Source organism: Microbacterium sp. ABR10 (assembly GCF_057812175.1).
The window spans coordinates 169914-285256 of record NZ_CM173821.1; the positions used below are offsets into that span (position 1 = coordinate 169914).

Here is a 115343-nt window from a genome sequence, read left to right on the forward strand (position 1 = left end):
TGCTGCGCGCCGACGTCACCGACGTCAAGTTCTGGGACGCGGCGCTCACCTCCGAGCAGGTCGGGTCGAGCATGCCGACGGCGTCGCAGAAGTCGTCGACCACCTCCGCGCTCCTGCGTGGTGACGTCGCAGCGACCATGCTGCGCTCCAACACCTCGCTCGACAGCGTCTCGAGCAACCTCAACCTCGCCTCGTCCGTGAACGGCGTCGCGCTGACCTGGGCGTCGTCCAACCCGGCCGTCGTGTCGACCACCGGTGTCGTCTCGCGCTCGATCTCGACGAACACCCCCGTCACCCTCACGGCGACGAGCTCGCTGGGCGTCCTGACCTTCGACGTCACAGTCATCGCTCCCAGCGTCTCCACCGACCTGGATGCCATCTCCCTGGCATCCCGCACGACCGAGAACCTGCCGCTGGCCACGAAGGGCGCCGTCAACGGCGCCGCGATCAGCTGGACCTCGTCGAACCCCGCCCTGGTCTCCTCGACCTCGGCCGCGTACGTCGCGCCGGCCGTCGGTGCCGCCGACCCCTACCGCGGCGGCGGTCTCGTCGCACGTCCCGCCTACGGCGCGGGAGACGCGAAGGTCACGCTGACGGCGACGGCCACCCTCAACGGGCAGTCCGCGCAGAAGACGTTCGAGGTCACGGTCGCCGAGAAGGGACGCTGGGCTCCGGATGCCGGATACGCCGCGGCGTACTTCAAGTCCGACGGCGACGAGAAGATCTACCAGGCGGCGACGTCGGGCAACGACTTCTTCTCGTTCTCGCCCGTGAACGGCGGTCAGCCCGTCATCACGTCGACGACCGACACGAAGGGTCTGCGCGACCCGTACATCCTGCGGTCGAAGGACGGCGACAAGTACTACATGGTCGCCACCGACCTGTGCATCAGCTGCGGCACGGGCTGGGGCCCGGCGCAGTCGAACGGCTCGCTCAAGATCGAGGTCTGGGAATCGACCGACCTCGTGCAGTGGACCCGCACGAACGGCGTCAACGAGGGCATCACGGTCAACCAGCCCGAGGCCGGCATGACCTGGGCCCCCGAGGCCTACTGGGACGACGCGCTGCAGTCGTACGTCGTGCACTTCTCGTCGCGTCTGTACAAGGACGCGTCGCACACCAACACCGACAACCTGCAGGCGCGGGTGTTCTACGTGCTCACGCGCGACTTCAAGACGTTCACCTACCCGCCCACCGAGTGGCAGAACACCGGCTTCGCCCGCATCGACTCGACCGTGCAGAAGATCGGCGACTACTACTACCGCTTCTCCAAGAACGAAGAGGGCGGCGCAGCCGACGGCCTCGAGGCGGGCAAGGACATCTTCCTCGAGCGGTCGAAGGTGCTGACCGCGCCGACGACCCGCTCGGACTGGAATGCCGATCCCGAGAAGACGTGGCAGCTCACCGACACCTACATGACCCGTCTCGAGACGAACGAGGTCGGCGAGGGTCCGCAGATCGTCAAGCTCAACGAGGGTGACCCGAACAATGCCGGGGGCGACGGATACGCCTTCCTCGTCGACAACTTCGGTGCGGGCGGATACCGCGCCTTCGTCACCACGGGCGGTGCCATCGCGAGCAGCTCGCAGAGCGACCGCCTGTCGCGTCGCGCCGATTGGAACGTCCGCCCGGTCGGCGGCCTGCCCGCCAGCCCGCGCCACGGTTCGTTCGTGAGCGTGAACCAGTCGGTCCTCACCGCCATGCGCGATTGGACGTCGGTCAAGGCGGTCGCTTCGACCACCGCCCTCACGCGTGAGGGGCGCACGGCCACCGCCGTCGTCGCCGCCGCCGACCGGGGTGACGTCGCGGGCACCGTGACCTTCACGGGCGAAGGCTGGACGCAGACGGTGAAGCTCAGCCAGCGCTCCGCCTCCGTCGAGGTGCCGGCCACGGTGCGCTCGGTGACCGCACGATACGACGGGTACGCCGACGGCCGAGTCACCACGTCGTCGTCCGAGGCGCTCTCGCTGGGTCTCGACCTGTCCGCCGCCGTGGCGAACCGCTGCATCGCTGGGAAGGTGACGCAGGTCGTGACGGTGACCAACGCCGACTCCGTCGCCGCCGACGTCACGGTCGCCGGTGCCTTCGGCAGCAAGAAGATGACCGTCGCCGCGGGCAAGTCCGCCTCGACGACGTTCTCGACGCGCGCGGCATCGGTCGACGCCGGCACGCTGTCGATCGACGCGGTGACCAGCGGTACGAAGAACGACGCGACGTCGTTCACGGTGCCGACTCCCCGGGGCAGCTGCGGCTGATCCTGCGCGGCCGGTGGGTGGCCCGATTTGATCGGGTCATTCGCCGGCGCGCGAGTCGGGGGACCGCCGCTTCTGCGAGCGGTGGTGCCCCGGTTCGACGGTATGCGCCCTCTCGGCGTGACCCTCGATCCTGATTCCTCCTCCACCATCCGGAATACTTGTCTTCGGAAGGTGTTCTCGCTAACATTCATCATGTCGCGGGGCGGGGGATGACCCGGATCCTTCCCGTAACGACCGGAGTGTCCGGTGAGCTTGCTAGTCGTTCGACGTCGGTGTCGGACGAAGAAACGGAGTACACAATGAAGTTTTCCAAAGGTGCCGCGGCTCGTATCGCCGTAGCTGCTGCCGGTGGTCTGGTGCTCGTGGGCACTGCTGGTGCCGCGTTCGCCGCCGAGGTCGGAGACTCCGACGTCGATGTCAACGTGCAGATCGCGCCTGTCGTGGGCCCGGGCAGCCTGAGCCTGACCGTGGCCGGTACGTCGGCCACGCTGACGGAGTCGGCATCCGGCGACGCCGACGTGCGCCAGTTCGACGGCGCCCTGCCCACCGTCACCGTCACCGACACCCGCGACGTCGCCGACATCCCGGCGGACCGCTTCTGGTACGTGGTCGGTCAGGCCTCGGCCTTCACCGGCCCGGGCGGCGCCACCATCTCCCCCGACCACCTCGGCTGGACCCCGCGCCTCGTCGACGCAGGCGAGAGCGGCCTTGTGGCTGAGGGCGAGCCCGTCGCCACGTCCGAGGACACCGGCGACGACGCGGTCGGCCTCGTCGACCAGGAGCTGCTGTACACCGCGCTCGATTCGGCCGCCGTCAAGGAGGGCGGAGAGTCGTCGTGGACCGCCGACGCCGCCCTGGTGTTGAAGACCGAGGCCGGTGTCACGCCGGGCGCGTACTCCTCGACGCTGACGCTGTCGCTGTTCGAGGACGCGTACACCCCGTAAGCTCGAAGCACGAGCGGGCCGAGTCCTGAACAGGACTCGGCCCGCCGTTTCGTATCAGGGACGATGTCGACGGGATCGACGGAGATCTGGGATGGTGACGCAGCGGTATGTCCAAGACACGCCCCTTTCTCGTTCGGATGACGATCGCCCTTGCGGCCGTCGTCGCTCCGCTCCTCCTCGGCGTACCCGCGGCATCCGCGGCATCCGCCGACGACATCACCTGGTCCGTCACCCCCGCCGATGCATCGGGCGCCGACGACCGCGGCGTCATCCAGCAGGAACTCGATCCCGGGGCGTCGCGCGCCGACTTCCTGGCCGTGCGCAACCTCAGCCGCACGGAGGTGACGTTCGCCCTCTCCGCGGCGGACGGGTACTACACCGACACCGGCCGGTTCAACATGCTGCCCTCCGATCAGGAGTCGGTCGATGCGGGTCTGTGGATCGACCTGCCCGACTCGGTGACCGTCGGCCCGAACGGCACCGTCGTCGTGCCCTTCACCACGACGGTGCCGGAGGGCGCCATCCCGGGTGACCACGCGGCGGGCATTGCCGCATCCGTCTCCTCCACCGGTACCGACGCCAGCGGCTCCGAGGTCGGGGTCGAGAGCCGCGTCGGCTTCCGCGTGATGACGCGCGTCACCGGCGACATCGTTCCCTCGTACTCCGTTTCGGGGGTCGAGTCGGGATACGACATGTCGTGGAACCCGTTCCGTCCGGGCTCCGCGAGCACGTCGTTCACGGTCGAGAACACCGGCAACGCCAGCCTGCTCGTCACCGGGGCGACGATCATCGGCACCGGATCCGCGGTCTTCCCCGCCGACGGCGCACCGCGCCAGGAGCTTCTGCCGGGGGAGTCCCGCTCGTTCACCGTTGCGGTCGCCGACGTCTGGCCCACCTTCTTTGTGCCGGGGTCCATCGACCTGGCGCCGACGGCGACCGATCTGGGCGGCGGTGCCGTCGAGGTCGCACCCCAGTCGACGGATGCGTCGCTGTGGGCGCTCCCCGTGCCGCAACTCCTCGTCCTGCTCGGCGTCCTCCTGATCGTCGCGGCCCTCTTCTGGCGCCGCCGCCGCTTCACGGCCGCCCTCGACCGTGCGCGCGAAGAAGGGCGTCTCGCGGCGAACGGCTCTACCGCCGCCTCCGCCGGCCTCGTCTCGCCCCCGGCGACGGGAGCGGCCCCCGGCCGCGCTGAAGCCGCGGACTCCGCGCCCACGGAGGGGCGCCGATGACCCTCTCGGCGACGGCGCTGCAGCGAGACGACGTCGTCTCCGTCGACGTCGACATCACCCCCCTTCCGACGGTCCTTCCCTCCGCCCCCGCGGGCGTCGCGACGTCGCCGTCGGGTGTGCCCGAACACGGATGGCTCGCGGCCACCGGGTTGGAGCCGGCCTGGCTGATGGCCGCCGGGGCCATCGTCGTCGTGGCCGTCGGCGCTGCTCTGCTGCATCGTCACCGCCGCCGCGCGTGAGAGCGCGGCCCCCGTCGCCGCGTGTGTCATCCGGCGGCGAGGGCATGGGGCGCGGGCCTCACGTCCGGCCGTGACGCGTGCGGGGTCGGCGGAAAATATGGAATGTTGTGATCAGGCCTTTTCGGTGTGGTCCGTGGCCTACCGTGTGCATCGGGATCGTCCGGTGCGCACCTCGCCCATGATGTTCGGATCGGAAGACCTCAATGCCCCAGTCCTCGAGTCGCGGGTGGCAGCGGCCCAGCATCTACGACGTCGCGCGTCGCGCCGGCGTATCGCACATGACGGTGTCGCGGGTCTTGAACGGTCACCCGAACATCCGCGAGACGACGCGCGCGCGCGTCTTGCAGGCGATCGAGGAGATGAACTACACGCCGAGTTCGATCGCCCGGGCCCTCGCCACCCGGCGAGCCCGCAGAATCGGCGTGCTCATCGACGGCCCCGTGCAGAACGGTCCGAACAGCACCCTCCGCGCCCTCGAGAAGGCAGCGCGCGAGGTCGGGTACGCCGTGAGCGCGTTCTCGATCGGCGATGACGACGCGTCGCAGATGGATTCCGGGGTGATGGAGCTCGTCACCCAGGGGGTCGACGCGCTGTGCGTCATCGCCCCGCGCGAGTCATCGCTCGATCTTCTGCGGCAGCAGACCACCGGCCTTCCCACGATCGTCATCAAGGCCGAGGCGGATGCCGCGTGGCACACGGTCGGCGTGGATCAGCGCGAGGGCGCGCGACTGGCCGTGCGGCACCTCATCGGGCTCGGTCATCGTCGCATCGCCCACCTCGCCGGTCCCATGGACTGGTTCGACGCCCGTGAGCGCATGGAGGGCTGGCGCGAATGCCTCGCCGAGGCGGGTCTGCCGGAGGGACCGATCATTATCGGCGACTGGACGTCGGACTTCGGCTTCGAGTTCGGAAAATCTTTCGACCTGGGCGACACCACCGCCGTGTTCGCGGCGAACGACCAGATCGCGTTGGGCGTCATCCACGGGTTGCACGGTCGCGGCATCCGCGTTCCCGAAGACGTGAACGTCGTGGGGTTCGACGATCTGTCCGACGCGCGACACTTCCTTCCGCCGCTGACCACGGTCCGCCAGAATTTCGCCGAACTCGGCGAGCTCGCGCTGCAGCAGCTCATCGCCGCGATCGAGGGCGACACCGATCCCAGTCACGACACGATCCGGCCGAAGCTGATCGTTCGCGAGTCGACGACGGCCGTCGTACCCGGCTGATCTGCCACCGGATCGTCGCGGTCGGGCGCTCCGATCGGGCCGTGATCGAGTTGTGATCTGAAACCGGGAAATTCTCGTGAAAAAGTCTTGCGCTCTTGAATGTTAGCGCGCACACTAAGGAAGACCAGGAGTGCCGCTCACAGCTGCACAGCATCCCCTCTCCAACCCGAACGCTGGAGAGATCTCAAGGAGGAGAACAAATGTCGATTTCGAAGCGCATGCGCGGCGTCGTCGGATTCATCGGTGTGGGCGTCGTCGCCCTTGGCCTCGCCGGCTGTGCCGGTGGCGCCGATGCAGGTAGCGGTGAGGGCGACGCCGCAGGCGATATCACCACGGTCGGCTTCGTTGCCGTCGGTCCCGAGGGTGGATGGCGTAACGCCAACGAGCAGGCGATCAAGGACGCATTCACCGCGGATGCCGGCTTCGACCTCAAGTACGCCCCCGCGGCCAGCCCCAGCGACCAGAAGTCGCAGCTCGACGCCTTTGCGACCTTCGTCAACGACGAGGTCGACGTCATCCTGCTCACGGCCACCGAGGCTTCGGGCTGGGAGTCCTCGCTCGAGCTCGCCAAGGAGGCAGAGATCCCGGTCGTGCTCCTCGACCGCGGCGTCGACGCGTCCGACGACCTCTACGTCACGCGCATCGCTCCCGACAACAAGCAGGTCGCGGAGTCGGTCGGCTCGTGGGCCGTCTCGACCTTCCCGTCGGGCGCGAAGTACTTCGTGCTCGAGGGCGTCCCCGGCCTGTCGGTCGTGAACGAGCGCAACGAGGGCTTCGACGCCGAGGTCAGCAGCGCATCGGGCTTCACCAAGGTCGGCGCGCAGACCGCCAACTGGAAGACCGACGAGGGCAAGTCCGTCGTCGAGACCGTCCTGAAGGCCAACAACAACGACATCCAGTTCATCTTCGCCCAGAACGACGAGATGGGCATCGGCGCCGCTCAGGCCGTCTCCGCCGCGGGCCTGACCCCCGGCACCGACGTCAAGATCGCCACCATCGACGGCACCAAGGGTGCGCTCGAGGCACTGGCCGCCGGTCAGCTCAGCTTCGTCGCTCAGTACAACCCCTTCTTCGGCGACACCGCCGTTGACGCCGTGAAGTCGGCCATCGCCGGCGACACCGTTGAGAAGACGATCATCGTCGACAGCGCGACCTTCGACTCGCCCGAAGCAGCCGAGACGGCGCTGTCCGAGGGCCTGGGCTTCTAAGCCCCGTCCCACCTGCTCGACAGTTCCACTTCAGGAGTGGGGGCGGCCCGCCCGGGCTGCCCCCGCTCCGCATTCCCCACCCGCTCCGTACCAGCGAGGAAGTTCGTCAGCGATGACAGAATCCCTACCGATCGTCGAAGTCCGCGGCGCATCGATCACATTCCCCGGCGTCAAAGCCCTCGACGAAGTGAACTTCCGACTCCTGCCGGGAGAAGTCCATACCCTCATGGGCGAGAACGGCGCGGGCAAGTCCACGCTCATCAAGGCGCTGACCGGCGTCTACCAGATCGACTCCGGATCGATCCTCATCTTCGGCGAGGAGCGGCGCCTGACCGGCACCGCCTCGGCGCAGGCGGCCGGCATCTCGACCGTCTACCAAGAGGTCAACCTCTGCACCAACCTCACCATCGGTGAGAACGTCATGCTGGGCCACGAGATCCGCGGGCCGTTCGGCATCAACTGGCGCGCCACGCACGCTCGCGCCAAGGAGGCGCTGACCGGCATGGGTCTCGGCCACCTCGACCCCCGTGCTCCGCTGTCATCGATCTCGATCGCCCTGCAGCAGCTCGTCGCCATCAGCCGCGCGATGGTCACCAACTCGAAGGTGCTCATCCTCGACGAGCCGACCTCGAGCCTCGACTCCGCCGAGGTCGAGGTGCTCTTCACCGTCATGCGTCGCCTGCGCGACCAGGGTGTGGCCATCCTTTTCGTCTCGCACTTCCTCGATCAGGTCTACGCGATCAGCGACCGCATCACGGTGCTGCGCAACGGCGGTTTCGTGGGCGAGTACCTGACCCGCGACCTCGACCGCACGCAGCTCATCTCGAAGATGATCGGCAAAGACATCGAGGCGCTGCGCGCCCTCGGCTCCAATCGCCAGGTCGACGCCCGCGATCGCAACGAGACCCCCGTCTACGCCGCCGAGGGCATCGCTCGCGCGGGAGCCCTCGCCCCCACCGACATCGAGATCCACAAGGGGGAGGTGGTCGGCTTCGCCGGCCTGCTCGGCTCCGGTCGCACCGAACTCGCTCGCCTCATCGCCGGCGCCGATCGCCCTGACGCGGGCACCGTGCGCCTCAAGGGCAAGAAGGTCAACGTCAACTCCCCGGTCTCGGGTCTGGGCAACCACATCGCCTACTCGACCGAGAACCGTCGCGACGACGGCATCATCGGAGACCTCAGCATCCGCGAGAACATCATGCTCGCGCTGCAGGCCAAGCGCGGGTGGCTGCGCCGCATTCCCGCCAAAGAGGTCGACCAGCTCGTCTCGACCTACATGGAGCGTTTCAGCGTCCGACCGAACGACCCCGAGCGCCCGATCCGCCTGCTCTCGGGCGGCAATCAGCAGAAGGTCCTGCTGGGCCGGTGGCTGGCGACCGACCCCGAACTGCTGTTGCTCGACGAGCCGACCCGCGGCATCGATGTCGGCGCCAAGGCCGACATCCAGGAAACCGTCGCCGAGCTCGCCGAGGCGGGGATGAGCGTCGTGTTCATCTCGTCCGAGCTCGAAGAGGTCGTTCGCCTGTCCGAGCGCATCGTGATCATGAAGGACCACGAGAAGGTCGGCGAGATCGTCAACGGCCCCGACGTCACCGCCGAGCGCGTCGTGTCGATCATCGCGGCCGAGACCGAAGAAGAGGCAGAAGCCCAGACCGAGGCCCTCGCCGAAGGAGAGACCCGCTGATGACCGTCTTCAAGTCGCTTCTGCGCACCCCCTGGTTCTGGGGCATCATCGGCATCGTCCTGCTGCTGTCGCTGAACGTCATCAAAGACCCGACCTACCTCTCGGTCGGTATCAACCCGACGACCGGACAGCTCTCGGGCAACCTGCTCGACATCCTGCGGGTATCGGCGCCGATCATCATGATCGCCCTCGGCATGACCTTCGTCATCGCCACGAAGGGCATCGACCTCTCGGTCGGCTCGATCATGGCCGTCGGTGGTGCCGCCGCCATGGAGCTCCTGCGCTCGATCAACGAGGCGAGCTCGTTCGGCGCCATGTTCATGGCGATCGGCCTCGCGCTGCTGCTCGGCGCGGTCCTCGGTCTCGTCAACGGCCTGCTCGTCTCGGTCGTGGGGCTCCAGCCGTTCATCAGCACGCTGGTGATGATGCTCGCCGCCCGCGGTATCGCCCGCGTCATCACGGGCGGGCAGAACACCAACTCGCAGAACCAGCCGTTCCAGCAGATCTCCAACGGCCAGGTGCTCGGACTGCCGATCAGCTTCGTCACGGCGATCGTCATCGTCGTGATCGTCACCGTGATCATGCGCCGCACCGCACTGGGTCTCATGATCGAGTCGATCGGTGTGAACCCCGACGCGAGCCGCCTCGCCGGCATCCGTCCTCGTCCAATCCTCATCACCGTCTACGTGCTCTCGGGCATCCTCGCCGCCGGCGGTGGTCTGTTCACGGTGTCGGAGGTCATGACGGTCGACGTCTCGGGCACCGGCTACCAGATGGAGCTCGACGCGATCCTCGCCGTCGTCATCGGCGGCACCTCCCTCGCCGGAGGCAAGTTCTCCATCCTCGGGTCGACCATCGGGGCTCTGCTGATCGCAACCCTGAACAAGACCGTGCTCTTCCTCGGGGTCTCCGCCGCGGCGACCCCGGCCTTCAAAGCCATCGTCATCGTGCTGCTCGTCCTGCTGCAGTCCGAGCGGGTGAGGACCTTCGTCCTCCAGGCCGGACGCCGCCGTACCCGTAAGGAGGTCGTCGCATGAGCACGACCGTCTCACCCCCGTCGCCCTCGCACGGCACCGAGGTCCCGGTGCGGGGCCTGGCGATCTCCCGCATGTGGGGTCGCAGCCAGTCCGCCGTCCCGACGCTGGCCGCCGTCGTGCTCCTCGTCGCGATGCTCGTGTACGCCGAGCTCGCATACGGCCGCGTGTTCCACGCCGGCACCATGTCGAGCCTGCTCGTCAGCTTCGCGCCCACGATCATCCTCGCCGTCGGCATGACCATCGTCATCCTGTCGGGAGGCATCGACCTCTCGGTCGGCGCCGTCGTCGCCTTCACCTCGGTGTCGGGCGTCATGCTGATGAACAACGGCGTCAACGGCTGGGTCGCCGTCATCCTGATGATCGTGTTCGGCGCTCTGTTCGGTCTCGTCTCGGGCGTCCTGATCCAGTACTTCAACGTGCAGCCGTTCATCGCCACGCTGGCCATGATGTTCCTCGCCCGAGGTCTGGCATCCATCCTCTCGACCGTGCCGGTGCAGGCACCGGACAACTCCCCGATCCTGGTGCTCGCCACCGACTGGAAGCTGTACGACGGTCCCAAGACGAACGACCTCGTGCTCACGCCCGGCTTCTTCATCGCCGTGCTCGTGGTCGCAGCCGCCTTCATGCTCCTGCACCGCACCCGCACCGGCCGCACGGTGTACGGCATCGGCGGGGCCGAGAACTCGGCGCAGCTGATGGGACTCCCCGTCGCCCGCACCCGCGTGCTCATCTACGTGCTGAGCGGTGCCCTCGCCGGCCTCGCGGCCGTCGTCTACACAGCCGAGGTGGGCGGGAAGGCGCAGAACGTCACCGGCATCGGATGGGAACTGGATGCCATCGCCGCCGTCGTCATCGGCGGAACGCTCCTGACCGGCGGCGCCGGCTACGTCCTCGGTTCGGTCGTCGGTTCGCTGGTGCTCGCCGCCCTGGCCATGATCATCACCAAAGACGGTGGCATCCGCCCCGAATACCTGACCATCATCACCGGCGGTATCCTGCTCGCGTTCGTCCTGCTGCAGCGCGTGCTGACCGCGCGACGCCGAAAATGAGCACCGTCGTCGACCCGCACACCCGCAAGGAGAACACCGTGGCAGCGTCCCCTGCTGACATCGCCCCCGGCGTCCAGGAATCCATCGACCGTGTCCGTGAGGACGTCGCCCGGCTGCATGCCGAACTGGTGCGCTACAACCTGATCGTGTGGACCGGCGGAAACGTCTCGGGTCGCGTGCCCGGCGCCGATCTGTTCGTCATCAAGCCCTCGGGCGTCTCGTACGACGACCTGGCGCCCGAGAACATGATCCTGTGCGACCTCGACGGCAACGCGATCCCCGGAACGCCGGGCAGTGAGCGCAGCCCCTCGAGCGACACGGCAGCCCACGCCTACGTGTACCGCCACATGCCCGAGGTCGGCGGGGTCGTGCACACGCACTCCACCTACGGCGTCGCGTGGGCGGCCCGCGGAGAAGAGATCCCCTGCGTCATCACGGCGATGGCCGACGAGTTCGGCGGACCCATCCCGGTCGGCCCGTTCGCGATCATCGGCGACGACTCCATCGGCCGGGGCATCGTCGAGACCCTGCGCGGTCACCGTTCGCGCGGCGTCATCATGCAGAACCACGGTCCGTTCACGATCGGCTCCAACGCGAAGGATGCGGTGAAGGCGGCCGTCATGCTCGAGGACGTCGCGCGCACCGTGCACATCGCCCGCGAGGCGGGACCGCTCATCCCCATCCCGCAGGAACACATCGACGCGCTCTACAACCGCTACCAGAACGTGTACGGCCAGAACACGGACGCGCGCCGGTGAGCGCCGTGACCACCTCGCCCGCCGAGGTCATCGCCTCCGGCCGCGCCGTGCTCGGCATCGAACTCGGTTCGACGCGTATCAAGGCCTGCCTCGTGGATGCCGACGAGCCCACCCGCGTCCTGGCCACCGGCTCGCACGCCTGGGAGAACCGCTACCGCGACGGCAACTGGACGTACTCGTTGAACGACGTCTGGACGGGTGTGCAGACCGCCTACGCTGCGCTGGCTGCCGACGTGCAGCGTCTCCACGGCGTCGCGATCGAGACGCTCGCCGCGGCGGGCGTCTCGGCGATGATGCACGGCTACCTCGCATTCGACGCCGAGGGGGAGCTGCTCGTGCCCTTCCGCACCTGGCGGAACACCTCCACCGAGCGGGCCGCCGGCGTGCTGTCGGAGCTGCTGGGCACGAACATCCCGCTGCGCTGGTCGATCGCGCATCTCTACCAGGCGGTGCTCGACGAAGAAGACCACATCCCCGACGTGGCATCCTTCACCACTCTCGCCGGGTACGTCCACGAGAAGCTGACCGGCCGTCGGGTGCTCGGCATCGGGGACGCCTCCGGCATGTTCCCCATCGACGTCGCCACACGCGACTACGACGCCGTCATGGCGGCCAAGTTCGACCGCCTCGTGGCGGAGCGTGCCCCGGGCCTCCGCCTCCGCTCGCTGCTGCCCGACGTGCTCGTCGCCGGCGAAGCCGCGGGGGAACTGACCACCGAGGGTGCGGCGCTCCTGGATCCGACCGGCGCACTGCGTCCGGGTGTGCTGTTCTGCCCGCCCGAGGGCGACGCCGGCACCGGTATGGTCGCGACGAACTCCGTCGCCCCCCGCACCGGCAACGTCAGCGCGGGTACGAGCATCTTCGCCATGGTGGTGCTCGAAGGGCCGCTTCGCCGCACGCACGACGAGCTGGATCTCGTCACCACCCCCGCCGGCGACCTCGTCGCAATGGTGCACTGCAACAACGGCGCGAGCGAGCTCGCCGCCTGGGTGGGGCTGTTCGAGCGGTTCGCGGCCATCGCCGGCGGCACCCTCGACCCCGACGAGGTGTTCGAGGCGCTGTTCATGGAGTCGCTGGACGGCGCGCCCGACGCCGGCGGCCTGCTCGCCTACAACCACCTGGCGGGAGAACCCATCGCGGGTCTGCCGGAGGGGCGGCCGCTCTTCGTCCGCACGCCCGACAGCCGCCTCACGCTGGCGAACTTCATGCGCGCGCAGCTGTACGGCGTGTTCGGCACCCTCGCCCTGGGCATGCGCGTGCTCGCCGCCGAGGGTGTGGAGCTCGACCGCATGTACGCGCACGGCGGTGTGTTCCGCACGGCCGGGATCGCGCAGCGCTTCCTCGCCGGTGCGCTGGACGCGCCGGTCGCGGTCGCGGCAACCGCGTCCGAGGGTGGGGCGTGGGGGATCGCGGTCCTCGCAGCATTCGCCGCAGACACCGCGGGCGACCCGATCGACGCCTACCTCACCGACCGCGTCTTCGCGCAGGCGGGGTTCGTCTCGATCGACCCCGACCCCGAGGACGTCCCCGGGTTCGCCGCTTACCTCACCCGATACCGCGCGGGGCTCGCCATCGAGCACGCCGCGATCGCGGCGACGTCCTGACCTCGGCCGTCGCCACTCCCACCACAAAAAGGAATTCCCGCATGACCCGCACCACTCTCCGGAACGATCTCGACGGCTACGAGGTCTGGTTCGTCACCGGCAGTCAGAACCTCTACGGAGAAGAGACCCTCAAGCAGGTCGCCGAGCAGTCGCAGGCCGTCGTCGAGGGACTCGCCGGCCTGCCCGTCAAGGTCGTCTGGAAGCCCGTGCTCAAGGACTCCGACAGTATCCGCCGCATGGCGCTCGAGATCAACGGCCGCGACGACGTCATCGGCGTGATCGCGTGGATGCACACGTTCAGCCCCGCCAAGATGTGGATCTCGGGGCTCGACGCCCTGCAGAAGCCGCTGCTCCACCTGCACACGCAGGCGAACGTCGAGCTGCCGTGGAACGACATCGACTTCGACTTCATGAACCTGAACCAGGCCGCCCACGGCGACCGCGAGTTCGGCTACATCCAGACGCGTCTCGGCATCTCGCGCAAGACCGTCGTCGGCCACGTGTCGAACCCGGCCGTCCGCCAGCAGATCGAGGACTGGGAGCGCGCCGCCGCCGGCTGGACCGCCGCCCGCACCCTCAAGCTCGCCCGCTTCGGCGACAACATGCGCTTCGTCGCCGTCACTGAGGGCGACAAGACCGAGGCCGAGCTGCGGTTCGGCGTGCAGGTCAACACGTGGGGCGTGAACGAGCTCGTCGAGGCCGTCGAGGCGGCATCGGATGCCGACATCGACGCGCTCGTGCAGGAATACGTCGACAGCTACGACGTGGCATCCGAGCTTCTTCCGGGCGGCGCCCGCCACCAGTCGCTGCGCGATGGCGCGGCGATCGAGCTGGGTCTGCGCTCGTTCCTCGAGGAGGGCGGCTTCGGCGCCTTCACCACCTCGTTCGAAGACCTCGGTGCGCTCAAGCAGCTCCCCGGTCTCGCCGTGCAGCGCCTCATGGCCGAGGGCTACGGCTTCGGCGCCGAGGGCGACTGGAAGACCGCGATCCTCGTGCGCGTCGCCAACGTGATGGGCGCGGGCCTGCCCGGCGGCGCCTCGCTCATGGAGGACTACACGTACGACCTCGTGCCCGGTGCCGAGCGCATCCTCGGCGCGCACATGCTCGAGGTCTCGCCCTCGCTGAGCTCGCAGAAGCCGCGCCTGGAGATCCACGCGCTGGGTATCGGCGGCAAGGACGACCCGGTGCGCCTGGTCTTCACCGCCGACCCCGGCCCCGCGCTGGTCGTCGCGATGAGCGACATGCGCGACCGTTTCCGCCTCACCGCGAACGTCGTCGAGAACGTCGAGGCGCCCGACCTGCCGAAGCTGCCCGTGGGCCGCGCCGTGTGGAAGCCCGCCCCCGACTTCGCGACCTCGGCCGCCTGCTGGCTCGCCGCCGGAGCCGCTCACCACACCGTCATGACGACGGCCGTGGGCATCGAGGTGTTCCGCGACTTCGCCGAGATCGCCAAGACCGAGCTCGTCATCATCGACGACGACACCACGGTCCGCGGTTTCCAGAGCGAGCTGCGCTGGAATCAGGCGTACTACCGCCTGGCCCAGGGCCTGTAAGACCCGTCGTCCCGGGCGCCGCACGCCCCGGGACGACGCGGCACTCGCGCGTTCCGGTCACTCGGGGCGTGTGCCGCGCGCCGGTTCACGGCGCACGGAAAGTGCCCCGGACTCGAGGTGGCGGTGGGCCGCCGGAGAGTCCGGGGCACCTCTGCGTTCCGGCGCGGGCGGGTCTCACCGCACCGTCGGCCGGGCCGGTCGCGGCAGGCGTGCGCCCTCCGCGCTCGTCGAACGCGCACGCCCCCGACGCGGACGTGCGTGACCGCTTCTCGTCGACGTGTCGGTCTCGGAGGCGGCTGGAGTCCGGGGTTCGGGGCGGGATTCGCGCTTCGGGGCGGACATTGCTCGCCCCGAAGCGCAGAACGTGCCCCGGACGCGGGAGGGCTGTCTCTGCCTCGGCCACGGCGCGGAGGAGCGGGAGACTTCAAGCCCGTCTGACAACGACAGAGGCCCCGGTGGAGGGGGATTCCACCGGGGCCTTCACCGTCACCTGAGAGGGACGGTGCGGGGGGTCAGCCGCAGGACTTCGCCGCGTAGGGAGCCGTGAGGGTCCCCGTCGCGGAGCCCTGGGTCACGGTCACCTTCGCCTCGCCGGCCGGGATCGACGCCGAACGTGCGGCGAAGAGGGCCGAGGTGGTCGCGCCCGCGGCGACCGTCGCGTTCTTCGAGCCGTAGGTCGACGACATGGCCAGCGTGGCCGCCGTGTCACCGTTGTTGACGGCCTTGAGAACGAGCTGCACCTTGCCGGCGACGCAGCGCGCCTCGGCCGAGAACTGCACCTTCACGAGGGAGCGGACGGTGACGGTGGCCTCGACCGGCATGCGCGAGTCGTCCTGAGCGACGCCCGACACCGTGAAGGTGCCCGCGGTGGCGTACTTCGCGGCATCCACTGCGTCCCACTTCACGTCGACGGTCTGAACCGAACCGTCGGCCTTGGTCAGACGGGCCTGGGGCAGCACGGGCGCGGTACCGGCGTCGGTCGCGACGTCGATGGCATCCACGGTCTTGACCGCGATGTTCGGCGAGTACGCCTCGAGCACCTTCTGATACTCGGCGCGGGTGACCGGAATGACCGTGCCGTGACGCGGCTTGCCGCCGTCGGCGTTCTGCGGCAGGCCCTGGCGGAGCTTGCTGCCGAGCGCCTGCCAGCTGCCGGCCTGGTCGAGGTTGTTCGTCCCGAACGGCACGTAGTGGTTGGGGCCGCCGTGGTAGTTCGGCTGGTCGATGAAGAGGAACCAGTCGAGGTTGTTCACGTCGCCCTCGTTGGCCGCGAAGATGTTCGGGCCCTCACCGCTGGTGTAGGTGCCGCCCGGCTCGCCGTTGGGCAGGCCGCTGGCGACGCGCTCCTCGACGAGGGTCCACTGGTTCGCCGCGCCCGTCGTGCCCGGGAGCGTCCCCGAGATGGTCGCGAGCAGGTCGGTCGACTTCTCGTGGCGGATGGTCATGCTCGCCTCGTCCTTGGTGAAGCGGTGGTAGACGCCGTCCTTCTTGGCCACGGTGGAGTCGATCAGACCGAGGCCGTTGCCGCGACGGACATCGCTCCAGACCTTCGCGTCGGAGAACGTGACGAAGTCGTCGGTCGTGGCGTACATCATGCGGTTGTAGGTCACGCCCGTGCGGTCGGCCGCGTTCGTGGTGGGGTAGAGGTTGGACGCCCAATAGACCACGAAGGTGTCGAGCTCCTCATCCCAGTACGCTTCGGGGGCCCACGTGTTGCCGGCGAAGTCCGTCGAGACCTTCACGTGACGCTGCGCCGACCACGTGACGAGGTCGTCGGACTCCCAGACCTCGATGTACTTCGAGCCGGAGATCTGCGCCGTGGTGAAACCGCCCGCGAGACCCGCGACCTTGAGGTCGGTGGCGATCATGTAGAACTTGTCGCCGTGGGGAGCGCGGATGATGAACGGGTCGCGCAGGCCCTCGGTGCCGACGGTCGAGGTGAAGATCGGCTTGCCCTGGTTGAGGGTGTTCCAGGTCAGCGCGTCGTTGCCCTTCGAGGCGGCGATGCTGACTCGCTCGGCTCCGTCGCCCTCACCGGTGAAGAACGTCCAGAAGTACGCCTCGGTCTCGTCCGTCGCACCCGGCATGGGCTGGATGCGAGCGGTGAAGGTGCGGCTCGAGGTCGCGCCGCCGTTGGTGGCGGTGGCGGTGAGCTGCACGTCGACCGCGGGGGAGCCGGCGGCCGGACGCTTCACCTGGACGGTGCGCGAGTCGGCGCGCACGCCGGCGCGGAGCTCGGCGTTGGCCGCACCGGCGGGGGCGACCGACCACACGATGGTCGAGCCCTGGGCGCCGGCGGTGGACACCGAGAAGTTGCCGCGGATGTTGTCGAGGTTCTGGATCGAGAGGGCGGCGAGGTCGCGCGACACCTTCTCGGAGTCGGCGAGCTGCTGTGGGACCGTCACGGCGTAGGTCTGCGTGCGGGTCTCGGAGCCGACGGTGAAGGTGGCGGTCAGCGTCACGGACGCGTCTCCCGCTCCGGCTGCCGGACGCGTGACCTTCGCGCCGCCGCCGGTGATGGCGATGGCGGCGTTGTCGGACGCCCAGCTGACGGTCGCGCCTGCGCTGGTGGTGGGGACCGTGAAGTCGGTCAGTGCCGTGGTCTGCACGCTCACGCCCGCGACGGCGCGGTCGAGCGCCTGCGCACCGTAGAGCGCCTTGACGTCGCTCTCACTGAGAGCGGACGAGTAGACGGCGTAGTCGTCGACGAGGCCGCTCCAGCCCGCGTCGGGATACGTCGATCGGCCCAGGTACGCGACGAGGGACGAGCCGAAGGAGGAGACGTCGCGCGTGATGGCGTTCTGCGCGATTCGCGCGCCGTTGATGTAGACGCTCAGCTGGCCGGTGGTTCCGCTGATCACCGTCGTGTAGAGGCTGAGCCCCGCGGGGGTGCGCGCTCCCGTGGTGGCGGCATTCGTCGCGCCGGGGCCGACCTCGGTGCCCCACGGGGCACCGGCGTTGACGGTGTTCGTGACGACCGACTTGACGTAGCCGCTGGGGTTGGCGGGGTTGAGCAGCCAGTACCCCGACGAGAACGACGCGCCGGAGGCGACGGGGGCGCCGATGAAGGCGGCCGCGACGTTGCCGTTGCCCGAGCGAGGCGAGACCCACGTCGAGATGGTGAGGTCCTTCTTGCCGACCAGGCCGGCGGTGGGGATGTCGAGGTAGGCCGCGGTGCCGGCCGCGCCGCCGGGCAGAGACAGGGCGCCGCCCGTGACGGAGCCGCCGTTCTGGCGCAGGGTGGCGTTGAAATTGTTGCCGCTGGAGTCGGCGATCGTGGTGCCGTTGGCGCCGTCGAAGGAGTAGTGGATGAGCGGCTGCAGTCCGTCAGCAGCCTGGGCGGCCGTCGCGGTGGCGCCCAATCCGGTCATCGTGAGAGTCAGCGCGGCCGTGACGGCCAGGCCCTTCCTCCAGTGGGGTGAACGTGTGCGCGTGCGCATTGCGGGCGTCCTTGCTCTTGGGGCGACGCGGTGCGCATCTTCGGCCTGGGACGGCGACGTCTCGGGCGCCGGAACACGCGTCATCGCGGTTTTCGGGTGACCGCGGGGCGGTCGAGGGGCTGTGATGTTACCGGGAACACCCGGTCATCTCAAGGTAAGACTCGGCGCAACGAGGTGTCAAGCGCCTCGTGGTTCGGAAGGCGGGTGATCCCCCGCGAACGCAATGTGCGGACGCTATCGACACACCTCGTGCCGGGCTTCCGGAGCCCGCAAGGGTTCCGCAACGACAGGGGTGCGCCCGGCCCACGGCCGGACGCACCCCTCATTCGAGCGGACTCAGCCGCAGCTACGTGCGGCGTAGTCGGCCGTCACCGTCCCCTGCGTGCGCGTTCCGTTCACGTCGGTGGTCGTCGTCGCGGTCAGCGACCCGGCGGACAGGTTCGCCGATCGAGTGGCGAAGGTGACCGACTTGGACTTGCCCGCCGCGAGGCCGCTCACCTCCGCGGTGCCGAACGTCGACGTCACACGGGCGTCGGCGGCGGTGGTGCCCGTGTTGGTGAGCGTGGCGAACAGGGTCGCCTTGCCCGCGACGCACCGGCTGCCGGTGACCATCTGCACCGTCGACGTGACGGGGCTCGTGACCGTGACCGTCGCGGTGACCGTGCGGTTCTCGGCGGCGAGCCACTCGGCATCCGTCATATCGAGGATGGGGCTGTCGTCCTGGCGGAAGTAGACCATCCGGATGCCGGAGTCGCGGCTGCCGTTCTGCGTCGCCTTCGCGTGGAAGACGTTGAGCAGGTTGCCGTCGTCGTCGTACGTGTACGAGTTGTGGCCCGGACCCCAGTTGTTCGAGAACGCACCCTCGTAGCTCCAGATGGAGCTGTTGCGCACGTTCCAGACGGCGGGGTCGAGCAGGTCGGCTCCCGACTCGGCGGTGAGCAGGCCCACCGCGTAGGTCCAGTCGACGCCAGACCCCGAGAAGGTGACCATGACCTTGCCGTCGCGCTGGATGACGAACGGTCCCTCCACCACCGGAGTGGTGTTGTTCGACCAGCCCCGGTCGGGGAAGGCGACCGTCGAACGCGGGCTCGCCAGCTGCCACGAACCGGATGCCTTGGGTGTGACCTTCGCGATCTTCAGAACGGCCGGACCCGTCGAGGGCGCGACCACCCGCTCCGACCACACGACGTAGTCGATGCCGTTGTCCTCGAAGTGGGTCATATCGAGGGTGATGCCCTGGCCGTACGTGGTGAGCGGCTGACCGGCCTGGTCGACGACGCGCTGCGGTGCCTCCCAGTCGGCGCGCACGAGCGGGCTGCCGCCGGGCTTCAGCCGCATCGTGTACGACTGCACGCCGGCCCACCAGTTGCTGCTCTCGGCGTTGGCCGCGAACAGGATGTACAGGTCGCCGTCGACGACGTGCAGCTCGGGCGCCCACAGCTGGGCGTTGACGCTGTTGCCCGAGAGACCGAAACCGAGGATGCGGTTGTCGGCCGCGCTCGAGAGCCCCGCGATCGTGTCGGCCTGGCGGATGAAGAACTCGTCTTGACCTGCGTCGTCGGTCGCGATGTAGAGCCACGTCTTCTTGCCGTCGGGCAGCGTGTAGCGCAGCACGTGCGGGTCGGCGCGGTTGGCCACGAGCGGGAAGTTCGTGTCGGTGCGCTGCAGCGTTCCCGTGGCCGTGTACGTACCCGGCGTCATGGCGTCGACCTTCGAGGTGTCCCACGCGACGCGGAAGTCGTGCGTGCCGCCGTCGGAGTAGTCGGCGGTGACCTTCTCGGGCAGGGTCAGCGCGTCGCCGGCGGTCAGGTTGACCGGTTTCGGTGCCTGCACGCCGGTGTTGCGCACGCGTCCGAGCTGATCGGATGCCGACCGTGCTTCGGCCGCGGTGACGGGGATGACGCTCGCGGTCTCGGCGTAGGGGACGCCGATGCTCGCCGTGCGACCACCGGGCTGCTGCCCGGCGCCCTGCGCGGTGACCGTCTGGAACGCGGTGGTCGTGCCGGTCAGGGCGGAGCCCGCGGGGCTCGTCCACACCACGCGGTAGGCGCTGACGCGGGCGTCCCACTCGGCCGACACGGCTCCGGTCGCGCCCTGCCCGGGGAGGGGCAGGAAGCTGCGCTCGGTCCAGGTGACCAGGTCGGGGGAGGTGAACACGAGCGCGCCGGCGGTGTCGGCCGCGCCCGAGGCGTCGGTGCGCCGGGCGATGAGCCCGTAGCCCTGGTCGCCCTCGAGGCGGAACATGTACGGCGAGCCGAGGTAGCGGGTGGTGCCGTTGGTCTGCTCGGTCATGCCGGTGACCTGGGGGAACACCACACCCGCGCCGCTGTTGAGCGGCGTGTACGCGGTGCCGTCGCTGCTGAGCGCGAGGTGGGCGCTACGCGTGACCTCGGGGTCGTCTCCGCCGCGGGTGTTCTTCGACGTCGTGTACGTCGCCAACCGCGACGCGCCGGTCTCGGCGATGCGCACCGGGATCTCGGTGGTCGCCGCATCGGCGCCCGAGCCGACGACGGCCTTGAGGGTTGCGGCGGCGAGACCGGTGGCGGGGGCGGTGGCGATGCTGCCGTTGGCGACGGAGCCCGCTCCCGAGACGTGCGACCACACCACGGGCAGTCCCTGCGCGGTCGTCGGGAGCACGTAGCCCTTCTCGAGCACCGACGGCAGCACGAGTGCTGCGGCGGCCTTGGCAGCCTGGGCGGCGGCACTCGGGGCGGGCAGCACGGTGACGTCGAAGGTGCGCGTGGCGGTCTTGCCGCGCACGGTGGCCGTGGCCGTGAGGGTGACTGCGGTCGACGAGGACGGCCGGGTGACCTTGCCGTCGGCGGCGACGATGCCCGACGGCGACGAGGTCCAGGTCACGCCGCCGGTCGTCGGCAGCACGAGGTCGGTTTCGACGGCCGACAGGCTCTGGGCGTTGGCGCCGGCCAGGTCGATTCCGGCGACGACCTCGGATGCCGTGGCCGTGGCATCCGTCGCCGACGCCGCGGCGATGTCACCGGCCGACAGGGCCGCGTTGTAGACGCGGAACGACGAGACGCCGCCCTGGTAGAGCGAGTCGCCGCCGTAGGCACTGCGCCCGATGTAGTTCATGGTGTGCGTGGTGAGGTCGCTGAGCGCCGTCGTCGAGTCGGTCTTCTGCGCGACGAGGGCACCGTCGATGTAGAGAGTGAGCGTCGAGGTGGTTCCGCCGGCGTTCTTCGTGATGGTCGCCGCCACCGACTGCCAGCGGTTCTCGGCGAGCCGGGTCGTCGAGGTGACGCTCTGCTCGTTCCGCCAGTTCGTCGGGCTGATGGCCAGGCGCGGGGCGACGGGCTGGATGAAGAACTGTCCCGTCGCGTTGTCGCCCGATCCGCCGATGTTCCACAGGAACTTCGCCCCCGACAGGGCGACGGGGTTGGTCTCGATGATGATCGTCGCGGCGCTCTGACCGGCGAGCAGGTTGTCGGGCAGCTTCACGTGGTTCGACCCGGTGAGCTGCAGCGATCCGCCGCCCCAGGCGACGCCTCCGACGACGGCCGCGTCGCGGCCGGCGCCCGAGGCGTCGCGCACCACGGTGCCGTTCGTCTCGGAGAAGTCGTACGACGCCACGAGCGAGGCGGGCTCGGCGGCGCTCGCCGCGCCGGAGACCCCGACGCCGCTGACGACGAGGGCGAAGCCGAGGGCGGTGGAGATCACCCCCGCACAGCGTCTGCGGAATGCGCCTCGGGTGGGCGCGCTGGTCTTTCGGGTCACGGTGTTTCTCCTCTTCGTCGAGTCGAGTCGGTCGGTCATCGGCAGCTGGTGGCGCGGTAGTCCGCGGTCACCGGGGTGGAGGCGTTCTGCACGGTCACCGTGACGGTGCCCGCGTCGATGGACGCGCTGCGGGTGGACTGCGTCTTGGACACGGCCTTGCCCGCGCCCAGATCGGTGAAGGTGGTCGAGCCGTAGGTGCCGGCGATGGTTCCGGACGCCGGCGTCGTGCCGGTGTTGGTGACCGTCGTGACGAGGGTCACCTTGCCGGCGACACAGCGCGTCGCGACGCTCGCCTGCACGCCGGCCGGGGCAGCTGCCACGACCACCCGTGCGGTGACGGTGCGGTTGCCCGGTGCGACCTCCTGCGCGGCGGTCAGCGACAGGTCGAGCATGCCGTTGGCGCGGACGTTGACCGCTTTGAACCAGCTGTTCCGGTCGGGGTCGAACAGACCGCCCGCGGCACCGCCGGTGTGCGGCTCGGGGTACGGGCGCGCGTGATACGCCAGCACCAGGTTGCCGGCCGGGTCGGTCGCGAACGAGTTGTGTCCGGTGCCGGCTTGGCCCGCGCCGCCGATGCGGCCGGTGAAGGTGTCGTTGGTGGTGAGCACGGGGGAGGGCACGAGCGTCCAGCTCGCGGGATTCTTCAAGTCGGCCGACTTGGCGGCGCGCAGCATGCCGATGTCGTAGTACTTGTCGACCGTGCCGCCCGAGTAGGTGAGGTAGATGTAGTCACCGTGCTCGACCATGTAGGGCGCCTCCACGACGCCCTGGTCGCCACCCTCGGTGGTGTCGGACGGCGTCGGAGCCTGCTTGCCGTACTCCCAGGGCTGGCTGATCGCGTAGACCTCGCTCAGCCCGCCGTCGATCAGCGGAACGGTGCCCTTGGGGCCCATCTTCGCTTTGCCGATGAGCAGCTTCGCGCTGTTCGGCATGACCCAGTAGCCCTGCGTGACGCCGTTCTCCTGACGCTCGAGGTAGGACACGTCGAAGGCGGCGCCCTCGAGGATCGTCGGTTCGCCCCAGTTCTGCGGGTTCACCAGGCCGCCGGCACGCAGCGACTCTTCGCTCCCCGTGTAGGGAATCAGGACGGTGTTGTCGCACCAGCCGTTGGTGGGCGCGTAGCCGCGGTTCATGCCGGCGACGATCCACCACTGCCCGTTGATCTTGTGGAACTCCTGCGCCCAGATGTATCCGCCCCAGCCGTAGAAGGTGTTGGGGTACTGGGCCTGCTTGCCGGGGGTGCCGGTGTCGGGGTCGATGACGATCTGCTCGGGCGCGTCCTTCAGTCCGGCGATCGTGGTGGCGCGCTTGAGACCGATCTTGCGGTACGCGTTGGCGTCGATCAGCTGGCTGTCGGGGGCGTTGGAGGGGATCGAGTAGTGCGAGCCCGTGAGGTACCAGTAACCGTCGTCCTCGTTGAAGAACAGATGCGGATCGGCCCGCGCGTCGTTGACCATCTCCTCGGCGGTCTGCTGCACGAGACCGGACACCTCGTAGGTGCCGGGCTTACGCGAATCGATGGATGCCAGATCTTCGGCGTCCCAGGTCACCGGGAGGTTCTTGGTGGAGCCGTCGTTGTAGTCGAGCGTGACGGTTCCGGGGAGGGCTGCGGCATCCACCTTCTTGCCGTTCTCGACCTGCACGTCGGCGGGGGCCCGGACGCCGGTGTTCTGCAGGTCGACGTAGTTCTTGTAGAAGACGTCGAACTCGGCCTTCGACAGGGCGAACGAGCTCGCCTGCGCCTGCGCGGTGAAGCCGGGCAGACCCGCGCCGACCACGCCGAGCGCGCGCACGTCGGCCTTGGTAGCCGCGGTCGGGGTGCTGCCGGCGGTGAGGGCGTCGAGTCGGGCCACGCGGCCCTCACCGGTGAGCTCGTCGGTCCAGTACGCCGTGTACTTCTGGCTGGCGGCGTCGAACTCGATGCGCGGGTTCTTCACGATCGACCCGTCGGAGGCGATCTTGACGGTGCGCTGGTTGCGGAAGGTCGCTCCGTCGGGGGCGTCCCACACGTACACCGAATCGGTGGCGTTGTTCTGCGCTGCCACCGCGCCGAGGGAGCCGTCGGCGAAGCGGATGAGGGTGGGCGAGCCGACCTGGGCGTTCGGGTTCGCGTTCTGAGAGCCGTTCCACGTCGCGTACAGGATGGCCTGCGAGCGGTTCAGTGGCTCCCAGGTCGAGGCGCCCGACGGGCGGGCCGAGACGAACAGCGCGTCGGCGCGGCGGTCGTCGTTGTAGGCGAGGGGGTCGTCCTTCACGCCGTTGGTCGTCGTGACCGTTTTGACATAGGTGGCGACGTCTCCGCCGGCGTCGAGGATCTGCGCCGAGGCGGTGACGGGCGTGGTGACGCCGGCGATCGTCGCGGTCAGCTCGACGGCGACGGGACCTGCGGCCGGGCGGGTGACCTTGCCGTCAGCGGAGACGAGCGAGGCGCCGGCACCGGATGCCGACCACGTCACGGCGTTGCCGAGCACGGACGAGGGGAGGTCGCCCGAGATGCGGGCGGGGATGCTGAGGGCCGCGGCCGGGTCAGCGGCGACCGTCGCGACGCCGAGCTCGGACGGGGTGAGGGCGCGGTTGTAGACGCGTAGGTTATCGAGGAGTCCCGAGAAGTACTCGCCGCCGCCCCAGTTGGCCTTGCCCACCTGCAGGACGCCGCCCGAGGCGCCGAGGATCTGCGCGAGAGCGGTGCCCGTGGTGTTGGTCGACACGAGCTTCTTGTCGACGAACAGGCGCGCGGTGCCGCCCGAGAGGACGAGGTCGACGTGCTTCCACTCCGCGTTCGTCTGGGTGGCGACGAGGTTGCCCGCGGTGTTCCGGCTGCCGGCGTTGTCGTAGCGCTCGACGGTGATGCCGGTGGTGCGGTCGAGGAAGCCGAGATAGTGCTCCTGGGCGTACGCCTGGGTCGCGGCGCTGCGGGCTGCGAAGACGGACCAGCCGGTGTTCCCGGTGGAGGCGGGCTTGCTGTCGTACGAGAACGTGACGTCGTTGAGCCCTGCGAGCAGCGGCGCGCCGCCGGTCTTGGTGACGTTGAGCCAGAAGCCGCTGCCGAGCTGGGCGGCGTTGCCGCTGACGCCGGGCACCAGTCGAGCCGTGCCCTGCGTGGTGGCGGTGGCGCCCGCGCCGGTGAAGCTGGTCGTGCCGCTGTCGAACGTGAAGTCGGCGATGAGTGCGTCGTCGGGTCCTGCGGCGGTGGCGACACCGGGTGCGAGCAGGCTCGCGCACAGGGCCGCTGCGGCGGTGGTGCTCACAGCGACCGCCGTCAGCCGGCGCCGCCGCGCGCGGGTGGGCGGGGTTTCGAGGGGGGCGGGGGGCGTCGTCGAACGCGCCGCGAAAGGCAGGTGCATAACCACTCTCCATTAAGTGACTGACCATCAAAGTGCAGTGTTATCGCTCACAATAGCCACACGGATGCCGTTATGGCCATCACGATTTCCGCTCGAGTCACCGCGGCGCCCCATCCACCCGCCACCGGGCATGCCCGCCCGCGGGTTCGGGGACGGCCGAGGCGGTGATCGCAACGCGGACGCCCGACCCGTGGGGCGACCGGTCTTGCCCCCACGCAAAGTGAGCGGTAACATCCAGATCGTTCCTGCGCCTCAGGGGCCCCGATCATCCTGGCAAAGGAGCTGGAGTGATGACTGCACACTCGACCGCCCCCACCGCATCCGCGCGACCGTCGACCCGACGCCGGAGGAGCGCGATCCTCAGCTTCGCCACCGGCGTCGCCCTCCTCGCCGGGGGCCTCGTCCCCCTGACGGCGGCACCGGCCATGGCGGAGACCGGCCTCCCTTCCACGGGGCTGCGTGCGGAATACGTCTTCGACGAGACCGCGGGCGCCAGCGTGCCCAACAGTGCGCCGACCACGCTGGGCGCCGCGACCGTCGTGAACGGCACGGACTCGCTGTGGACCGGGTCATCGCTCGTCTTCACCGGTGGCGCCAAGACCAGCCCGACCGCCAGCTGGGTGCGGCTGCCCAACGGCGTGCTCACCGGCGCGCGATCGGCGACGGTGACGATCGAGACGAAACTCGACGCCTCGATGAAGAACAACTGGAACTTCCTCTGGAACATCGGCAGCGACTCCCCGACGCGGTCGTACTTCTCGTCGGTCCGCGACAACCCGCGCACCGTCCTCACCACGAACGGTGGTGGCGGCGAGGTCAACGCCCGATCCGGTTCCGCGTTGTCGGCCGACCGCTGGTACAGCCTCACGTCCGTCATCGACGGGGCCGCCGGGCGCCTCACCTTCTTCGTCGACGGCGTGCAGGTGGCATCCACCCCCACCACCCTCTCGCCCGCCGACATCACCGATCAGACCCTCAACGCGATCGGCCGCGCGCCGTACCCCGACCCGATGTACAAGGGCGAGGTGTCGACGTTCCGCGTGTACGACCGGGCGCTCTCGGCCGACGAGGTCGCACGGGTCTCGACGGCGGACGCCACGATCCACGCCGACGCGCACCGCCAGGCGGCACAGACCGTGGTGGATGCCGTGGCACCGGTGACCGTCGATGAGAGCACGACCACCCTTCCGACGTACGGCGGCCGCGTGACCTGGGCCGCGACCGACTCGGGTACGACGGTCGCCGCCGACGGCAAGACGCTGACGACGACGTTGCCGGCCGTCGGGTCCGCGGCGCGGACGACCACGCTGACGGCGACCGCGACGGTCCGCGGGGTGGCCGCCTCGCGTGCCGTGACCACGACGATCCAGCCCGCCCGTGCCGCCGAGGACGCATTCGGGTACGCGATGGTGCACTTCATCGAGGATGCCAACGGCTACGCCGAGAAGATCTACCTCGACGTCTCGCGCGGCGACGACCCCGAGGCCTGGGACCCGCTGAACGGCGGCAAGCCGATCCTCGCCTCGCAGTTGGGCACCACCGGCGTCCGCGACCCGTACCTGACGTACAACCCCGAGACCCAGACGTACTACATCATCGCCACCGACCTGCGCGTGTTCGGCGGCGACCGCGGCGCGGCCGGGTGCACCGACTGGTGCTACTGGAGCTCGCAGGGGTCCACGAAGCTGAACGTCTGGGAGTCCAAGGACCTCGTCACCTGGGGCGACCTGCGTCAGTTCGACGTCGCCCAGTCGCCCGCCGGCACCGAGGTCGCCGAGCTCGGCATGGCCTGGGCCCCCGAGGCGACCTGGGTCCCCGGGTACAACGCCGACGGCAGCGGCGCCTTCGTCCTCTACTGGTCGTCGACCGTGTACTCCAACGCCGCCCACACCGGGTCGTCGTACTCGCGTGTCCTGTGGGGCGCGACCACCGACTTCACACAGCAGACCTACCGCTACGGCGGAACGATGATCGACACCGGCGGCGACGCCATCGACACGACCGTCATCCAGAACGACGGCAAGACCTACCGCGTCACGAAGGACAACGCCTTCGGCCGGGGCATCTACATGGAGTCGACCACGGCGGCCGACTGGTGGAAGCAGTCGACCGCGTGGACGACCGTGCAGGAGCGGATCGGCGCCAACTACTCCGGCGGAAACGCGGGTGGTGTCGAGGGTCCCGCGGTGTTCCAGCGCCACGGCGAAGACGCGTGGTACCTCTACGTCGACGTCATCCCCTCCACCGGCTACCGCCCGCTGGAGACGACGAACCTCGATGCCGGATGGACACCACTCGTATCCGACACCTTCTCGATGGCGCCGAGCACCAAGCACGGGGGAATCGTCCCGCTGACGTTCGGCCAGTACGACGGGATCCGCAAGGCGGATGCCACGGCCGTCGTCACCACCGACCTCGGTGACGCGAGCGTGACGCAGGGCGCCGGCGCGGCATCCATCACGGCTGCTCTGCCCCGAGAGGCGCAGGTGACTCTTGCGTACGGTCGCGGCACCGCCGCGCAGCCCGTGACGTGGAACCTCACCGGCGTCGACGCCTCGAAGCCCGGTTCCTACTCGGTCACCGGGACGGTGCGAACGGTCGGGGCGAACCTGAATCAGTGGGCCGGGACCAACGGCTCGACCGCGTACAACGCTGCCGACCGGCGTCTGTTCAGCTCGACAGCGCTCACGGTCACCGCGGACGTCGTCGTGACCGCCCCCGCCCTGGCCGTCACGGCCACGGCCGAGACGCGGTGCGCCGCCGGCAAAGCGATCGTCGTCACCCGCATCGCGAACGGCGGCGCGGCACCGGTCGCCCTGCAGGTGGACTCGGCGCACGGCTCGAAGACGATCGCCTCCCTCGGCGCCGGCAAGAGCACGATCGTGACCTTCACGGCACGGACGAACCCGCTGGCCGCGGGCGAGGTCACCGTCGCCGCCAGCGCAGGCGGCACCACCTCGTCGGTGACGGCGCCGTTCGCGGCGACCACTTGCCGCTGACCCGCGGCCCCGCCCCGCACCGCCCATCGACGTCGACCGACGGTCAGGACACCATGCTCTCTCACACCCCTTCTCGCCACGGTCTGCGTCGATCGACCGATGAGAACCGCACCGCCGGCGCCGCCTCCGGGACGCGACGAGCGCTCGCCGTCGCGGTGTGCACGGCGGTCGCTGTCAGCGGAGTCCTCGGTGCGGGGGCGGCGACCGCGGCGCCCTCCGGCGTGAGCGACGACGGTCTCGTCGCGCGCTACACGTTCGACGAGACCTCCGGCGACGTGGCCCGCAACACGGCCGACGGCTCCGACGCCGCGGGCGACCCGCTCGATGCGACGGTGCGCAACTACACCGCGTCGCAGCGGGCGGAGGCGGGGACCCTGCAGTTCACCGGGGGCGCCAAGACCTCCACGGGCAACTGGGTCGAGCTGCCCGACGACCTGCTGAAGACCGCCACCTCGGCCACGGTGTCGATCGACGTCAAGGCCGATGCCGCGATGCTCGCCTCGAACCACTTCCTCTGGAACATCGGAAACGACGGGACCCAGCAGTACTGGTTCGCGAACGTCCGCGCGCCGCGCTCGGGGATCACGACGGGTTCCGCCGGGGGTGAGAAGAACGCGACCGCCTACCCGGTGAAGGCGAATCGGTGGCACAGCCTCACCGCCGTCATCGACGCCGACGCCGACACCCTCACCTTCTATACCGACGGTCAGCTGTCGGGGGTCGTCACGACGACGCTCACCCCCGCCGATATTTCGCAGACTCTCAACACGATCGGACGCGCACCGTGGCCCGATGCCTTGTTCAAGGGGACCGTCGGCGCGTTCCACGTCTACGACCGCGCGTTGTCCAGCGGTGAGGTCGTCTCGCTGTCCGAGAGCGACGCCACCACCCACCAGGCGGCGCTCCGTGCCGTCGCCGACACCAAGGCGGCCGCCGTCGATCTGGGCGACACCTCGGCGGTGACCGGCGACCTCGACCTCGGGTTGTTCGGCATCCGGGAGATCTCCTGGTCGTCGTCGAACCCCGCGGTCGTCTCCGCCGACGGCGTCGTGACGCGCCCGGCAGTGGGGGAGCCCGCGGCCACGGTGACGTTGAGTGCGTTGGCCGAGGCCCGTGGAGTCGGGGCGACGGCACCCCGGACGTTCACGGTGGTGGTGCCGGCGCTGACAGCGGCCGATGTCGCGGCCGACCGCGACGCGCTCGGAGTTCCCGCCGTCGTCCGCGGCAACGTGACGCTGCCCTCGCGGGGCGAGCGCGGAGCGCCGGTGGCGTGGACGTCATCGGCTCCCGCCGTCGTCTCCGACCGCGCGGTCGGCGGCGCCGCCGCCGGCGTCGTGACGCGGCCGGCGTGGGGCGCGGACCCCGTGCCGGTCACCCTGACCGCCACGGTCGGGACGGGGGCCGCCGCCGTCACGCGCAGCTTCGCCGTCACCGTCGAACCGGCTCAGCGTCCCGCCGTCGACAGCCGCTACATGTTCGCCTACTTCACCGCCGACACCCTCGACGGAGAGAAGATCTCCCTCGCCGCGTCGCAGGGCAACAGCGCGATGACGTGGGACGTCTTGAACAACGGCACTCCGATCCTGTCGTCGACGCAGGGCACGCGTGGGCTCCGCGACCCGTTCGTCATCCGCTCCGCCGAGGGCGACCGCTTCTTCCTTATCGCCACCGACCTGTCGATCGGCGGCGGCACGTCATGGGAGTCGTCACTGGACGACGGCAGTCGGCACCTCGAGATCTGGGAGTCCACCGACCTGAAGAACTGGTCGGCGCAGCGGCACGTGCCCGTGTCGGGGCCGTTCGCCTCGATGACGTGGGCGCCCGAGGCCTTCTACGACGAGGACGCCGGCGAGTACGTCGTGTACTGGTCGTCGCGGGTGTTCCTGGATGCCACGCGCCCCTACGACAAGGTCGGTACCCCCGACTACACCTATTCGAAGGTCATGTACGCCACCACACGGGACTTCGTCACGTTCTCGGATGCCAAGATCTGGCAGGACGCCGGCGACCGGATCGACTCCACGATGATCGAGGACGACGGCACCTTCTACCGGTTCACCAAGGAGATCACCGGCTGCAACGACGTCGTGCAGGAGTCCGCCTCGTCGCTCTACGCTCTCTCGGTCCCCGGCGACTACGCGTGGACGACCGATGCGACGTGCGTCTCCAAGACCGCCCGCGCAACCGGCCGCACCACCGAGGGGCCGACGGTCTTCCGCGCGAACGCGGGCGATACCGCGCTTCCGGCGGGCGTGGACGAGGGCTTCTACCTCTTCGTGGACGATTTCACGGGGCAGGGGTACCTGCCGCTGTTCACCGAGTCGCTGGCGGCGCCGGCGTGGCGCACCGTGGCCGGCGCACTGCCGAAGTCGCGTCACGGCAGTGTCATGCCGGTCACGCTCAACCAGTGGGAGTCGGCGAAGGGCGTGGCCGCCACGCGGACGGCGACCACGACCTCCCTCGTCGGCGTCGCGGGCGGTGCCGTGCTCGAGCCGGGTGCGAAGGTGGAGGCCGTCGTGGCCGCGACCGACGGCGGCGCCGTCGCCGGGACGGTGCGGTTCGCCTTCGGCGATCGGACGGTCGACGCGCGCGTGATCTCGCGCGACGGGGCATTCGTCGCCGAGGCCGTCATCCCCGAGGTGTCGGGAGATGTGCGCCTGACAGCCGCGTACCAGGGCTTCGACGTCCTCTCGGCCTCCGCGTCCGCACCTGTGGAGGTGCGCGTCGCCGATGCGGCGGCACCGCGCGTAGAGAGCTCCGTCTCGTCGCGGTGCATCGCCGGCAAGGTCACCGTGATGCTCAAGGTGACGAACACGGGATCCGCTCCCGTGTCGGTGGTGGCGTCCAGCGCGTACGGGACGAAGACCTTCTCGGCGCTCGCCGCGGGCGGCACCGCGACGGCGGCGTTCTCGACGCGCGCGGCGGCCATCCCGGCGGGGTCGATGTCGCTCCGCGCCGACGGCGCCGGACAGTCGCGCGAGACGACGGTGCCCATCGAGGCGCACCGGTGCTCTTGACGCACCGCGGTCGCGGGCGGTGGCGTCCCCGGCGATCCGGGGGACAGGCGGTCACGGCCGACCCCGGCGCGAACGCCGCACGCCACCCCCGATAGGACGATCCAGCCCCATGCCCACCCCGCGCAGCTCTTCCGCAGCACCCGCGCGCGCCCGAGCGGAGCCCGCGCCGCCGGCGCTCGGCTCCGGGGCGCGCCGGGTGCTCCTCGTCGCGGCGTCGCTGATCGCGGCCGCGATCGTCGTCCGGTGGCTGACGATCGACGGCGACGGCTCGCTCCCGAGCGCCCTCTCCGACGGTGTCACCCTCGCGGCGAGTGTGGTGATCGAGTCCCTCCCGTTCGTCTTCCTCGGCATCTCCATCTCGATCGCTGTGCAGCTATGGGTCCCCTCCCGGGTGCTGGATGCCGTCATCCCGCGCACCGGTATCCTCCGACGCGCCGTCCTGTCACTGCTCGGGGTCGTCCTCCCGGTGTGCGAGTGCGGCAACGTCCCCTTGGCCCGAGGGCTGATGATGCGCGGGTTCTCGGTCGCCGATTCGGTGACGTTCCTCCTGGCGGCACCCATCCTCAACCCGGTGACCCTCATCACGACCTACCAGGCCTTCGGCTGGAACGACGGCATCCTGGTGTCGCGACTGGTAGGCGGGTTCGTGCTCGCCAACCTCGTGGGCTGGCTCGTGAGCCTGCACCCCGACCCGCAGCGCCTCCTGACGCCGCAGTGGGCCGCGGTGTGCGCCTCTGCCGCGACGTCGGCGCGGGAGCAGGCGACCCTGCGGCGCGCGGCGGTGATGTTCCGCGACGAGGTTTCGGCCATGCTGCCGGCGCTCTTCCTCGGCGCGGCCGTCGCCGGCGTCATCCAGGTGGCGGTGTCGCGCGACACGCTGACGGAGATCGGCGGGCATCCCGTGCTCGGCATACTGGCCCTGATGGTGCTGGCCTTCGTGATCGCCATCTGCTCGAACGTCGACGCGTTCTTCGCGCTGTCGCTGGCGTCATCGTTCTCGCCGGGCGCGCTGGTCGCGTTCCTCGTCCTCGGCCCGATGATCGACGTGAAGATGCTGGTGATGCTCTCGACGACGTTCCGTCTGCGCACGCTCGCCGGGATCACTCTCGTCGTGGCGCTCGGTGCGCTCACCCTCGGTCTGGTGGTGAACCTGCTTGTCTGAACTCGTCTCGCGATGGGCCGGCCTCGCCCTGTGCGGCATCGGTCTCGTCGCCACCCTCGCGCTCGCCGCCGCGGGTGACCTCACGCTGTACATCCACCCCCGTTACGTCGTCTTCACCGTGCTGCTGAGCATCGTGGGGGCGGGGCTCTTCGCGGCGGCGGTCTGGGTCACCGCCACGGGACGCGAGACGGCGCACGACCATGACCATGATCACGACCACGATCACGATCACGACCAGCCCGTCCGGCGCCGCTCGTACCGGATGCTGTCGACGGTCGTGACGGGCACGCTCGTCGTCGTCTCCGCGGCGGCCCTGCTGGTCGCGCCGCCGACGACGCTGAGCGCCGAGCGCGCCCTGTCGAGCGCGAGCGCCGTCGACGGCGGCGGCGACGTGCCCCGCCCGTCGCTCGTCGGCAGCGACCCGACCCGCTTCTCAGTCCGCGACTGGGCGAGCATCCTCGGCAGCGGCGCCACCGCCGACGATCTCGTCGGGCAGCAGGCCGACGTGACGGGGTTCCTGCTGATCGACGGCGACGGTGCCGTCCGCGTCGGACGCTACGCCGTCACCTGCTGCACGGTCGACGCGCAGCTGTTCGCCGTGCCCGTCATCGCCGCCGATCTGCCGAGTGATCTGCGCTCGGGCGACTGGGTGCACCTGACCGGTACTTTCGCCGACGATGGCGGGGCGACCCACCTGAGCCCCGCGACCGTCGACGCCGTGGAGGAGCCCGATGACCCGTACCTCTCCTGAGACGGATGCCGCCCGCCCGCGCTCGTCGCGCCGCTGGGCCGTGGCCGGCATCGCCGTCGTCGCCTGCCTCGCCGCGGTCAGCACGACCCTCGCCGCGGCTGCCCTCGAGCGCGGGCCGCGGATCCGCGGTGTCGACGGCGACCCAGCGCTCGCCGTACAGCAGTCGGGCGTGACGCTGGTGTTCCGCGCCGACCAGCCCCTCGACCCCCGCTCGGGAGAGGGGGTGCGGGTCGAGCCCGCGACGCCCTTCCAGATCGAGGTGACCGGGTCCACGATGCGTCTGCGCTTCACCGACACCGTCGACCACGCCCGGGACTACCGGGTGAGCATTCCGGCGCTGCGCGGGCGGGCGACGGGTGCGACCGCGGAGGCCGCGTTCGACTTCGCCACCCCACCGCTGACCGTCACCACCCTCGAACGCGGCGGGAGCTTCGACCGCACGGGCGGCGCCGACGATCGGATCGTGCGCCACGATCTGTCATCCGGCTCCGACGAGGTGATCTTCTCGGCGCCGCGCATCCAGGAGTACGCCGACGACGGCGACGGGGTGGTCGCCGCGGTGCTCGACGAGGACGGCCGTGCCACCCTGACCCGCGCTGGCCAGGGGGCGGACCCGGTGCCGTTGCCCCTTCCCGGTGACGGGACCGTCGGGTTGTTGCGGGCATCGGCCGACGCCGGGCGCACGGGCTTCGTCTTCACCGGCACGGGGGCGGACGCGCAGCCGTACACCAGCACGCTGTTCCTCGTCGACCCCGCCGATCCCGACGCGGGCGCTCGCGCCGTGCTCGACCTCGACGGACTCGCGCTGCAGGCCGACTCGTGGTTCTTCGTGCCGGGCAGCTCCTACCTCGTCGCGCAGGCGCCCTCGGGGTCGCTCATCCTCGTGGATGCCACCGGCTCGGCGCCCCCGCGTCTGCTCGGGGAGGTCGGGGGGCTGCGCGCGGTGCTACCCGCCTCGACGTCGCTCGTGGTCGACGGTGCAGCGGGTCCGGCCGTGCTCGATCTGACGAACGGCACCCTGAGCGACATCGCCGGCGCCGCCGCCGACGCGGGGTCGACGGGAACGGTGTTCCTCTCCGACTCCTCGTCGGTGCAGTGGACGGCAGAGGACGTCGTGCGCCGGACCGCCTCGGAACCGCCCGTCGGGGTTTTCCGGGCCGGCGCCGGCGGCCGGATCGAAGAGGTCTGCGTCTCGGCCAGCGGGCGGTTCGCGGCGGTCGGGGTGGTCCGCACCGAGGATGAGATCGACGATTACCCCACGCGTGCGGAGTGGCTGGGTCGCACCTCGACCGTGATCGACGTGTCCTCGGGCGCCGCAGTCGCCGAGGTGCCGGGTACGCGTCCGGACTGGTGCGCCTGAGCCGCGTCCCCAGCCGCGGTCGGTATGCCGGGTGCGCGCTCGCGCGAGGCGGCGGCCGCAGGTGCGCGCTCGCGCGGAGGCGATGGCGCGACGCGGCGGCCGCAGGTGCGCGGTCGCGCGGATCCTGGATGCGCAAGACCACGGCATCCGGTGACCCGGAGGAGGTCCCGCGCGCGCCGGGGCCGGTGCACGGCATCCGGATGCCGAGATCCCGCACCGCCGGGGTGCGTGTCCGGTCTCGTCGGCCTCGACGCCGAAACGCCCCGGGCCACCCGTAAAGGATGACCCGGGGCGTTCCCGGTGGTTGCCCCGGGCGGCTGTGCATCGCGCATCAGCCGCCCGGTGACGGTTCAGCCGCAGCTGCGAGCGTCGTACCCCGCCTTCTGCGTGGCGGTCGCCGTCGTACCGTCGACCTGGCCGGCCGCGGTGATCGACACCTCGCCCGCGGCGATCTGCGCCTGACGGGTCGTGAACGCCTGGCTGACGCTCTTGCCCGGTGCGAGGCTCGCGATGCTCTTCTTGCCGAACGCGGTGGTCAGCTCGATCGACACCGGCACGGCGCTGGTGTTCTTCATCGTGGCGGTGAGGGTCACCTTGCCCGCGATGCACCGCGTCGCGGCCGAGAGCTCGGTCGTGATCACGGGGGCGGCGGCGGCCCGCACGATCTGCACGCGGTACGTCTTCGCCGTCGTGTGATCCTGCGCCAGCGAGCGCAGCGTCACCGTCGTCGGCGCGCCGTCGGCGGCCAGGGTGACCGTGCGCTTCTGCGTGTCGTCGATGAGGATGTCACCGAGGTAGACCAGGCCACTGGGGGTGGCCGGGTCGGCGTCGAACGTCGCCGTCGTCGCGTCGCGCGAAACCGTGACGGTGTAGTCGTAGGTTCCGTCGGTCAGCTTCGGGCTGATGGTGCCGCCGTCGAAGGTGAGCGCGTTCAAGTCGGCGTCGGTCGCGAACGTCGTCGTCGTGGTCGTGTAGACCCCGAACACGCCACCGACGTTGCTGGTGGTGCCGGTGCCCTGGAAGCGCACGGTGATGATGGGGATCTTGTTCCCCTTCTCATCGAGCACGTAGGCGCCGGACTGGTCGCGCTTGTAGCGGTCCTTCGCGGCGATGTCGGCCAGTGCCGAGGCGGGGATCTCGTCGTACTGGATGTAGAACGAGTTCGCCCCGTTGGCGTTGGTGAGGCGCTCGGTCTTCAGTTTGACGTCGTTGATGTAGACGTCGAACGTCCGGCCGTTGTCGCCACCGAAGTACCGCACACCGAGGTAGTTCTTCGGAGCGGACGGGTCGACGGCCATGTCGTACTGGAAGAACGCCTCGGGCGACCGCTCGCCGTCGCGGTACTGCTGTCCGAGGTGGGTGCCGACCGACGATCGGTTGAACTTGTAGTTCTTCCCGGCCTCGCTGTTGTTGTTGTCGAACGAGGTGAGGGAGTCCGTCGTCATCTCGTCGATGCGGAGCTTCTCCTTGTCGCTCTTGATGAGCGCCTGCGCGGCGGCGGAATCCGGCTGGATGAGGTTCATGTACAGCGCGTATCGGGCGTTGTACATGCTGTAGTACGGCTCGAAGGTCAGTGCCGAGGAGGCGGCATCGACGTTCTGCAGCTTGAACTTCATGACGGTGCGACCGTTGTTGTCCGCTGCGTTGGCCTGACGGACGAGGTTCTTCTCGATGTCCTTCTTGAAGGCTTCGACGTCGCCGACGCGCACGCTGTTGGTGACCGACTTGTCGGCGACGCTCATGCGGACGAGGATGCCGGCGGGCGAGGTCGCCTCGACGTTGCTGCGGTTGAGTTCAGCCGAGAGCACGACGGGGCCGTAGCGGAATGCCACCCAGTTCGGGTCCTCGGTGCCCGCTTCGACGGTCACCTTGGCGGGGAGCTTGTACGAGATCGTGTCGCCGGCGGACACCGGAACGACCACGTACCCCTTGTCGGTGGCGGCGGCGACGTCGCGCGTCTGGCCGTTCACCGTGAGGCTGGGGTTCGGCGACCACGACGGGACCCGCAGGCGCAGGGTGGTCCCCGCGGCCAGCGCACCGCCGTCGGCCGCTGCGACCGCGAAGGTGACGGTGTCGGTGTTCGGCACGTCGGCGGTCTGGGTCAGCTTCAGGTTGTGCTGCACCGAGGTGAACTCGGTCGAGCGGAACATGTTGACGTAGATCGACGAACCCTTGCGGAAGTAGATCGAGTCACCGAGCTTGGTGAAGCTCTCGGTGGCCGTGCCGTGGTCGCACCAGAACTCGTCTTCCTTCTTGCCGAAGACCTTGGCGTACCCGGCCGTCTGCGGCTGGAAGTACGTCATCATGCCCGTCTCGGGGTTCTGCGAGGCGAGGATCGTGTTGATGTAGGTGTTCTCGTAGTAGTCGGCGTACTTCACGTCGGGGCTCACACGGAACAGCGCGTGCGTGAGCTTGAGCATGTTGTACTCGTTGCAGCCCTCGACGGTCGACTGCTCGCCGTAGCCGCTGGTGATGCCGTTGGTGGCGAACTCGTGCAGCGTGCCGGGCTCCTGGAAGTGCTCCGAGTAGCTGTTACCGCCGCCGATGTAGGAGTGGTCGTTCACGACCATCTGCCAGAAGTTCTGGGCGGCCTGACGGTACATGTCGAGGTCCGACTTCTCCGTCGCGGTCAGACGCGCGTACAGGGTGGGGTTGTCGGTGAAGACCGTGTAGCGCTTGAGGGCGCCGATGAGCTTGGGCACGGTGGTGTTGGCATGCTTGCCGGCCAGGACGTCCTGGTTGGCGGCGAGCTGACGGAACAGCGAGACCTCGTCGAAGAGCTCGGCGGCCTTCTTGTGCTGGTCGTTCTCGGTGATGCTGTACAGCTCGTACAGGGCCTCGTTCATGCCGCCGTACTCGGTGCTCAGCAGCGCGCTCGGGTTGGCCTGACGGGAGCCCCAGACGCTGAGCCAGGAGCCGAAGCCGCTGGCGACGGACAGTGCCTTGTCGGCGACGTCCTTGGGTGCGTACTGGTTCGCGTCGAGCAGGCCGGCCAGTACCTTGTGCAGGTTGTAGAACGGCACGATCAGACCGTCGCTGCCGTGCGGCAGGTACGACGCGGGGAACGGTGCGACGTAACCGGCGTTGGAGGGGTCCTTCTGGGCGTACGCGGCCTGAGCGGCGGCGAGCCCGTCGACCGCGGTGGTGAGCTTGGCGAGCAGCTGTGCCTTGCGGCCGGCGTCGGTCTCGGTCGAGTAGGCCTGCGACAGCGCCGACATGAAGTGACCGAAGAAGTGACCCTGGAAGCGCGCACCGGTGGTGCGCTCCCATCCGCCGTAGGGCTGAACCGTGGTGGGGATGCCGGCCAGCTGGTCGAACGAGTAGAGGAACCGCTTCGGGTCGAGCGTGAGCAGCCAGTCCACCATCTTGGTGTTGCTGTTCTGCAGGTAGGGGTCGTTGATCAGCACCTCGTTGAGGTCTGTGTCGTCGACGTAGATCGACGTGGACGCGCCCTGGGGTGCCACCTCGACGGTGAAGGTCTTGGTGCGCGGGGCGCTGCCGGCGTAGGTCGCGGTCGCTGTCAGTGTGACGGTGGCCGCCGCGTCCTTGGGGCGCGTGACGGTGGCCTGACCGCCGTTGATCGAGATGACACCGGGAGCGGAGGACGCCCACGTGAACGCGGTGCCGTTCGAGGCGGTCGTGGTCAGACCGAAGTTCGCGGAGGCGCTACCGGGAACGCTCAGCTGCTCGAGCGCGCGTCCGGCGACGTCGGCCGGGTCGAAGGCCGGGTTGTTCGCCTTCGTCAGGGCGACGACATCCGACGCCGACGCGACGCTGTTGTAGAGGGCGTAGTCGTCGAGCGCACCACGGACGTAGGCGCCGTTGTACTGCGGGCCGTTGAAGCCGATCGACTTGGTCGTGGTGGTGTCGGAGGTCAGCGCGCCGGTGGCGGCGCCGCCCGTCGCGTACGCGACCGAGGAGACCTGCTGCTCGCCGTTGCGGTAGAAGGTGACCGCCTTGGTGGCCTGGTCGTAGGTGACGGCGACGTGCGTCCACTGCCCGGCCGGGAAGAACGTGTCGCGCGGTCCGTTCACCGTGACCTTGTAGGGCTGACCGCCACCGGGGCCGATCGAGAGGGCGAGAGGGGTGTTGGCGTTCTCGGCGGTGAGGTACCAGCCCGCAGAGTTGTAGACGCTCTTGTTCCAGGTGAACACCTGCTCGCCGGTGCCCATCGACCCGTCGGGCTTGAACCAGAACGAGAGGGTCAGGTTCTCGGGCTGCAGCGCGGCGCTGGTGCCGAGGCTGACCGCGTCGGTGCCGCGCAGGCTCAGTGCACGGTCGTGGATGCCGTCGACGTAGGCCGCTTGACCGCGCAGCATCGAGGTGGCGATCTTGTTGGGACCGGCATCCGTGAGGGAGTCGTCGAAGCGCAGGTCGAGGACCTTGGAGGAGTCCAACGTGGGTGCCGCCGTGGCGGCTGTGGGAGCGATCACCGCCAATCCGCTGGCGATCATCATCGCGGTCGCGCTGAGCGCCACCGTCTTTCGGATTCGGGACATCGATGTTCCTCTCTGCGGCTCTGCAGAAGTTCGGTGGTGCGATCTCGGGACTGTCGGACTCGAGGGAAGGGGCGTTCGTCGGGAGCCTTCCGTGAGTGCCGACGGCTTCATGTTAGTGCTAACAAACGCGAATGCCCAGCGTATTATCCAAGGCTCATCGTGGCCCTGTTCATGACCGCGCTGTGTTCACGTCAACACGATCGTGGGTCCCGCGGCCGTCGCGATGCGCGTGACGGCCGACCGCCCCTCACGCCGGGTGCGACGGGCCCGCGTCGTTTTGCGGCTATCGGGAGACGTACGGGGCGGTGATGCTGCGTGTCGATGTCGTGTCGCCCGCGCGGGTCGACAACGTCACCGTCGCCTCACCCGCCGGAGGGACCGACTGACGCGTGTTCATGGTGGCCGTCACCTTCTTGCCCGGGGCGACCGAGGTGAAGGTCTTCTTCCCGTAGAGGGTTGCGATCTCCATGTCGACGGCGACGGTGGATCGGTTCGTGACGGAGACGATCACGTGCGTCGACCCGCCGATCTTCCGCGTCGAGGCGACGGCGTCGGCCTCGAGGGCCGGCGTCGTGACCGGCGCGCACGTGCGCTCGACGGTCACGTCGGCGCGGTCGGTTCCGGATGCCACGGGGGACCACGAGACCGTCGTGCCGTCGGTGAGGGTGACGGCCTCGTCCGCCCGGACGAGCTGAGCCCAGTCGCTGGAGTCGCCGGGGCGCTCGAGCACGGTGGCCCCGAACGGCACCTCCGGGTCGGTGCGCAGGATCTGCAGTCCGGACGACCCCGGCGTGAACGCCCATCCGCTGACATGCAGGGGGGCGTACTTCGCGCTGGCGCCACCGTCGCGGTAATCGACCCAGTAGCGCACGCCGGGCTCGACCGCGCTCTCCCATGAGATCGCACCACGATCGCGTGCACCGGCCGCGACCGAGGCGACGGTGGCGGTCGCGGTCGTGTCGCACCGCGGGACGAGCCGGGTCGGCAGCAGGCCGAGGCGATCGAGCGACGGGCTCGAGAACGGCGTGAGGGTCCAGCTGCCGCCCATGTTGTCGAGTCGGTTGCCGTACTCCTGGCGGTCGCAGTCTGCGGGGGTGCGGCCATCCACCGCACGGAAGTCCCAGGTGTCCGTGCACGCCGTCGAGAAGGCGTGGGCCTGCGACATGTTGTGGCCCCACTCGTGCGCCAGTGTCGACGCGTCGGGACCGGGCTGGAACGTGCGGCCACCGGCATCCACCGACCAGCCCTGCTCACCGTTGGCCCAGCCCGGGCACGGGTCGCCGTACGGCACCATCACCGTCAGGTGACGGCCGTTGCCGCGCTCCCAGCCGAGTTGCTGCGCGGCGAAGTCCTGCCAGACGCTCTCCCACGAGCACGGTGCGTCGTTCGGCGCCGCCATCCACTCGGTGACCTGCTCGATCTCGACCGTCAGTGCGCCGTCGGTCTCGCGCGAGAGGAACTCGGCAGCGGCGTTCGCCGAGGCCACCGCGTCGTCGCGGGAGAAGTTCGGTTGCGTCCCCGGGGGAGCGACCAGCGCGATCGTCACGCGTGCCGTGCGCGGCTGGACGTCGCGCGTGACGACGTCGAACCCGGCGGGCGCGTCCGCGATCTCCGCCACCGCGGGCGGTGCGACGAGAAGACCGGCCAGAACGAGGAGCGAGCCCGCGACCGCGGATCCGTGCAGCAGTCTTCGCATCTTCGCCTCCATCGGCGGACCGGGTCGGTGAGATGTTATCGCTCACAAATCCCGCGCTGCAACCATCGTGGGCGATCGCCGTTCCGACGCGGTCCGCGGGACGCGCTGTCGATGTGCCTCCGGGCAGAAAACGCGCCGCCGGCGCCGCCTTCCGGGTCGTGCGGGGAGCCCGACGGGCCGCTCCACGCGGGTGGCCGCCGGCGGGAGGGGTGCAGGATGCCGTCGCTGTCCGCTCTCCCGCGCGGCATCTCGCCCGCGGCGGTCCGGGCGGAATTGATTATACGTATTCACGAAACAAGATCGTTACCAGAACACTTGCGCACTTAGGCTTCCCTAAACGCTGTGCATACGTATACGGTTTGGCCATGTCATCCACAAGGAAGCGCGCTATCACCTTTGTCGCCATGGCGGCCCTGGGTGCACTCGCCCTCTCGGGATGCGGCGCGGGTAGCCGCACGGGAAACGAGAATGCCACCGAGGTCGCCTGCGACTACACAGCACCCGAATCCGCGACCACGGTCAACGTGCTCGCCTACAACTCCTCCGCCATCGATCCGTTCACCGACACGATGGTCTCCAGCTGCACGAAGGACGACGTCACGGTCAAGCACGACCCGATCGACTTCGGCGGCCAGGTGACCAAGACGACTGCGACCCTCTCGGGCGAGACGGGCAGCTACGACATCGTCGAGACGTACGGCTTCGTCATCCCGAGCCTCGCCGTCGACGACAAGCTCGTCCCCCTCGACGACCTGTTCGCCGAGTACGCCGACAAGTACGACCTGAACGCCATCAGCGAGTCGATGCGCCAGGGCATGTCGTACGACGGCAAGCTCTACGCGCTGCCGATGCAGGCGCAGATGTTCGTCATGGCGTACCGCACCGACGTGTTCGATGAGCTGGGGCTCGAGGTGCCGCAGACGTTCGACGACATGATCGCCGCCGCCGAGGCGATCAAGGCGTCGGGCAAGATGCAGTACCCGATCGCCCTCCCGTGGCTGGCCACCGCCGACGTCGCGACGAGCTTCCAAGCGGTCATGAACTCGCTGGGCGCCGACTTCGTCACCGCCGACGGAGAAGTGACGCTCGACACCCCGGAGGCGAAGGAGGCGTTGCAGGCCATGCAGAGCCTGCAGCCGTACATGGACCCGCAGGTGACCACCTTCGACCAGCCCAAGGTGCAGCAGCAGATGTACAACGACACCGCGGCCATGTCGATCATGTTCTCCGGCCGCATGAGCGACCTGACGAACGCGGAGAACAGCAAGCTGTCCGAGAACTTCGGCTTCGCGGCACCGCCGAAGGTCTCGTCGTCGGCGCCGTACCTGTACGACCGGTTGTCCATCGACGGATGGTCGATCCCGTTCAACACCAAGCTGGATCACAAGATGCTGTTCGAGATGATGGCCTCGGCTGTCAGCGAAGACGCGTCGACGGCGTCGGTCCCGGCGGCCTACCCCGCCCGCGAGGGAATGGTCACCGCCGAGAACTCGCCCTACGGTCAGGCGGCCAACGACTCCATCGCGGGTGCGATGCCGCCGGTGGTCTCGCCCGTCCTCGCGCCGATCAGCAATGAGATCACGCCGATCGTCGCGCAGTTCCTCGCCGGTGGGCTGTCGGTCGACGAGGCGGCCACGCAGATGCAGGCAGCGGGGGAGAAGATCGCGGGCTGACCCCCGCGATCACCTCCCACCAATGGTGACGTAGTGAGTCCCGACCCGGTCGACGACGACCGGGTCGGGATGCACCGAGAGGAGACGTTTCGTGAAAGCACGTGAATTCTGGGTGTTGTTCGCCCCCAGCCTGGCCATCATGAGCGCCCTTCTGGTGTTCCCCCTCCTGCGCACCGTGCAGTGGAGCCTCGAGAACGTGCGGTACGGCGTTCCGGGCACCTTCGTCGGGCTGGCGAACTTCACCGACGCCCTGAGCGACCCCCGCTTCCATCGGGCGGTGGTGTTCACCGTGGTCGTGACGCTCGTCACCACGGCCATCCTGCTCGTCTTCGGTTACCTGATCGCCATCGCGGTCAACACTCTGCGGCTGTCTCGGCCGCTGGTGCTCGGCATCATGCTGGTGTCGTACGTGCTCCCCAACCTCGTCGGAGCGGTCGCATTCTCGTGGCTGTTCGACGACAACTTCGGCGGCGTGGTCAACAGACTGATCGGGCTCCTCGGCGGGACCCAGGTGCTCTGGTTCACCGATCAGGTGCCGAACGCCCTGCTGGTCATCCTCAACACCGTCTGGCAGATGCTGCCCTTCGCGATGCTCATTATCCTCGCCGGCCTTCAGGGCGTCCCCGTCGAGCTGCGCGAAGCCGCCCGCATCGACGGCGCCAACGCCTTCCAGACGCATCTGAGCGTCATCATCCCCACCATCCGCGGGGTGCTGGGCTTCGTCTGCCTCATCACGATCATGGACGTGCTGCGCATCTTCGACGCCCTCATCCCCCTGTCGCCACAGGCGGAGACGATCGGCAACGAGTCGATCATGTTGTACGTCTATGCCGTCGCCTTCGCCAACGGCGCGCAGGAGCTCGGCCTCGGCAGCGCCATCAACGTCCTGACCATCCTGCTCATCCTGGTCATGCTCATCCCCTTCATCCGGGGCATCTTCAAGGAAGCGAAGGCCGCCCGATGACCCTCAGCAGCGAGGCGCTGTCCACTCGCGCCATCACCACCGGCGACATCGAGGGCAAGAGTCGCCGACCTCGACCGCGGCGGCGCATCGTGAGCGTGACGGGCTTGCTCCTCGGCATCCTGTGCTTCCTCATGCTGAGCCCGTTCGTCTGGATGATGCTGTCGGTGACGAAGCCGACGGACGTCGCCTTCGCCAACCCGCCGGTCCTCTCGGGCTACGAGCCGACGTTGAAGGCTTTCGTCGACCTGTGGGAGACGACGTACTTCTCCGACTACCTGATCAACACGCTGGCCGTCGCGGTCATCTCCACGTTGCTCGCTCTCATCATCGGCATCCCCGCCGCCTACGCGCTCTCGCGCTTCCCGAGCTACATCTCGGCGCTCCTGCTCGTGCTCGCCCTCATCTTCCGTGCCCTGCCGCGATTCGCCGTGGTGCTGCCGATGTACGACATCAGCCGCGCGCTCGGCATCTACGACACCCAGTTCGCCCTTGCCATCGCGCTCGTGGCGATCAATCAACCGTTCACGATCTGGCTGCTGCGCAACTTCTTCGCCGAGATCCCCCGCGAGCTCGACGAGGCGGCCATGATCGACGGCTGCACGCGCATCGGCATGCTGCGGCGCGTCATGATCCCGCTCATGGGACCCGGCATCCTCACCGCCGGCATCTTCGTCTTCCTGTTCGCGTTCCAGGAGTACCTCACCGCGCTGGTCCTCACCGACACGTCGTCGAAGACCGTGCCGGTGTTCATCGCGACCCAGCTGGGCCAGACGCTGCCGATGCTCCAGCAGGCGGGGGCGGCGTCGATGCTCCTCACGATCCCGGTCGTGGTCATCGCCTTCATCGCCCAGAAGTATCTCGTAGCCGGTCTGAGCGACGGCGCCGTCAAGGGGTGAGCGTGCCCGCCGTGCCGCTCGTCCTGTTGGCGGGGATGAACTGCACGCCCGATCTGTGGACGGGATGCGGGCTCGACGACGCGCTCACCCCTGCGGTGGATGCGGACGCTCTCGATGCCCAGGTCGATCGACTGCTGCGGGACCTGCCGCGCACCTTCGTGATCGGCGGTCTGTCGCTCGGCGCGATCGTGGCGATGGCGGTGACCGTGCGCGCGCCGGAGCGGGTGCTCGGCCTCTGCGTCACGGCGACGAATGCGAAGGCCCCCACGCCGGCGCAACGGGTGGGATGGGCGGGCTGGCTCGATCGTCTGTCGGCGGGCGAGACGCCGGCCGATCTTCAGTCCGGCATCCTGCCCGCGCTCCTTTCGGAACGTGTGCGCGCGACCCGGCCCGATCTGGTCGAGCGCACGCTGCGCATGGCGGAGCAGACCCCGGATGCCGTGCTGGCGGCGCAACTGCACCTGCAGGCGACGCGCGTCGACCTGTTGCCGGGGCTCCGCGCGGTTCACGTACCGTCGCTCGTGATCGCCGGCCGGGAGGACGCGCTGTGTCCGCCGGGCTTCCACGACGAGATCGCGAGGGCGCTCGCGGGGTCGCGGCGCGAGCAGCTCGACGCGGGCCACCTCGTGCCGCTCGAGCGCCCCGTCGAGTTCGGCGCCCTCGTGCGCGACTGGCGCGCCGGTGTGGATGCCGAGACGCTCGGTCCCCGGTCGCGCGCGGGCCGCGCCGGTGCGTCGTGAGCGGACGACGCTCGCCTCCGCGGCCGCACCCCGGCGGCGCCGCGTGCGGGCGCCGCCGCGGGCGCGCAGGCACCGTCTCGGACCGCGCACGGGTGCAGCGGCCGGCGGCGCGAAGTGGCGTCGCGGGCGGGCTCAGTCGCCGGCGGCCCGCAGGCCGCGCAGGTGCGTCATGAGGGACGACGCGAGGTTGTAGACCACGAGCCGTGCGCCGTCGTCGAAGGCGGCGGAGGCGGCGGCGGCGGTCCCCACGATGTCCATGCGCATCTTGCCCGTCGCAGCCACCGCCCGATTGACGATCGCGGTGGCCTCGGCGACGGGGAGGTCGGCGGCTCCGGACGAGGCGGCGAGGTCGGCCGGTCCGATCATGATCCCGTCGAGGCCCGGGGTGCTCGCGATCCCGTGGGCCGCTGAAACGCCCGTCGGTGACTCGATCATCGCGAGTACGAGGGTGTTCTCCCGGTACCAGTCGCGGTGCTGGTCGGGAGGCGTCTCGCCGAAGAACCCGGCGCGGCTGTAGGTGGCGAAGCCGCGGGTACCGAGGGGCGGGTAGTGCGCCGCGGCGACCACCGCGGCCGCTGCCTCGGCATCGTCGACGTGGGGGACCAGCACGCCCTGCGCACCCTGATCGAGCACGCGGAGCACCATGCCGGGGTCGTCCTCGCCCACCCGGACGATGACCGGGACTCCGTGCAGGCCCGCCACGGCGATGTGCTGGCGCAGGGCGATGACGTCGGCGGGGCCGTGCTCGGCGTCGATGAGCACGAAGTCGAAGCCCGAGACGGCGAGCATCTCGACGAGCTCCTCGCCCGGCATGCGCAGCAGTGCGCCGATGAGACGCTCTCCCGCCTCCGCCCGGGCGCGGAGGGACGCCGGGCGAGGCGCTCGAGGGGACGCACTCACGCGATCATCCCCGCCGAGAGATCGACGTCGGCTCCGCACATCCCGGGCATCGACAGCATCGCCACCACGGCGGCGCCGACCTCGTCCTCGGTGATCATGCGGCCCAGAGCCGCGCGCGAGACGAAGGCGGTCTCGGCATCCTCGATGCTCTTCCCCGAGCGTTCCGCCTCGAGCCGGAAGTTGCGCGACATGCGTTCCCCGGCGACGGGCCCCGGCGACAGTGTGTTGACGTTCACGCCGGCGGGCCCCACCTCGAACGCGAGGGTCGAGGTCAGGCCCAGGACCGCCATCTTCGACGCGGTGTAGGGGGTGCGGTGCGCCAGAGGCCGTTTGCCCGAGACGGAGGCGATGTTGATCACGTCGCCGCCGCCGCGCTCCACCATCGCCGGCAGGAACGCCCGGCACAGCAGGAACGTCCCGCGCACGTTGACGGCGAACACCTCGTCCCATTCGGCGACGCCGATGTCGGTGAGAGCGGCGACGGGCCCGGCGATCCCGGCGTTGTTGACCAGGATCGAGATCTCGGTGTCTGCGAGATCGTCGCGCAGGCGCGCGACCGACGCCTCGTCGGAGACGTCGCAGACGAACGCGCGGGCGGAGTCGGGCAGCTCGGCCGCGACCGCATCGAGCTTGCGCGCATCACGACCGACGACGACGAGATCGGCGCCGGCACGCGACAGCGCGCGGGCGATGGCCGCCCCCAGACCGCTCCCACCGCCGGTGACCAGCGCCGTCCGCCCGCGGAGCTCCGTCATCGTGCGCCCGCCCGGCTCTCCTCGATCCAGGGGAACGTCGCGCCGCCGTGACGCCATGCGCGTGCGTCGCCCGAACGCGCGTGTCCCTCGAACAGCTCCACGCGCGCAGCGCGGCCGCAGACCTCGCCGAGCATCGCCGACGAGGCGGGGTCGGTGATCTCCTGGTACGTGATGGTGCGCAGGTACTTGCCCACCCACAGGCCCCCCGTGTAGCGCGCGGCGCCGAGGGTCGGCAGCACGTGGTTGGTGCCGATGACCTTGTCGCCGTACGACACGCACGTGTTCTCGCCGAGGAAGAGGGCGCCGTAGTCGTGCATCTTCTCGAGCGCGGCGCGGGGTTCGTTCGTGAAGATCTGCACGTGCTCGAAGGCGAACGAGTCGGCGAGGGCGTAGGCCTCGTCGAGGTCGTCGACCACGATCACCTGTCCCCAGTCGCGCCACGCGGGCTCGGCGTAGTCCCGGGTCGACATGCCGGGAAGGATCTCTTCGACCAGTTCCATCACCCGCTCGCCGAGCGCCCGCGAGGTCGTGATGAGCACGGCCGGCGACTCGGGTCCGTGCTCCGCCTGCGACAGCAGGTCGACCGCGGTGAGGAACGGGTCGGCGTCGTCATCGGCGACGATCAGGATCTCCGTGGGGCCGGCGAACAGGTCGATGCCCACCTCGCCGAACAGCTGACGCTTCGCTTCGGCGACGTACGCGTTGCCGGGGCCGGCGATCATGTTGACGGGGGCGATGGTCTCGGTTCCGACGGCCATCGCGGTGATCGCCTGCACGCCGCCGAGGATGTAGATCTCGTCGGCCCCGGCAAGCTTCATCGCCGCGACGGTGGCCGCGGGGATCTCGCCGCGGATCGGCGGGGTGCACGCGACGACGCGGGGAACACCGGCGACCTTCGCCGTGATGATCGTCATGTGCGCGGAGGCCGTCAGCGGGTACTTCCCGCCGGGGATGTACGCGCCGGCGGCGCGGACGGGGACGTGCTTCTGCCCGAGGTGAACCCCCGGCAGCGTCTCGACCTCGATGTCGGTGAGGGAGTCCCGTTGCGCCTGAGCGAAGCGGCGGACCTGATCCTGGACGAAGCGGATGTCATCGATGACCTGGGGTTCGAGTGTTGCCATGATCCGGTCGACATCGGCGTCGTCGAGCCGGAACGGCCCCTCCCACCGGTCGAACGTCGATGCGTATCGGCGGACGGCATCGTCGCCGTGTTCGCGGATGTCACCGATGATCGTGCCGACGGTCGCCGCGACGTCGCTCTGCGCGGTGTCGGTGAACGACTTGGTGGGAGCCTTCTTCAGGTACAGGGGCATCATCGCTTCCTTCGTTTGCATACGTATGCTCTCATCATGACTGCGTATGCACACGAGGTCAACCTTTCGCTAGACTTCGACCCTCAGCACCCGATCGCCAGGGGGGTCCATGGCCGTCACGAGCAGAGACGTCGCTCGACTGGCCGGCGTCTCCCAGCCCACCGTGTCGCGCGCCCTCCGCGACGATCCTCGCGTGTCGGAGGAGACGAAGAAGCGCGTCCGCGACGCGGCGATGCTGCTCGGCTACGTCCCGAGCGAGGCGGGGCGGGCCTTGTCGTCCGGGCGCACACGACGTATCGGTCTGCTTGTGACCGACCTCGAGAACCAGTTCTACGCCCACATCATCGCGCCCCTGCATCGTGAGCTCGAGTCCTGCGGGTACCAATTGGTGCTCCATACCGAGACGGCCGACGAGTCTGTCGCCGAGCGCCTCATCGCCAATGGCCTGGACGGCGTCATCCTGGCCACCACGACCGTGGAGTCGGTCGTGCCCCTTCGGCTGCGCGACCGAGGGCTGCCGTTCGTGTATTTCAACCGCACGGCGGCGCTGGTCGACGCGGATGCCACGGTCGTCGCTCCCGGACGGGGGTTCGAGGTCGCCGTCGACCGCGCGCTGGCACTCGGCCATCGACGCATCGGGGCCGTGCTCGGCCCGCAGAACACCAGCACGGGACGTTCGAGGGAGGTGGCGCTGCGTGCGGCGCTGGCCGCGAAGGGCATCCCGCTGGAGGCCGGAGTCGTGCGCCACGGCCCGTTCGACACGGCGGCCGGGGACTCCGCGACCGCCGAACTGCTGGCCCTGCCCGATCCGCCGACCCTCATCTTCTGCGGCAACGACGTCATGGCGTACGGCGCGCTGAACGCGGCTCGTCGGGCCGGTGCGACGGTGCCCGGCGACATCTCGATCATCGGATTCGACGATCTGCCCCCGGCGTCCTGGCCCATCCTGGAGCTGTCCACGATCGCGTACGACTACGTCCAGATGGCCCGCGAGGCGGGTCGGCTCATGGTCCAGCGCATCGAGGAGCGCCCGGAGGAGTTCGCACACGTCGAGTTCGCGACGACGTTCGTCGAGCGGCGGACGTTGAGCGCACCGAACGGCCACTGAGCCCACAGCCGGGCTCTCTCCATCGCGAGCGATGCTTGCATCCGTGTTGTGCATACGCATACACTGCCGACATCGCCCCGCGCGTCCCTCGCGACGCCGCAACCCGAAGGAGCCCAGAGTGCCTCTCGACCCGGTCGCCTACCAGCCGTATGCGGATCCCGACGACTTCATCCGCGAGGTGACGGATCTGATCTGGGTGGATCGGTCGATCAGCTTCATCAGGGACAACTACGAGCCCGACTCGATCGTCCACGGCGCGTACGGAACCTCGACGACCCGCGACGAGGTCATCGAGGGCACGCTGATGCGCATCTCCGCGACCCCCGACCGCACCGGGCAGGCCGAGGACGTCATCTGGGAGGCCCGCGGTGACGACGCCTTCCTCAGCTCGCACCTCGTGCTCTCGGGGCACCTGCAGTCATCCGAATACAGCCGCACCATCGCCAACTGCCTCTACCGTCGGGGTCGCATGGTCGAGGAGTGGGTGGTGCGCGACACCCTCGCCGGGGCACTCGTGCTGCAGAGCGACCTCGACGAACTGGCGCGGGCTCAGGCGTTCCGCGGCTACACCGGCACGTGGACCGAACCGGCACCGGCCGACCCCATCGCCGTGGGCGACTCGGGCCCCCGCCCCGACGAGTACCGCTCCGAGGTGGAGCGGGTCGTCGAGATGATCGAGACGGTGTGGAACGACCGCGACCTGCAGAAGGTCGAGCGCTACTTCCACCGCGACCTCGTCCTGCTCACGGTGGGCAACCGCCTCGTCATCCGCCCCGAGGGCTATCGCCGTGCCCTGCTCCGGTTCCTGGAGTCGTTCCCGTCGGGACGTTTCCAGATCCGCGACATCCAGACCAACTACGACGTGCGCTACGCGGGCCTGCGGGTGGCGGTGACGTGGAAGTTCGTCGGCGACTACAACGGCGTCGCGAACTACGGCCCGCTGACGGGCCGGCCGGTCGACGTGCTGGGCATCTCGCAGTTCACCTTCCACCAGGGCTCCCTCGTCAAAGAGGTGCGGCTGTGGGACGACATCGCGCTGCGCGCGCAGATCGCCGGAATGCGGGGCGACGAGCCCGTCGTCCTGGGAAACATCTACTGATCCAACGAAGGAAGAGAAAAATGAGCACGGACCACCTGAGCCACGACGCCGTCGTCGACGGGGCCGAGATCGAACGGCGCACCATCCGCAAGAGCGACTGGGCGCCGCACAACGCCGCTTTCATCGACTGCCGCACCCCCGGCTCCGACCGGAAGCAGAACTACGCCTTCATCGGCGGAGGGGTCTCGCAGAACGCCGGCCAGGTCATCAACCTGACCGAGGAGCACGGCTTCAACACCGGCGCCGCCGGCATGCCGAACGGGATCTCGAACAACCTGCACCTCCACTTCACCGCCGAGGTCTTCGTCAACCTGGGAGGCGAGTTCCGCCTGCGCTGGGGGATCGACGGCAAGCAGGGCGAGTACGTCAGCACCGACGGAGACATCATCTCGATCCCGACATGGATCTTCCGCGGCTTCACCAACGAGGGTCCCGACGACGGCATCCTGTGGACCGTCCTCGGACGCGATGTGACCGGGGGCATCATCTGGGGGCCATCGGTGCTGAAGGAGGCGGAGTCGTACGGTCTTCACCTCACGGCCGACAACCAGCTGATCGACACGGTCGCCGGTGACGAGCTGCCGACGGACGTCGCGCTGATCAAGCCCATCCAGCAGCGCTACATCGACGGGCTCACACCCTTCACCGTCGGCCAGATGCGCGAGCGCGTGATCCAGCCGGGTGACCGCGTCTACAGTGACAACGCCCTGCTGTGTGCGAGCCTGCCCGGCGGTGCCGCCGAGCTGAGCCTCGCGATCGGTTACGGCATGACCGAGGACCGTCGTCAGGTCCCCCGCATCCACGAGCCGCACTCGTTCAACATGGCGTGGGTGCGCGCCGCGGCCGACGAGGGACTGCTCCGTCACCGACACGACAAGAACCAGGCGGTGCTGGTCAAGAGCGGCCGGTGGGCGGTCACCCTGAACGGCGACCCTTCCACCACGGTCGAACTCGACCCGTCGGACTCGTTCTCGGTGCCGGCCGGCGCGTGGCGCGCGTTCCGCTGCATCGACGGCGGAGAGGCGGGCGCAGGCGAGCTGCTCGTCATCAACTCCGGCGACGACCGCGTCTATCTGGAGTGGGCGCCCGAGGTCGTCGACGCCGCCCGCGACGCCGACTGGATGCTCGACCCCAACGGCTACCTCGCTCCCGTGGGCGTGATGGTGACGGCGACGGAGGACGACTGATCGGCGAGCGGGAGCTCACGGTCGCCGCGACCTCCCCCCGCATCGCCGTCGGGGAGGTCGCGGCGAACATCGATGCGCTGCGGGCCGCGGTCGCCGAAGCCGTGGCCGCCGGGGCGCAGCTCGTCGTGACGCCCGAGCTCGCCACCAGCGGTTATGTCTTCGCCGACGAGGCGGAGGCCCGCGGAGCGGCGCTCCGGCGCGACGATCCGCGGTGGGGGGCGATCAGCGCCGATCTTCCGGAGGGGGTCGTCGCCGTCATCGGTTATGCGGAGGACGCGGGGGATCGCGTCTACAACAGCGCCGCGGTGCTCTCGCGCTCCGCCCGCCTCGGTGACTACCGCAAGTCGCACCTGTGGGGCGAGGAGGCCCGCTTCTTCGCGCCCGGTGATGCGGCCGGGGCGATCTTCGACACCCCCGTGGGTCGCCTGGGAGTCGCGGTCTGCTACGACAACGAGTTCCCCGAGGTGCCCCGCCGTCTCGCGCTCGCCGGCGCTGAGGTGCTGGCCCTGCCCGTCAACTGGCCGCTCGTGGACCGACCGGCCGGGGAGCGGGCACCGGAGACGATCCAGGCGATGGCCGCGGCCCGGTCGTCCCGCCTCGCCACGGTGATCGCCGACCGTCACGGATCCGAGCGCGGCGTCGCGTGGACCGGGGGCACGGCGATCATCGACGACGACGGGTGGGTCGCCGCTGCGGCCCCCGAGGGGACGGGTCTGGTCGTGGCGACACTTCGGCTGCGGCACCCTCGCGACAAGTCCCTTCCCCCGTACAACGATCTGTTCGGCGACCGTCGTCCCGACCTCTATACCTGACCCTCCGGGGTGCGTGGCTCATTGGGGGGCGACGCGTCCCGGATGCCGGGTCATCCGCGCTCGCAGCATCTGCTGCGCCATGTCGGCCAGGCGCCGCGCCGCGGGGGAGAGGTCGGCGCCCTCCCGGCGGGCGAGGGCGATCGTGTCGTACAGCGGTTCCGCGAACGGGACGACCTTGATCTGCGCCGGGAAGGTCGGCGACTCGGCGATCGACCGCGACACGATCGTGTCCGCGGTTCCGGATGCCACCAGGCCCAGCGCCGTCTCGACGTTCTCGACCTCGATCGCCGGTTCGACGGAGTGCCCCTGCGCGCGCGCCCTCTCGCGCAGTTGGCGGCGCGTGGGGTCGTCCCAGCCCGCGTAAGCGTCGTAGAGCACGAGCTTCGCCCCCGCGACCTCGGCGAGATCGACGGGCGCCGTCGGGGCGTCGGCGCGCGCGGACGCGAAGACCACCTCGTCGCGGAAGAGGGGAGTGATCGACAGGCCGGTCTCGTCTACGGGCAGGACGAGCAGTCCGGCCTCGACCTCTCCCGCGGCGATCGAGCGGGCGACGAGGGCGGAGTTGATTCCGACGAGACGCACGCGCACACCGGGATGCCGTTCGTGGAAGCGCTGCAGCAGCTCCGAAAGGTCGTAGTAGGCGGCGTTGCGCAGCACCCCGAACGTGCAGGTGCCGGCTTCCAGCGCGGTGAGCGCGCGCATGGTCTCGATGCCGTTGTGGATCGCGGCCACCGCTCGCTCGGCGTGCGCGCGCAGCGCGACAGCCGACTCGGTCGCCACGAGACGGCGGCCCCCGCGCTGGAAGAGCGCGACCCCGAGCTCGCGCTCCAGGCGCGCCACCAACTCCGAGACGGATGCCTGCGTCGAATCGAGGTCGACGGCCGCGGCGGTGAACGACCCCTTCTCGAGCGCGGCCAGGAAGGCACGAAGCTGGGTGATCGTCACGAGTCAATGGTAAACCCTGTGGTTTCCATCGTATCCATCGTTCTTGTGGGGTGTGTCGCGATCTTCTAGCGTTCCGGTATGCAGTTCACGCCCGCGCTCCTCGAGCGCCTCGACGGTTCCTTCCACCACCTCAAGACCCCGCTGGTCGACGCCCCCGCCGCCCAGCGCGATCCGGCCGTCATCGAGACGGTGTCGAAGATGCTCGGCGACATCCAACGTCGCGGTCTCGACGCGGTGCTCGACTACGCACGCTCCCTCGACCGGTACGCGGGCGGAGACATCGAGTTGACGAGCGCGCAGATCGCCTCGAGCGGCGACCGGCTCGCCCCCGACCTCCGCGCCGCGATCGAGCTGGGGTCGGAGCGGACGAAGGCTTTCGCCGCCGAGCAGCGGGGCCGCCTCCACGACTTCGAGACCGAGCTCGTTCCCGGCCTGACGACGGGGGTGCGCTACGTGCCCGTCTCCCGCGTCGGCGCCTACCTTCCCGCGGGACGCTTCCCCCTGACCGCCAGTGCGTTCATGACGGTCGGGGTCGCGAAGGCTGCGGGCGTGCCCACCGTCATCGCCTGCACGCCGCCGCAGCCCGACGGGGGCGCGAACGACGCCGTCGTCTACGCGGCGCATCTGTCGGGTGTCGACCGCGTGTTCGTCCTCGGCGGTGTACAGGCGCTCGCGGCGATGGCCTACGGACTGTTGGGCGACCTGCCGGTCGACATGCTCGTGGGTGCGGGCAACGCCTTCGTGGCCGAGGCCAAGCGCCAGCTCTTCGGGACGGTCGCCATCGACCTCCTCGCCGGCCCGTCCGAGGTGGCCGTCCTCTCGGACGACAGCGCCGACCCCGAGATCGTGGCGGCCGATCTGCTCGGTCAGGCCGAGCACGGCCCGAACTCGCCCGCAGCACTCGTGACCACGTCGGACGAACACGGTCGGGCTGTCATGTCGGCGGTCGAACGCCAGCTCGAAACGCTCGCCACGGAGCCGATCGCCGGGCCAGCGTGGCGCGACTACGGCACGGTGACGGTCGCTGCCGACCGCGATGTCGCCGTGGCCCTCATGGACGACCTGGCCCCTGAGCACCTCGAGGTCATCACCACCGATGACGGCTGGTACCACGACAACCTGCGCAATTACGGCTCCCTCTTCCTCGGCACCTGGAGCACGGTGGCCTACTCCGACAAGGGCATGGCGGGCACGAACCACGTGCTCCCCACCGCGGGAGGAGCCAAGCACAGCGCGGGCCTGTCGGTGTCGCGCTTCGTGAAGCCGCTCACCTACCAGCGCATCAGCCGCGCGGCGACGCCATTCCTCGCGGAGGCCGTGCAGACGATCTCCGACTCCGAGGGCATGGCGGCCCACAGCGCAACCGCGACGATGCGCCTGGCGACGTACGCGCAGGACTGAGGCTCGCGCGCCGTCCGGGCGCCGCTGACGCGTCCGCGGCGCCCCGCGGGGCTCGGTGCGTCAGCTGTGCGCGGCCGAGATCAGCCGAGGAACTCCCGCGCGGCCACGACGAGGTTCTCGACCCCGCGGTCGATGGTCGGCTGCATGACGGGTGCGAAGAACGGCGAGTGGTTCGTCGGGATGTCGCGCTCCATCGTGCCGCCGGCCATGGCATCCGCGAACGCCTGGGGGTCGACACCGCCCCAGAACCAGAACACCAGCGGAGCGCCCGACTCCCGCGCGAACCACGACACGTCCTCGCTGCCGGTGAACATGCCGGGATCGACGACCGAGGCATCGCCGAACGAGCGTCGGAACGCCGTGGTCAGGCGAGCCGTGGCATCCGCGTCGTTGATGGTCGGCGGCAGGGTGTGATCGGTGCTGATCGTGGGCTCCTGCTCGGCTCCGGATGCCGCAGCCTCGGCCCGGATGATGCGCTCGACCTTCGTCATCACGCGCTGGCGAGCGGCGTCGTCGGGGTAGCGCAGGCTGAGCTCGAGCTTCGCCTCGGCCGGGATGATGTTGTTCTTCAGCCCCGCGTGGATCGAGCCGACGGTGACCACGGCGACGTCGCGCGGGTCGACTTCACGTGACACGACCGTCTGCAGGCGCATGACGGTCGCCGCAGCCATGACCACCGGGTCGATCGTCGAGTGCGGGCGCGAGCCGTGGCCGCCCCGGCCGTGCAGGACGACGGTGAGCCCGTCGGATGCCGCCATCTGCGTGCCCGGCCGAACGCCGATGACGCCGGCGGGCAGCGGCGTGACGTGCTGGCCGAGCACGATGTCGGGCGTCGGGTAGCGATCGAGCACGCCGTCGGCGATCATCGCCTGCGAGCCCGCTCCGTACTCTTCGGCGGGCTGGAACACCGCCACGATCGTGCCCGACCACTCTTCACGGGTCGCGACGAGGCGCTCGAGCGCGCCGATGAGGGCGGTCACGTGCATGTCGTGACCGCACGCGTGCATCACGGGCACCGCGTTTCCGGCGGGATCCGTGCCGCGGGCGGTACTGGCGTAGGCGAGGCCGGTCTGCTCTTCGACCGGGAGGCCGTCCATGTCTGCGCGCAGCCACACGACGGGACCCTCGCCGTTGTCGATGCGCGTGACCACGCCCGTACGGCCCACGCCCTCTTCGACCTCGAGTCCCAACTCGCTCAGATGCCGCGCGATGACGCCGGCCGTGCGCGTCTCCTGGAACGACAGTTCCGGGTGGGCGTGCAGGTCGGCGTACAGGCTTTCGAGGTCGACGCTCATGGGTCGAGCCTACCCAGCCCCGTCGACACGCGGCCGGCGCCGACCCCGCCCGTTGAGCGTCCAGGACACGCCGGGTGCGCGGTGCGGGGGCGGCGTGTCTTGGACACTCAACCCGGCCCTGCCCCGCCCCGCCCCGGGCGGTCTCCCGCCCGGGGCGCGGGGTGCCTGCGCCGCGCGGGATCCCCTGACGGGTGAGTGTCCAGGACATGCCGGGTGCGTGGTGCGGGGGCGGCGTGTCGTGGACACTGGGCTGGGTTTTGCGGGGGGCTACCGGATGCCGCGCAGCCTTGCAAGCCGTCCGATCCGGCCAGGTGCGGCGGCGAGGCTGGCCGCATGACCACGACACACTTCGACTACCTGATCGTCGGCGGCGGAATGGTCGCCGACACTGCCGCCCGCGGCATCCGCGAGATCGACGCCGACGGGACGATCGGCATCCTGAGCGACGACGTCGACGAGCCCTACACGCGCCCCGCCCTCAGCAAGAAGCTGTGGACGGACGACGAGTTCACCTGGGAGAAGGTGCCGCTCGGCACGGCCGGCGACACCGGCGCCGACATCCGGTTGCGCACCCGCGCGACGGCGATCCGCCCCGACGCGCACGAAGTGGATGCCGCGGGCGAGACGTTCTCGTACGCGAAGCTCCTCATCGCCACCGGGGGCACGCCCGTCGCCCTCCCCATCGACGACCGGTCTAACGGCGAGCGCGCCCTGACCTTCCGCACCGCCGAGGACTACCGGCGCCTGCGCGGGCTCGCCGGAGAGGTCGAACGCATCGCCGTCGTCGGCGGCGGGTACATCGGCTCCGAGCTCGCCGCCGCCCTCGTGCAGAACGGCGTCGACACCGTCCTCATCCACACCGGTGCCGTCCTCGGCGACGCCGTCTTCCCCGCCGCCCTCGCCGAGCGCTTCGAGAAGCTCTTCCGCGACGCGGGCGTCGAGATCGTCGCCGGTTCCCGCGTCTCAGGCGGAGAGGCGGATGCCGACGGCGCCCGCCTCGAACTCGAGAACGGCGACGAGGTGCGCGTGGATGCCGTCGTGAGCGGTCTCGGCATCGACGTGGCCACCGAGCTGGCGGAGGACGCCGGACTCCGTGTCGACGACGGCGTGCACGTCGACGCTCAGTTGAGGACCTCCGTCGACGACGTGTACGCCGCGGGGGATGTCGCCAGCTACCCCGACCGCCTCCTCGGGCGCCGTCGCGTCGAGCACGTCGACAACGCCAACGAGCAGGGTGCGGCCGCCGGCCGCAACCTCGCGGGGGCCGCCGAACCGTACACGCATACGCCCTACTACTACTCGGCGGTCTTCGGCATCCGTTACGAAGCCGTCGGAACGCTCGACTCGTCGCTCGAGACCGTCGAAGACTGGATCGACGGCGAGCGCGGCGTCGTGTTCTACCTCGACGACGGTCGCGTGGTGGGCGTGCTGCTGTGGAACGTCGAAGACGCCCGGGATGCCGCGCGGGAGGTGCTCGCCGCGGCCGACACCCTGACGCGCGACGACCTGGTCGGCCGTATCCGCTGAGCCCGACGGCGTCGTCGCGACCCGCGGGCTAACCTGGACCGACGCTGCGAGCCCGCGGCGGATGAGCAAGCGCCGCGAGCCCGCGGCGAGTGACCTCAGGAGCACCCATGGCGGCCGCCGAACTGCGACTCTCCCTCCCCGCGGATCCGGCGCGCGATGCCGTGGCCGCGGCCCTCACCGACCAGGGCTTCGACGTCGCCGCCTCCTCCGACGCGCTGGTCGCGTCGCGGATCGCGACGGACGACGGCGACGTCGTCCCCGACCGGTTCGACGTGCGCCTGTCGGAGGTGCCGGAGGGGACGCTCGCGGTCTTCGCGCCCTCGGACGACGGCGCCGACCTCGCCGTGCCCACCGGCGGCACGGCGGCGGGTGAGGCCGCGCGGCTCGTCGGGGCGCGCTTGGCGCAGCAGGGTGTGCTCGCCATCGCCGCACCCGCCGCCGGTACGCTCGCGCAGATCCCGGCCGCACCGCTGTCGGCGGGGGCTCCCGACGTGGTGGGGTACCCCGGCGGTCCGGCCGCCGACGCGTCGTCCGCTGCCGGCACGGCCGGGGCGAGCCGCACGAATGTCGTCGCCATCGTCGCCCTGGTGCTGGGCTTCGTGGTCCCGGTCGCCGGCATCGTGACCGGTGCCGTCGCGCTGGCGCAGATCAAACGCACCGGTGAGAAGGGCCGCGGCCTCGCCCTCGGCGGCATCGTGGCGGGAAGCGTACTGACCCTCTTCATCTCGACCGTCGTCATCGGAACCCTCGTGTTCTCGGCGTTGACGGTCGCGGGTGGCTCCGTCGACCCGTACGCGCCCCCCGAGGAGGGAGGAGTGACCGTCGCGCCCGACGAGCAGGCGCCGTTCGATCCGTCCGCGCTCGTCGTCGGTTCCTGCCTCGACGATCTCCCGGGCGGGTTCGTCGCGGCCGACAACGTCGTGGACTGCGCCCAGCCGCACTCGTACGAGGCCTTCGGCGGGTTCGACGTGGCCGACGGCGCCTACCCGGGCGACGCGGCGATCGAGACGGCGGCTCTGCAGGGCTGCGAGGCGGCGTACGGCGGGTACGTGGGGGTGTCGTACCAGGAGTCCCGGCTCGATTACTACTTCGTAGGGCCGACGGAGCAGACCTGGGCGGTGGGAGATCGCGAGATCTTCTGCCTGCTCTTCGACCCGAACGCCGAGCAGACGGTGGGATCCCTGGCCGGTTCGGGCCTCTGAGGCACCCGTCGCCGACGCGCGATGGTCGCTCAGCCGGGAACCGCCGCGTCCGGGCTGAACAGCTCGTCGCACGATCCGTCGATCGTGACGGTCGTGGGCGAGGTGAGGGGGGTGTGGCGCAGGTCGAGCGGCCCCGGGGCGCCGTCGGGAAGACGGATGGTCGACGAGACCGTGCGCGACTCGCCCTGAGGTATCACGACGAGCCGGCTCAGAGCACTGTTGCCGCTCTGGCTACCCGCCCGATCGAACTCGGCGACATCGCCGACGGTCGGGTCGGTCGAGACGATCTGGGCTCCGGGAGGGGCGAAGAAGAGGACGTCGATCATCATGGCGGTGCGCGGGTATCCGAACCGCGGGTTGCGCGCTCCGAGCGTGTACGTGCTCTGAATGGTCGACGGGATCTCGTTCGCGAGCGTGGTGGTGGTCGTGACGGTGCGCGCCGCAGCGTCGCACGAGGCAGCGACCGCCTGACGGAGGTGGTACTCGAGTTTGCCGACGGAGTAGTCGTTCAGGTACGTGCCCAGCTGCGTCGATTCGACGGTGTCCGTTCGTAGTGAGCCGTCCAGGCCGAACTCCTCGGCGAGGGCCTGCGCCCCCTCGTCGCGGAAGTTCATCAGCAGCCTCTGCTCGGTCGCGGAGAGCTCCAGGGCACCGAGCATCTGGGTGGGGTCCCACCGGGACGTCGTGAGGTACTGGAAGAACCCTTGCGAGATCGCCGTGAAGAACGCGTCTGATTCCTCGCCGGTGGGGAATCGCTCGTACGCGTCGCTGAGCAGCACCTGCACGGCGTTGTCCGCGGTGAGTTCGAGGTCGTCGTACGCGACCGGTCCGGTCACTGCGAGCATGTGCGACAACACCACCGGATCGATGGAGATCACCCCGTCGAACTCCTCGCCGCTGGTCTGGCGCCAGAGGTCTTGGAACAGACGCACCGTGGTGGGGAAATCCGGGGTCATGGTGAAGTCCTGCGAGTACAGCGCGAACGTCGACGGGTACAGCGCCAGCGTCTCGGGCGGGAGATCAGCGAACTGCCGCCCGGCGTCGCCGGCCGCATCGAACGTGAGCGAACTCGCGCGGTCGAGGATCTCGACCCGACCCTGGTCGGCGCGGACGACGAGGCTGGCAGCCGGATTGCCCCCGGTGGCGCGCACCTCCGCATTGTTCTGGAAGAGCACCAGATACGTCTTGGGCGATTGACCGCCCGCGACGTCGAGAAGTGTCGGCAGGTATTTCTGCGCGACCTCGAGAAGGTCGGTCGCATCGTCCATGAATGCGCGCACTTCGGAAACGGAGTCGGCGACGGGTGGCAGCAGGTCGGAGACGTCGATGGCGTCGGTCTGCCCGCGCGCGTCGGCGAACGCCGCTGCCACGAGCGGAATGGAGGACTGCGATTCCCGGAACGGCTGCAGGTCGACGCCGCCGTCGGCGAGCGCGATCTTGTCGATGCTGAGCTCCGACAGGATCACGGACCCCGGGGGGAGGGCGTCGGTCGCGAGGGTCTGCACCGCAGCGGTCAGATCGGTGATCGCCCTCAGATTCGCTCCCACCGCAGGGATCACCGACCCGGCCTCCCACAGGGGACCCCGCACCGTCTCGCTGGCCCTCGACACGCGCTCCGACGCCTCGGCAGCCGCGGATTGCAGCGCGTCGGCGTCGCCGGTCACCATGGCGGACTGCAAGGAGGCGATCAGCTCGTGGGCCGAGCGGAGGTCGTCGCGGACGCTCGCGGCCTGCGCCGTGAGCATCACGACAAGGATGCCCATGACGGCGACAGCGGCCCCGACGATCATCGCCGCGATGCGGGTGGGTCTGCGGTACCACGGGCGTCGCGCGGTGGCCGCCTCGGCTTCGGCCCGGCTGCGCAGCGCGCGTCGCGAATCTTCCCCCGCCGCCGGGCGGGGTGGTGATTCATTCCTGCGCGCGCGGCGGGTCATGTCGATGATTCTAAGGTCGCCGCCGTCAGCGCATTTGTCGGCGTGAATGCATCAATGCATATTCATGCGATGAACGGATACGCCGTGACAATGCACGAGCAACCGGCTCCCCGCATCGTCCGTCACGACATCCGACGAATGAGAATCCCCGCCCGGATGCCGCGACTGCGGCGCGATCGACGGCACGGGGCCCGCGCGGCGCCGGCACCGCGCGACTCGCCCGGGTCATTCCCTCGTGTGTGGGCACGACGCTCGCGACGGCTCTGAGGCGGGATTCGGGCCGCTCGAGCGGCAGGATCGCGTGCAAAGCGACGCGACGGTTCATTCGAATGGGCAGCAAACGGGGGCCGCCATCCCCTATTTATGTGGTCGAACCGCGCGATCGGCCGAAAATGGTAACGCAAACATCGGGCGGTGTCTTCACCCTATGAATGGCTTGTCCACGCGCTTGTCAGCCAATATTTTGTGCCCTACACGGGGATGAAACCGGGGTGTGGCGAATGGAGCTGGACATGAGGCGACCGTGGTGGAAGAGCATTCGTGGAGTCTTGTCGCGCCCCACAGTGACGCGGCAGGACAACGACGGCGACGGCGGGGGAGCCCGCCACGCGACGGAGCCGTCCCGACACGGGTACGTGCCGTCGGTGTCGACGGCGGTCGTCGCGCTGCTGGTCCTCACCGGCACGGTCAGTGTTCCGGCGGCCGCGGCCGCGACCGGATCGGCTGACGACTCCACCGTGTCCGTCGACACCTTCGAAGACGCCGCGCCCCGTGTCTCGACGATCACGGGATCGGCCACTCCGTCTCGATCGACCGACGCGACCGAGGGCGAGGCGGCACTCGCCGTCGCCTACGACGTCACCGACGGCATGAGCGAGGTGGCCTACCCGGCGGCCTCGGCGCCGGTCCTTCCTGCTTCCACGACCGCCCTCACCCTCGATATGAAGGGCGACGGCACGTACAACACCGTCTACCTGCGTGTGCGAGACGCGAGCGGAGAGACGTTCGTCCACCGCGTCGACGCGATGCGCGACTCGGTGTTCCAGACCCTCACCGTCGATCTCACCGGTACCCCCGTCGCGCGCGAGGGCGGCAACGCCGACGGCGTGCTGGACGCACCGCTGGCGGTGGCCGGGATGCTCGTGGTGCGAAACGGCGCGCAGCCGCCGACGGGCACGTTCGTGCTCGACGACCTACGCGCCGTCACGACCGGGTGGGGTCTGCCCGTGGCATCCCCCTCGTTCTTCGACCCGCGCGCGGGTGCGGCCGCCGAGGTGTCGTTCGACGCGGCGGGGCCCGGCGACTGGGAGCTGCGCCTCATCGACGAGGGCGGGTTGACGCGGACCCTCGCCGGTACCACGGACGGTGCCGGTACGGTGCGATCGGCCTGGGACGGACACGACGACGTCGGCCAGACGATGACCGGCCAGGTGCGCGGGGTCTTCCGCCACGCGGCCTCCGTGGGGGGAGTGCCGGGCGCCGCGCTCACGGTGGGTGTCTCGACCTTGCTGACGGTGGCCGAGGCCGACGACGACGGCTCGACCTCGCTGATCGAGGGCTTCGAGTCCGGTGGCGACGGCTGGAGCGTGTCGACCGGATCCGCGAGCGTCGACCGCGCCGGGGTCGCGGCATCCGGCGACGTGCGTCGGACGCAGGGCGAGGACGCACTGAGCATCGCCTACGACCTCGGTCAGGGCATGGTGAGCGTCGTGCGCAGCGCGCCCCTCGACGTCTCGGACTCCCCGGTGCTCGCACTGAAGGTCGACATGCGCGGCGACAGCACCTACAACACCGTGTACGTGCGGGTCGCAGACGCCACCGGCGAGGCCTTCACCTACCGCGTCGATGCGATGCGTGATGCGGTGTGGCGGACGGTGGCGGTGGATCTGACCCAGGAGCCGGCGCTGGTCGAGGGGGGCAACGGCGACCGGGTTCCCGACATGCCCCTCACCCTCGCCGGCTTCTTCGTCGTGCGGAACGGCGAGCAGCCGGCGACCGGCTCGCTGTTGCTGGACAACCTGCGCGTGGTCCGCAGCGGCTGGAGCATGCCGCGATCGGACGTGGACTTCCTCTCTCCCGAGGCAGGGCAGACGGCCACCCTCGACTTCGACGCCGCGTCGGCCGGCAACTGGCTCGTCGAGCTCCGCGACCAGGCGGGACGCGAGCGACGCATCCCCGGCCGGGCCGACGGACCCGGCGACATCGCGGTGGCCTGGGACGGCAAGGCGGGCGACGGCGTCGAGATGGAGGGACCGATCCGCAGCACGCTGCAGCACGACTCCTCCCCGGACATGGAGTGGTCGGCGACGCCGGCGCGAGCGGGCACGCCCACCCTGCTGACCGTCGCCGCGGCCCCGACCGCGACGGCGCAGAACTCCGAGGACTTCGAGGCGGCCGCGTCGACCTGGCGCGTCGCCATGGGGACGGCATCCGTCTCGCGGGTGAGCTCGCCCAAGACCCAGGGCGCCTTCGCCCAGAAGATCGACTACGACCTGTCGTCCGGCCTCGTCGAGACCGTGCGCACCTCCCCGGCGACCGTCGTCGCCCAGCCCGCAACGGGCCTGCGCGTCGATATGCGCGGAGACGGCTCCTACAACACGGTCTACGTGCGGGTCCGGGATGCCGCCGACGAGGTGTTCACCTACCGCCTCGACGCCATGCGCACGACGGCGTGGACCACCATCGACGTCGACCTGACCGCTCCGGCGGCCCTGATCGAGGGCGGCAACGGCGACAAGGTGCTCGACCTGCCGGTGCAGCTGTCGGGGTTCATCGTCGTGCGCAACGGAAATCAGCCGGCCACCGGCTCGGTCGTGCTCGACAACCTGCGGACGCTGTCGACGGGGTGGACCCTGCCGCAGGCGGCGACGTCGTTCTACACGCCGACCTCGCCCGCCACCTCGCTGTCGTTCTCGGCCGCGGGTCGAGGCAACTGGAGCATCCTGTTGACCGATCAGGAGGGTCGCACCAAGACCCTGGCGGGCTCCGCGCAGGCCGCCGGCACCGTCTCGGTGGCCTGGGACGGAACCGATGACGCCGGCACCCCCATGAGCGGAGACGTGCGTGCCCTGTTCGCGCACGACGACGCCGCACCGGCTTCGACGGTGGCGTCCACGGCGTCGCGCAGCGGCATCCCGCTGCTCCTCACTCTCGCCCACAGCGATACCGACGCCACCCTCGCCGACGGCTTCGACTCCGCCGGTGACGAGTGGATCTCGGCCGGCGGCACCGTCACCCCGAGCACCTCGACGCAGGCGACGCAGGGCTCGGGCGCCCTCGGGATCGCGTACGACGTGTCGTCGGCGGATGCCGAGATCGAGACGAAGGCCACACCGGAGGCTCTGCTGACCTCGCCGGCCTCGAAGTTGAAGGTCGATCTGCTGGGTGACGGCAGCTGGAACACCGTGTACCTGAAGTTGCGCGATGCGACCGGGGAGATGTTCTTCTACCGCGTCGCGGCGATGGGTCTCTCGCGCTGGACGACCGCCACGATCGATCTCGGCGAACCGGCGGCGACGACCCATCTCGGTAACGACGACGGCATCCTGGACTATCCGGTGGCCCTGGCGCGGGTCATCGTGGTGCGAAACGGATCGGCCGCGCCGGCCACCGGAACGGCGGTGCTGGACAACCTGCGGGTGGTCGATCAGAACTGGACACTGCCCATCTCCAGCGCGGCGCGGTTCTCGCGCGCCAACGCCGGGAGCACGACGGTCTCGTTCACCGCCGGCACCCCCGGCGACTACGCCCTCACGCTGCACGACAACAGCGGCCGCACCCGCACCGTCGCGGGCACCGCGGCGGCACCGGGGGCGGTGAAGGTGACCTGGGACGGTACGGATGACGCCGGTGCCGGCATGACGGGAAGCGTCTCCGGTCGCCTCGCGTGGGACACCACCCCCGACGGGACGCTCACGTCCGCGGCGCAGGCGGCCCAGCCCTATCTCACGGGGATCACGGCCCGGCCGACGGTGGCGTCCCCGTCGTCGATCAGCGGCATCAACAGCTTCCTCACCGAGCAGGACGCCCCGGCCGAGGCCGATCGTCAGGCGGCGCTGCTCGAGGACGCCTCGGTGCGCTGGGCGCGGGAGGAGTTCGAGTGGAAACGGGTGGAGCCGCGCCAGGGGTACTACGACTGGGCCAAGTTCGACCAGGCGGTGGCGATCAGCCGGGCGCGCAACGTCGACATGATCGGCAAGCTCGTCTACTCCGCGCCCTGGGCATCCTCGGCACCGGCGGGCACCCCGGCGGCGGACGCGCAGTACTACCCGCCCGCTGACAACGCCGACTTCGCCGCGTATGCGGCGGCGACGGTGGCCCGTTACAAGGACCGCGTGCGCGTCTGGGAGGTGTGGAACGAGCCGAACACCGAGTACTACTGGCGCGGCGGCGCCACCGCGCAGCAGTACGGCGCGCTGCTGAAAGCGGCGTACGACGCGATCAAAGCGGTGGACCCGACCGCGACCGTGCTCGTCGGAGGCCTCGACCAGTTCAATGACCCGTTCATGCAGGGGGTGCACGCCGCGGGAGCAGGGAACTCCTACGACGCGCTCGCGATCCACGTGTACACCGTCGACGGGGCGCCCGAGACGGGGGCGATCCCGACCTACCTCGACGCGGCGCAGGCGTTCCTGAACCGCAACGCGCCCGGCCGCGGGCTGTGGATCACCGAGGTGAGCTGGTCGACGTGCACCCAGTGCGCCGGAGCCACGAGCGAGGCCGATCAGGCGGCCTACCTGAAGCGGATCTACCTGGACGCCGCCGCCCGCGGCATCCGGGGGATCGCCTGGTACAACCTCGTCGGCGGGGACGACCCCGAGTCCTTCCTCGACACGTACGCGATCACCGAGAAGTCAGGTCGGTTGAAGCCGGCGTACACCGCTCTGAAGGAGGTCGGTGCCGTGCTGGCCGACGGTGCGGCGGTCGGTCGCGCCGGCGTGAGCGCGACGAGCGCTCCGACGCGCGTGGACGACATGGCATCCGCCAACGGATACGCCGCCTCCGGGATCAGCGGGGGCACGGCGACCCTGCGCACCACGTCGACCGTCTACGCCGGAAGCGGCGCCCTGCAGCTGGCGTACGACTTCTCGGGCACCTCGCGGGGAGCTCAGATCCAGACCGACAAGACACTCTCGGGCCAGCCGACGGCCGTCTCGGTGTGGGTGAGCGGGGACAACAGCGCCAGCCCCGTGTATCTGAAGATCAAGGATGCCACCGGCGAGACCTTCCAGGGACTCGTGGGCAACGCCGTGGGCTCCGCCTGGACGAAGATGACCCTGTTCTCCGACGGGATGAACGCCAACTACACCCGCTCGGGCGGCGACGGCGACGGCGTCTGGGATTACCCCATCAAGGTCACCGACATCTTCGTCTACAAGAGCACCTCGGGGGTGACGGCCGGGAACATCTCGTTCGACGACCTCACCGCCGATTCGGGTGTCAACCTGCACGGCACGGTTCTGCAGACCTCGGCGGGCACGGTTCAGGCGCTGTACACGGCGAAGGCCTCGACGGTGTCGGTGCCCGTGTCGGGCGGGTCGGCGGCGATCTGGACGCAGGACGGCCTGGCCCCGGTGCCGGTGGCGAACGGCCGCGCGACGGTGGCCCTGACCGGGGTGCCGACCTTCCTCACCTCCTCGCCCGCGGTGACGCCCACCACCACGACGCGCGGGAGCACGGTGACGGTGGGCTGGATCGCGGGGGAGGCGAGCGTGACGACGGTCAACGTCCTGAACTCCTCGGGCGCCGTGGTGCGGTCGTTGGCATCCGGCAAGCGGTTCGGCGCCGGCGCCCAGACGCTGCAGTGGAACGGACGCACCTCCAGCAACTCCGTCGCCCCCGCCGGCTCCTATACGGTGCGCCTGATCTTCACCACGGCCGACGGACGCTCGAGGATCGTGAACATGCCCCTCACCCTCACCTGAGCGAGGCGTCGAAGGCGTCGTTCACCCTCACAACCACCGGGAGAACGGTTCCCGGTCGCGAGTGAGCGGCGCGCGGCGCAGCGCCGACGCGTAGATCCCGAAGCGGCGGATCTGCGCGGCGGCGGCCTCCGGATCGCGACGACGCCGAGCCGCGGCGCGGAACCACCACAACCGGCCGTGCATCCCCGCGAGCACGATCGCGCGCCACAGCTGCTGCTGCAGACCCGTGCGCGCCATCCGCCACCCGTACAGGTCGAAGAGATTCACGATCCACGCCGTGTTGACCGACCCCTCGACGCCGCTGGACGACCCGCCCAGCGCGTGGTGGGCGCGTTCACCGGCGTCGACGATCACGCGGAGACCCGCGGCGCGCAGGCGCAGGCAGAACTCGACGTCCTCGGCGTACATGAACCACCGGTCGGTGAGGCCCCCTGCGCGGCGCCACACGTCCCGGGGGACCATGAGGCATCCGCCGCTCACCCAGTCGACGTCGCGCATGCCCTCGCGCACGTCGGCGGCGAACAGGTAATGCCCCTCGAGGGCGCTCCAGCGGCGGCCGAGGCGCGAGAGCCCCGACTGGTGCAGGAACATCCTGGTCATGGTGGGAGCGTGGCCGGCGGCGAGGATGACGACCTCTTCGCCTTCGTTCTCGAGCACGGGCGAGGCGGCGCCGATCGACGGATCCGAATCCAGCAGCCGTGACAGGCGCGCGACGCCCTCCGACGAGATGCGCGCATCGGGGTTGAGCAGCAGCAGGTGTCGGCCCGCGGCGTGAGCTGCGGCGAGGTTGACCGCGCGGGAGAACCCCGCGTTGGAGTCGTTCTCGATCACGTGGACCCACGGGTGGCGTTCGCGCAGCACGGCGACGGTGTCGTCGGTCGAGAGATTGTCGACCACGATCACCTCGGTGTCGGCCGGGGGTTCGCCGTCGCGGGTGAGCGCATCGAGGCACGAGCCGATAACGCCGAGGCTGTTGTACGTGACGACGATGATCGAGACGGCCGGTGGGGTGCTCATCGCGCGCCCTCCACGATCGCCGCGCGCATGCGGTGCACCGCGTTCTCCCACGTGTAGTGCTCGAGTACCGCGGCGGCGTCGACGGGCGGTCGGGGCGCCGCCATCAGAGCCGCGATGGATGCCGTCACCGCCGCGACATCGCGCGGATCGACGAAAGTGGCGCGGTCGCCGAGGATCTCGCGGAACACCGGGATGTCGCTGACCAGCAACGGGGCGCCGGTGGCCAGCGCCTCGAGGGTCGGCATCCCGAACCCCTCGTCGAGGGTGAGGAACAGGAAGAGGGCGGCGTTCTCGTAGAGCCAGCGCAGCTCCTCGACGTCGATGCGCCCCATCAGCCGCACGGAACCGTCGGCGAGGGCGGCCTCCACCGAGTCGGGGAGGGAGGCGCCCAGGCCCGACTTCTCTCCCACGACCAGCAGCGGGAACGTCGGCGTGGCGGCACCTGACTCCCGTGCCGCGCGGATGGTGGTGGCGAGGTTCTTGCGGGCGTTCAGCCGGCCGACGGCGAGGAGGAACCCGTCGACGTCTCCCAGAGCCGCGGGCCGGCGGGGCGTCGCGTTCTCGAACGAGCGGTTGAGCCCCAGGCCCACCGCGGTCGCCGTGGCCGCAGCCGATGTGCGCGTGATGCGCTCCGCCTCCGATGCGGTGCTGGTGAGCACGACGTCGGCGCGGCGGATCGTGGCGGGCATCAGCGAGAAGTACGCCCGTTCGGCGCGGGTGAACCATTGCGGGTCGGTGCGGAAGAGGAAATCGTGCACGAACACCGCCGACCGTCCGTACAGCGGCGTGAAGTTGTGGGTGAGGGTGACGTCGGGCCGCAGGCGCGCCGCCCGGAGCGCCAGCTCCAGGATGACGCCCACCCCGTGCGGTCGTATCCGTGTTCCGATCACGCGCGCGGAATGCCCCACCTCCCGCTGCACCGTTTCGACATCGACGTTCGGTACGCAGATAATTGCGGAGTCATCGGGGAATTCTCGCAACCAGGCGAGGATCAACTCGCGCTGAACCTCGCGATTAGCCAAAGGGCCGTCAATCCACCAACTACCATCGAAGAGCACCTTCAGGCTGCGCCCCGGCGATTTGCTGTCGGGCATAGAACCCCTGTCTCGAAGGCGATCTCGGTTTGTCAGACAGACTGTACCGAACACTGAAGAACGCAACTGCCCGCTGAAAGGCGGGCGATGCCCATCGTCAGGAGAATTGTTGGCATCCCACCGAGTCGTTGCTTTCTCGCGCTGGGCGATCGCTGTCACGGGCGCGGTGACCGTGAGCATCGCGACGTACACCGCGCAGACCGCGTCGGGTGTCGAGGCCACCGCGGACTTCCTGAGCTCGGTCACGGCTCAGACGAACATCCTCTCGATCGTCGCCTTCGTGATCGCCGGTGCTCACGCCTGGCGTCGCGGGGGGCGGGCTTCCGGTCGGGCCGGGGGGCGGGGTCAGGACGTCTACGCCCGTCGTGCCGCGCGTATCGCGCTCATGCGCGGAGTGAACGTCGCGACGCTCGTCGGCATGTCGGTGCTGTTCCTGGGTATCTACGGCCCCGTCGTGATCACCGACCCGGCACAGCTCAATCCGACTTCCGTGCTGCTGCACGTGGTGATCCCGGCTCTGGCGGTCATCGAGTGGATCGTCTTCCCGCCGGAGCGCCGCCTCGCTCTCCGCGGAGTCTTTCTCGTGATGGTCTTCCCTGTGCTCTGGTTCCTCTTCACGAATGTGCGCGGTGCGTTCACCGGACGGTATGTCTACGAATTCCTCGATCCGTCCGGACCGAGCGGGGCGCAGGGGCCGGCGGCGATGACGGTGCTTATCCTCGCTTGCTTCTTCCTCGTCGGCGCGGTGGTATTCGTTACACAGCGGTCGCGTCGAGTTCGTGCGCCGACGATATATTGAGCGCCAACGCCATCAATGAGTGGATTGGTTGCATTCGCACACGGCCCGGCCGTTTCGTTTCTTGGCCGGGGGTCGACGCACGGGACATTCCTGTCGCAGGCTAGAGACCAGTGGTGCGTATTAATCGGGGGGGACAAGAGGCTTGAGCAGGTCTGTCGCGATCATCGGAACACGGGGATACCCGAGCTACTACGGAGGGTTCGAGACGGCTGTGCGCCGCCTGGCTCCCTACCTGGCGGAGCAGGGGTGGGACGTCACGGTCTACGGTCGTCGGGGGACGACCGTCGACGATGACCCGGACCTCGATCCGCGGGTGATCCGTCGCATCACCGGTGGGGTGGAGACGAAATCGCTCAGCACGCTGTCGTACGGACTGACGGCGACCCTCGACGCGGCGCGGAGAAAGCCCGACGTGGCCCTCGTGCTCAACTGCGCCAACGGGTTCTGGCTGCCGTCGCTCAAGCAGCGCGGCATCCCCACCGTGGTCAACGTCGACGGGATCGAATGGGACCGGGCCAAGTGGGGTCCCGCCGCGAAAAAAGTCTTCCATCAGGGGGCGGTCTGGACCGCCCGCTACGCCGACCGCATCGTCTACGACGCGAGCTCGATCGAGACCCGCTGGCGCGAGGAGTTCGGTCGGGACGGCGACGTCATCCCGTACGGCGGTGACGTTCCGCCCGACTACCCGGTCGAGCCCGGTCTCAGTCATCGGGGCTACGTGCTGCTGGTGGCGCGGTTCGTTCCCGAGAACACGGTGACGGAGTTCATCGAGGCCGCGCGCCACATCGCTCAGACGAAAGACGTCGTCATCGTCGGTTCGTCCGGCTACGGCGGTCCGATCGACGACGCCGTCGCAACCCTCACCCGTTCCAACGCTCGCGTGCGATGGTTCGGCCACGTCAGCGACGATCGCCGTCTGCATTCGCTCTGGCAGCACGCCGGTGCGTATTTCCACGGGCACAGCGTGGGCGGCACCAACCCTGCTCTCGTGCAGGCCATGGCGTGCGGTGCCCCGGTCGTGGCTCGCGACACCGTCTTCAACCGGGAAGTGCTCGACGGCGCCGGAGTGCTGGTCACCCCCGACCCGCATGACATCGCCGCGACCGTCCTGGCGCTGATGGACGATCCCGAGCGCCAGCAGTCCCTCTCCGAATGGGCGCAGCGACGCGCGGAGGCGGCCTACTCGTGGGAGTCCGTCCACGCCGCGTACGAGCGGTCGCTGCTCGCCGCCATCTCCGAACGGCGGTCCGTGTTCGCCGGCGTGGGACGCGCATGACCGGGCTGCGGAACCTCGGCTACGACGACCTCACGATCTGCTACATCCTCGGCCCCCTCGTCGATCTCACCCCCGAGAGAGCCCTCACCGCGCTGAAAGACGTGCTGCGCTCCCCGCGCGGTACGCCGCTGCTGCGCCTGCGCACCCGGGGCCGACGGTGGAAGCGCGTCGACCGGCCCACGGCTCTCGCCGCTAGCGGGCATGCGCTGGAGACGGTGGGGACGGTGCTCGGCCGCTCGGCTCTGGCCGCGCGCGTCCTCGACACGGTGTTCGAGCCCGGTGAGCTGCCGGTGCGCATCTTCGTCAATGACGGGATGCTCGCCCTGGGGCTTCCGCACAGCCTTTTCGACGGCACCGGAGCCACGGCCGTGGTGAGTCTGGTCATGGAGAAGCTCGACGCCCCGGGAACGGACGAGGTACCGGCCGTGCCGTGGGCCAAGGCGCCTCTGCGTGCGGCGCTGAAGCGGTTCGGGCTGCGGGGGGTGGCGGGCATCCGGTCGGCGCGGCAGACCTTCCGGTCGCTGACCGCCGAGACCGAGACCGGATATCAGCTCTCCGAGACGCTGACCATGGCGCAGTCGATCGCGCGGACGCGCATGGTGTCGATGGTGCTCGCGCCCGAGTCGGTGCGCACGATCGCGCTGACGCCCGAGAAGGCGGTCGACGGACGCCGCCCGGCGCGCCCGCCCCTGTCGGTGAAGACGGCGAGCCTGGTGCTGCGCTGTCTGCGCGAGAGCGAGCGCGAGCCCGTGGACTTCCGCGTGGTGGTGCCCGTCGACGCCCGCCGTTGGGTGGCGAAGGGGTTCGATGCCGAGGGCAACTTCTCCCCGTCCGTGCCGATGGGGCGCCTCCTCGCCGACGACTGGAGCGCGACGGCCCTGGCCGAGCGCATCTCCGCGGCGAACAAGTCGGGCGTACCCATCGCGTGGCTGCTCGCGACCACCCTGATCGCGCTGAAGAGCACCGTCCGACACCCCCGCGCAGCGCGACGCCCGAGCCAGGAGACCCCACGGGTTCCCTTCGAGATCCATGTCTCGCTGCCCACGACCGAGGTGGCCGTCACAGAGGCGCTGATGCCGCGCGTGGAGGCCGACACCTTCGTCGGCGGCATGCCGGCGCATCGGCAACTGCCTCTGGGCGTCTGGGTGGAGGTCGCACCTCTCCGGGACTGCCTGCACGTCATCGTCCGCGACGAGACCGGCGTCTTCGACCTCGACGGATTCGACCGACGGCTGCACGACATGATCGCCACCACCGCCGAGATCGGGAGGCGTCCGTGAGCGCCGTGATGCGGGTGTTCAACTCGCCGATGACGATGCTCGGCTCGCGGCTGTCGGTCGCGGCGTTGGGGCTGATCAGCGCGCCGCTCATCGCGCACGCGCTCGGCCCGAGCGGCCGTGGCGAGACGGCGTCGGCTCTGGCCGCCATGTATCTCGTGCCGATCGTGCTGGCTTTCGGGATGCCGTTCGAGGTGCGCCGCCGCGTGCTGGCCGACGGGGGAATGGGCGCGGTGCGCACGGCGCGGCGATTGGCCCTTCTGACGGTGGTTCCGGCGGGGCTGCTGGCGTGGCTGGCCGTGTCCACCCTGTTCTCGGGCTTCGACACCGGCGCCGCCGTCGCGGTCGTCGTGGCGTTGGCCTGCACGCCGCTGATGGTGTGCTGGATGATCGACATCGGCGTAGTGGGTGCGCAACGGCGCTTCGGGGCGGTCGCGCTCCTGCAGGCGACCCAGCCGATCGTGTACGTCGGCGGCATCCTGGTCCTGGCGTTGATGGATGCCATGAGCGTCGCCGGCGTCATCTGGGCGAACGTCATCGGATCGGCGGCCACCGCCGTCATCGGCGCGATGCTCAACCGCACCCATCGGGCGAAGCCGGTGCCGTGGCGGCCCCTGCTGCGCGGCAGCTCGACCTTCTACGGGGCGCAAGCCTCGGACGCTGCCTACCAGCGGCTCGACCAGGTCTTGATGCTGCCCCTGATCGGCTCGCACGAAGCGGGTCTCTACTCCGTCGCGGTGACCATCGGGACCCTTCCCGTCTTCCTGGCTCACGCGGTCGCCGCCCCCGTCTTCTCCGACATCTCGCACTCGAGCGGCCGTGCCCGCGTCCGCGCCACGGGCGAGGCGATCCGGTCGGCGTTCGTGGTCGGGCTGGCCTCGGCGATCTTCCTCGCGGTCGTGTCCCCCTGGGGCGTTCCGCTCCTCTTCGGCGCGGCATTCACCGACGCCCTCCCGGCGGTGATGTTCGCCATCCTCGGATCGCTGTTCGTCGTGGTGGCGGTCAGCGCCGGTGAGGTTCTCTCGGCGCAGAACCTGGGTGTGCGGTTGACGATCGCGCAAGCCTCGGGACTGGTCACGTGTCTCGTCCTGCTGTTCAGCTTCGGCCCGATCTTCGGCGCCAACGCCGCGGCGATCGCCAATGCGAGCGGTGTCGTCATAGCGTTGACCGTGATGCTGCTCTCCATCCGTCCCCCGGTCCGCACGATCGTGCCGCGTCCCTCCGACGCGATGCTCGTGGTGCGCCGCCTCACCGGTCGAGGCGGCACGATGTGACCGCAGCCACGACAGCCGTGCAAGCGGCCCGGGCGCCGCTCGGCGCCCGCATCATGTCGGCCATCGCGCCGCACGGCTGGTCGGGGCTGGGGGTGTTGTGGCTCGGCATCCTGCTCTTGGCGTTCGTGCTGCCGGCCAACGGTGTGACATCGGCGTTCCTGCAGGGGACGGCAGCCACGGCATTCGGCGCGATCAAGGACGCCCTCCTGCTCGGCCTGTTCATCCTGGTGATCGTGACGGGGCGGATCCGACGCGTGCCCGTTCCCATCGTCGTGATCGTGCTCATGATCGTCTCGCTGGGGCTGGTGTCGGGGGCGTGGACGTCGAGTCTCACGCAGGCGGCGTACGGGTGGCGCAACGACTTCCTGCCGTTCCTGGCCCTCATCGTCACGCCGGCCGTGCTCGATCGCCGCCACGTGCCGATCCTGGCGACCGTCTTCGTCGTGGTCGCGCAGATCGCCGCGATCACCACGATCGTGACGTGGAGCCAGGGACTGAAGTGGCTGTTCACCCTCGGGGTCTTCCCGGTGCCGGAGGGCGAGCCCTTCCCCTCCTCCCTCTTCGTCGCCGGCAGCATCGTCCCGCGCGGGTTCAGTCCGTACACCGCTCCCAACGAGAGCGCAGCGGTGGCGACCATGATGCTCGCGGTGCTCTGGACGCGCCCGCGCTGGCCGCTGTGGCTGAAGGCGGGTCTGACGGTCCTGCCGCTCGTGGCCATCTATCTCACGCAGTCGCGCAGCGGCTACCTCGGCCTCGCTCTGCTCGGGGCGGCCCTGGTGTCGTGGGCGATCTTCCGTGCTCGTCCCGTGATGACGTGGGCCTTCCTGACGATCATGGCCGCCGCCGGTATCGCGGGGATCACGCTGTACCTCTTCATCGACAAGGTCGTCTCGCATATCGCCGACCCGTCACTCATCGGACATAGCGACAGCCTTTTCGAGAACATTCCGTTCCTCGTCACGCACCCGTTCGGATACGGGTTGGGAATGGTCGGGCCACGCGCCCTGAATTACTCGAGCGATGCGATTCTGGTGGAGAGTTTCTTCCTTCTCCTCGCCATCGAGTCCGGCATTCTCGTCATGCTGTTGTTCGGTGTGCTGCTGGTGTACCTGTTCCAGGGCGGTCTGCGCGCGCGCACGCTCGACGGCTTCCTGCCCGCGGCGGTCATCGCGGCTAGTGTCGTCAGCTTCACCGTCCTCCCGACCCTCCAAGAGGGTCCGGTGGCGTACACCCTGTGGATCCTCTGCGGCATGGGCGTGGTCGCTGCGCGCGCCGGTGGGTCATCCCGCCCCGTGGCTCGGAGTGCGACCGCGCGGGCCGTCGGTTCCTCGGCGCCGGCACCTGCCACAGCCGAGGCGGAGTCGCCGGCACCTGCCACCACCGAGACGGAGTCGCCGGCACCTGCCACCGCCGAGACGGAGGCGACCTCACCCGACGGCGCCCCGTCGCTCCGCCGGCGCCGAGGGGCCCTCGCGGGCGCGTCAGGCGAAGGGGACGACGGGCGCCGCGGGAGCCGGCGAAGCCTTCGGAGCTCGGGAGACGACGGCGCCTAGCACGTCGCTGCGTACGGTGCGCAGCCGGTCGGTCGCCGTGGAGATGTCGGCCGCCCCCGACACCCCGACGCCGGCCACGAGCAGCGTGGCGTCGGCCAACTTGCTGAGCAGGACCGCGTCGGTGACCGTCAGCACCGCGGGCGAGTCGATGAGGACGTGGTCGAACCGACGGGCCAGCTGAGACAGCACGCGTTCCATGGCTGCGGTGCCGATGAGGTTGCTCGGGTTGGCCGCGGTGCGGCCGGCCGGAAGCACGCTGACGCCCTCGGCGGTGCGTGCCAGCGTCGTGGGTTCGGGCAGCGCCGCGCTGTTCAGCAGCTGAACCAGAGTGGGCGCGCCACGGGGGGTTTTGAAGACGTCGACCATCACCGGGGAACGCAGGTTCGCATCGATGACCAGCACCGAACGGCCGACCTCGGCCATCGAGGCGGCGAGATTGGCGACGACGACGCTTTTGCCATCGCCCTCGCGAGCCGAGGTCACCAGCAGGACGCGCGACACCGAACGCGTTCCGTAGAGCAGCGCCGTCCGCAGCATCCGGAACGACTCGGCCGCGGGGCCGTCTTCGTCCACCAGGGTGGGTCCCTTGCGCAGGGTGGCGTCGAACGGCACCGATTCGATGACGGCGAGGTCGGTGTGCGTGGTGACGTCGGCGGCGGAATGGATGCGACCGTCGCGGAGGTGGCGGAGCGCGATGATGCCCACGCCGAGGATGAGCCCGGTCGCGCCGCCGATGAGCAGATACACCGGCAGGTCGGGCGTGAGGGGAGAGTTCGGCACCGGGGTGGATTCCAGCAGGCGCAGATTCACGCGGCTGGGACCGCCATCGGAGGTGCCCTCGAGCTCACGGACGTACTGGGTGAGGCTGGCCGCCACGGTGTCGGCGATCTGCGCGGCGCGTTCCCCGTCGTCGTCCACGACGTCGATGGTCATGATGGCCGTGTTCGGCATGGGCGCGGCGGTGATCTCGGCCGCCAGTTCGCTCACGGTCATGTCGAGGTTCAGCTCGGAGATGACCGGCTCGAGCACCGAGGCCGAGGTGGTGAGGGCGACATAGGAGGGCACGCGAGCGGCGGCGCTGGTGAACGATGCCCCCACGTCGGTGCTCGACTGGCTCGAGACGGTGCTGAGCGAAACCAGCACGGTGGTCTGAGCCCGATACTCCGGGACGGCGGTGACCGTGACCGCCGCCGCCGCCGCCAGCCCGACGGCGACGAAGATCGAGATGGTCAGCCAGCCTTTACGAATCAGGCGTCCGTATTCGCGTATCCCCACGTGTGCGACTCCTGTCGATTCGATGATTCGTATACGCATCGAATGACACGCAGTCGGATCTGGCAGAACGGGTCGGAACTTTCCCCAATTATGTCGCACGGCTATGGCCAGACCGTTTCATTGAAGGCAATTCGAGGGAATACGACGCGTTATGGACACACGGCGCGCACGCCGCGCGTGTCCCGTCCGGTCGTCGACCCCGTGGGGCAGGTCGACGGTGCCCTGCGCGCGTCGTGCGGGGGCCGCCGGACGGATCAGCGCCCCGGCGGCGCGGTCGAGCCGCGGTCGACCAGCTCGAACGGCAGGGTGCCCAGACCCCGGGCCGGTCGGGTACCGTCGAGCGCGCGCAGCACCACCTCGGCGGCGCGCTCGCCCTGTCCGCGCGCGAACTGGTCGATGCTCGTCAGGCCGAACCAGCGACCGAGCTCGTGCCCGTCGACGCCGATGATCGAGACGTCGTCGGGTACGCGCAGACCGAGCTCGCGCGCGGCGAGGATCGCTCCGATCGCCATTTCGTCGGATGCGGCGAACAGGGCCGTGGGGGCCTCGTCGGACGAGAGCAGGCGGGCCGCCGCGCCCGATCCGCCCTCGATGGTGAAGTCGGCCGGTTCGACGCCGTGCGCCTCGATGCCGGCGTCGGCCAGCGTCTCCTCGAAGCCGCGGCGTCGCAGGGTCGGCACCGACGAGGCGGCGTCCGCCACGGCATCCGCTCCGATGTGGGCGAGGCGTCGATGGCCGAGGCCGAGCAGATGCGCGGTCGCGAGGCGCCCCACGGCCAGATCGTCGACGGTGAGCGTGGTGAGCAGGGGGTTGGGCCCGGCGATCGCGACGATCGGCACGCCGAGGCTGCGCAGCGACGACGACTCCTCGGCATCGAGCTCGAGGGCGATGGTGATGACCGCGTCGATGCGTCGCCGCCGCAGGTGGTCGTCGAAGACGCGGCGCCGTTCGGCCGGGTCGGCGCTCACGCTGTACAGCGTGATGTCGTAGCCGCGCCGCACGAGCGCATCGGAGATGCCCGCGAGCACGGTGCTGAAGAACCACCGGTCGAGGAACGGCACGACCACCCCGACCGCCCGTGCGCGGCCGGTCGCGAGGGTCGACGCGGCCGCCGACACCACGTAACCGAGGCTCCCGGCGGCGGCGAGCACGCGCTCGCGCGTCGCGCTCGACACCGAGCCGCGCCCGCTCAGCGCCCGTGAGACCGTGGCCGTCGACACTCCCGCCGCGCGCGCGACGTCGTCGATCCCGGCCACGGTCTCGTGTCCTCCGGGGAGCGGATGGATGCCGCGGCTCAGGCCGCGGCGATCCAGACGGTCGTATCGGTCGGCAACCGGTCGCCGTCGAGGGGGCCGCTCGCGATGAGCACCTCGCCCGCGGGCAACTCGACGGCCTGGTCGCCGAGGTTGGCCACCACCAGCAGCGAGCCGTTGCGGAAGGCCACCACGTCGTCGCCGTACTCGTCGAGCCAGTCGATGTGGCCGGCGCCGAGATCGCGGACGCGGCGCTCGGCGAGGAGAGACCGGTAGAGAGTGAGCGTCGAGGCGGGGTCGTCGACCTGCACGTCGTGCGCGAGCTCGGCCCACTCGGCGGGCTGCGGCAGCCACGAGGCGCCGGTGGAGTTGAAGCCGTAGGCGGGGGCGTCCGCGGTCCAGGGGATCGGCACACGGCAGCCGTCGCGACCGTAGCGCTCGCCGTCCGTGCGGAACCACGTCGGGTCCTGACGGGCGTCGTCGGGCAGGTCGATGACCTCGGGAAGGCCGAGCTCCTCGCCCTGGTACAGGTACGACGAACCCGGCAGCGCCAGCATGAGGGCCGTCGCGGCGCGGGCGCGGTGCAGCCCCTTCACCGGGTCGGGCTGGCCGGGGGACTTCGGGCCGATACCGGCACCCTGAGGATTCTCCGCCGTCAGCGCGAGACGCGAGGCGTGGCGCACGACGTCGTGGTTCGACAGCACCCAGGTGCTCGGGGCGCCCACGGCGCCGTACTCCTCGAGCGACTCGGTGATCACGGCGCGCAGGGCCGCGGCATCCCATTCCGTCTCGAGGTAGTGGAAGTTGAACGCCTGGTGCATCTCGTCGGGGCGCACCCACAGTGCGGTCTGCTCGACGGTGGGGAGCCACGCCTCGGCGCAGAGCGCGCGGTCGCCGTCGTACGCGGCGAGCACCTCGTGCCACTCGCGCCACACGTCGTGCACGCCCGGCTGGCCCCAGTACGGAACCTCCTCGGCGTCGCCGCCCATGGAGCCGCCGTCGGGGTCGAGCGTGAAGTCGGGCAGGCCCTCGGCCTTGATGAGACCGTGCGCCACGTCGACGCGGAACCCGTCGACCCCGCGGTCGAGCCAGAAGCGCAGGATGTCGCGGAACTCCGCGCGCACCTCTTCGTTGGTCCAGTCGAAGTCGGGCTGGGTCTCGTCGAAGATGTGCAGGTACCACTGCCCGGGCGTGCCGTCGGCCTCGGTCACGCGCTTCCACATGCCGCCGCCGAAGACGCTCTCCCAGTTGTTGGGGGGCAGCTCGCCGTTCTCGCCCTTGCCCTCGCGGAAGATGTAGCGCGCGCGCTCGGGGCTGCCCGGAGCCGCCTTCAGGGCCTCTTGGAACCACACGTGCTGATCACTGGAGTGGTTCGGGACGAGGTCGACGATGACCCGGATGCCGCGCTCGTGCGCACCCGCGAGCATGTCGTCGAAGTCGGCCAGGGTGCCGAAGATCGGGTCGACGTCGCGGTAGTCGGCGACGTCGTAGCCCGCGTCTTTCTGCGGAGACGTCTGGAAGGGGCTCAGCCAGATGGCATCCACCCCCAGCGTCTGCAGGTCGTCGAGGTGCGCGGTGACGCCGGGCAGGTCGCCGAGGCCGTCGCCCGACGCATCGGCGAACGACCGGGGATAGATCTGGTAGATGACGGCGGTCCGCCACCACTCAGATCCGGGTGCGGAGGCGAGATCGGCGCGCGCATCTTCCTGCGTGAAAGTCATGCGGCCACGATAGTGCAAGCGCTTGCAGTCGCGTCAATCCTGGTCACCTCCGCGGGCCCTTCCTCGTTGAGTGTCCAGAACACGCCGCAGTCGTCGAGCGGTACGCGGCGTGTCTTGGACACTCAACAGGGGTGGCGCGCGGGGCGACGGACGCGCGGCGCTGTGCGCCGGGTGTTGAGTGTCCAGAACACGCCGCACACGGACCCGGGAGTGCGGCGTGTTCTGGACACTCAATGAGGGAAAGAGCGGGGGAAGGGGACGGACCGCGCGATTAGGCTGGGGCGGTGCCCGACGCCTCTGCCCTCGCCCGCGCTGAATCGCTCATCACGAGCATCCCCGACTACCCGAAGCCGGGCATCATGTTCCGCGACATCACGCCGCTGCTGACGGATGCCGCTGCCCTGCGCACCGTCGTCGAGGCGCTCGTGGAACCCTTCGCCGGCCGCATTGACGCCGTCGCGGGCGTCGAGGCGCGCGGGTTCCTGCTGGCGGGGGCCGCAGCCGTCGTCGCGAACGTGGGCCTCATGCCGATCCGCAAGGCCGGAAAGCTGCCGCGCCCGGCGGCGTCGATGTCGTACGACCTCGAGTACGGCTCGGCGCAGATCGAGATGCACGACGACAACGCCGCGGGCGCCCGGGTGCTGCTGCTCGACGACGTGCTCGCCACCGGCGGAACCCTCCGCGCCGGACGCGACCTGCTGCGGGCCGTCGGGAGCGAGGTCGTCGGCATCGCGACGCTGCTCGAGATCGACGCCCTCGGCGGTCGCGCGGCGCTCGGCGGCGACGTGCACGCGGTCTTCCACGTCTGACGCCCGACCGGGCTCGACCCGTCGAGTGTTTCGGGAGATGGCCGGATGCCGACAGGTTTGGATCCCGCGTCACCAGCGTTCGTGGTCGGTGTCAGGCCGCCCTCTCGCGGAGCGTCGGCAGTTTCTGATCGGTGTCCGCGACCTGGCCGAATCGCGCTGCCAGGTGCGAGAGCGGCGGCGCGGTCATGGCCTTCATGAGCACACCGCGCGCGGCCAGGCCGAGCCGGGTGTGCGGGTACGCCAGTCGCAGCATCCCGCGGGGGATGCCCTGGATCTGATCGACCAGGGGACGCATCCACCCGTCGAACGATGTGAGCGCTTCGTCGAGGCGGTCGCGGTCGAGGGGTCCGTCGATCTGCGACAGAAAGGCCGCGAGCACATATCCGCCGGTCAGCGCGAGCGATGAGCCACCCCCGCCCATCGGGGTCACGCACCACGCCGCGTCGCCGATCACGCACACGCGGCCACGGTGCCATCCCGGCATCCGGATCTGCGTGAGCTCGTCGATGTACACGTCGTCGGACGACTCGAAGCCGTCGAGCACGCGCGGGGCCTGCCACCCCGCGTCGGCGTAGCGCTCGCGTAGGACGCGCAGGGCGTCGTCGCGGTCGCGCTGGGCGAGGCCGTCGTCACCCGCGTACGACAGGATCGCGCGGGTCGTGCCGTAGGGGTCCGGGCGCAGGTGCACCTGGCGCCCGCCGACCGCGTTGTACCAGCGCCAGCGGTCGTCGTCGTCGGCGGTGCGCGGGATGGTGCCGAAGGCCATGGTGATGCCGAGAGGGTCGGCATCGACCTCCGACGCGGCGAAGAGCAGGTCGCGCGTACGCGATCGCACGCCTTCGGCCACGACCAGCAGGGCGGCGTCGAGGCGCTCGCCGCCCTCGGTGACGATCGAGACGCGGTCTTCGCGCGACTCGTCGACCTCCGCCACGGCCTCGCCGTAGACGAAGCGGACGCCCGCGGGGAGGGATTCGAGGATCGCGCGCGCGAAATCGCCGCGGAGCACCTCGAGCTCGGCCGTCGCCCCATCGGGTCCGTCGGAGGGGAGCTCGGCGATGACCTTGTCGTGCGCGTCGACGATGACCGTGCCGGTCTCGGTGGTGTTCTTGGCGCGGATCGCATCGGTCAGGGCCATGCGATCGAGCACCTCGCGGGCGATGCCGCGCACGTCGACGTTCTGCCCGCCGTCGCGGAAGGCGGGCGATCTCTCGACGACGGTGACGCCCCACCCGATCCGTCGCAGCCACCAGGCGGCGGAGAGTCCGGCGATGCTGGCGCCGGTGATGAGGGCGTGCGGTGCGGTCATGACGACTCCTCGTGATCGATACGGATAGCTTTACAGTAAAGTCACTTGACTGTAAAGTCTTTGCATGGCCGCGTTGAATTCGCTCTCGATGACCTGGTCCGACCTCGAGGTCGCGGTCATGCACCGCCTGCGCGACTGGACGATGGCATCCGATGAGCTCAACAGGCATCTCTCGGCGTGGATGGGCCTGCCGGCGTCGGATGCCGAGGCGCTCGGGCAGATCGTCTGGGCTGTGCAGTCGGGGGAGCCGGTGGCGCCCGCACAACTCGCGCGTCAGATCGGGATGACGTCGGGGGCGGTGTCGGTGCTGATCGACCGCCTCGAGCGCGCCGGGCACGTCACCCGTCGTCGCGATGACGCCGACCGCCGACGGGTCACCCTGCATCCGACCGCGACGGCGCTGGAGGGGATGGAACGGTTCCTCGGATTCGCGGGTGCCGAGGTGGCCGCGGCCACACGGGAGACCACGGCCGAGGAGCTGCGCATCATCCGGGTTTTCCTCGATCGCATGACCGACGCTGCGGCCGCCGCGAACGCGCGACTGCGCGAGACGCCCGCGCCGCACCCTCCTCGCGCCCCCCAGCGTTGAGCGTCCACGACACGCCGCGCCGCCTACCCAGGACGCGGTGTGTTGTGGACACTCAACGAGAGGGGGCGCCGGCGGGAGCGCGCACAGCCGCCACCGCGTCCGCCACCGCCCCGGCCACGCGGTCGGTCTGCCGCAGCGACAGGGCGTTCGACCGGGGCCGCGTGAACGCCCCGGCCTCCATGCCCGACGTGAAGGGACCGAGGGCGAACAGCGTCGCGTGGACCGAGCCGTCGCGCGCGATGACCCGGCCGTCGGCGTCGACGTCAATGCGCCCGAGTGAGCCGGTGAACGTCGCGTCGCTGACGTGCACCTCGCGGCCGTGGCGGGTGGCGAGCTCGCGCAACGCCGGATTCTCGCTCGCGGCGGCCCCGCTGCCGGGGAGCCAGGCGTCGACGAGGCTGGTGGTCACCACTTCTCCGGGAACGCGGGGAGAGGATGCCGTGAAACGGCCACCCGCGATGCGCACGGCCACATCGGGTCCGAGGAAGCGCACAACGCCGGCATCGGCCAGGGCGGCGATCTCTTCGAGACGGTGGGCGGGCGGCCCGGAAGCGACGTAGCTGAAGAACGTGTGCCAGGTCACGGGCAGGTCGACGGCCCGCGATCTGGCGCTCCATCGCTCGGTGGGGATGTCGGCGAGGGCCAGGAACGACAGCAGGATCGTCAGGAACACCGCCTGCGTGGTGCTGTGTTCCTGGGTCGTGCGCAGGTGCAGGTCGTCGGCGATGTGGCGGCGGACGCGCCGGTGCACGTCGGCGGCGTCGACGAACGCCTCGTCGCCGAGTGGCACGTCGAGCGCGGGCACGTCGAAGCGATCGAGCGGGTCGGGCACGACGGCGGCGACCGCGCGGCGCAGGGCGGCGGTGTTCCCGTCGACCTCGCGCAAGGTCCTGCGGAAATCACCCCACGTCGTCGTCACCCGCTCGGGGTGGCCGGTGAACAGCTCGCGGTAGTGCCCCCACACGAGCTCCCGCGCGACGAGCGGCCACACGTCGTCGAGGAAATCGATCGTGCCCGGCCGGGCGAGCAGGGCGGCGACGGCGGCCGGGGTCAGCACCTCGCGCGTCGGAGGCTCGCCCTGCACCTGCGACGACACCTTCGAGCGGTAGGGCACCCCGCGGCGCGAACCGAGGTGCAGACGCGGTTCCCGTCCCGACGGCTCATAGCGCAGGGCGCCCTCCCCGGTGCGGATGAAGCGGCCGTCACGCCCCTCGGTGAGCAGAACGACGGCATCCACCGCGGCGAGTCCCATTCCGCGCACGATGACGTCGTCGCCGGGGCCGAGCACGGAGAGGTCGGCATCGGCGGTGAACGACGGCGGCACGTACGTCAGCCCGGCCCCGGAGGCCGCGACGAGCAGGTCGCGGGTCTCGCCGTCGGGCTCGCGTCCGTTGTGGCCGAGGGCGTACACGACGATGTCGGCCGGCAGACGGATGCCGTCGGCCAAGGCCACCTCGTAGCCGTCGACCGTGTCGTCGACCCACTGCACGGCCCCGCGGTGCCACCGCACCTCGACGCCGGGCGGCGCGATGGCGACCGTGCGGCGCCAGAACCAGTCGAGGTATTCGCTCTGCAGCCGGCGCGTGGGGAAGCTGTCGCCGCGGAGCGCCTGCAGCTCGGATGCGAGGTCGGGATCGGCGATGTCGACGTCGGGCAGTGAGCCCGCTCGGACGCGCTCGGCCCACTCGATGAGCGATGGTCCCGAACGCACCGGCCCCGAGATGGTGCACGACTCATCGGTGAACACCGTGACGTCGCGCGCCATCGAGTTGAGCTTGAGCAGGGGCGACTGCTCTCGTCGCCAGATACGGCCCGCGCCGGGCGGATGGGGATCGACGAGGGTGACGTGCAGGGCCGGAGTCGCGGCTTTCGTGCGCCGGGCGAGCAACCGCTCGACGAGCATCACCGCGCGAGGCCCCGCTCCGACGATGACGAGCCGCGCCGCCCGGTCGCTCATCGCGCGACGGCCGACGCGGTGTCGTGCGGCCCGGGAGTGTGCGGAGCGCCCGCGACCACCGGCGGCAGTCCCAGCAGGTCGTGCAGGGTCGCGCCCTCGTCGTACGAGCGGCGGTACGACCCGCGCTCCTGCAGCAGGGGCACGACCTTCTCGGTGAAGGCGTCGAGGCCGTGCGGGGTGACGTGCCCGACGACCGTGAAGCCGTCGGTCGCGCGCTCCTGCACGTACCGGTCGATCTCGGATGCCACGTGTTCGGGCGTCCCGACGAAGGTGTGGTTCGCCGTCAGGCGGATGACGAGCTCGCGGATGCTGAGGTTCTCGGCCGTCGCCTGCGCGCGCAACTGACCCACCCGGGCGCGGATCGCCGCGTGGCGCCCGGCGAAGCCCTGCGCCGTCTCGACGCCCGTGTCGGGTTCGACGTCGGGCAGGGGGCCGTCGGCGTCGTACCCGCTGAGGTCGCGGTTCCAGATCTGCTCGAGGTAGGTGATCGCGGTCTGCGGCCGCACCTGGGCGAGCGCGATCTCGCGCGAGTGCTCGCGGGCCTCGGCCTCGGTGTCGCCGAGCACGAAGGTCGCCGCGGGCAGGATCTTCAGCGAGTCCTCGTCGCGGCCGTGGGCGGCGAGGCGCCCCTTGACGTCGCGGTAGAACTGCTGCGCGTCGTCGAACGCGGTGTGCAGCGAGAAGATCACGTCGGCGTGGGCGGTGGCGAAGTCGCGGCCGTCGGAGGAGTCGCCGGCCTGCACGATCACGGGCCGGCCCTGCGGGGAGCGGGGGACGTCGAACACCGCGTCGACGTCGAACAGGCGGGACTCGTGCCGTACCCGCGCGATGGCGTCATCGCGCAGGAACGCCCCGGTCTCGGCATCCGCCACGATCGCGTCGTCGCGCCACGACGACCACAGCGCTTTCGAGAGCTCGGCGAACTCGGAGGCCCGCACGTACCGGTCGGCGTGGTCGAGGTAGCCGCCGCGGCGGAAGTTCGCGCCGTGGAACGCGTCGGAGCTGGTCACGGCGTTCCACCCCGCGCGACCGCCCGAGAGCAGGTCGAGGGTGCCGAGCTGTCGGGCGAGCTCGTACGGCTCGTTGAACGTCGTGTTGAGCGTGCCGACCAGACCGATGTGCTCGGTGACGGCGGCTAGGGCGGTGAGGATCGCGAGGGTGTTCGGGCGTCCCGCCACGTCGAGGTCGTGCAGCTGCCCGCGGTGCTCGCGCAGCCGCAGCCCCTCGGCGAGGAACAGGTAGTCGAAGAAGCCGCGCTCGGCGGTGCGGGCGAAGTGCTCGAACGACGAGAAGTCGATCTGGCTGCCCGCGGCCGGGTCGGTCCAGACGGTCGTGTTGTTCACCCCGGGGAAGTGGGCGGCGAGATGGATCCGGCGGTGGGTCATGCGCCGACCTCCTGACGGGCGTAGCGGCTGGCGAGACGGGGGAGTCCGACGCGCTCGCGCAGAGTGGGCGCGCCGTCGTCGGGGAGCAGGATGCCGGCCGCCGCCGCGCGTGGCACGACCCGGTCGGCGATCGCGTCGAGGTCGGCCGGAAGGCGGGCGGGTCGCAGGCGCACGCCGTCGACCCCTTCAGCGGCTAGCGCTGCGATCTCGTCGACGACGTCATCGGCGGTACCCACGACCACGCGGGCGTCGGTGGTGAGCGGCGCGCGGTCCTGCAGCCGATTCCACACCGCATAGGCCTCGGCGCGCGTCTCTTCGACGAGCACGAGCAGGTCGGCGAAGACGCGCAGGGGCTCCTCGCGCTCCCCGCCGGAAAGCTCGTTCAGGATGCCACCGACCGCGACCGCATCACGGGGCGTGACGAACACGAGGTCGGCGTGCTCCGCGGCGAAGCGGTACGGCACCGTCTGATGCGCGAGGGCGGTGACGAGGGGCTGGCCCTGTGGGGACCGCGGCACGATCGAGGCGCCGGTGATCGAGAAGAATTCGCCCTCGAAGGCGACGTTGTGCACGCGCTCGCGGTCGAGGAACTTCCCCGACGCGAGATCGCGCACGATCGCGTCGTCCTCCCACGAGTCGGCGAGTCGACGGATGACGTCGGCGACCTCTCCGGCCTCGCGGAACGCCGCCAGCAGAGCGGGGTCGTCTTCGACCCGGCCGGATGCCGGGAGACCCGAGGGGCCGTCGGCGCGACGGCCGAAGTTCGCCCGCTCCTGCTCGGTGGATCCCGCGACGAGGCGCACGCCCGCGCGGCCGCGGCTCGAGTGGTCGAGGGTCTGCAGCCCCGTGGCCAGGTGGAAGGGCTCGGGGTGCGCGGTGGTCGCGGTCGGGACGAGGCCGATTCGGCGCGTCAGCGGCGCCAGGAACGACGCCACCAGCACCGCGTCGAGTCGCCCGCGCACGCGGTCGCGCCGGGTCTCGGCATCCGGTTCGAGGGAACGGCCGCCGAGGCTCAGCGCGTCTTCGATCGTGGCGAGCAGCAGGCCCGCGCCGTCGGCCGTGCGGGCGAGAGTGCGCCAGTAGGCGGCGGAGGTCAGCTCGGTCGGGCGGGCGGCGGGCTCGCGCCAGGCGGCCGGATGCCAGCCGGCACCGTCGAGGGCGACGGCGAGGTGGATGCGATCGGGCATCGGGGGATCCCTTCGCGGCGGGCCGGTCCCACCGAGAGGCCCACTGTGCCGCCGCGGCCGTGAGGGCACAATCGCGGCCGTCATACAGCGCCGCGAGGCGTCATTGTTACGGCTGTGGCGGCGTGCTCCCCCGCTCGAGTGTCCACGACACGCGGACGTCGCGAAATTTCGCCCGGGTGTTGTGGACACTCACGCGGGGCTGGGGTGCGGGCGCGGGCGCGGGGGCGCGCGGGGGTACGGGGGCGCGGGCGCGGGGCCCGGGCGGCCGCATCCACCGCCGAGTGTCCACGACACCCGGGCGTCGCGTGATCCCGTCCCGGGTGTTCTGGACGCTCAGCTGGAGGAGTGGGATGGTGAAGCCCGGCATCCGGCCCCCTGCGTGAGAAGGTACGCGCGGGCCGCCGTCCTGCCGCCGCGATGTCAGCGATTCGCACAACCTCAGCCCGAATGGGGGGATTCCGGCTGAGGTTGTGTGGATCGCCGAGGTTGTGTGCGCGTCGCCCGCCCGCCGCCGGTCGCACCCGCGGGGCACCCGCGGGGCGGCGAATCAGCCGCCCGGCGTCCAGCCCAGCAGTGGCCCGAGCCGCCCCGCGATGTCCTCGAGGATCTGCACGTAGTCGTCGGGCTCGAGGGCGAACGGCAGGGCGAAGGCGACCTCGTCGACCTGGCCGAACGCGCGGGTCGCGTGCAGCTGCTCGGCGATCTGCTCCGACGTGCCGACGAGGTCTTCGGCGAACAGCAGCCCGCGCGGACCCTGGGGGATGCCGACGCGCCCGCGCCGCGAGTCGGCGTAGGCCTCGTACCGCCGACGTTGGTCCGGCGTCGCGGTGTCGGTGGGGACGACGACGAGGCCCTGCGAGACCCGGGCGTTCTCGCCGTCGGGGTGCGTCTCGCGGTACAGCCGGATCTGCGCGTCCTGCTCGGTGTCGAAGTCGGTCGTCTTCGTCGACTGGATGACGCTGCTGGTGAGCAGGTGGAAGCCGTTCTCGGCCGCCCAGGTCGTGGATGCCGGGCTCCCCGCCCCGTACCAGAGCCGGTCGGAGAGACCCGCCGCGTGCGGTTCGATGCGCTCGGAGTATTCCTCGATCCCCTCGGTCCCCGCGAACGGGCTGACCTGCTCGCCGGCGAGGAAACGGCGCAGGCGCCCGAGACGCTCGTACCCGAACTCCTCGTGCTCGGCCGTGTCGGGGTACAGCGCCGGCGCGATCTCGTCGAGGCGGCGGGGCGGACCGACCGAGAAGCCCGGCTCCAGCCGACCGCCGCTGAGGACGTCGACGGTCGCGAGGTCTTCGGCGAGGCGCAGCGGGTTCTCCCACCCGAGCGGGATGACGGCGGTCCCGAGGCGGATGCGGCTCGTGCGCTGGGATGCGGCGGCCAACACCGCGACGGGGGAGGAGATGCCGTACTGCAGGTGCCGGTCGCGCAGCCATGCGCTGTCGAAGCCCAGGCTCTCGCCGCGCTCGATGATCGACAGGGTCGTCTCGTGTCCGGCACGCGGGTTCTCGCGGTCGAAGAGGCCGATGGTGAGGAAGCCGAGGGAGCGGAGAGGTCGGGTCATGCGGGCGTCCGGACCGCCGCGAACTGATTCCGCCGCCGCAGCGCGAAGCCCAGCTTCTCGTAGGCCGCGATCGCGTTGACGTTCGTCGCCGCCGCGTGCAGCAGGGCGCGGTCGCCGCGCTGCTGGATGTGGAAGGCCACGTCGAGCACGAGGCGCGAGGCGAGGCCCTGGCGTCGGTGGTCGGCATCCACCGCGACCGCGCTGATCTCCGTCCAGCCGGTGGGGTGCAGGCGCTCGCCGGCCATGGCCACCAGACGCCCCTCGCGACGGATGCCGATGTACCGGCCGAGCTCGTAGGTGCGGGGCCGGAAGGGCCCGGGCTGGTTGCGGTCGACGATCGCGATCATGTCGGCCGCGTCGTCGGCATCCAGCTCGATCGCCTCCTCGTCGGGACGGGTCTGCAACGCGTCGGTCTCGACGAGCTGCACGCCCTCGCCGCCGCCGAGGTACTCCCAGCCCTCGGGGATCCCGCCCTCGTAGCCCGACAGGCCGACCTCGGCGCCCGGTCCGACGAGGTCGCGCAGGGCGTCCCACACGCCGGGTTCGTCCCACGTGCGCACCGCGACGAAGGGGGCGACGTCGGCGGGATAGCGGCGCACGAGGTCGCCGCCGATGGCGAACGACGCGTGGGGGCCCGCCAGTGAATGCCAGGCGGCGTTGTCGAGGACGGTGGCGTCGGCGTGGGGGAAGTCGAGGGTCGAGACGGAGGTCACCGGGACACTCTGCGCCGGTCGTCTCGGTCGTGCAAGCCGGGGGTCACCCGACGCAACGCCGGGCACGTCATGGGACGGCGCGCGAAGGCAGACGTCGATCGGTGACGGCCCACGACACCACGTTTCACGCGGCTCGTCTCCGCGCCGCCCGGGTCAACGGACGCGACCGTGGCGACGCCCCGCGTGTTACCCGCCGTTTCCGGCGCCGGCGACGAGCGCCCGCAGCGGCGGAATACTGGCGGGATGACGGCGGCGGACAACGCGTGGACGATCGAACGGGTCGCCTGGCACGACGAGCGGGCCGTGGCCCTGCGCGCCGCGATGGACGAGGAGATCAGCCCGCGCTACGCCGACGCGTTCTCCGCGTTCGACGACGAGACGCGGGCCGTCCTCGCCGAGGACTTCGCGGTCGATCCCGCCACGATCCTCGACGTGATCCTGGTGCACGACGCGGCGGGTGATCCCGTCGGCCACGCGGCCCTGCGGGCGCTCGGCGACGAGCTCGAGGTGAAGCGGGTCTTCGTCGAGCGACGAGCCCGCGGGCAGGGCGCGAGCCGGGCTCTCATGGCCGAGCTCGAGCGCGTCGGCGCGGACCGCGGCGCGACGCGGCTGATCCTGCAGACGGGCGACCGTCAGCCCGAGGCCATCGCGCTGTACGAGCGCATCGGGTATCACCCCATCGACACCTTCGCGCCGTACGTCCGGTTCCCCGCGTCGCGATGCTTCGCGAAGCCGCTCGCAACGGCCCGCGCGTGAGCGACGAGATCCTCGACGTCGCCGTCGTCGGCGCCGGCGCGATGGGGGCAGCCACGGCGTGGCATCTCGCCCGCGCGGGCCGCTCCGTGACCGTCCTCGAGCAGTTCGAGCCCGGTCACGTGCGAGGGGCATCGCACGGCGCTTCGCGCAACTTCAACGTCGCCTACACCGAACCCGAGTATCTGGCCTGGCTGCGCGACGCGCGCGCGCTCTGGCGCGACCTCGAGTCCGAGGCCGGCGTCCCGCTTCTCGAAACCACCGGCATCGTCACGCACGGCGCTGGCCGCGACCTCGCCGTCGCGACCGAGGCGATCGCCGCGGGCGGGTTCGACGCCGAGCTTCTCGACGCCTCTGCCGCGTCGACGCGGTGGCCCGGCCTGCGCTTCGCGGGTCCCGTGCTGCACACCCCCGGTGCCGGGCGCCTGGATGCCGACTCCTCGGTCGCCGCGTTCCTGGCCGGCTCTGCGGCATCCGGTGCTCGCGTGCAGTGGCGCACCGCGGTGTCGGGGGTCGAGGTGCACGGCGACGACGACGTGCGGTTCACCGTGACGGATGCCGAGGGCCGGCGTCGCGTTCGTGCGCGGCGGCTCGTGTGCACGGCGGGCGCGTGGACGGCGAAGACGCTCGCAACCGTTCGGGGGGTGCGCCTGCCGGCGCTGCGGGTGACACAGGAGCAGCCGGCGCATTTCCGCCCGCGCGACCCCGCGAGCGTCTGGCCGGGCTTCAACCACCATCCCGATCCCGCGGATCCGGCGACGTCGTGGTTCCGCGCACCGGTCTACGGGATGCTCACCCCGGGCCAGGGGGTGAAGGCCGGCTGGCATGCGGCCGGACCCGAGGTCGACCCCGACCTCCGCAGCTTCCTCCCCGACCCCGCGTTGACCTCGGCCCTCGTCCGCTACGCCCACGAGTGGCTTCCCGGGGTGGATGCCACGGCGTTCCGCGAGGTCACCTGCACCTACACCTCGACCGTCGACGCCCGCTTCGTGCTCGATCGAGTCGGGCCGGTCGTCGTGGGCGCGGGCTTCTCCGGCCATGGTTTCAAGTTCACGCCGGTGGTGGGGCGGATGCTCGCGGCCCTCGCGTCGCGCTGAGAAGTCCTGGACGCGGGGTTCGGAGCGCCGGAGTCGCCGGGGGTTCGGGGCGCGAAATGTGCAGTGGGGCGGGTGACGACCGCCCCGCTGCACATTTCTCACCCCACACCGCGCCCGGTGGCTCACGGCGTGGACCCTTCGACGCGGCTCCCGCCCGGGCCGGCTCCGCCGAGGGACGGAACCGCCTCAGAGGTCGAACCCGAACGCCCGCAGGTCGAGGAATCGACCCGGCTCCACCTCGACGGGGTGCTCCCGCTCGGTCAGCCGCCGGAAGCCGAGCTTGAGGTACAGCGCGTGGGCGCCGAGCATCTCGGGACCGCTGTTCATCACCACGCGGTGCGCGCCGCGGCCGCGCGCCACGGCGACGACGTGACGGGTCAGGGCCTCACCGACGCCGCGACCCCGGGCGGCGGGGGAGACGGCCAGCTGACGGAAGTCCACCTCCCCCTCCCGCGCGAGCTCCGACAGCCTTTCGCCGGGTCGGGGCATCCACACGGATCCCACGATGTCTCCGACGGCGTCGACAGCGACCCACACCTCACCCTGGGCGACGCGGCTCTCCACATCGGCCAGGGACGCGAGGTAGGCCTCGCTCAGTCCTTCGTAGCTGTGCCGGTAGGCGTCGGCCGTCGCCCGGCCCACCGCGGCGTACTCCTCGGGAACGATGAGGCGGATGGTCAACGAGGGGGCGACAGCGGTGGTCATGGCATCCATTCTGCGTAACGGGGGAGTGGCCCGGCCCCGCAAGACCGGGCCACTCGGGGTGTCAGGACTTAGGAAGTCCCGGCGCGTTAATGCGGGAGGTGTCGACGCCCTCGGAGGTGAGGTTCCACACGTTCAGCACGTCGGCGTAGGTGCCGTCCTCGATGAGCGCGTTGAGCACGATGCTGACCGGCTCGATGAGGCCGTTGCCCTTCTTCGTGGCCGCCGCGATGTCGGCCTGCAGCGGCCACCCACCGGGGATGGTTCCCACGAGCTTGGTCTCTCCGGTCTCCTTCGCCGCCCACGCCGCGGTGGCGTTGGGGCCGAAGGTGGCGTCGACGCGACCCGACTGCAGTGCGAGGGTCGCCGCGGCGTTGTCGTCGTAATAGTTCAGCTCTGCGGGGGCCTTGCCCGCGGCGGTCAGCTCGGCGTTCCAGCTGAGCAGGACCTTCTCTTGATTCGTGCCCGAGCCCACGACGACCTTGAGGCCCGAGATGTCGTCGGCCTTCTCGATCGTCTCGATGGCGCTGTCGGAGCGCACGGAGAAGCCCAGCAGGTCCTGCCGGTAGCTGGCGAAGTCGTACAGCTCCTTGCGCTCCTCGGTCACCGTGACGTTCGAGGTGATGAGGTCGTACTTGCCCGACTGGATGCCGAGAGGCCAGTCCGCCCACGCCACCACGACCGGGTTGTACTCCAGGCCCAGACCCTCGGCGATGAGCGAGCCGAAATTGGGCTCGGTGCCCGCCGGCAGCGTCTCGCCGTCGGGCACGTAGCTCAGCGGGGGGACGAAGGCCCCGACCGCGACGGTGAGCTTGCCGGGTTCGATGGGCGTGAAGCCGCTGGCTTCGAGCGCGGCGACGGCGTCGGGGACGGCGTCGGTGTGCACCCAGTCGATGGCGGGGGCGGATGCCGAGGGCTCCGGCGCCGCGACCGCCTCGGCCGGCCGGTTCAGGCCGATCGCGACGCCGCCGCCGACGACGGCGACGACCGCCGCGGCGATCACTCCGATCGCGATGCTCTGCTTCTTACTGAGGGCCATGCTGTGTCTCCTTGTGAGGGGTGGATGCCGTGGCGCCGGTGTCGCGTCACGGACGGCGGTGTGATGCCTCCGGCGGGCGCCGGACGGCGTTTCGGGTACGGGTCGGAGCGAGCGCGCGGGCGGCGCGACTCGGGGGTGGGGTCGGCTCAGCCGAGGACTTTGGCCAGGAACTCCCGCGTGCGCGGGTGCTGCGGGTGCTCCAGCACCTCGTCGGGGGTGCCCTGCTCGACGATGCGTCCCTGGTCGAGGAAGACGACGCGATCGGCCACCTCGCGGGCGAAGCCGATCTCGTGGGTGACGATGACGAGCGTGGTGCCGAGCGTGGCCAGGTCGCGGATCACGTCGAGCACCTCGCCGACGAGCTCCGGATCGAGCGCGCTCGTGGGTTCGTCGAAGAGCAGCACCTGGGGCTTGAGGGCCAGTGCCCGCGCGATGGCGACGCGCTGCTGCTGGCCGCCCGAGAGCTGCCGTGGGTAGGCGTCGGCCTTGTGGGCGAGGCCGACCCGGTCGAGCAGGCCACGGGCGAGCGCGCGGGCGTCGCCCTTTCCCAATCGCTTCAGGGCGAGGGGGGCCTCGGTGATGTTCTCGAGCGCGGTGAGGTGCGGGAAGAGGTGGAAGTTCTGGAACACGATCCCCACGCGCGTCCGCCGCTGCAGGATCTCCCGCTCGCGCAGCTCGTGCAGCTTGCCGTGGCGCAGCTCGTAGCCGATGAACTCGCCGTCGACGGTGATCGAGCCGGTATCCACCCCTTCGAGGTGGTTGATGGTGCGCAACAGCGTCGACTTGCCCGAACCGCTCGGTCCGAGAAGCGCGACGACCTCGCCGGGCTTCACGGTGAGGTCGATGCCTTTCAGCACCTCGACGCCGTAGAAGCTCTTGTGCACGTTGTGGATCTCGACGAGTCCGCTGGTCGCAGTGGGGGTGGTCATGCTCGGCCGCCCTTCGACGTCACGTCGTGCTCGACGGCATCGGGTGCGCTCAGTCCGTCGGTCGGCGAGGGCGCCCGGCCGGCGCTATCCGCCCCGCCCGGAGGCGCCGGGGAATCGCCGAGTCGCGCCCACTGCACGCTCACCCAGTGCCGCGCGCGCTGTACGGGCGTCGGCGGCAGCGCCCGCGCGGAGCCGCGGGCGTAGTACCGCTCGATGTAGTACTGCGCGACGCTCAAGATCGTGGTGATCAGGGTGTACCAGACCACGGCGACCAGCAGCAGCGGAATGACGCGGCTGTTGCGGTTGTAGATGACCTGCACGGCGTAGAACAGCTCGGGGATCGCGATGACGAACACGACCGAGGCGCCCTTGACCAGACCGATCACCTCGTTCGTGGCGTTGGGCACGATCGAGCGCATCGCCTGCGGGAGGATGATGCGGAACAGGCGTCGGGATGCCGGGATGCCGAGGGCGGCGGCCGCCTCGTGCTGGCCCGGGTCGACCGAGACGAGCCCACCGCGGATGATCTCCGCCGAGTAGGCGGCCTGGTGGAGGCCTAGGCCGAGGATCGCGGCGGCGAAAGCGCTCACCAGCTGCACGGTGGGGAACTCCACAATCCAGAAGTCGGTCGTGAACGGGGTCCCGAGACCCAGCGTGGGGTAGAGGTAGCCCAGGTTGTACCAGACGATGATCTGCACGACGAGCGGCACCGACCGGAAGAACCAGATGTAGCCCCAGGCCACCGAGCTCACCAGCGGCGAGGGCGACAGGCGGCCGAGGGCGAGCAGCGTCCCCAGGGTGAAGCCCACCACCGCCGAGACCGCGGTGAGGCCCAGGGTGTACCCGATGCCGATCAGCACGGGCTCGGAGAAGAAGTACTCCCCGAACGTGCCCCACATGTACCGGTCGTTGGTGACGAGGCTCCAGGCGAACTGGGCGACGACGAACAGCAGCAGGGCGCTGAGGATCCACCGCCACCAGTGCCGCGTGGGCACCACGGCGATGGTGCCGAGATCGACCCTGGCGGTCGCTGCGGCAGGCGGTGTCGTGCGGTGGGCGGGTGCCGGCGCGGTGGTGGTCATATCGTGCTCCTCGGGACTCCGCACCGACGCGGAGCGCCAGTGGGTGAGGGTCACGGTACGACCGGCCGGAGGCTCCTCGCGAGGCGCCGTTTCACACGCCGCAACTCCTCGCCATGCGCCGCAACGTGGTGCCACGCCGGGTAACACGGTGGACGGCGGGGTGTGGGCTGGAGTACGCCGGCGAGGCGCTGGCCCGCATGTTCCTCGGCCCGCGCCCGACCTGCGCTGCGAGGCGGAGCGGCGGCTCAGGCCTCGCGCAGGATCCGCGCCGTCACCCGCGTGCCGAACGCGAGCGCGTCGACGGGAACACGCTCGTCCGCAGCGTGGAACTGCCCGAACACGTCGAAGTCCGCCGGAACGCGCAGCGGCACGAACCCGTAGCCCCGGATGCCGAGGCGGGCCAGGTGCTTGTTGTCGGTGCTGGCGGGCAGCAGGTACGGCACGACCGTGCCGTCGGGGTCTTCGGCGGTCACGGCATCCTGGAGCACTCCCACGAGTCGTCCGTCGGCGGGAGCCTCGATGGCCGGGATGTCACGCGCCCAGGTGACCTCGATGTCGTCGCCGACGACAGCCGCCAGCTGCTCCCGCACCGCCTCGGCCTGCCCCGGCACGACGCGCACATCGAGCGTCGCGCTCGCCGAGGCCGGGATGACGTTCGCCTTGCCCCCGGCGACCAGCACCGTCGGCGAGGCCGTGTTGCGGCTGCCCGCGTCGATCAGGGATGCCGCGAATCCCAGGTCGTCGACATCGCCACCCGCGCGTGTATAGACGTCGAGGAAGCGCTCGAGCGTGGCGGTGCTCTCGACGGGGAAGCGGTGTTCGCCCACGGCCGCGACGGCGCGGGCGAGACGGACGACGGCGTTGTCGGCGGTGGGGCGAGAGCCGTGCGCTGCGCGACCCCGCGCCGTGAGGATGGCAGTGGTAACGCCCTTCTCTGCGGTGGCGACGAGGTAGGCGCGTCGGTCCCCGGGCAGGGGGATCGAGAACCCGCCGACCTCGCTGATGGCCTCCGTCGCCCCGGCGAAGAGTTCCGGCCGGTTCTCGACGAGCCACCTCGCCCCCCAGACGCCCCCGGCCTCCTCGTCGGCGAAGAAGGCGAAGATCAGGTCGCGGCGGGGCACGACGCCGCCCCGCCGGAAGGCGCGGGCGATCGCGAGGAGCATGCCGGCGAAGTCCTTCATGTCGACCGCTCCGCGGCCGTACAGGATGCCGTCGTGGATCTCCGCCCCGAAGGGCGGGTGCGTCCAATCCGCGGCGTCGACCGGCACGACGTCGAGATGCGCGTGGGCGACGAGGGCCCCGGCATCCGGATCCGACCCGGCCAGACGCGCGATCACGCTCGCGCGTCCCGGCCGAGGCTCGACCAGGACGGTGTCGTAGCCGACCTCGTCGAGGTGCTCCTGCACATACCGTGCGGCGCGCGTCTCGCCGTCGCCGATGGTCGACGCCTCGCCCGTGTTGACACTGTCGATGCGGATGAGGGCACGGATGTGCGCGAGGGCCTCGGCCTCGAGCGCGTTGGGGATGGCTGCGTCGGTCTCGGCTGTGCGGGGGTCAGCGCCCTCGGATCGCAGCGCGCCGGACGGGGGCCCGGCGGGCCGAGGTGCGCCCGGTCCGTCGGCCCGGGTCGACGGCGGGGAAGCGTCGGTCACGAGGTCAGTGCTGGTGCGGACGGGCGTCGTCGGCGAGCTTGAACGCCAGGCGTCCGTGGGCGTACCCGCCGCCGGCGCGGATGGCGGTGGCGACCCACGCCGCTTCCGCGAGCTCGGCCTCGGTCGCACCGGCTTTCACCGCGTTCTGCGAATGGCCGTCGATGCAGTACACGCACTGCGTGGTGATGCCGACGGCCAGCGCGATCAGTTCGCGGTACTTCAGCGGAATGGCGCGTCCTTCGGGAGCGAACACGGCCTGGTCGAACGCGGCGAACGCGGCGAGGATGTCGGGCGTCTCGGCCTTGTAGACCTTGGTGTAGGTCTTGTCGGCGGTGCGGTCGAAGTACTCGGACATGCTGCCTCCCGGAGGCGTCGCGGGGTCTGTGGGTGGCCTCCCACGGTGCCACGGGTCGCGTTGCCCGACGCCGTGCGCGCGTCACGCGGGGTCACACGTTCCGCGCGCCTCCGCGCGGCGTCCAGTGTGGCATCCAGTGCGGCCTCCGGCGCTACCCATGTCCCACTGTGTGCGGACCATGTCCCAGTTCCGGCTGCCCGCGCACCCCTCAGCCAGCCTTTTATGGGACGCGGTTCGACGTCCCGGCGATCACTCCGCCGCGCGCGACGCGTGTCCCACTCTGCGCGGACCGCGTCCCGCCTCTGGCTGCCCATCCACCCCTCAGTCAGCCGAAAGGGGGACGCAGCCCACACCGCGCGTCAGCGCATGACGCTCGCACCGAGCTCGACGGGGCTTCCCTCGATGTTGCCGACGATGCCGCGGATGACCCCGGTGCCGTCCTCGCGCCGGAGACCGTCGTACCAGGCCTGCGTCGCGGCGAGGTCGAAGGCGTGGGTCTCATGAGCGCGCTTGCGGGCGCGCATCACCAGGTCGCCGGCCCGCTCGGTGCGGATGCGCGCGTAGCGCTTCAGCGAGTCCTCGATGCCGAGGGTCGAGGTCGCGAAGACGATGCCGAGGGCGAAGCTGTCCTCCAGGGCCGAGCACGCGCCCTGCCCGATGTCGGGAGCGGTGTTGTGGGCGGCATCGCCGAGGATCGCCACGCGCCCGCGCACCCACGTGTCGAAGGGGTCGATGTCCCAGATCTCCACGCGGTTCAGCGACTCGTCGGGGTCGATGCCGTCGAGCAGCGCCCGCACGCCGGGGGCGCCCCACGACCCGAACGCGGCCTCGAGGGCGGCCATGCGGTCCTCCACCACGCCCGAGGGGCCCGGTACGTCGACGAAGAAGTAGAACCGGTCGCCCGCGACGGGCATGACCGCGCACCGTTTGCCGTCGCCGACGTAGGTGGTCCACTGATCGAGCGGTCCGATCCGCTCGTCGGCCTTCACGAGGCCGTTGTAGTTGACGTAACCGGAATAGGACCGTTGCGGACGGATGCCGGTGGGCTCGGTGACGTAGTCGCGCACGAGCGAGCGGGCCCCGTCCGCGCCGATGAGCAGGTCGGCGGTGTCCGTGGAGCCGTCGGCGAAGGTGGCCGTCACCGTCCGTCCGTCGTCGGCGACGGCGACCAGCTGCTTACCGAGGCGGATGTTCGCCGAGCCCACGGCATCCATCATCATCTGCTGCAGGTCGGCGCGGGCGACGGGGTAGGGCCGCTGGCCGGTCTGCTCCGTGACGGGGGCGAGGCTGAAGCGGCAGAGCTCGTCGCCGGTGTGGCCGTCGTAGTACGCCATGTCGTCCATCTGCCCGCCGAGGGCGGCTACCTGCGGGCCGAGGCCGAGCCAGTTGAGCACCTTCACGCCGTTGGACCACAGCGACAGCGCGGCGCCGACCGGGCGGTTCTCGCGCATGCGGTCGTAGACCACGACCTCGTGACCGAGCTTCTGCAGGGCGAGGGCGGCGGAGGTCCCGCCGACGCCGGCTCCGATGACGATGACCTTCATGACGCTCCTCAGCTGCCGCGGTAGGTCGAGTAGGCGAACGGGCTCAGCAGCAGCGGCACGTGCAGGTGCGCGTCGCCGTCGACGGTGAAGGCGACGGTCACGACGGGGTGGAACGAGAGCACGTCGTTCGCGCGGAAGTAGGCACCGGTCCCGAAGGTCAGCGCGTAATCACCGTCGTCGAGGCGGTCGGGGCCGAGGCTGAGGCGACCGTCGGCGTCGGTGGCGGCGGCGGCGATCGTCGCGCCGTCGAGGAGGGCCAGCGTCACGGTGACACCGACTGCGGGCGTGCCCGTCGTGGCATCCAGGACGTGGGTGGTGAGGTGGGTCATTCGGTGCCCTCCGGGGCGTCGGTGGGGCGGGGGCTCATTCCGCGGCCTCGGGTTCGGCGGGGGCGTCGTCGACGAAGGTCGTGCGCAGCCGCAGCAGGGCGATCTCGGCGAGCTGGCGGGTGGCCTCGATGGTCTCGGTGGCGGGGTCGTTTCCGAGACGTCGCTCCAGTTCCGCGCGCATCTCGCTCGGCGCGCGTCCGGCGGCGCGGATGAGGAACACGCGACCGAAACGTTCCTCATACGCGGCGTTTCCGGCGGCGATCGCGGCGACGTCGTCATCGGCGGCGGATGCCATCGAGCCCTGTTCGACACGGGATGCCGAGGCCTCGGCGCCGTCGCCCGAGACCTTCCCTCCGATGCGGGGGTGGGCGTGCAACGCCGCCTCGAGATCTTCCGGCGACCACGTCGAAGCGAGGTCGCCGGCGTACGAGGCGAGGGCGTCGACGTTCGCGTAGGGACGACCCGCGACGACGGCGTCGACCCATCCGGGGACGTCGGCCCAGACGCGGACAACCGCTGCGGCATCCGCGTCGTCGAGGGCATGGAACTCCTGCAGGTGCATGCCGACCAGGCTAGGCGGCGCGCGTTACAGGGCTGTGGCGGGATGTGTCAGTGATGTTGCTGTGGGGAACATTTCGGGGTGCGCGTGCATCCTGACCGGTGGCTCCTGCGCCGCCGCGGGGTTCGGGGCGTGATTTGTGCAGTGGGGCGTGCTGCGGCCGCCCCGGTGCACGTTTCGCGCCCCGCGCGGGCGGCCCGCCGTGTCGGCGCCTTCGACGCCTGGCACGGCAGCGCGCCGCTGGTGGGGTTCGGGGCGTGCTTTGTGCAGTGGGGCGTGCGGTGGCCGCCCCGGTGCACATTTCGCGCCCCGGAAGGGCGGCACGCCGCGCGCGCCACCCACCGCGCGCGCGCCGCCCACCGGACGGGCATCCCACCGCGCCCGCACCGCCCACGCCCGGGCGGTGCGCATTTCGCGCCCCGCACGGCGGAGGCGGCCCGGGCCGGCCCTGCACGGCGGAGGCGGACCGGGCCGGATGCTGCGAAAGCGCGATCAGTTACGCGTGCACGATCAGCCAGTGCGCCACGGCATCCGTGTCGCCGGTGTTGTGCAGGCGGTGGGGGACCGAGCAGGGGTAGCTGATGGCATCCCCGGCGCGGAGGATCACGCGCTCGGCCTCGAAGTCGATGGTGAGCTCGCCCGCCACGACCGTGCCGACCTCGTAGCCCTCGTGGTGAAACAGGCCGTCAGCGCCGTGGGCGGCGGCGCCGGGCGGGTAGATCGACTCGAAGTAGTCGACGCCGGGCGAGCTGCCCGGGGTGAGGCGGCGGAACGACACCCCGCTGTCGAGCACGATGTCGGGCGTCTGCCCCGCGCGCTGCAGCGTGAAACCCGAGGGGCCGACGGGGTCGACGGGGCGGTCGGATGCCGGGTCGAAGGCGGCCACGAGGGGGACGCCGAGGGCGTCGGTAATCGCGATGAGCCGTGAGACGCTCGGCTGCATGACGCCCCGCTCGATCTGCGAGACGGCGCTGGGGGAGATGCCGAGGGTCTTCGCGAGCGCCCGGGCGGAGATGCCACGGGCCTGGCGCAGGTCGCGGATGCGCGCGCCGACCGAAGCCTCGGCGGGCGCGCCCGAGTCGAGGGCTGCGGGCGCGATCGCGGAGTCGGCGCCGGAGCCGGCCGCGTCGTCGGGTGTGACGCGGGCATCGTCTACGGCGGCGGGCTGCGTCATGCCCCGAGTCTAAGGAGACCTCTCGCGTGAAGGTGTGACTTCACACGCCTGTTACATGAGCGAAACCAAGGGAGTGGTGTGAACCCATAACTTCACATCAGAGCTCCACTCCGGCCGCGGACTCCACGTCGTGGCATCCATCGTCCTGAGAGGAATGACATGACGACGACACCGCTCACCGGCCCCCACGATCTCGTGGAGGCCGCCGGCCACCCCCACGGAGGCGGCAACATGCTGCCGCACTACGACGACCGCCTCGCCAACGAGGACCTCGCGCCGCTCCGCAAGCAGAAGTGGTCGAGCTACAACATCTTCGCGTTCTGGATGAGCGACGTGCACTCCGTCGGCGGCTACGTCACCGCGGGCTCGCTCTTCGCGCTCGGCCTGCAGTCGTGGCAGGTGCTGGTGGCGTTGATCGCCGGCATCGTCATCGTGCAGCTCTTCGCCAACATGGTCGCCAAGCCCAGCCAGAAGACGGGCGTGCCCTACCCCGTGATCAACCGCGTGGTGTTCGGCATCCGGGGCGCGAACATCCCCGCGATCATCCGCGGCCTCATCGCCATCGCCTGGTACGGCGTGCAGACGTTCCTCGCGGCCGAGTCGCTGAACATCGTGTTCCTGAAGTTCATCCCCGGTTCCGCGGCCCTGCTCGACGTGTCTTTCGCGGGTCTGTCGGCCCTGGGCTGGATCTCGTACGCCATCCTGTGGACGGCGCAGTTCCTGCTGTTCTGGAACGGCATGGAGGTCATCCGCCGCTTCATCGACTGGGCGGGACCGGCGGTCTACCTCGTCATGATCGTGCTCGCCATCTACCTCGTGTCGCAGGCCGGCATCCAGAACATCTCGTTCACCCTCTCGACGACCCAGCTCGACTTCTGGGCCTCGATCCCCGTGATGTTCGCCGCGGTCGCGCTCGTCGTGTCGTACTTCTCCGGCCCGATGCTGAACTTCGGCGACTTCGCCCGCTACGGCAAGAGCTTCGCCGCGGTGAAGAAGGGCAACTTCTGGGGTCTGCCGATCAACTTCCTCTTCTTCTCGCTGCTGACCGTCATCACGGCGTCGGCGACCGTGCCGGTGTTCGGCTCGCTCATCACCGACCCCATCGCGACGGTCGAGCGCATCGACACGCCCTTCGCGATCCTCCTCGGCGGCCTGACCTTCGTCACCGCCACGGTGGGCATCAACATCGTCGCCAACTTCATCTCGCCCGCGTTCGACTTCTCCAACGTCGCGCCCAAGAAGATCTCGTGGCGTGCCGGAGGCATGATCGCCGCCGTCGGTTCGACCTTCCTCATGCCGTGGAACTGGTACTCCAACGCCGACGCCATCCACTACTCGCTCGGCGTGCTGGGCGCGCTGATCGGCCCGCTCTTCGGCATCCTGATCGCCGGGTACTACATCGCCGCCCGCCAGCGCGTGAAGGTCGACGCGATGTTCACGATGGATGCCGAGGGCCCGTACTGGTACCGCAACGGCTTCAACCCGAACGCGGTCAAGGCCGTCATCGCCGCGGGTGTTCCGACGGTCGCGATCGCGATCTTCCCCAAGCTGTTCGCCGACCTGGGACTGTTCAACGTCGCCGCGATCAGCGACTACAGCTGGTTCATCGGCTGCGGCCTCGGCTACGTGCTGTTCCTGCTCTTCGAGCGCCTCGACCCCCGCATCCCGACGTTCGATGGTGAGACCGAGGGCATCTCCGACGGCACCGTCGAGACGGTCGGCGCGCCCGAGGAGCGCGAGGTCCCGGTGCTCGCGCAGTCGGCTCCGGATGCCACGGCCGCGGCGCCCGTGTCGGGCTCGGCGCTCGCCCAGACGGCTCCGGATGCCACGTCATCGGTCCCGGGCGCACGGTCCGCATCGAGCACCGGAACCGCCCGCGAGGCGCTCGCGTGAGAATCATGCTGATCAACCCCAACACCTCCCGGGCGATGACGGAGAAGATCGCCGAAGCCGCCCGGGAGGTGGCGGGGCCCGACGTGCTCATCGAAGCCGTGTGTCCCGAGATCGGTGCCGCCGCGATCGAGAGCCACATCGACGAGATCGCCGCGGCTGCGGCCGTCATCGAGGCGATCGCGGCTGATCGCGACGGCCACGACCCGGCCGACGCGTACGTCATCGCGTGCTTCGGTGACCCGGGTCTCGACGCGGCGCGGGAGATCGTGGAGGCCCCGGTGGTCGGCATCGCCGAGGCGGCGATGCACCTGGCCGCGGTGTCGGGTCGTCATTTCGGGGTCGTCACGACCCTCAGTCGCACGCTCGGCCGGGCCGAGGATCTCGTCACCCGGTACGGCATGGAGCGTGCCTGCGTGTCGCTGGAGGCGACCGGCATCCCTGTGCTCGACCTCGAGGACACGGGATCCGAGGCGGTCACGACCATCGAGCGCTACGGCGCTCGCGCGGCAGCCGACGGCGCCGACGTCATCGTGCTCGGCTGCGCCGGCATGGCCGACCTGTGCGCGGAACTCACCGAGCGCATCGGCGTGCCGGTCGTCGACGGGGTCGCGGCGGCGGTGGGCATGGCATCCGGGATGGTGCGCATGGGACTGGGAACCAGCAAACGCGACGAGTACGCGCGGCCGCCGCGGGCGTTCGCCGGGACCGCGGCGCGTGGTGCGGTGTCGGCGGACCGGGGTGCGTTTCGTGCAGTGGGGCGGCCGGGGGACGACCCGGTGCACATTCCCGACCCCGGTGAAGCGGCGGTCAACCCGGGGTCGCCGACACGCGCTCTTCCTCCCCAGGCGGGCGATCGGCCGGTTTTCGCATGAATGTTGATGACGGTTACATTCAGGAAACGCGGGGCGCCTAGCGTGAACGACATGAGCACACGGATCGCGGCCCGACGGGTCTATCTCGACGGCGCCTTCAGCCCCGCCACCGTCGTCATCGACGACGGGGTCATCGCCGCCGTCGAGCCCTTCGACGCCGCCGCCACCATCGTGCTGCCCGGCGACGCGGTGCTTCTTCCCGGGCTCGTCGACTCGCACGTGCATCTCGACGAACCCGGCCGCACCGAGTGGGAGGGGTTCGCGACGGGTACCGCCGCCGCGGCGGCCGGTGGGGTCACGACGGTGGTCGACATGCCGCTGAACAGCTCACCCGTCACCACCACCCCCGACGCTCTGGATGCCAAGCGCCAGGCCGCAGCGGGAAAGCTCGCGGTCGACGTGGCGTACTGGGGTGGCGCGGTTCCCGAGAATCTCGGCTCGCTGCGCGCGCTCTCCGACGCCGGGGTCGTGGGCTTCAAGTGCTTCCTGTCGCCCAGCGGCATCGACGAGTTCGGACACCTCGACACCGACCAGCTCGAACGATGCCTCGCCGAGCTCGCCGAGTTCGACGGACTGCTCATCGTGCACGCCGAAGACCCCGCGCATCTGCACGCCGACGGCGCGCTCGGACCCCGCTACCGCGACTTCGAGGCCAGTCGGCCGCCGCTGAGCGAACGCGCCGCGATCCGCCGGGTCATCGACGCCGCGCGTCGCACGGGCGCCCGCGCGCACATCGTGCACGTCTCCGACGGCGGCGCGCTCGACGATGTGCGGGCGGCGAAGGCCGAGGGCGTACGCCTCACGGTCGAGACCTGTCCGCACTATCTGACTCTCGAGGCCGAAGACGTGCCCGACGGCGCGGGGGCGTTCAAGTGCTGCCCGCCGATCCGGGGCGGCGACAATCGCGACCTGCTGTGGGCGGGGATCGTCGACGGCACCATCGACGCGATCGTCAGCGACCACTCGCCCGCCACCGTCGAGCTCAAGGGCAATCCCGATTTCGGCCTCGCCTGGGGCGGTATCGCGGGGCTGCAGACCGGCCTGTCGTCCGTGCACACCACCGCCCGCGAGCGCGGGCTGGCCTTCGAGAGCCTCCTGCCGTTGCTGACGACCGGTCCTGCCCGCATCGCCGGCCTCGAAGGGCTCGGCGTGATCGAGCCGGGCGCGCCGGGCCACCTGGTCGCCTTCGCGCCCGACGAGACGTTCGTGGTGGATGCCGCGACGCTGGAGTACCGCAACCCGGTGACGCCGTGGCACGGCAAGACCCTCACGGGCGTCGTGCGTGAGACCTGGCTACGCGGTGAGTCGGTGTACCGTCGCGGCGCTGCCGTGACCGAGCGCGAGGGCCGCGAGATCCTGCACACCCCCGCGGCGGTGGAGGCGTGAGCGTCCCCGCGGCCGGACTACGCGGCTCGGGGGCGGCCGTCGCCGTGACCCACGCAGCGACCGTGGTCCCTGAGCCCGTCGAGGGAATCGGGCCCGGCACCGCGACGCCGGTGCCGATCCTCCAGCCCGGCGTCGGTGCCGTCCCCGGCGACCACTACCTCCGCGCCACCCCCGACACCGTCCTGTGGGGGCGTCTGCCGTGCGCGAGCGACACCGCCGTGCTCGAGATCGCGTCGGGTGCGAGTGTCACGTTCGACACCGTCAGTCACGAGGGCATCCTCGACGACCAGGGCAGAGACCCGGCCGCCTTCTTCGCCGCACACGGAGTACCGCGGGAGCAGGTGCTCGACGATGCCGTCGAGATCGCGGCATCCGTCTCGCGCGATGTGATGGCCGACGGACCCCACGTCGTCGTCGGTCCCGTGCACGTGCGCGATGCGCACCCCGGTGACCTGCTCAAGATCACCGTCGAGACGCTCGTTCCGCGGGTGCCCTACGGCGTCATCTCGAACCGGCACGGCAAGGGCGCGCTCGTGGGCGAGCTGCCGCGTGGTGAGCACAACGTCAGCGTGTTCGCCGCCGTCGCCGAGCGGGGCGGCATCCTGCACGGCACGCTCCCCGTCGTCGAAGGAGGCGACCCGGTCGTGGCGTTCCCCCTCGCCCCGTTCCTCGGCACGATGGGGGTCGCCGTCGCAGGTGAGCAACGCCCGCACTCGGTGCCGCCGGGCACGCACGGCGGCAACATCGACATCAACCTCCTCGTCGAGGGGACGATCCTCTACCTCCCGGTGCAGGTCGAGGGGTCGCTCGCGTACGTCGGCGACCCCCACTTCGCGCAGGGCGACGGCGAGGTCGCGCTCACCGCCCTCGAGGCGTCGCTGCGAGCCACGCTGCGCTTCGAGGTGATCCCGGCGGACGCCGCCCGCGCGGCGTTCGGCGAGGTCACGGGGCCGCTCGTGCGCACGCCCGACTATCTCGTGCCGACGGGGATGGACCCCGACCTCGATGCGGCGATGCGCGCGTGCGTGCGTTCGTCGCTCGCGCTGCTCCACGGCCGCTGGGGCATGGACGAACACCTGGGCTACGCCTATCTGAGCGCCGCGACCGACTTCGACATCTCGCAGGTCGTCGATATCGTCTCGGGCGTACACGCGCGCATCCGCGAGGCCGACTTCGCGGGAGTCCCGTCGGTGGAGCCGGTGGTGCTGGCATCCGCCGACACTCCGCGCGTCCCGTCCGCCGCCCCCTCGTCCGAAGGAGACGCCGAGTGAGCCCCGCCCTCTCCGCCGCACTGGCCCGCGCCGAGCCCTTTCTGGGCGCCGAGCACTCCCTCGCCACCCCGACCCCCGCTCGAGCGTCCACGACACGCCGCATCGCGCGGGTCGCCAACGGCGTGTCGCGGACACTCGACCGCCTGCGCCGAGCGGAAGGAGACGCGCGATGACGGATGCCGGCATCCCCGCCGACCTGCGCGAGGCCTTCGACGCGTACGAGCGAGCCATCGTCGCGAACGACCTCGACGCCCTCGACGCGTTCTTCGCGCCCGGACCCCACACCCTCCGCGGCGACACGGCGGGACTGCTCGTCGGCCATGACGCGATCAGCGGGTTCCGATCGCTGCGCGGCGGCGTGCCCCCGCGCGAGATCGCCGAGGTCCACTACCGGCCGCTCGCCACGGCCACCAGCGACGCGAGCACCGACGGTGACGTCGCCCTGCTGATGTCGGTGTCGCAGTTCCGCGGCGGTGGGCGAGGCCTGCAGACGCAGGTGTGGCAACGCATCGACGGTCGGTGGCTCATCACCGCGGCGCACGTGACACCGCGCACGCCCCCGCTCGACCGCACCATCTGGCGCAGCGTCGGCGACCCCTTCCTGCAAGGGGCGTGGGAGGGTCCGCTCGAAGGACTCACCGTCGCGGTGAAAGACCTCTTCGCCATCGCCGGCTTCCGCATCGGCGCGGGAAACCCCACGTTCCTCGAAGAAGCGCGGCCCGAGAAGGCCACCGCCCCGGCCGTCGCCGACCTGCTGCGCGCCGGCGCGTCGCTGCGCGGCATCGCCCGCACCGACGAGTTCGCCTATTCGATCGCCGGAGACAACGCCCACTACGGCACGCCTCCCAACGGCGCGGTGGTCGGTGCCCTGCCCGGCGGTTCATCCAGCGGACCGGCGTCGGCTGTCGCCCTCGGCCATGCCGACATCGCCCTCGCCACCGACACCGCCGGTTCCATCCGCGTGCCGGCGTCGTATCAAGGGCTCTGGGGGCTGCGCACGACCCATGACCTCGTGCCCCGACAGGGCATGCTGCCGCTCGCGCAGTCGTTCGACACGATCGGCTGGCTCGCCCGCGACGGCGACACCCTGCAGCGGGTGGCCGACTGGTGCCTGAGCTACGACGGCTCCGCCTCCACCGAGAACGTGTACGGCGCCGCGGGCAGCGACCTTCCCTGGCGGTTCGTGATCCCCGAAGAGATCCTCGACTGCGCCGACGCCTCCACCCGTGAAGGGTTCTCGCGTTTCCTGGCCGGGCTCGCGGCATCCGATGATCCGCCCTCCTTCCGCGCGGTGCACACGGGAGACCTGGATGCCGGCTTCGCGGCGTTCCGCACAGTGCAGGGCGCAGAGGCGTGGCGCAACGACGGCGAGTGGCTGCGCGCGCATCCCGGTGCGGTGGGCCCGGCGGTCGCCGAGCGTTTCCGCGTCGCCGCGCAGATCACCGCCGACGAAGAACGTGCGGCGCGCAGCGGCCTCGAACCGATCGCCGCGCACCTAGCCGAGCTCGTCGACGGTGCCGTCATGGTCTTCCCCACCGTCCCGGGGCCCGCACCTCAGCGCACCGCCGACGTCGACGCCGTGCGCGCGGCCACCCTGCGGATGACGGCCCCCGCGGCCATCGCCGGTCTCCCGGCGATCTCGGTGCCGCTCCTCACGGTCGACGGCGCCCCGGTCGGCGTCTGCCTCGTCTCGCGTGCGGGCACCGACATCGCGCTCGTGCGCCTCGCCCGCCGCCTCGCCGCCCTGTCGGCATCGTCTCGTGCTTCCGCCCCCTCCCGCACCATGGAGACCCCGTGAACAGCCAGCTCCCCGGCCCCATCGACCCGCCCGCCCGACTGCTGATGGGCCCCGGGCCCATCTCGGCGTACCCCAGCGTGCTGCGCGCGATGGGGGCACCGCTCGTCGGACAGTACGACCCGTTCATGACTGCCACGATGAACGAGACGCAAGACCTGTACCGCCAGGTCTGGGGCACCGACAACGACGCGACGGTGCTCATCGACGGCACGAGTCGCGCCGGCATCGAGGCGGCCATGATCTCGCTCATCCGCCCGGGAGACAGGGTGCTCGTGCCCGTCTTCGGACGCTTCGGGCACCTGCTCGCCGAGATCGCCGAACGCGCGCTCGCCGAAGTGCACACGATCGAGGTGCCGTGGGGTCAGGTCTTCCCCGTGTCGGCGATCCGCGAGGCGGTCGAGCGGGTCAAGCCGCACCTCGTCGCCTGCGTGCAGGGCGACACCTCGACCACGATGCTCCAGCCGTTGGACGAGATCGGCGAGATCTGCCGCGCGCACGGCGCGCTCTTCTACACCGACGCCACGGCCTCCCTCGGCGGCAACGCGTTCGAGATGGATGACTGGGGACTGGATGCCGCCACCGCGGGCCTGCAGAAGTGCCTCGGCGGGCCGTCCGGGTCGGCGCCGATCAGCCTCTCGGAGCGGGCCGTCGAGGTGGTGCGCTCGCGCGCCCGCGTCGAGGCCGGTATCCGCGAGGAGGGCGATGCCGTGGCATCCGACTTCATCCGCTCGAACTACTTCGACCTCGCGATGATCCTGGACTACTGGGGACCGCGCCGTCTGAACCACCACACCGAGGCGACGACGATGCTCTACGGCGCGCGTGAGTGCGCGCGCGTTCTGCTGCTCGAGGGGCGCGATGTCGTGGTCGCGCGGCACCGGTTGCACGGCGACGCGATGCTCGCCGGCGTCGAGGGCCTGGGCCTGACGGTGTTCGGCGACGTCGCTCACAAGATGACGAACGTCGTCGCCGTCGAGATCCCCGAGGGAGTGGTCGGAGACGCCGTGCGGTCGGAGCTGCTGGGCGACTTCGGCATCGAGATCGGCACGTCGTTCGGTCCGCTGCACGGCCGCGTGTGGCGCATCGGCACGATGGGGTACAACGCCCGCACCGACGCCGTGCTCACCACCCTCGCCGCGCTCGAGGCGGTGCTGCGTCGCCATGGCGCGACGGTTGCGCCCGGCGGTGGCGTCGAGGCCGCGCAGGGCGTGTACGCGGCGGCGCGCGCATGACGCGCCGCACCCCCGCCTCGGTCTCCGTCGCCGACGTCGGGAGAACGCACGCCGCGTCGCACGCCGGGTCGCGCGCCGCGCGGTCATTCGCGGTGAGTCATCGAGTCGCAGGCCGCGGAGCCCGACCATGACCACCGCCACCCGCCTGCAGGTCGCGCCCGAGCGCATCGCCTCGGCGGCGCGCCGCGTCATGGGGCGATGCGAAGAACTCGCCCGGGTCACGGCGACGCCGGGCAGCATCACGCGCGTGTACCTGTCACCCGAGCACGCCCGCGTCAACCGCTTGGCCGCGGAGTGGATGCGCGAACTCGGCATGACGACGAGACAGGATGCCGCGGGCAACCAGGTCGGACGCCTCGCCCCGGCCGGAGCCCCCGACGCCCCCGCGCTACTGATGGGCTCGCATCTCGACACCGTCCCCGACGCCGGACGCTTCGACGGCATCGTCGGGGTGCTGATGGCCCTCGAGGTCGTGCGGCTCATCCGCCTGGTCGACGACGAGGGCACGGCATCCAGTCCCTTCCCGTTCGCGCTCGAGGTCATCGCCTTCAGCGACGAGGAGGGCACGCGCTTCGGCAAAGCCCTCCTCGGATCCTCGGCGGTCGCCGGACAGTGGGACGCGTCGTGGTGGGACCTGACGGATGCCGACGGCTACACGCTGCGGCAGGCCTTCCGCGAGTTCGGGCTCGACCCGGGCCGCGTCGGCGAGGCCGCCCGACACCCCGACGAGCTCGTCGCCTACCTGGAGGCGCACATCGAGCAGGGACCGGAGCTGCACCGTAGCGGCCGAGCGCTCGCGGCGGTGTCGTCGATCGCCTCGGCCCGGCGCTTCCAGCTCATCGTCGAGGGCGAGGCACGGCACGCTGGCGGCACCCCCTACGACATGCGCCGCGACGCCCTGCTCGGTGCGAGCGAAGCGGCCCTCGCGGTGGAGCGCATCTGCCGCGGAGAGCATCACATCATCGGCACGGTCGGCCAGCTCGAGGCGTTCCCCGGCGCGGTGAACGTCGTCCCCGGCGAGGCGCACTTCTCGCTCGACCTCCGCGGCGAGTTCGACGCCACCCGCGACCACACGTGGGACGAGATCTCCCGCGAACTGGATGCCATCATGGGCCGCCGCGGGCTCCGCTGGCAGGCCCGCGAGGTGCACAGCGCGCCGGCCGTGTTCTGCGCCCCGCTGCTGCAGGACGTGGTGCGCGCCGGCATCGGCGGCGAGGCGCCGACCCTGTTCAGCCGCGCCGGACACGATGCGATGGCGATCGGGGCCATCACCGAGGTGGGAATGCTGTTCCTGCGCAACCCCGACGGCATCAGCCACCACCCCGACGAGGCGGTGACCGGTGCCGACGTCGCCGCAGGGCTGCGGGCGCTCGCCGAGGCGGTGCTGCACCTGGGGGCGGAGCCGCGCTGAGGCGGCCCTGTGATCGCGTGCTGTGCGAACATCACCCGATTCGCGGCGGTCCTACTGCTCGCGGGTGGGCGCTTTCGGTGCAAGCCCGACGGGTCCTGAGTCGACCACTCGCTCCTGCCCGTCGGTGACCAGCAGCGCTTGATCGTCGCGGAGCGGAATCAGTGGGTAGTCGCCGCCGTACAGATCGACCGTCCGTGCGATCAATTCGGGTGGGTAGGGCGGGAGCTTCCCGTCGGCGTGCGGGATCACGGTGTGGTCGACCAGCCGGAGTCCGGTGAAGCTCGTGAGCGCGGGGCCATCTGCGGGATCGTCCATCAGCGATGCGGGAGTGATGTCCGGACCGGCCACGATCGAGCCCGCGCTGGAGCCGATGTAGGGGAGTCCCGCTCGCACGCGGTCGACCAGGATCCGGTCGGCTCCAGAGGTTCGCAGCGCCTCGAGGAGGGCGAACGTGCTTCCGCTCGCTACGTACACCGCGTCGAGTTCCGCCAGTGCTCGGTCGATCTCGGGGGCGGGAAGGTCTCTCACCGTGATCCGCACGAGCGTGTGGCCCAAATCGAGCGCTTCGGCGTACTCCGTCCGTACGAAGGGCGCCCCGGCGTACCCCGCCTGCGCGTCATCCAGGTAACCGATGCGGAGCGGACGGCGCGTGATGGCGGTCGCTGGAGAGAGAAAGTGGGCCACGGCCCCGACACCGCGGGAGAGCAGGAGGACTCGCATGTAGGCATCATAGGAGTCGGGGTTCGGCCCGTTGGCAAGGAACCCCGAGAGCGGCGACCGAGCCACTCACCCGGGACTGGCTCTCAGACGACCACCGGCGCTGCGCGAGAATCGTGGCATGACCGACACCCCCGGCATCCTGCAGATGCTCGCCTTCGCCGCCGAACCCGGGGGCGGCAATCCCGCGGGTGTCGTCCTGGACGCCACCTCGCTCGACGACGCGCAGATGCAGCGCATCGCGGCCGACCTCGGCCACCCCGAGACGGCGTTCGTGACCGCGCGCGAAGGTGACCGCGTCGCCGTGCGGTACTTCTCGCCCGACGACGAGGTGCCCTTCTGCGGACACGCCACCATCGCGACGGCGGTGGCGCTTGCGGAGATCGAGGGCGCCGGCAGCTACGTCTTCGACACCGCCGCGGGCGCCGTCGACGTCGTCACCGAGCGTGACGCCGAGGGTGCCATGGTCGCCGGTTTCACCAGCGTCGAGCCGCGCGTCATCGACCTGGAGCCCGAGGTGGCCGACCGCCTGCTCGGCCTGATGGGCCTGACCCGCGCCGACCTGGACGAGCGGATGCCGCTCGCACAGTCCTTCGCCGGCAACCTGCATCCGGTCGTCGCCGTGACCGCGCGCGAGGTGTTCGACACGTTCGCCTTCGATCCCGGTGCGATGCGAGAACTCCTCGACGAACGCGGATGGAAGGGCACCGTCATCGTGGTGCACGTCGCGGGCGGTATCGCCGACGGCCTCGTCGCTGAGGCCCGCAACCTCTTCCCCGTCGGCGACATCACCGAAGACCCCGCCACCGGCTCCGCCGCCGCCTCGCTGGGGGCGTACCTGCGCGACCGCGTCGGCGTTCCCGCTCCGTTCGGCTTCACGGTGCGGCAGGGGCGGCACATCGGCCGGCCGAGCGTGCTGGAGGTCGAAGTCCCGGCATCCGGCGGCATCGTCGTGCGGGGCGGCGCGACGCCGCTCTGACCGCAGGGAGGGGCCGTGTCAGCCCCACAACCCGCGGAGAGGCGTGCCCGTGTTCGGGGCGGGTGGCGCCCCTCGGGGTCGGAATCTGCCCTTCGGGCCGGGGTGTCGCACGCCCCGGAGCGCGAAACACGCCCCCCACCGGAGCCGCAGCCCCCACCGGAGCCGCAGGGTGTGGGCGAGCGCGGGCCGGCGTTTGGGGCGTGGTTCGTGTTGTCGGGGCGAGTTTTTCGCGCCCCAGTGCGCGAAACGTGCCCCGAACCGCAAGGCGCGGCCCCGGCCGTGCGGCGGGGCCGCGCTCACTCCCCGCCGGCCAACCTCCACACCCGGTCGCGCGAGAACGGCAGCTCGTACCCCCGGCGCCCGAGAGCCCGCGACACGGCGTTGCCGATCGCCGCTCCCACCGGGTTGTAGGGCGACTCGCTCATCGATTTCGCCCCGAACGGACCCAGCGTGTCGTCGGTCTCGGCGAAGTACACCTCTGTGTCGGGCACGTCCGCGAACTGGGGCACACGATACGTGCGGAACACCGGGTTCTGCACCACCCCGTCCTCGACGTACACCTCTTCGTACAGCGCCCCGCCGAGGCCCTGGGCCGCGCCGCCCTCGATCTGCCCGCGGCACTGCGCGGGGTTGATGACGACGCCGGCGTCGGCGGACTGGATCGACTGGAGAACCTTCACCGTGCCCGTCTCGGGGTCGACGGCCACGCGCGCCGCGTGCACGTTGAAGGCGAGCGAGCGGAAGTCGCCGAACTCCGCGCCGTCGGCGGTCAGCCCGTCGGAGGTCAGATACCCGGCGGGGGCCGCGGCGATGATCCGCTCCCACGTCACGATCTCGTCCCCCACGCGGACTCCGGATGCCACGAGTTCCGCGCCGAGGTTCCCGGTCCCGGATGCCGCAGCCCCCGCGTCGCCGCGCACCGCCGGTGTCTCGCCCGTCCCGGATGCCGCAGCCCCCGCGTCGCCGTGTACCACCGCCGGTGTCTCGCCCGCGTCGCCGCCCGCCGTCCCGGATGCCGCATCTCCCGAGCCGCCGCCGGTGTCGGATGTCGCGAGCCCCGTGGCATCCCCTCCCACCAGTTCGGTCGCGATCTCGACCATCCGCCGCCGCAGAGCCGTGCACGCGCCGAAGAGAGCCTTGCCGGCCACGACCGTGCCGGCGGAGGCGAAGGCGCCGGTGTCGTGCCGCACCGCGTCGGTGTCGGCGGCCCACAGCTCGAGACGGTCGAGGGGGGCGTCCAGCACGGTCGCGGCGATCTGGCGGTGCACGGTCGAGGTGCCGTTTCCGAACTCGGCCGTACCGACTCGCAGCAGGTACGTGCCGTCGGGACGCAGGGTCGCGGTGGTGTGCGCGATGTGCCCCCGGGGGGCCATCGTCGCGATCATCGACGCCGCCATCCCCTCACCGACGAGCCAGCCGTCGGGGGCGTCGACCCCATTGCCGCGACGCAGGGCGCCCTCGGCGAGGTCGAGGCACTGGTCGAGGCCGTAACTGCCCCAGATCAGGTCTTCCTCGTACTTGTCGTCGTCGGGGTGCAGCGGGTCGCCCTCGCGCACGGCGTTGATGCGGCGCAGGTCGAACGGGTCGATGTCCAGCTCCACGGCGAGCGCGTCGAGCGCCGACTCGACGGCGAACACGACCTGCCCGAGGCCGTACCCGCGGAACGCCCCCGACGGCGGGTTGTTCGTGTAGACGGCTTCGGCGTCGATCCACTTCACCGGCACCCGGTACAGCGTCGTCGACTCGGCGCAGGAGTGGAACAGCACTCCGATCGCGTGATTGCCGTACGCGCCGGTATCGCTGAGCACGTCGAGCTTCATCGCGGTGAGGGTGCCCCCGGCATCCGATCCGAGGGTCACGCGCACGCGCATCGGATGCCGCAGCGACGCCCGCACGAACTGGTCGGTGCGCGAGAACTCGTACGCCACCGGGCGTCCCAGCGTCAGAACGGCCAGCGCCGTGAGGTCTTCGGTGAACAGCTCCTGCTTCCCGCCGAAGCCCCCGCCGACCCGCGTGGCGAACACGCGGACGCGATCGCGCTCGAGGCCGAAGATGTGGGCGAGCTCGTCGCGCGCGAGGAAGGGCACCTGCGTGGACGATCGGATGACGAGGCGTCCGTCGTCGTCGAGCCACCCGACGGCGCCGTGCGTCTCGAGCGCCGCGTGGGTGACGCGGGACGACCGCCACTCGCCGGTGACGGTGGTGTGGCTCGCCGCGAGCGCGGCGTCGATGTCGCCGCCGTGACCGGTGTGGAACCCCGCGACGACGTTGCGCCCGGCCGCCATGACCCGTTCCGCGGGCGTGCGGTCGGGGTGCAGCAGCGGGGCCCCCGGGCGGCGTGCCTCCTCGGGGTCGAACACCGCGGGCAGCACGTCGTACTCGACGACGACCGCGCGGCATCCGGCATCCGCAGCCTCCGCCGTCTCGCCGACCACTGCGACCACGCGTTGACCGACGTGGCGCACGACGTCGTCGAGCATGCGCGTGTCGTCGGGATCGTCGGTGCGATGCTCGTGGCGACCCGTCGAGTACCGCACGTCGGGCACGTCGCGGTGGGTGAAGACCGCGACGACGCCCGGCACCGCGAGGGCGGCCGCGGTGTCGATCGACGCGATCCGCGCGTGCGCGTGAGGGGAGACCACCACCCGCAGCACGAGCGGCGGGCCGCCGGGCACGGGCTCATCGAACGTGAAAGGTTCGCGGCCCTGGACGATGCGCCGTGCCGCCTCGGGAATCGTCGAAGTGCCGACGCGGCCGGCGGCGGCTGCGTCGAGCGGGCCCGGCTCCTGCAGATCTGCAGGAGGTGTGCGAGGAATCACCGAGAGCTCAGACGCGTCATGCCCGCCGCAGCCGCCGCCGCAGGCCCCGGCACCGCCCACATCGGCCGGTCCGGAGGTGCGGGTGCCGGTCGAGTCCGCGGTGCGGGTATCGGCCGGGTCGGCGGCATCCGTCGCGCACCCCGCCCCGGTCTCGCGAACCGGACCCAGCACCGACGCCCGGATCGCCTCGCGGATCGGGCGGTAGCCCGTGCAGCGGCAGAGGTTGCCCTTCATGCGGCGGTCGAGATCGTCGAGGTCGGCGGGGTCCAGGGTGGACGCGGTCACGCTCATCCCCGGCGAGCAGAAACCGCACTGGAAACCGAAACCGCTCGCCAGAGCCTCCTGCACGGGATGAAGCTCGTCGCCCGGTGCGAGTCCCGCCGCGGTGGTGATCGCGCGGCCGTCCAGGCGCATCGCCGGGATGATGCACGAGTGGGTCGGCGCGCCGTCGAGCAGCACCGCGCACGCGCCGCAGTCGCCCGCGTCGCACCCCTTCTTCACCTCGACATGGCCCGTCTCGCGCAGGAGCGTGCGCGCGCTCTGGCCCGGCCTCGGCTCCGCGTCGATGGGGATGCCGTTGACCTCGAATCTCACGCCGCGTCCTCCCGGCCGTCGTTCCCGGATGCCGTGTCGCATCGATGCGACGGAGCTCGTCTCACGCGGCGCCCTCCTGCAGTTCCCGCGCCAGACCCTGGCGCACCCGCTCCGCGAGCACCATGCTCACGCCGCGACGCCAGTCGGCGCTGCCCAGCGGGTCGGTGTAGAAGTCGGTGGCGCTGGCCACGGCATCCCGCAGCTCGCCCGCGCCGGGGATGCGCCCGAAGCGGAGGACCCGGGGCCGGCGCACCGCCGCGGTCACCACGAACACGGCGGCGCCGTCGGGATCGACCCGGGCGGTGACGACCGCGCCCGATCGGCCGAGCTCGGCCAGGGCGATCTTGTGTAGGCCGACGCGGGCGCGGAGGGCGTGGGCCGGGATGTCGAGGGCGCGCACCACTTCGCCGGGGGCGAGGGATGTCGCGGCGTTGTCGATGACGAGGTCGGCGACCGCGATCCGCCGTTCGCCGCCGTCGGGCGTCCAGATCAGCGCCGTGGCATCCAGGGTCGAGAGCATCGCGATCATCGCCCCCGCGGCGAATGCCTGGCAGACGTTCCCGCCGACGGTGGCGGTGTTCCAGATCTTGAAGGATGCCAGCAGCGCATCAGCGGAGGGACGGGCGAGCGAGAGCGAGGTCCACGCAGCGGG

General features: G+C 70.5%; 82 protein-coding genes (2 of these 82 cut by a window edge). 47 read left to right on the forward strand and 35 right to left on the reverse strand.

Annotated elements, in window-relative coordinates; all coding sequences use genetic code 11:
- The 12 genes from ACXKZF_RS00780 to araA form a co-directional block, all read left to right on the forward strand.
- On the forward strand, positions 1–2255 hold the 3' portion of the coding sequence (locus ACXKZF_RS00780) for an immunoglobulin-like domain-containing protein (RefSeq protein WP_488985083.1). The gene continues 727 nt to the left of window position 1, outside the view; 2255 of the gene's 2982 nt are visible here — the last part of the coding sequence; the start codon falls outside the window, past its left edge; its stop codon occupies positions 2253–2255.
- 299 nt (positions 2256–2554) lie between these two features.
- Positions 2555–3199: a hypothetical protein gene (locus ACXKZF_RS00785; RefSeq protein WP_488985084.1), complete on the forward strand. Its 645-nt coding sequence runs from the start codon at positions 2555–2557 to the stop codon at positions 3197–3199.
- A 137-nt stretch (positions 3200–3336) separates the two neighbouring features.
- Positions 3337–4428 carry a hypothetical protein gene (locus tag ACXKZF_RS00790; RefSeq protein ID WP_488985085.1) on the forward strand — a complete coding sequence of 364 codons (1092 nt, stop codon included), beginning with the start codon at positions 3337–3339 and terminating at the stop codon, positions 4426–4428.
- Positions 4425–4667, forward strand: a complete 243-nt coding sequence (locus tag ACXKZF_RS00795) for an LPXTG cell wall anchor domain-containing protein (protein ID WP_488985086.1) — start codon at positions 4425–4427, stop codon at positions 4665–4667. The genes ACXKZF_RS00790 and ACXKZF_RS00795 overlap by 4 nt, the downstream gene beginning before the upstream one ends.
- 203 nt (positions 4668–4870) lie before the next feature.
- Entirely contained in the window at positions 4871–5893 is a 1023-nt protein-coding gene (locus ACXKZF_RS00800; RefSeq protein WP_488985087.1) for a LacI family DNA-binding transcriptional regulator, read from the forward strand.
- Between the two features lie 200 nt (positions 5894–6093).
- Positions 6094–7101: a substrate-binding domain-containing protein gene (locus tag ACXKZF_RS00805; RefSeq protein ID WP_488985088.1), complete on the forward strand. Its 1008-nt coding sequence runs from the start codon at positions 6094–6096 to the stop codon at positions 7099–7101.
- 112 nt (positions 7102–7213) lie between these two features.
- Complete coding sequence (locus ACXKZF_RS00810) at positions 7214–8785, forward strand: sugar ABC transporter ATP-binding protein (RefSeq protein ID WP_055953197.1); 1572 nt, start codon at positions 7214–7216, stop codon at positions 8783–8785.
- Positions 8785–9822 (forward strand): ABC transporter permease, encoded by a 1038-nt coding sequence (locus tag ACXKZF_RS00815; protein WP_055953200.1) that lies wholly within the window; start codon positions 8785–8787, stop codon positions 9820–9822. Before ACXKZF_RS00810 ends, ACXKZF_RS00815 begins: the two co-directional genes overlap by 1 nt.
- Positions 9819–10871 carry an ABC transporter permease gene (locus ACXKZF_RS00820; RefSeq protein WP_055953204.1) on the forward strand — a complete coding sequence of 351 codons (1053 nt, stop codon included), beginning with the start codon at positions 9819–9821 and terminating at the stop codon, positions 10869–10871. The genes ACXKZF_RS00815 and ACXKZF_RS00820 overlap by 4 nt, the downstream gene beginning before the upstream one ends.
- Positions 10868–11629 (forward strand): L-ribulose-5-phosphate 4-epimerase, encoded by a 762-nt coding sequence (locus tag ACXKZF_RS00825; RefSeq protein ID WP_488985089.1) that lies wholly within the window; start codon positions 10868–10870, stop codon positions 11627–11629. The genes ACXKZF_RS00820 and ACXKZF_RS00825 overlap by 4 nt, the downstream gene beginning before the upstream one ends.
- Positions 11630–11634: 5 nt before the next feature.
- Complete coding sequence (locus ACXKZF_RS00830) at positions 11635–13233, forward strand: xylulokinase (protein WP_055953468.1); 1599 nt, start codon at positions 11635–11637, stop codon at positions 13231–13233.
- A gap of 41 nt (positions 13234–13274) precedes the next feature.
- Positions 13275–14786, forward strand: a complete 1512-nt coding sequence (araA, locus tag ACXKZF_RS00835; RefSeq protein ID WP_488985090.1) for an L-arabinose isomerase — start codon at positions 13275–13277, stop codon at positions 14784–14786.
- Positions 14787–15298: 512 nt separating this feature from the next.
- Here araA and ACXKZF_RS00840 read toward each other — a convergent pair.
- The 3 genes from ACXKZF_RS00840 to ACXKZF_RS00850 form a co-directional block, all read right to left on the reverse strand.
- The gene (locus tag ACXKZF_RS00840; RefSeq protein WP_488985091.1) at positions 15299–18226 is read right to left on the reverse strand and encodes an immunoglobulin-like domain-containing protein; all 2928 of its coding nucleotides are present in this window, start codon (positions 18224–18226) and stop codon (positions 15299–15301) included.
- Between the two features lie 336 nt (positions 18227–18562).
- Positions 18563–21901 carry a family 43 glycosylhydrolase gene (locus tag ACXKZF_RS00845; protein ID WP_488985092.1) on the reverse strand — a complete coding sequence of 1113 codons (3339 nt, stop codon included), beginning with the start codon at positions 21899–21901 and terminating at the stop codon, positions 18563–18565.
- Between the two features lie 92 nt (positions 21902–21993).
- Positions 21994–25206, reverse strand: a complete 3213-nt coding sequence (locus ACXKZF_RS00850; RefSeq protein ID WP_488985093.1) for a family 43 glycosylhydrolase — start codon at positions 25204–25206, stop codon at positions 21994–21996.
- Positions 25207–25592: 386 nt separating this feature from the next.
- Between ACXKZF_RS00850 and ACXKZF_RS00855 the strand changes: the two genes are divergently transcribed.
- From ACXKZF_RS00855 to ACXKZF_RS00875, 5 genes are all read left to right on the forward strand, one after another.
- On the forward strand, positions 25593–28301 hold the full coding sequence (locus ACXKZF_RS00855; RefSeq protein WP_488985094.1) for a LamG-like jellyroll fold domain-containing protein: 2709 nt from the start codon (positions 25593–25595) through the stop codon (positions 28299–28301).
- Between the two features lie 53 nt (positions 28302–28354).
- Complete coding sequence (locus ACXKZF_RS00860) at positions 28355–31318, forward strand: immunoglobulin-like domain-containing protein (protein WP_488985095.1); 2964 nt, start codon at positions 28355–28357, stop codon at positions 31316–31318.
- 109 nt (positions 31319–31427) lie between these two features.
- Positions 31428–32480: a permease gene (locus ACXKZF_RS00865; protein ID WP_488985096.1), complete on the forward strand. Its 1053-nt coding sequence runs from the start codon at positions 31428–31430 to the stop codon at positions 32478–32480.
- On the forward strand, positions 32473–33231 hold the full coding sequence (locus tag ACXKZF_RS00870; RefSeq protein WP_488985097.1) for a TIGR03943 family putative permease subunit: 759 nt from the start codon (positions 32473–32475) through the stop codon (positions 33229–33231). The genes ACXKZF_RS00865 and ACXKZF_RS00870 overlap by 8 nt, the downstream gene beginning before the upstream one ends.
- Positions 33212–34591, forward strand: a complete 1380-nt coding sequence (locus tag ACXKZF_RS00875) for a hypothetical protein (protein ID WP_488985098.1) — start codon at positions 33212–33214, stop codon at positions 34589–34591. The genes ACXKZF_RS00870 and ACXKZF_RS00875 overlap by 20 nt, the downstream gene beginning before the upstream one ends.
- Positions 34592–34941: 350 nt before the next feature.
- Here the strand turns inward: ACXKZF_RS00875 and ACXKZF_RS00880 are convergent, their stop codons facing one another.
- Both ACXKZF_RS00880 and ACXKZF_RS00885 read right to left on the reverse strand, forming a co-directional pair.
- Positions 34942–39090, reverse strand: coding sequence for a beta-L-arabinofuranosidase domain-containing protein (locus ACXKZF_RS00880; protein WP_488985099.1), 4149 nt, complete (start codon positions 39088–39090; stop codon positions 34942–34944).
- Between the two features lie 283 nt (positions 39091–39373).
- Positions 39374–40786 carry a hypothetical protein gene (locus tag ACXKZF_RS00885; protein ID WP_488985100.1) on the reverse strand — a complete coding sequence of 471 codons (1413 nt, stop codon included), beginning with the start codon at positions 40784–40786 and terminating at the stop codon, positions 39374–39376.
- Positions 40787–41151: 365 nt separating this feature from the next.
- Here ACXKZF_RS00885 and ACXKZF_RS00890 point away from each other — a divergent pair, with 365 nt between their 5' ends.
- The 4 genes from ACXKZF_RS00890 to ACXKZF_RS00905 all read left to right on the forward strand — a co-directional run bounded on the left by ACXKZF_RS00890 (position 41152) and on the right by ACXKZF_RS00905 (position 45059).
- Entirely contained in the window at positions 41152–42459 is a 1308-nt protein-coding gene (locus ACXKZF_RS00890; protein ID WP_162240831.1) for an ABC transporter substrate-binding protein, read from the forward strand.
- A gap of 91 nt (positions 42460–42550) precedes the next feature.
- The gene (locus tag ACXKZF_RS00895; protein WP_055959906.1) at positions 42551–43423 is read left to right on the forward strand and encodes a carbohydrate ABC transporter permease; all 873 of its coding nucleotides are present in this window, start codon (positions 42551–42553) and stop codon (positions 43421–43423) included.
- On the forward strand, positions 43420–44319 hold the full coding sequence (locus ACXKZF_RS00900) for a carbohydrate ABC transporter permease (protein ID WP_055959902.1): 900 nt from the start codon (positions 43420–43422) through the stop codon (positions 44317–44319). The genes ACXKZF_RS00895 and ACXKZF_RS00900 overlap by 4 nt, the downstream gene beginning before the upstream one ends.
- A gap of 2 nt (positions 44320–44321) precedes the next feature.
- Positions 44322–45059 carry an alpha/beta fold hydrolase gene (locus tag ACXKZF_RS00905; protein ID WP_488985101.1) on the forward strand — a complete coding sequence of 246 codons (738 nt, stop codon included), beginning with the start codon at positions 44322–44324 and terminating at the stop codon, positions 45057–45059.
- 132 nt (positions 45060–45191) lie between these two features.
- On the opposite strand, the gene ACXKZF_RS00910 is transcribed toward ACXKZF_RS00905, so the two are convergent.
- The 3 genes from ACXKZF_RS00910 to hisD (ACXKZF_RS00920) are packed head-to-tail and all read right to left on the reverse strand — an operon-like array spanning position 45192 to position 48027.
- A complete protein-coding gene (locus ACXKZF_RS00910; RefSeq protein ID WP_055959896.1) occupies positions 45192–45959 on the reverse strand; it encodes an HpcH/HpaI aldolase family protein in 768 nt (255 codons plus the stop codon).
- Positions 45956–46714 carry an SDR family NAD(P)-dependent oxidoreductase gene (locus ACXKZF_RS00915; protein ID WP_055959893.1) on the reverse strand — a complete coding sequence of 253 codons (759 nt, stop codon included), beginning with the start codon at positions 46712–46714 and terminating at the stop codon, positions 45956–45958. Before ACXKZF_RS00915 ends, ACXKZF_RS00910 begins: the two co-directional genes overlap by 4 nt.
- On the reverse strand, positions 46711–48027 hold the full coding sequence (hisD, locus tag ACXKZF_RS00920; RefSeq protein ID WP_488985102.1) for a histidinol dehydrogenase: 1317 nt from the start codon (positions 48025–48027) through the stop codon (positions 46711–46713). The genes ACXKZF_RS00915 and hisD (ACXKZF_RS00920) overlap by 4 nt, the downstream gene beginning before the upstream one ends.
- A 109-nt stretch (positions 48028–48136) precedes the next feature.
- Between hisD (ACXKZF_RS00920) and ACXKZF_RS00925 the strand changes: the two genes are divergently transcribed.
- The 4 genes from ACXKZF_RS00925 to ACXKZF_RS00940 all read left to right on the forward strand — a co-directional run bounded on the left by ACXKZF_RS00925 (position 48137) and on the right by ACXKZF_RS00940 (position 52233).
- Positions 48137–49135: a LacI family DNA-binding transcriptional regulator gene (locus ACXKZF_RS00925; RefSeq protein WP_488985103.1), complete on the forward strand. Its 999-nt coding sequence runs from the start codon at positions 48137–48139 to the stop codon at positions 49133–49135.
- 118 nt (positions 49136–49253) lie between these two features.
- A complete protein-coding gene (locus ACXKZF_RS00930; RefSeq protein ID WP_488985104.1) occupies positions 49254–50234 on the forward strand; it encodes an ester cyclase in 981 nt (326 codons plus the stop codon).
- 20 nt (positions 50235–50254) lie between these two features.
- A complete protein-coding gene (locus tag ACXKZF_RS00935) occupies positions 50255–51421 on the forward strand; it encodes a cupin domain-containing protein (protein WP_488985105.1) in 1167 nt (388 codons plus the stop codon).
- Positions 51313–52233, forward strand: coding sequence for a nitrilase-related carbon-nitrogen hydrolase (locus tag ACXKZF_RS00940; protein WP_488985106.1), 921 nt, complete (start codon positions 51313–51315; stop codon positions 52231–52233). Before ACXKZF_RS00935 ends, ACXKZF_RS00940 begins: the two co-directional genes overlap by 109 nt.
- An 18-nt stretch (positions 52234–52251) precedes the next feature.
- Here ACXKZF_RS00940 and ACXKZF_RS00945 read toward each other — a convergent pair whose 3' ends face one another.
- A complete protein-coding gene (locus ACXKZF_RS00945; RefSeq protein ID WP_488985107.1) occupies positions 52252–53178 on the reverse strand; it encodes a LysR family transcriptional regulator in 927 nt (308 codons plus the stop codon).
- A gap of 78 nt (positions 53179–53256) precedes the next feature.
- Between ACXKZF_RS00945 and hisD (ACXKZF_RS00950) the strand changes: the two genes are divergently transcribed.
- Positions 53257–54579 (forward strand): histidinol dehydrogenase, encoded by a 1323-nt coding sequence (gene hisD / locus ACXKZF_RS00950; protein ID WP_488985108.1) that lies wholly within the window; start codon positions 53257–53259, stop codon positions 54577–54579.
- A gap of 80 nt (positions 54580–54659) precedes the next feature.
- Here the strand turns inward: hisD (ACXKZF_RS00950) and ACXKZF_RS00955 are convergent, their stop codons facing one another.
- Positions 54660–55874 carry an amidohydrolase gene (locus ACXKZF_RS00955; RefSeq protein ID WP_488985109.1) on the reverse strand — a complete coding sequence of 405 codons (1215 nt, stop codon included), beginning with the start codon at positions 55872–55874 and terminating at the stop codon, positions 54660–54662.
- Positions 55875–56207: 333 nt separating this feature from the next.
- Here ACXKZF_RS00955 and ACXKZF_RS00960 point away from each other — a divergent pair, with 333 nt between their 5' ends.
- Both ACXKZF_RS00960 and ACXKZF_RS00965 read left to right on the forward strand, forming a co-directional pair.
- Complete coding sequence (locus tag ACXKZF_RS00960; RefSeq protein ID WP_488985110.1) at positions 56208–57401, forward strand: NAD(P)/FAD-dependent oxidoreductase; 1194 nt, start codon at positions 56208–56210, stop codon at positions 57399–57401.
- Positions 57402–57508: 107 nt separating this feature from the next.
- Positions 57509–58603: a DUF4190 domain-containing protein gene (locus ACXKZF_RS00965; protein WP_055959868.1), complete on the forward strand. Its 1095-nt coding sequence runs from the start codon at positions 57509–57511 to the stop codon at positions 58601–58603.
- A gap of 29 nt (positions 58604–58632) precedes the next feature.
- On the opposite strand, the gene ACXKZF_RS00970 is transcribed toward ACXKZF_RS00965, so the two are convergent.
- Complete coding sequence (locus ACXKZF_RS00970) at positions 58633–60537, reverse strand: DUF4012 domain-containing protein (protein WP_488985111.1); 1905 nt, start codon at positions 60535–60537, stop codon at positions 58633–58635.
- A 548-nt stretch (positions 60538–61085) separates the two neighbouring features.
- Here ACXKZF_RS00970 and ACXKZF_RS00975 point away from each other — a divergent pair.
- Positions 61086–66461: a FlgD immunoglobulin-like domain containing protein gene (locus ACXKZF_RS00975; protein WP_488985112.1), complete on the forward strand. Its 5376-nt coding sequence runs from the start codon at positions 61086–61088 to the stop codon at positions 66459–66461.
- A gap of 27 nt (positions 66462–66488) precedes the next feature.
- On the opposite strand, the gene ACXKZF_RS00980 is transcribed toward ACXKZF_RS00975, so the two are convergent.
- On the reverse strand, positions 66489–67478 hold the full coding sequence (locus ACXKZF_RS00980) for a glycosyltransferase family 2 protein (RefSeq protein ID WP_488985113.1): 990 nt from the start codon (positions 67476–67478) through the stop codon (positions 66489–66491).
- Positions 67475–68572 carry a glycosyltransferase family 4 protein gene (locus tag ACXKZF_RS00985; protein ID WP_488985114.1) on the reverse strand — a complete coding sequence of 366 codons (1098 nt, stop codon included), beginning with the start codon at positions 68570–68572 and terminating at the stop codon, positions 67475–67477. The genes ACXKZF_RS00980 and ACXKZF_RS00985 overlap by 4 nt, the downstream gene beginning before the upstream one ends.
- 109 nt (positions 68573–68681) lie before the next feature.
- Here ACXKZF_RS00985 and ACXKZF_RS00990 point away from each other — a divergent pair, with 109 nt between their 5' ends.
- From ACXKZF_RS00990 to ACXKZF_RS01010, 5 genes are all read left to right on the forward strand, one after another.
- A complete protein-coding gene (locus ACXKZF_RS00990) occupies positions 68682–69371 on the forward strand; it encodes a Pr6Pr family membrane protein (RefSeq protein ID WP_488985115.1) in 690 nt (229 codons plus the stop codon).
- A 142-nt stretch (positions 69372–69513) separates the two neighbouring features.
- On the forward strand, positions 69514–70647 hold the full coding sequence (locus ACXKZF_RS00995; RefSeq protein WP_488985116.1) for a glycosyltransferase: 1134 nt from the start codon (positions 69514–69516) through the stop codon (positions 70645–70647).
- The gene (locus tag ACXKZF_RS01000; protein WP_488985117.1) at positions 70644–71927 is read left to right on the forward strand and encodes a hypothetical protein; all 1284 of its coding nucleotides are present in this window, start codon (positions 70644–70646) and stop codon (positions 71925–71927) included. The genes ACXKZF_RS00995 and ACXKZF_RS01000 overlap by 4 nt, the downstream gene beginning before the upstream one ends.
- A complete protein-coding gene (locus tag ACXKZF_RS01005) occupies positions 71924–73198 on the forward strand; it encodes a lipopolysaccharide biosynthesis protein (protein WP_488985118.1) in 1275 nt (424 codons plus the stop codon). The genes ACXKZF_RS01000 and ACXKZF_RS01005 overlap by 4 nt, the downstream gene beginning before the upstream one ends.
- Positions 73195–74751 carry an O-antigen ligase family protein gene (locus ACXKZF_RS01010; protein ID WP_488985119.1) on the forward strand — a complete coding sequence of 519 codons (1557 nt, stop codon included), beginning with the start codon at positions 73195–73197 and terminating at the stop codon, positions 74749–74751. The genes ACXKZF_RS01005 and ACXKZF_RS01010 overlap by 4 nt, the downstream gene beginning before the upstream one ends.
- Here ACXKZF_RS01010 and ACXKZF_RS01015 read toward each other — a convergent pair.
- From ACXKZF_RS01015 to ACXKZF_RS01025, 3 genes are all read right to left on the reverse strand, one after another.
- The gene (locus ACXKZF_RS01015) at positions 74680–76026 is read right to left on the reverse strand and encodes a tyrosine-protein kinase domain-containing protein (protein ID WP_488985120.1); all 1347 of its coding nucleotides are present in this window, start codon (positions 76024–76026) and stop codon (positions 74680–74682) included. The genes ACXKZF_RS01010 and ACXKZF_RS01015 overlap by 72 nt on opposite strands.
- Positions 76027–76280: 254 nt before the next feature.
- Positions 76281–77282, reverse strand: a complete 1002-nt coding sequence (locus ACXKZF_RS01020; RefSeq protein WP_488985121.1) for a LacI family DNA-binding transcriptional regulator — start codon at positions 77280–77282, stop codon at positions 76281–76283.
- A 38-nt stretch (positions 77283–77320) separates the two neighbouring features.
- Positions 77321–79000: a glycoside hydrolase family 13 protein gene (locus tag ACXKZF_RS01025; RefSeq protein WP_488985122.1), complete on the reverse strand. Its 1680-nt coding sequence runs from the start codon at positions 78998–79000 to the stop codon at positions 77321–77323.
- Between the two features lie 284 nt (positions 79001–79284).
- Between ACXKZF_RS01025 and ACXKZF_RS01030 the strand changes: the two genes are divergently transcribed.
- Complete coding sequence (locus ACXKZF_RS01030; protein ID WP_055959854.1) at positions 79285–79809, forward strand: adenine phosphoribosyltransferase; 525 nt, start codon at positions 79285–79287, stop codon at positions 79807–79809.
- Between the two features lie 91 nt (positions 79810–79900).
- Here the strand turns inward: ACXKZF_RS01030 and ACXKZF_RS01035 are convergent, their stop codons facing one another.
- Positions 79901–81115 carry an FAD-dependent monooxygenase gene (locus ACXKZF_RS01035; protein WP_488985123.1) on the reverse strand — a complete coding sequence of 405 codons (1215 nt, stop codon included), beginning with the start codon at positions 81113–81115 and terminating at the stop codon, positions 79901–79903.
- A gap of 64 nt (positions 81116–81179) precedes the next feature.
- On the opposite strand from ACXKZF_RS01035, the gene ACXKZF_RS01040 reads away from it, so the two are divergent.
- A complete protein-coding gene (locus tag ACXKZF_RS01040; protein WP_488985124.1) occupies positions 81180–81704 on the forward strand; it encodes a MarR family winged helix-turn-helix transcriptional regulator in 525 nt (174 codons plus the stop codon).
- A gap of 52 nt (positions 81705–81756) precedes the next feature.
- Here the strand turns inward: ACXKZF_RS01040 and ACXKZF_RS01045 are convergent, their stop codons facing one another.
- From ACXKZF_RS01045 to ACXKZF_RS01065, 5 genes are all read right to left on the reverse strand, one after another.
- A complete protein-coding gene (locus ACXKZF_RS01045; protein WP_488985125.1) occupies positions 81757–83661 on the reverse strand; it encodes an FAD/NAD(P)-binding protein in 1905 nt (634 codons plus the stop codon).
- Positions 83658–85046: an NtaA/DmoA family FMN-dependent monooxygenase gene (locus ACXKZF_RS01050; protein ID WP_488985126.1), complete on the reverse strand. Its 1389-nt coding sequence runs from the start codon at positions 85044–85046 to the stop codon at positions 83658–83660. The genes ACXKZF_RS01045 and ACXKZF_RS01050 overlap by 4 nt, the downstream gene beginning before the upstream one ends.
- Positions 85043–86233, reverse strand: a complete 1191-nt coding sequence (locus ACXKZF_RS01055; protein WP_488985127.1) for an LLM class flavin-dependent oxidoreductase — start codon at positions 86231–86233, stop codon at positions 85043–85045. Before ACXKZF_RS01055 ends, ACXKZF_RS01050 begins: the two co-directional genes overlap by 4 nt.
- A gap of 547 nt (positions 86234–86780) precedes the next feature.
- Positions 86781–87791, reverse strand: a complete 1011-nt coding sequence (locus ACXKZF_RS01060; RefSeq protein WP_488985128.1) for an LLM class flavin-dependent oxidoreductase — start codon at positions 87789–87791, stop codon at positions 86781–86783.
- Positions 87788–88504, reverse strand: a complete 717-nt coding sequence (locus tag ACXKZF_RS01065; protein ID WP_243224349.1) for a GNAT family N-acetyltransferase — start codon at positions 88502–88504, stop codon at positions 87788–87790. Before ACXKZF_RS01065 ends, ACXKZF_RS01060 begins: the two co-directional genes overlap by 4 nt.
- A gap of 243 nt (positions 88505–88747) precedes the next feature.
- Here ACXKZF_RS01065 and ACXKZF_RS01070 point away from each other — a divergent pair, with 243 nt between their 5' ends.
- Positions 88748–89260 carry a GNAT family N-acetyltransferase gene (locus ACXKZF_RS01070; RefSeq protein ID WP_488985129.1) on the forward strand — a complete coding sequence of 171 codons (513 nt, stop codon included), beginning with the start codon at positions 88748–88750 and terminating at the stop codon, positions 89258–89260.
- Positions 89257–90354, forward strand: coding sequence for an FAD-dependent oxidoreductase (locus ACXKZF_RS01075; protein ID WP_488985130.1), 1098 nt, complete (start codon positions 89257–89259; stop codon positions 90352–90354). The genes ACXKZF_RS01070 and ACXKZF_RS01075 overlap by 4 nt, the downstream gene beginning before the upstream one ends.
- 186 nt (positions 90355–90540) lie before the next feature.
- Here ACXKZF_RS01075 and ACXKZF_RS01080 read toward each other — a convergent pair whose 3' ends face one another.
- The 10 genes from ACXKZF_RS01080 to ACXKZF_RS01125 all read right to left on the reverse strand — a co-directional run bounded on the left by ACXKZF_RS01080 (position 90541) and on the right by ACXKZF_RS01125 (position 99719).
- The gene (locus ACXKZF_RS01080) at positions 90541–91059 is read right to left on the reverse strand and encodes a GNAT family N-acetyltransferase (protein ID WP_488985131.1); all 519 of its coding nucleotides are present in this window, start codon (positions 91057–91059) and stop codon (positions 90541–90543) included.
- 61 nt (positions 91060–91120) lie between these two features.
- Positions 91121–92095, reverse strand: coding sequence for an ABC transporter substrate-binding protein (locus ACXKZF_RS01085; protein ID WP_488985132.1), 975 nt, complete (start codon positions 92093–92095; stop codon positions 91121–91123).
- A 146-nt stretch (positions 92096–92241) separates the two neighbouring features.
- Positions 92242–93024: an amino acid ABC transporter ATP-binding protein gene (locus ACXKZF_RS01090; protein ID WP_488985133.1), complete on the reverse strand. Its 783-nt coding sequence runs from the start codon at positions 93022–93024 to the stop codon at positions 92242–92244.
- Positions 93021–94106 carry an amino acid ABC transporter permease gene (locus tag ACXKZF_RS01095; protein ID WP_488985134.1) on the reverse strand — a complete coding sequence of 362 codons (1086 nt, stop codon included), beginning with the start codon at positions 94104–94106 and terminating at the stop codon, positions 93021–93023. The genes ACXKZF_RS01090 and ACXKZF_RS01095 overlap by 4 nt, the downstream gene beginning before the upstream one ends.
- 245 nt (positions 94107–94351) lie before the next feature.
- Complete coding sequence (locus ACXKZF_RS01100) at positions 94352–95758, reverse strand: M20/M25/M40 family metallo-hydrolase (RefSeq protein ID WP_488985135.1); 1407 nt, start codon at positions 95756–95758, stop codon at positions 94352–94354.
- A gap of 4 nt (positions 95759–95762) precedes the next feature.
- The gene (locus ACXKZF_RS01105) at positions 95763–96113 is read right to left on the reverse strand and encodes a carboxymuconolactone decarboxylase family protein (protein WP_055959812.1); all 351 of its coding nucleotides are present in this window, start codon (positions 96111–96113) and stop codon (positions 95763–95765) included.
- Positions 96114–96472: 359 nt separating this feature from the next.
- Positions 96473–97657 carry an FAD-dependent urate hydroxylase HpxO gene (gene hpxO / locus ACXKZF_RS01110; protein WP_488985136.1) on the reverse strand — a complete coding sequence of 395 codons (1185 nt, stop codon included), beginning with the start codon at positions 97655–97657 and terminating at the stop codon, positions 96473–96475.
- Between the two features lie 8 nt (positions 97658–97665).
- Positions 97666–97986, reverse strand: a complete 321-nt coding sequence (gene uraH / locus ACXKZF_RS01115; RefSeq protein WP_488985137.1) for a hydroxyisourate hydrolase — start codon at positions 97984–97986, stop codon at positions 97666–97668.
- 34 nt (positions 97987–98020) lie between these two features.
- Positions 98021–98548: a 2-oxo-4-hydroxy-4-carboxy-5-ureidoimidazoline decarboxylase gene (uraD, locus tag ACXKZF_RS01120; RefSeq protein ID WP_243224359.1), complete on the reverse strand. Its 528-nt coding sequence runs from the start codon at positions 98546–98548 to the stop codon at positions 98021–98023.
- Between the two features lie 493 nt (positions 98549–99041).
- Positions 99042–99719 carry a helix-turn-helix domain-containing protein gene (locus ACXKZF_RS01125; RefSeq protein WP_243224360.1) on the reverse strand — a complete coding sequence of 226 codons (678 nt, stop codon included), beginning with the start codon at positions 99717–99719 and terminating at the stop codon, positions 99042–99044.
- A 159-nt stretch (positions 99720–99878) separates the two neighbouring features.
- On the opposite strand from ACXKZF_RS01125, the gene ACXKZF_RS01130 reads away from it, so the two are divergent.
- The 8 genes from ACXKZF_RS01130 (at position 99879) to ACXKZF_RS01165 (ending at position 109582) form a co-directional block, all read left to right on the forward strand.
- Positions 99879–101612 carry an NCS1 family nucleobase:cation symporter-1 gene (locus tag ACXKZF_RS01130; protein ID WP_488985138.1) on the forward strand — a complete coding sequence of 578 codons (1734 nt, stop codon included), beginning with the start codon at positions 99879–99881 and terminating at the stop codon, positions 101610–101612.
- 5 nt (positions 101613–101617) lie between these two features.
- Positions 101618–102484 carry an aspartate/glutamate racemase family protein gene (locus tag ACXKZF_RS01135; RefSeq protein WP_243224372.1) on the forward strand — a complete coding sequence of 289 codons (867 nt, stop codon included), beginning with the start codon at positions 101618–101620 and terminating at the stop codon, positions 102482–102484.
- 51 nt (positions 102485–102535) lie between these two features.
- Complete coding sequence (gene allB, locus ACXKZF_RS01140; protein ID WP_488985139.1) at positions 102536–103870, forward strand: allantoinase AllB; 1335 nt, start codon at positions 102536–102538, stop codon at positions 103868–103870.
- An 86-nt stretch (positions 103871–103956) separates the two neighbouring features.
- Positions 103957–105141, forward strand: coding sequence for an acetamidase/formamidase family protein (locus ACXKZF_RS01145; protein ID WP_488986021.1), 1185 nt, complete (start codon positions 103957–103959; stop codon positions 105139–105141).
- Complete coding sequence (locus ACXKZF_RS01150; RefSeq protein ID WP_488985140.1) at positions 105138–105314, forward strand: hypothetical protein; 177 nt, start codon at positions 105138–105140, stop codon at positions 105312–105314. The genes ACXKZF_RS01145 and ACXKZF_RS01150 overlap by 4 nt, the downstream gene beginning before the upstream one ends.
- Entirely contained in the window at positions 105311–106939 is a 1629-nt protein-coding gene (locus ACXKZF_RS01155; protein WP_488985141.1) for an AtzH-like domain-containing protein, read from the forward strand. Before ACXKZF_RS01150 ends, ACXKZF_RS01155 begins: the two co-directional genes overlap by 4 nt.
- 44 nt (positions 106940–106983) lie before the next feature.
- A complete protein-coding gene (locus tag ACXKZF_RS01160) occupies positions 106984–108171 on the forward strand; it encodes a pyridoxal-phosphate-dependent aminotransferase family protein (RefSeq protein WP_488986022.1) in 1188 nt (395 codons plus the stop codon).
- A gap of 127 nt (positions 108172–108298) precedes the next feature.
- The gene (locus ACXKZF_RS01165; protein WP_488985142.1) at positions 108299–109582 is read left to right on the forward strand and encodes an allantoate amidohydrolase; all 1284 of its coding nucleotides are present in this window, start codon (positions 108299–108301) and stop codon (positions 109580–109582) included.
- Positions 109583–109633: 51 nt separating this feature from the next.
- Here the strand turns inward: ACXKZF_RS01165 and ACXKZF_RS01170 are convergent, their stop codons facing one another.
- Positions 109634–110302: a Type 1 glutamine amidotransferase-like domain-containing protein gene (locus ACXKZF_RS01170; protein WP_243224366.1), complete on the reverse strand. Its 669-nt coding sequence runs from the start codon at positions 110300–110302 to the stop codon at positions 109634–109636.
- Positions 110303–110420: 118 nt separating this feature from the next.
- Here ACXKZF_RS01170 and ACXKZF_RS01175 point away from each other — a divergent pair, with 118 nt between their 5' ends.
- Positions 110421–111278: a PhzF family phenazine biosynthesis protein gene (locus ACXKZF_RS01175; RefSeq protein WP_488985143.1), complete on the forward strand. Its 858-nt coding sequence runs from the start codon at positions 110421–110423 to the stop codon at positions 111276–111278.
- Between the two features lie 296 nt (positions 111279–111574).
- Here the strand turns inward: ACXKZF_RS01175 and ACXKZF_RS01180 are convergent, their stop codons facing one another.
- On the reverse strand, positions 111575–114691 hold the full coding sequence (locus tag ACXKZF_RS01180; protein ID WP_488985144.1) for a molybdopterin-dependent oxidoreductase: 3117 nt from the start codon (positions 114689–114691) through the stop codon (positions 111575–111577).
- Positions 114692–114752: 61 nt separating this feature from the next.
- Positions 114753–115343, reverse strand: the 3' portion of a protein-coding gene (locus tag ACXKZF_RS01185) for an FAD binding domain-containing protein (protein ID WP_055959772.1). It continues 243 nt past the right edge of the window; the window shows 591 of its 834 coding nt (coding positions 244–834); its start codon lies off the right edge, out of view; it ends in the stop codon at positions 114753–114755.

Excerpts from the sequence above, each read along its gene's own strand:
- ACXKZF_RS00785 (WP_488985084.1), top strand. The coding sequence starts at position 2,555 with ATGAAGTTTTCCAAAGGTGCCGCGGCTCGTATCGCCGTAGCTGCTGCC.
- ACXKZF_RS00790 (WP_488985085.1), top strand. The coding sequence starts at position 3,337 with ATGACGATCGCCCTTGCGGCCGTCGTCGCTCCGCTCCTCCTCGGCGTA.
- ACXKZF_RS00795 (WP_488985086.1), top strand. The coding sequence starts at position 4,425 with ATGACCCTCTCGGCGACGGCGCTGCAGCGAGACGACGTCGTCTCCGTC.
- ACXKZF_RS00800 (WP_488985087.1), top strand. The coding sequence starts at position 4,871 with ATGCCCCAGTCCTCGAGTCGCGGGTGGCAGCGGCCCAGCATCTACGAC.
- ACXKZF_RS00805 (WP_488985088.1), top strand. The coding sequence starts at position 6,094 with ATGTCGATTTCGAAGCGCATGCGCGGCGTCGTCGGATTCATCGGTGTG.
- ACXKZF_RS00810 (WP_055953197.1), top strand. The coding sequence starts at position 7,214 with ATGACAGAATCCCTACCGATCGTCGAAGTCCGCGGCGCATCGATCACA.
- ACXKZF_RS00815 (WP_055953200.1), top strand. The coding sequence starts at position 8,785 with ATGACCGTCTTCAAGTCGCTTCTGCGCACCCCCTGGTTCTGGGGCATC.
- ACXKZF_RS00820 (WP_055953204.1), top strand. The coding sequence starts at position 9,819 with ATGAGCACGACCGTCTCACCCCCGTCGCCCTCGCACGGCACCGAGGTC.
- ACXKZF_RS00825 (WP_488985089.1), top strand. The coding sequence starts at position 10,868 with ATGAGCACCGTCGTCGACCCGCACACCCGCAAGGAGAACACCGTGGCA.
- araA (WP_488985090.1), top strand. The coding sequence starts at position 13,275 with ATGACCCGCACCACTCTCCGGAACGATCTCGACGGCTACGAGGTCTGG.
- ACXKZF_RS00840 (WP_488985091.1), bottom strand. The coding sequence starts at position 18,226 with ATGCGCACGCGCACACGTTCACCCCACTGGAGGAAGGGCCTGGCCGTC.
- ACXKZF_RS00855 (WP_488985094.1), top strand. The coding sequence starts at position 25,593 with ATGACTGCACACTCGACCGCCCCCACCGCATCCGCGCGACCGTCGACC.
- ACXKZF_RS00860 (WP_488985095.1), top strand. The coding sequence starts at position 28,355 with ATGCTCTCTCACACCCCTTCTCGCCACGGTCTGCGTCGATCGACCGAT.
- ACXKZF_RS00865 (WP_488985096.1), top strand. The coding sequence starts at position 31,428 with ATGCCCACCCCGCGCAGCTCTTCCGCAGCACCCGCGCGCGCCCGAGCG.
- ACXKZF_RS00875 (WP_488985098.1), top strand. The coding sequence starts at position 33,212 with ATGACCCGTACCTCTCCTGAGACGGATGCCGCCCGCCCGCGCTCGTCG.
- ACXKZF_RS00880 (WP_488985099.1), bottom strand. The coding sequence starts at position 39,090 with ATGTCCCGAATCCGAAAGACGGTGGCGCTCAGCGCGACCGCGATGATG.
- ACXKZF_RS00885 (WP_488985100.1), bottom strand. The coding sequence starts at position 40,786 with ATGCGAAGACTGCTGCACGGATCCGCGGTCGCGGGCTCGCTCCTCGTT.
- ACXKZF_RS00890 (WP_162240831.1), top strand. The coding sequence starts at position 41,152 with ATGTCATCCACAAGGAAGCGCGCTATCACCTTTGTCGCCATGGCGGCC.
- ACXKZF_RS00900 (WP_055959902.1), top strand. The coding sequence starts at position 43,420 with ATGACCCTCAGCAGCGAGGCGCTGTCCACTCGCGCCATCACCACCGGC.
- ACXKZF_RS00915 (WP_055959893.1), bottom strand. The coding sequence starts at position 46,714 with ATGACGGAGCTCCGCGGGCGGACGGCGCTGGTCACCGGCGGTGGGAGC.
- hisD (WP_488985102.1), bottom strand. The coding sequence starts at position 48,027 with ATGCCCCTGTACCTGAAGAAGGCTCCCACCAAGTCGTTCACCGACACC.
- ACXKZF_RS00925 (WP_488985103.1), top strand. The coding sequence starts at position 48,137 with ATGGCCGTCACGAGCAGAGACGTCGCTCGACTGGCCGGCGTCTCCCAG.
- ACXKZF_RS00935 (WP_488985105.1), top strand. The coding sequence starts at position 50,255 with ATGAGCACGGACCACCTGAGCCACGACGCCGTCGTCGACGGGGCCGAG.
- hisD (WP_488985108.1), top strand. The coding sequence starts at position 53,257 with ATGCAGTTCACGCCCGCGCTCCTCGAGCGCCTCGACGGTTCCTTCCAC.
- ACXKZF_RS00955 (WP_488985109.1), bottom strand. The coding sequence starts at position 55,874 with ATGAGCGTCGACCTCGAAAGCCTGTACGCCGACCTGCACGCCCACCCG.
- ACXKZF_RS00960 (WP_488985110.1), top strand. The coding sequence starts at position 56,208 with ATGACCACGACACACTTCGACTACCTGATCGTCGGCGGCGGAATGGTC.
- ACXKZF_RS00965 (WP_055959868.1), top strand. The coding sequence starts at position 57,509 with ATGGCGGCCGCCGAACTGCGACTCTCCCTCCCCGCGGATCCGGCGCGC.
- ACXKZF_RS00970 (WP_488985111.1), bottom strand. The coding sequence starts at position 60,537 with ATGACCCGCCGCGCGCGCAGGAATGAATCACCACCCCGCCCGGCGGCG.
- ACXKZF_RS00980 (WP_488985113.1), bottom strand. The coding sequence starts at position 67,478 with ATGAGCACCCCACCGGCCGTCTCGATCATCGTCGTCACGTACAACAGC.
- ACXKZF_RS00985 (WP_488985114.1), bottom strand. The coding sequence starts at position 68,572 with ATGCCCGACAGCAAATCGCCGGGGCGCAGCCTGAAGGTGCTCTTCGAT.
- ACXKZF_RS01000 (WP_488985117.1), top strand. The coding sequence starts at position 70,644 with ATGACCGGGCTGCGGAACCTCGGCTACGACGACCTCACGATCTGCTAC.
- ACXKZF_RS01025 (WP_488985122.1), bottom strand. The coding sequence starts at position 79,000 with ATGACTTTCACGCAGGAAGATGCGCGCGCCGATCTCGCCTCCGCACCC.
- ACXKZF_RS01035 (WP_488985123.1), bottom strand. The coding sequence starts at position 81,115 with ATGACCGCACCGCACGCCCTCATCACCGGCGCCAGCATCGCCGGACTC.
- ACXKZF_RS01040 (WP_488985124.1), top strand. The coding sequence starts at position 81,180 with ATGGCCGCGTTGAATTCGCTCTCGATGACCTGGTCCGACCTCGAGGTC.
- ACXKZF_RS01045 (WP_488985125.1), bottom strand. The coding sequence starts at position 83,661 with ATGAGCGACCGGGCGGCGCGGCTCGTCATCGTCGGAGCGGGGCCTCGC.
- ACXKZF_RS01050 (WP_488985126.1), bottom strand. The coding sequence starts at position 85,046 with ATGACCCACCGCCGGATCCATCTCGCCGCCCACTTCCCCGGGGTGAAC.
- ACXKZF_RS01055 (WP_488985127.1), bottom strand. The coding sequence starts at position 86,233 with ATGCCCGATCGCATCCACCTCGCCGTCGCCCTCGACGGTGCCGGCTGG.
- ACXKZF_RS01060 (WP_488985128.1), bottom strand. The coding sequence starts at position 87,791 with ATGACCCGACCTCTCCGCTCCCTCGGCTTCCTCACCATCGGCCTCTTC.
- ACXKZF_RS01070 (WP_488985129.1), top strand. The coding sequence starts at position 88,748 with ATGACGGCGGCGGACAACGCGTGGACGATCGAACGGGTCGCCTGGCAC.
- ACXKZF_RS01080 (WP_488985131.1), bottom strand. The coding sequence starts at position 91,059 with ATGACCACCGCTGTCGCCCCCTCGTTGACCATCCGCCTCATCGTTCCC.
- ACXKZF_RS01085 (WP_488985132.1), bottom strand. The coding sequence starts at position 92,095 with ATGGCCCTCAGTAAGAAGCAGAGCATCGCGATCGGAGTGATCGCCGCG.
- ACXKZF_RS01090 (WP_488985133.1), bottom strand. The coding sequence starts at position 93,024 with ATGACCACCCCCACTGCGACCAGCGGACTCGTCGAGATCCACAACGTG.
- ACXKZF_RS01095 (WP_488985134.1), bottom strand. The coding sequence starts at position 94,106 with ATGACCACCACCGCGCCGGCACCCGCCCACCGCACGACACCGCCTGCC.
- ACXKZF_RS01105 (WP_055959812.1), bottom strand. The coding sequence starts at position 96,113 with ATGTCCGAGTACTTCGACCGCACCGCCGACAAGACCTACACCAAGGTC.
- hpxO (WP_488985136.1), bottom strand. The coding sequence starts at position 97,657 with ATGAAGGTCATCGTCATCGGAGCCGGCGTCGGCGGGACCTCCGCCGCC.
- uraH (WP_488985137.1), bottom strand. The coding sequence starts at position 97,986 with ATGACCCACCTCACCACCCACGTCCTGGATGCCACGACGGGCACGCCC.
- uraD (WP_243224359.1), bottom strand. The coding sequence starts at position 98,548 with ATGCACCTGCAGGAGTTCCATGCCCTCGACGACGCGGATGCCGCAGCG.
- ACXKZF_RS01125 (WP_243224360.1), bottom strand. The coding sequence starts at position 99,719 with ATGACGCAGCCCGCCGCCGTAGACGATGCCCGCGTCACACCCGACGAC.
- ACXKZF_RS01130 (WP_488985138.1), top strand. The coding sequence starts at position 99,879 with ATGACGACGACACCGCTCACCGGCCCCCACGATCTCGTGGAGGCCGCC.
- ACXKZF_RS01135 (WP_243224372.1), top strand. The coding sequence starts at position 101,618 with ATGCTGATCAACCCCAACACCTCCCGGGCGATGACGGAGAAGATCGCC.
- allB (WP_488985139.1), top strand. The coding sequence starts at position 102,536 with ATGAGCACACGGATCGCGGCCCGACGGGTCTATCTCGACGGCGCCTTC.
- ACXKZF_RS01155 (WP_488985141.1), top strand. The coding sequence starts at position 105,311 with ATGACGGATGCCGGCATCCCCGCCGACCTGCGCGAGGCCTTCGACGCG.
- ACXKZF_RS01160 (WP_488986022.1), top strand. The coding sequence starts at position 106,984 with ATGGGCCCCGGGCCCATCTCGGCGTACCCCAGCGTGCTGCGCGCGATG.
- ACXKZF_RS01165 (WP_488985142.1), top strand. The coding sequence starts at position 108,299 with ATGACCACCGCCACCCGCCTGCAGGTCGCGCCCGAGCGCATCGCCTCG.
- ACXKZF_RS01170 (WP_243224366.1), bottom strand. The coding sequence starts at position 110,302 with ATGCGAGTCCTCCTGCTCTCCCGCGGTGTCGGGGCCGTGGCCCACTTT.
- ACXKZF_RS01175 (WP_488985143.1), top strand. The coding sequence starts at position 110,421 with ATGACCGACACCCCCGGCATCCTGCAGATGCTCGCCTTCGCCGCCGAA.